The following is a 114601-nucleotide window of genomic DNA, read 5'->3' as shown; positions in this document are numbered from 1 at the left end:
TCGCCACGGTGGCGCCGAGCCGCAACAGGCCGAACGGCCACAGCAGCAGCGCGCTGAAGGGCGGGTAGGTGAAGTACAACTCGCCCTGCACCCGGTCGGGTTGGACGTAGTCGTAGAGCGGGTGGCCGACGCGCCACCAGTCGACCGCCGACATGTAGATCTTGAGGTCGAGGAACTTGTGGTTCAGGCCCGGCAGGTAGAGCGCTGGCAGCACGGCGATGAGGGCCACCACCGTGACCAGGCGACGGACCGTCCGGCCGCCGGGATCGTCGTCCGTGACGGCGGGCGGTGCTACGGGATCGGCTGGCACCCCGAAACCCTAGCGGTCTGGTCCCCCGAGAGCGCGCAGCCGCGGGGCGTGGGCTGCGCGTAGGCTGTGCCGGTGGCTGATCTCCTTGTCTGGATCGACTGTGAGATGACCGGGCTGGACCTTGGCAGGGACAAACTGATCGAGGTTGCGGCACTGGTCACCGATCCCGATCTCAACGTGCTGGGTGACGGGGTCGACGTGGTGATCCACGCCGACGAGGTGGCGCTGGAGGGGATGCCGGAGATCGTGCAGACGATGCACGCCAAGTCCGGCCTCACCGACGAGGTTCGCCGTTCGGCGGTCACCCTCACCGAGGCGGAGGACCTGGTCCTGGACTACGTCCGCACCTTCGTGAAGGATCCGCGCACGGCCCCGTTGTGCGGCAACTCGATCGCCACCGACCGTGGCTTCATCGCCCGCGACATGCCCCGCCTCGACGCCCACCTGCACTACCGGATGATCGACGTCTCGTCGATCAAGGAACTGTGCCGGCGTTGGTATCCGCGCGTGTACTTCGGCCAGCCGCAGAAGGGCCTCGCGCACCGGGCGCTGGCCGACGTCCGGGAGAGCATCCGGGAGTTGGAGTACTACCGGCGCACGCTCTTCGTTCCGCTGCCCGGCCCGGACGTCGAGACCGCCAAGGCGATCGCCGCCGAACTCTGACCCCGCGCGGGCGGCCCCGGATACCCGCTGGACGGGGCCGGCTGCGGTGCAGCTATTATTGGTCCGCACCCCGCCCGGGGCGATCGACCGGGCGACGGTGGCATGGTGGCTGTAGCTCAGTTGGCAGAGCACCGGGTTGTGGTCCCGGTTGTCGTGGGTTCAATTCCCATCAGTCACCCAGTTGGTTGTGCTGCTCAGGCCCCCTCTTCGGAGGGGGCCTGAGTCGTTGTCGGGCACCCGAGCCGTTGTCGAGGCCCGGTGATCCACTCCGATGCCAGGAAACCGGGGCCTTCCGCTCAGCGGGAGGCCCCGGTTTCCGGTATCGCGAGTTGATCTGGCTCAGGTCGGCGTGATCTGGTCAGGCGGTCGGCGTGGGCGACGGGGTGCCGGCGCCGTCCGGGGTCGGCGTGGTGGCCGGATCGGCGGGCGGCTCGTACGGGAGGGCGCTGCCCTTGACGTACTCGTCCCAGCTCATGTTCCAGTCGGTCCAGCCGTTGCCGTTCTGCAGTTTGCGCTCGGTGCCCTTGACCGTGATCGGGTCACCGACCTGCGTGTTGTTGAACAGCCAGTTGCCGTTGGCCATCGACACGTTCACGCAGCCGTGCGAGACGTTCACGCTGCCCTGCTGTCCCTCGGACCAGGGTGCCGCGTGGATGAACTCCCCGCCCCAGGTGAGACGCTGCGCGAAGTCGATGTTGGTGCGGTAACCCTCCTCCGGGCCCAGCTCCTCCATCGTGTCGAAGACCGTCTTGCGCAGCTTCTCGATCACGACCATGGTGCCGCTCGACGACGGGGTGCTCTTCTTGCCCAGGCTGACCGGGATGGTCTTGATCACAGCGCCGTTGCGGGTCACCGTCATCCGCTTGGTCTTGTTGTCCACCGTCATGATCAGCGACGGGCCGATCTTGACGTCCACCGCGAGGTCGGCGCGGCCGTACCAGCCCTCACCCATCGGCAGGCCACCGGCCTGCACCCGGTAGGAGATCTTGCTGTTGGCCTTCCAGAACTCCTTCGGCCGGTACCGGACCTCGGTGGGGCTGACCCAGTGCCAGATGCCCTCCTGGGCCGGGGTCGAGGTCACCGTCATCCGGCGCTGCACGTCGTCGCGGTAGTCCTCCGGGATGGCCCGGCTGAACTTCACGATGAGCGGCATGCCGACCCCGACCACCTGGTTGTCGCCGAGGAAGCTGCTCACCCGTACCTGGTTGGCGGGCTTGGCCATGGTGGTGAACGTGCTGGTCGCGGTGGCGGGGCGACCATCGTCGCCGGTGGCGGTCACGGTCGCCGTGTAGCTCGTGCCGTACTCCAACGCGCCGGCCGGCTGCCACGTCTTGCCGTCCGCGGCGACTGCGCCCTCGACCGCCTTGCCGGCCGCGTCCTTGAGCTCGACGGCGGTCTGCACTGCTTCCTTCGCGGTGAAGGTGATGCCGGTCGAGGCCGGGACGTCCTTGGCGTCGGCCGCCGGCTCGCTGATCGTCGCCGCTGCCTTCGGCGGCGGGCTCTCGTCGCCGCCGTGCCACGAGGACGGCTTGCCGCCGCCGTCGCCGTCGGTGCACGCGGCGGTGAAGGCCAGCGCCACGGCGAGGAACCCCGCCGCGAACACGCGGCGTCGCCCACGGTGCCTGATCAGCTGATCCTGGCTAGCTCGCATGATTCCCTCACAGTCGTGTTCGCTGCCCCATCGTCTCCTACTGACGCGCCAGAGCCGGCCCCGGTTGCCGAGGGTGAACCGAAACACGCCGATCATCCTGCCGGATTTTTGCTATTATCCGGCGTTTCGTGAGCGTGGCTCGTCTCCGTGCGGGGGTGGGCGGTGGGGTCGCCGCGGCATCGTCGCCTCGCCGGAGTGCAAGGGTACGCGCCGACCCCGCCATCGGCAGGGTCGGCGCGAGAGGGCCGACAGGGCTCAGAGCAGCGGGCCGGCCCCACCACTGGGCACGGGCAGCGCGCTGCCCTTGACGAACGCCGACCAGCTCAGGCTCCACGCCGTCCAGCCGTTGCCGGCGACGATCTTGCGCTCGGTGCCCTTCACCGTGATCGGGTCACCGATCCGCGTCTTCTCGAACAGCCACCGGGCGTTGACCATCGAGACGTTCACACAGCCGTGCGAGACGTTCTGTCGCCCCTGTACGTGCTCCGACCAGGGCGCGGCGTGAATGTACTCGCCACCCCAGGTGAGCCGCTGGGCGAACTGGATGTCGGTGACGTATCGGTTGGCCGGGTCCGGGTCGTCGCGGGTGTCGAAGGTCGTGGCTTCCTTCTTCTCCATCACGACCATCGTGCCGCTTGACGACGGCGTGCTCTTCTTGCCCAGGCTCACCGGAATGGTGCGGACCAGCGCGCCGTTCTCGTACACCAACATCTTCTTGTTGGCGTTGTCGACCTTCATCTGGAACGACCGGCCGATCTTGGCGGTGGCCTTGCGGTCCATGTCGCCGTACCTGCCGTTGCTCAGCGGCATCCCGGCCAGGGCGATCCGCACCGAGATGTTCGTGCCGGGCTTCCAGTACTCCGGAGCCCGGTAGTAGGCCTGCGTGCCGTTGTCCACCCAGTGCCAGGCCCCCGGCTGCGGCGGATCGGTGCGGACGAACATCCGCTTCTGCACCGCCGCCCGGTCCTTCTTCGGGATGCCCGGGTGGAACTCGGTGACCACCGGCATGGCCACCCCGTAACTCTTGTCGTCGAAGAGGTACAGGCCGCTTCCGATTGTCGACTTCGGCTTGGCCATCGTGGTGAAGCTGCTGGTGCCCTGGCTGCTCGTCCCGTCGGCCGCGTTCGCCGTCACCGTGGCGGTGTAGCGGGTGCCGAACTTCAGCGGGGCGGACGGCACCCAGGCGGAACCGTCGGTGCGCAGCTTGCCCTCCACCGTGCCCCCGCCGTCGGCGGTGAGAGTGACGGCCGAAACCTTTCCGCCGTCGGGGAGCTTCGCGCTGATCTCCGTGCTCACCGGCCGGTTGTTCGCGCCGTCGGCCGGGCTCAGCGTGAGCGTCGGCCCGCTCGGCGTACTCGGTGTGGTCGGTGTCGAGGGCGCGGACGAGCCCGGTGCGCCGCCCGCCTCTGCCGTCGACGTCCCGCCGACGAATGCCGGCTTCTTCTGCTTGTCGCCGCACCCGGTCAGTGCCAGCGACGCCACCAGAGTCAGAGCGCCCACCACCGCCCCGGCTCGCGTGAACCGTGTCATCCCCACCTCTGTTCTCGCGTACCTGGCGGACATCGTGCCGCATCACCGCCGCAACCCACGCCCCCGTCCAGAACGCGCTGGTAGGTTTGTGCCGTTTTGCCCGCAAAGCTCGACCGAAGGGGGGAGCCGGGTAACCGGATTGGAGCCCGGCTCGGGCGGGTGCTAATGTTTTCTCCGTTGCCGAACGAGCGCCGCTAGCTCAACTGGCAGAGCAGCGGACTCTTAATCCGCGGGTTCGGGGTTCGAGTCCCTGGCGGCGCACCAACGATCGAGGTCCTGACCTGGTGGTTCACACTGGGTCGGGGCCTTTTTCGCGTACGGCGGTGGTCGCTCGGTGGGTCCCGGGAGCCCGTTGGACACGGCTGCGTCCTCCTGGATGCCTGGCTGTCGCCGCGCCGCGGTAGCGCCACCCTGCGATGGCGGGTTCATGGTGCCTCGACTCGACCCGTTGCTGAGATGCGCTGTGCTGGCAACTGCTCAGCGGGGTTGGTCGTGGACGTCGGGCGGGCCTCTTCGCCTTGTTGCCGCAGGTCAGCACCGGCCCTCGAGAGCCGTGGGACGGGCCTGATCCAGGCCGGTCCGCAGATCCGCAATGCGCTCTGGCGATTCTGTTCACGGATTCACCGACGTTCCTGGGCGGGCCGACTCACGTCAAGGATGGCCGGGCGAGGCGGGCGATCAATACCATTTCCGGCGCCTAGCAATTGACGGCTCGGGTCCGAGGTCCTGGTTCGGCAAATTGGGAACCTGGGGGCGCCGGGGAGGTGATTAGGCGAGCGGTCTATCAGATTGTCGACTACTCTCCGTGACACTCTCATGTGATTTGTGTCACGGACATTACCGGTTGTCGACGAGAGTGTTACGTGTAAATATCTAGCAGCGGGAAGTAATGGTGCCGTTACTCATCGTCAGGAGGTGTCATGGTGCGGAGAGCATTTTTGACGGCGACGGCGGTGAGTTGCGGCGGCCGGCTTTGCGCAGGCCAACTGGGCCGCAGCACGGCGACAGCGGTTCGAGGAGGGCCCTGTGCTGCACTTCTGGGCCCAGTGCGCGTCCGAGGGCACTGTGGGTCTGGCTGAGCGGTCCGCGGATGTGACTGTCCAGGCGGGTGGCTTCACCGGCGAGGTCGCCGTCGAAGCCGATCAGGACTTCGAGCGCGCCTGAGCGTGTGGGGCAGCGCGCGGGCGACATCGGCAACACGTAGGGCGTCGTGCCGCCCGGACGCGGGCACCGGACCGGCGCACTTCGAGTCTGGGCAGCTAGGCGATGTGATGGCCGAAGGCCGGCCAACCGTGACGGGCGGGGAGCGATCCGTGGCCTGATCGACCAAGCTCGGCCGGTTCCTGGTCGTTTGTCGAAAACTGTCGTGCACTGCATCGCCGTCCTGCGGAACCACCTCAGTACCGGTCGATCAGGTCGAGTGCCGACAGTTACGTCACGAAGAAACCCACCCGGAAGAGCGGGTGGCGGTGTCCCTGTCAGCGATTCGTCGACACCGTCCGGCGTCGGCGACAACCTCTCTCATCATCGCGGTAGGGGCAGTAAGTGGTACCGGGCCAGGTAACCGAGCAGCGCCCGGCTGGGGCAGTCAAAGGGTAGCGGGGTTATTCAATTGGATGTGTCTGGTCAGAGGACAATACTTCGCCTACAGAAGCACGTGGCCGAGCACGCTGAGGGGTGGCACCGACTTGCGTTTGAGGACCTCAAGTCAAGACTCGGTGATGCGCAATTCCCGTGCATTTTCTCACGCAATGCCTTCAAGAAGGAAATCGTAAGGTTCATCTTCGTGGAAAGCGCCGACAAGGCCGGCATCCAGTACCTCGCCGAAGGCCTTGAGGGCTATGTCGAACTCTCCATGCGCTGGGACGGCCGCCTCGACACCGCATACCCCTTGGTGGTGGCGTTCGCCAAGGATGCGGTGCAGGCCCGGACCCTCGATGACTACCACGCCTTCGGTTGGCGTGTTCTCTCCGAACTTCACGCGATCGACCCTGCGCCCTGGCCCGAGCACGTGGCGAAGGAACCGGACTCCCCGGACTGGTCGATGTGCTTCAACGGTATGCCGCTCTTCTGCAACATGAGCAGTCCAGCCCACCACCGACGGCGCAGCCGCAATCTCGGTGCGCACTTCATGATCGTCATCAACCCGCGGGAACGCTTCGACGTCTTCGCCGGTGACACCCCCAGCGGCCGGAAGGTACGAGCGAACATCCGGGACCGCGTCGACCATTTCGACGGCATTCCCCGTTCACGGCACCTGAGCACCTACGGCGGGGGCGCCCTCGAGTGGCTTCAGTACAGCCTCGCCGAGACCGATGCCGAGCCGGCAGATCGGTGCCCGTTCGCGGCCGACCGGCACGACAACGCCTCGTTCGTGGGCAGTCATGGCAACGATTCAGATGGAAAGGGCCTACGTTGATGATCGACCTCATCGTCTCCCAAGGACGGGTGGCGGACCGGGCGGCGCGGATGATCGAGGGCGCGGCGCGTACGGCGCGCGCTGTGGAGGAGCGCTACGGGCTCTCCGCCCGGTACATCGGAACGCCGGCGCCGGCCGTGACCGACGATTGGACCGAAAGCCTTCCCCAAGCCCGCGAGACGTTGCTCGGCATGGCGAGAGCCGTCACCGAGAGCCTCGACAGCGGCAACCTTCCGATCCTGCTCAACAACACGTGCTCGGTCAGCCTCGCCACCCTGCCGGTGGTCGCGCAGCGGTATCCCGATGCCGTTGTGCTCTACATCGACGCGCACGGCGACTTCAACACCCCGGTGACCACCGACACCGGCTATCTGGGTGGCATGGTGCTGTCCGGCGCATGTGGTCTGTGGGACAGCGGCCACGGAGCGGGACTGAAGCCCGAGCAGGCAGTCCTCGTCGGCACCCGCGACGTCGACCCGGTTGAGCGGACACTCATCGAGGATGCGGGAGTACGGATCATCCCACCGAGTCAGACAACGGCCGAGAGCGTCCTGGCCGCCACCGACGGCGCACCGGTGTGGATCCACATCGACTGGGACGTCATGGATCCGGGTGCGGTCCCGGCGGACTACACGGTTCCCGATGGCCTGCTTCCCGCGCAGATCCGGGCAATCTTCGACGCCATTCCGAGGGAACGACTGATCGGCGTCGAGTTGGCCGAGTTCAACGCCCCGATGGACGAGGAGCAGATCCAGCAGGCCCTCGCCGTGATCCTCGACATGGTTTCCCCCGCGCTCGCCGCGGCCTGATCTCGGAGGACGGTTCCCGCAATGCCCCTTTACGACAGCATCCTGGACACCATCGGTCGCACCCCGATCGTTCGACTCCAGCGGATGGCCCCGGCGCACACAAAGGTCTATGTGAAGGTCGAGTCGTTCAACCCTGGTGGTTCGGTCAAAGACCGCCTCGCCCTCGGCGTGGTCCTGGACGCCGAGGCCAAAGGGCAGCTCAAGCCTGGCGACACGATCGTGGAGTGCACCTCGGGCAACGTCGGTATCGCCTTCGCGATGGTGGCCGCCGCGAGGGGCTACCAATTCGTGGCGGTGATGGGCGACACCTACTCCAAGGAGCGGCGCAAGCTCATCCGCGCGTACGGCGGCAAGGTGCTCCTCTTCCCCGGCTCCCTCGGCAGCAGCGGCGGCAACCGGATCGCCGACGAACTGGCTGAGAAGCACGGCTGGTTCCGGGCTCGGCAGTTCGACAACCCGGCCAATCCGGCGTACCACCGGGAGACCACGGCCGCCGAGATCATGGGTGACTTCGCGGGCAAACGCCTGGACTACTTCGTCACGGGCTTCGGCACCACCGGCACCTTGACAGGCGTCGGCCAGATGCTGAAGCTGGCGCGCCCTACCGTACGCATCGTCGTCCTGGAGCCGGAGAACGCCGCAGTCCTGGCCGGCAAGGACTGGAACGTGCACCAGATTCAGGGCCTGGCGCCCAACTTCGTGCCCAGCGTCCTCGACGACACTGTCATCGACGAGCTTGTGACGATGGACGAGGTCGTGGCCCGCGACACCGCGCGCCGCCTGGCCGCCGAGGAGGGCATCTTCGTCGGCATCTCGGCCGGCGCGACGCTTGCCACAGCCCTGCGAACCGCCGAGACGGCACCGGAGGGTTCGGTGCTACTCGCGATGCTTCCCGACACCGGTGAGCGTTACCTGTCCACATTCCTGTTCGACGGCATGAACGAGGAGTCGGACGACGAGTGGCTGGCGTCGCTGGACGCTGGCTCCAGCGCCATCTGATCGGGTTCGCGAATGAGGGAGTTCGTTCCTCCAGCTACCCGTTTCGTCTCGTTGCCCGACGGCTTCGCCATGAGGCGCGGGGGCGTACTCAACGGGGCCAGGGTCGCCTATGAGGCCGTCGGGCGACTGGACGAGGCCCGGGACAACGTCGTCCTGATCCTCACCGGCATGTCCCCCGACGCGCACGTTGCCGCGCACCCGGACGACCCCAGCCCCGGCTGGTGGGAGCACATGGTGGGGCCGGGCAAGCCGATCGACACCGACCGCTGGCATGTGATCTGCATGGCCGCGCTCGGCAGTTGCAAGGGCTCAACGGGACCGGCCTCGGTCAATCCCGCCACCGGTGAGCACTATGGGTTGGAGTTCCCGGAGGTGTCCATCGAGGACATCGCCGACGCGGCGGCCGTCCTGCTCCGCGCGCTGGGCATCGACACCGTGGCCTGCGTCGTCGGTACCTCCATGGGCGGGATGAGCGCGCTGTCCCTGCTGGCCCGCCACCCGGGTCTGGCCCGAAGCCACATCAACATCTCCGGGGCGGTGCACTCCCTGCCCTACGCGATCGCCATCCGCTCGATGCAGCGCGAGGCGATCCGATCCGACCCACAGTGGTCGCATGGGCGCTACGGCGACGACCCCGGGCACTATCCGCGGTCCGGGATGCTCCTCGCGCGCAAGCTGGGCATGATGACCTACCGCTCGGCCCAGGAATGGGATCAGCGCTTCGGCCGCAGGCGGCTGGCCGCAGGACACCGGACGGGGAACGGCCAGTTCGGCGCCGAGTTCCGGGTCGAGGGCTACCTTCAGGCGCACGCCGACCGGTTCGTGCACACCTTCGATCCGAACACCTATCTCTACCTCAGCAGGTGCATCGACCTGTTCGACCTCGGTGAATCCTGCGGAAGCACCGCGGAGGCGGCGCTGTCGCGGCTGTGCCTCGACGCCGCGCTGGTGATCGGGGTGGAAACCGACACGCTGTTCCCGCTGCGCCAGCAGCGCGAGATCGCGGACGGCATCAGGAGGAGCACCACGGACGTGCAATTCAGGGCGATGGAATCGGACGAGGGTCACGACGCTTTCCTGGTCGACATCGCCCGCTTCGGCCCGCCGATCGCCAAGTTCTTGTCAGCAATCTGGTAGTTGGGAGAGAAACCTTGTCGCAGGTCCGTCCGAAGGTCGCGCTCGTCACCGGCGCCAACCGCGGCATCGGTCACGAGATAGCACGACAGTTGGCGGAAAACGGCGTCCACACGCTGGTCGCCGGCCGCCGGAGTGACGCGGTGACGACAGCCGTGGCGAGCCTGCGAGGCGCGGGGGCCGATGTCTCACCGCTCCACCTGGACGTCACCGACCCGGAGAGCATCGCGACGGCCGCCGCGGAAGTCGCGGAGAAGTACGGCCGCCTCGACATCCTGGTCAACAACGCGGGCATTCGCATCGAGGAGTACGGCAGGCAGCCTTCCGAACAGCCCATGGCGCAGTGGCGGGCGACGTTCGACACGAACCTGTTCGGTGTCGTCGAGGTGACGACGGCCTTCCTGCCGCTCATTCGGAAGTCCGAGGCGGGACGCATCGTCAACGTCTCCAGTCTGCTCGCGTCGCTGACCCGACACAGCGATCCGACGTCGTATGTCTACAGCGACGCGTTCAAGTCGCTGCCCGCCTACAGCGCGTCGAAGAGCGCGGTGAACTCCTGGACCGTGCACCTCGCGTACGAGCTGCGGGACACCCCGATAAAGGTCAACTCGGTTCATCCCGGCTACACCAAGACGGAGATGAACGACGGAGCGGGTGACCTGGACGTTTCCGTCGGCGCGAGGACGAGCGTCGCCATGGCGCTGCTCCCCGCTGACGGCCCGAGCGGCAGCTATGTCCACCTCGACGAGGTCCTGCCATGGTGAAGGAGTTCCTACGGTGAACAACGTCGCGCTGGTCACAGACCAGGCCAGTCTTCCGATCGACTACGACATGACCCTGCTGCTCGACGCCTGTACGGCTGCGGGGCTCGCCGCCGAGGTGCGGGACTGGGAGGACCCGGCAGTGGACTGGTCGGCGTACGACGTGGTGCTGCTGCGCTCCCCGTGGACCTACGTGGATCGCCTGCCCGCCTTTCTCACCTGGTGTGAGCGCGTCGACGCCGTGACGGAACTCCACAATCCGCTACCTGTCGTCGAATGGAGCCTGAACAAGTCCTACCTGGCCGATCTCGCCGCGCACGGCGTACCGGTGGTGCCCAGCACGTTCGTGTCGCCGGACGCGGATCCGGCCGTCGCGGTGCGGCAATTCCTGGCTGTGCATCCCGACGCCAGGGAATTCGTGGTCAAGCCCACTGTCGGCGCCTACTCGAAGGACGTTCAGCGCTTCGTTCGCGCCCTGGAGGCCGACGCGGCTGCCCATGTCGCGCGGCTGCGCTCCGAGGGCTTCGCTGCCCTGCTCCAGCCGTACGTGGAGTCGGTCGACCGGGCCGGCGAGACGGATCTGATCTATTTCGATGGCGTTTACAGCCATGCCATCCGCAAGAGCGCGATGCTCATGCCGGACGGCACGGTGAACGTCCCCACCTTCGAGAGCCGCACGCCCCGTGAAGCCGATGCTGATGAACGTGCCGTGGCCTCGGCGGCGCTCGCGGCGGCCGGCGCGCACCTGATGCTTGACCGTCCGCTGGTCTACGCCCGGGTCGACGTGATCCGCACTGCTGACGGTACGCCTGTCGTGTTGGAGTTGGAGCTGTGTGAGCCGTCGCTGAACCTCCCGTTCACCGACCACGGTGCGACCCGGTTCGCGGAGGCCGTGGCAGGACGACTGGGGGTCAGGGCTCGACGATGAGCGGCGCGAGTCGGCGAATGGCGTTGTCGATGTCGGACGCCGATGGCGCCGCGACATAGCTGAGACGGACATGCGTGACGCTGCTGTCGGTGACGTAGTAGTTCGTGCCGGGTGTGATGGCAACGCCCTTCGCGAGAGCGGCAGTCACGAGCTGGTGCTCGTCGAGGTGCGCCGGTAGCGAGACCCACAGGTGGTAACCGCCGCGGGGGCGTAAGGCGAGAGCGTGGTCGCCGAATGTCGCCGAGACAGCGTCGGTGGCTACCTTGCAGCGGTGCGCGAGTGCGGCGCCGAGCCCCTTCAGGGTGCGCCTCCAGCCGGCGGCGGTGACCACCTCCAGTGCTGTGACCTGCAGCGGGGCGGGTACGAACAGGGTGTCGATGACGTGCGCCGAGCGCAGTCGGGCCAGGACCGGTCCCCGGGCTGCGATCGCACCGACGCGCAGGTTCGGCGAGGTCACCTTCGTCAGCGACCTGATGTGGACGACCGTCCCCTCCGGATCGTCGAAGATCATCGGCGGTGGTGAGGGGGCGGCGTCGCTGTGCGCCATGTGTCTGGCGAAGTCATCCTCGATGACGAAGGCCGCGTGGCGGCGCGCGATGGCTCGGATCTCCTCTCGTCGAGCCGCCGAGAGGCTCACCCCGGTGGGGTTCTGGAACAGCGGTTGGACGATGACGATGCGTGCCCGCGTACGAGTGAGGGCTTGATCGAGGTGATCCGCGCAGAGGCCGTTGGCGTCGAGGGGAACCGGCACGGTGCGCAGGCCCGCCGCGTGGGCGGCCGCGATGGTGCCCGGATAGGTCGGCGACTCGAGGATGACCGGGTCTCCCGGCTGTGCGAGCGCACGCAACGTCGTTGCCAGCGCACTCTGCCCGGCTCCGCAGATGAGTACGTCGTGACGGCCCAGACCGCCGCCGATGTCGGCGGCGAACCAGTCGCGTAGCTCGGGCACCCCACCGGCGGGCGGGCGGTCCCATGCCTCGGGCCGTTTCGCGGCGCGAGACAACGCCGTGGACAGGGGACCCAGTGGCTGTAGCCCGGGATGGAGGTAGCCGCCGTTCAGGTCGACGATGTCCGACCCTGACGTCGACAGGATCCCCATCAGTGCGGGCGCCTTGAAGTCGCGAACGGTGCCGAGCGATGACTGTTCCCCGCTCGCGACGTCGAGGGCCGACTCCTGCCACGACGTGTCCCCGGTGTGGGGAACCGTGCGGGCCGCCGTGCGGAATGTCCCGGCGCCGGGTCGGGACACGATGAGCCCGCGCTGCGCAAGGAGGGCCAGCGCCGCGGAGACGGTGGTGCCGCTCGCGGTGAAGCGGCGCACCAACTCCCGATGAGTAGCAATGCGGGCACCCTCGGGTAGTAGCGCTATCTCCTCGGCGAGAGAGTTGGCTAGGACGCTCGCATTGCTATCATGGTTCATGAGTGTCCAGAGTAGCACTATTGCTCCCGCCGAGATATCGCCACTGCCGAGGGGAACGCTGCTCGCCGCGATCGGCGTGCTGAGTTTCTCGTTCAGCTTCCCGGCGACCCAGTGGGCGCTCGACGGCTTCGGTCCGTGGAGTGCCACGGGAGTCCGGGGCGTCCTCGCCGCGGCTATCGCGGTCATCGCTCTCATCGCGACGCGAGCGCCGCTACCCGCCCGTGGCGACTGGCGCGCCCTCGCCGTCGTGGCAGCCGGCTGCGCGATCGGCTTTCCACTGCTCACCACCTTCGCCCTGCAGACATCGTCGACAGCACACTCGGCCGTTGTCATCGGCCTGCTTCCGATGGCCACCGCGACGATCTCCACTCTGCGTACGGGGCGTCGTCCGTCCAGAGCGTTCTGGGCGGCCGCTTCGATCGGCGCGGCCGCCGTCATCGCGTTCACCATCTCGCAGAACCACGGTCAACCGACGATCGCCGATCTCTATCTGTTCGGCGCGCTGCTGGTCTGCGCTGCCGGTTATGCCGAGGGCGGGCGGCTCTCGGCGCGCATGCCCGGCTGGCAGGTCATCGCCTGGGGTGTCGTCCTGGCCGCACCGGTCAACCTCGTGGTGTGCGCGATCGCGCTCCCCTATGAGCCGGTGCGTTTCACAGCTGAGGCCATCGGGGGGATGGCGTACATAGCGGGCGTCTCGCAGTTCGGCGGGTTCGTGGTCTGGTATCGCGGCATGGGCCTCATCGGGGTGGAGCGGGCGAGTCAGCTCCAACTCGCCCAGCCCCTGCTCACGCTGGCGTGGGCCGTGATTCTGCTGGGCGAGCACCTGAGTGTCACAGTGCTGGTGACCGCTGTCATCGTCCTCGGCTGCATCGTGGTGACGCAACGGGCGAGGACGGCATAGGACGATCGAGCAGACCGCAGCGGGCGTTCACGGCTTCGGTGTCCGACTACTAGACTCCGAGCCCTGCGGTCGACGCATCAGGTTGCGTCAACGAGCCCGGCGTCAAAAAGCGGCGCAGGTCCCGGCTTCCTGCCGCACCGGAAGCCTGCAGTGGCCTGCGCATCAGCTTGTCCGGCGGATTCGAGCTGTTGTGCCCTCGTCAAGGGACACCCATCCGTGGCCGATCAGCCTCCCCTGGAACCCACGCACGCCTTCGCCGAACTCGGCCGGATCAAGCTGGACGAGACCGACCTCGAAGGTGTTCTGCAGCAGGTCGCGTCCCTCGCGAAGCGGACCATCGCCGGCGTCGACGAGGCGTCGGTGACCCTGATCCGGGGCAGGAACGCGTACACCGCGGCGTTCACCGGCGAACTCGCCGTGGCCATGGACGAACGGCAGTACGAGGAAGGCGGCGGCCCGTGCCTGGAAGCGGCCGCCACCACAGCCATCGTGTCGGTGCCCGACCTGACCCGCGAGAAGCGCTGGCCGCACTACACCCCGGCAGCCCTCGACGCCGGGGTGCGCAGCTCGCTGTCGGTCGGCCTGCCCGTCCAGGAGGCCGTCACCGGTGCGCTGAACATGTACTCCACCGAACCCGGCGCGTTCGACGACGAAGCGATCCTGCTCGCCCACACGTTCTCCGGCTACGCCGCTGTCGCGCTCGCCAACGCCCACCTGTTCGACGCGACAGCCACCCTGGCACAGCACATGCAGGCGGCCATGGAACACCGCGCGGTGATCGAACAGGCCAAGGGCATCATGATGGCCGAGCGACGCTGCACCCCCGACGAGGCGTTCCGGATCCTGAGCAGGATGTCCCAGGACGCCAACCAGAAGCTGCGCGATGTCGCCGCGGCCCTGGTCGAGAACGCGCACCGGCGCCCCCAGCCGTAGCAGACCGTCGACGTGCCCGAGGTCAACGCTGCCGCCGTCCAGTCGTGGTGTTGCTCGGTTATTGGCGCCCATCTATAGTTGCGCGGATCACAACAATCATGGCCGTGATGGTGCGGCCCCGTCGTCGAAGCGCTTCGACGATCCGTCGTCCAGGCCCGTCAGCCGGGTGTCGAGCCTGGCCACGCCGGTCGAGGCGTCCGCTGGGCGTCTGTCGTACGACATGAGGAGAAGCAAATGGGGAACAAGCGCCTTCGGCGCGCAATCGCCGTGCTCGCGCTCGTCCTACTGGCCCTACCGGCCGTTCCCGGCACCGCCCTCGCCGAGCCCACCTACCCGTTCCGCGATCCGCACCTGCCGGTGAACGCCCGGGTCGACGACCTGCTCGGCCGGCTCACCCTGGACGAGAAGATCTCCTGGCTGCACCAGTACCAGCCGGCCGTTCCCCGGCTGGGCATCGGCCTGTTCAAGACCGGCACCGAGGCCCTGCACGGGGTGGCCTGGTCGACCGACATCGACAACAACGGCGCTGTCGTCAAGGCCCGCGGCACGTCCTTTCCCCAGCCGGTGGGCATGGCGAGCACCTGGGACACCGACCTGATCAACCGGGTCGGCTCGGCCGTCGGCGACGAGGCGCGTGGCTATCACGCGCAGAATCCCCGGGTGTGGGGTCTCAACCTCTGGGCACCGGTGGTCAACCTGCTGCGCGACCCCCGCTGGGGGCGCAACGAGGAGGGCTACTCCGAGGACCCACTGCTCACCGCCGCGATGTCCACCGCGTACGGCTCGGGGATGACCGGCGGCGATCCCGAGCACCTGAAGAGTGCCCCGACCCTGAAGCACTACCTGGCCTACAACAACGAGATCCGGCGCGACGTGACGTCGTCGAACGTGCCGCCTCGGGTACTCAACGAGTACGAGCGCGCGGCGTTCAAGCCGGCCATCGCGGCCGACGCGGCGACCGGCGTGATGGCCGCGTACAACCTGATCAACGGGCGTCCCGCCACGGTGGATCCGGACCTGGCCACCGTGGTACGCGGCTGGACGGACCAGCCGCTGATGAACGTCACCGACGCCTGGGCGCCCAACAACCTCGTCGCCTCCCAGGGCTACTACGCCACCCAGCCCGAGGCGAACGCCGCGATCGTCAAGGCCGGCCTCAACAGCTTCATCACCGACGACACGAACGCCCAACCGACGGTGACGGCCCTCAAGCAGGCGCTGGCGACCGGCCTGCTGACCGAGGCGGACATCGACGCCCGGATCCGGGAGATCCTGAACGTGCGGTTCCGGCTGGGTGAGTTCGACCCGGGCGGTGGCCGCCACGGCGGCATCACCCCGGACGTCATCAACAGCCCGGAACACCAGCGGCTGGCCCGGCAGGCCGCCGGTGAGGCGATGGTGCTGCTGAAGAACTCCCGGCAGGCCCTTCCGCTGGACCCGGCCCGCACCCGCAAGGTGGCCGTGCTCGGTCCACTGGCGGACACCCTCTACTCCGACTGGTACGGCGGTGACCTGCCGTACGAGGTGACCGCGCTCGACGGGATCCGCGAACGGCTGGGGAGTTCGGCAAGCGTCAGCGGGCTCGACGGGGCGGACCGGATCGCCCTGAAGGACGCGGCGACCGGCCGGTACGTCACGGCCACCGGCACCACCGACGCCGACCCGGTCGCCGCCACCGGTGCCACGGCGACGCCCGAGGCCCAGTTCGACGTGGTGGACTGGGGCCAGGACGTGGTGACGTTGCGCAACGCCGCCAACGGTCGTTACCTCGGCTACAACTGGGGGCCGTTCATCACCCGCGACGAGCAGCCGAACGGCTGGTACGTCCAGCAGCAGTTCAAGCTGGAGCCGCAGGACGACGGCACCGTGGTGCTGCGCTACGTCGGCTACGAGACCAAGGAGAGCTGGTTCGCCCCCGAGAAGTACGTCACGGTCGGCGACGACGGTGCGCTCAAGCTCGGCGCGTCCACCGCGGCGGACGCGACCCGCTTCAGCCGCGAGGTGATCAGCAGCGGTATCGACCGGGCCGTCGCGGCGGCCCGGACGGCCGACACCGCCGTGCTGGTCGTGGGCAGCAACCCGTTCATCAACGGACGCGAGGCGCACGACCGCGCCTCCACGGCCCTCAGCGCCGGCCAGGAGGCGCTTGTCAAGGCCGTCGTCAAGGCCAACCCGCGTACCGTTCTGGTGCTCCAGACCAGCTACCCGGTAACCATGACCTGGGAGCAGGAGCACGTCCCGGCGATCGTGTGGACCACCCACGCGGGCGCCGAGACCGGGCACGCCGTGGCCGACGTCCTGTTCGGCGACCGCAACCCGTCCGGCCGGCTCACCCAGACCTGGTACCGCTCGGACGGGCAACTGCCACCGGACCTGCTGGAGTACGACATCATCTCGTCCGGGCAGACCTACCTGTACAGCACCGCGAAGCCGCTCTACCCGTTCGGCCACGGGCTGTCGTACTCCCGGTTCCGGTATGGGCAGGCGCGTACCGGCGACCGACCGGTCGCGGCCGACGGCACCATCACGGTGAGCGTCGACGTGACGAACACCGGCAGCCGGGCCGGGTCCGAGGTGGTCCAGCTCTACACCCACCAGCGCACCTCGCGGGTCACGACGCCGATCCGTCAGCTCAAGGCCTTCCAGCGGGTGGAACTCGCACCCGGGCAGACCCGGACCGTGACGTTGCGGCTGCCCGCGGCCGAGCTGGCCCACTGGGACGTCACCCGCAGCCGGTGGGTTGTCGAATCGTCCACCTACGACCTGATGGTGGGGGCGTCCGCCGAGGACATCCGGGCCCGCGCCGCGGTTCGGGTGCGCGGTGAGACGGTCCCGGCCCGGGATCTGTCCCGGCCGACCCGGGCGGAGAACTTCGACGGGTACGCCGGGGTCCGGCTTGTCGACGAGACGAAGGCGCAGGGTACGGCCGTCGGTGCCACCGCGGCCGGCCAATGGATCTCGTTCGCGGGTTCCGCCCTGCGTCCGGGCGCGCACACCTTGACGGCCACGGTCGCCAAGGCCGGCGCGGACGCCGGCACGATCCAGGTCCGCCTGGGTTCGCCCACCGGGCGGCTGCTCGGCACGGCCACCGTGCCCAGCACCGGCGACGACTACCGGTACGTCAGCGTCAGCGCCGAGTTGGCCCGCGCCGCCGGCACCCACGACGTGTACCTGGTGTTCGATTCCCCGCTGCGGCTGGCCGACTTCTCCATCAGGTGACCGGAACCCGGGCCGGGACCATCGTCGTCCCGGCCCGGGTCGACACGCTCGGGGCCGGTCGTCGGGCTGGCTCGCAACGGCCCAGGGCCGGTCGTCGCGACCGGCCCTGGGCGGTTCGTGCCTGGTGACCTGGTCAGCGGATCGCGCTACAGGTCAGGGTGGGTGTGCTGAGGGTGCCGGTGGACGAGCCGAGGAAACCGAAGGTGGTGCTGGCGCCCGCGCCGAGGGTGCCGTTGTAGGCGACGTTGCGGGCGGTGACGGCGGACCCCTGACTCGTGACTGTCGCGTTCCACGCCTGGGTGACGCTCTGCCCGTTGGCGTAGGTCCACGTCACGGTCCAACCGTTGATCGCCGACGTCCCCGCGGTGACCCGTACCTCGCCCTGGAACCCGCCGGTCCACTGGCTGGTCACCGTGTGGGCGGCGGTGCAGCCGGCCGACGGCGGCGGGGTCGTCGGCGACGGTGGCGGGGTCGTGGGTGACGGTGGCGGGGTCGTGGGGGACGGCGGCGGTGTCGTGGGGGAGGGCGGCGGCGTGGTGACGGACCCACCCCAGCCGGCGGTGGAGTCCAACCAGGCGGCTCGGCGCAGCATCCAGTCCTGCATCACCTGGACCTGGCCCTGCCAGGTGGGTGAGGTCGGGGTGCGGAAGAAGCTGACCGTCGGCGAGGTCAGGTTGGGCCAGCGTTGGAAGTTGCGCTGCGCCGCGTTTGTCAGTGGGGTGGCGAGAGCGTTGATCCGGGCCTGGAGCGCGGTGTCGGAGAGCAGGCCCCGTCGCAGCGTCTGCCAGCGCGCTCGGGCCTGGTTGACGAAGGCGGGATCCCGCAGCAACTGGGCGAACCAGTCGTTTGCCGAGGGCTGCCTGGTCTGCTGGTGCTGCCAGCCCGACACCTGGTCGTTGTTGAAGAACCCACCGACGCCAAAGCTCAGGTCGAAGTCCCACAGCGGACCCGCGAAGATCTTGCTGTCCCGGTCCTTGTAGAAGTGGGAGCTGCGCACGTACGCGTCCATCTCCCGGCTCAGCTCGTTGACGATCATGAGGTCGACGAACGAGTCGACGTCTATGTACTTGCGGTACCCGGTGGTCGGGTCGGCGAAGTTCGAGGCGTGCAGCACGTCGTTGAACTCCTGGAGGTGACCGCGCAGCCAGTCCCGCTGTTGCGGTTGCAACGGCGACGGGTCGACCACCTCAAGGTAGTTCCAGCAGGTGGCGGCCGGCCCGGTGCACGGCAACGTGGGCTCCTCGGCGGCCATCCACTCGAACTTCCAGATGTACCCGCCCTGGATCTTCGGCAGGGTCACGTCGTCGGAGTCCAACTGTTTGAGGTCGAGGCGGTCCTTGGAGTTCTTGATCGTCTCCACGATCATGTAGACGCCCAGGTAGTCGCCGGCAGCCACCGGAGCGGCGTCGGTGTTGAGGTAGAACTCGGCGAACGCGTAACGCGGGGCGGGCAGCCCCATCTCCCGGCCGAGGTCGTAGACGAGCGCCTCCCGGATCAGCGCCTTGTCGGTGAACGGACCGCGCAACGCCCAGTCCGAGTCGGCGGGCATGCCCAGCACCGGGTAGTCGGCGTCGTCGTCCTCGTTGTCCCAGAACTCGAGGCGGAACGGCGTCTTCTCGAACGTCGCGGACGAGTTGCCGCGCAACCGGAAACCCGTCCGGGTGCTGACCGTCGGGGCGGCCGCCAGCGAGGTGGTGCCGCCGGCGCCCGGTTCGAAGATCATGGCGGTGGCGTCGAGGTACTCGCGGTCGGGCCGGCCGGCACCGTACGAGTCGATGAGCACCACCGGCAGGTCGTGGGTGGTGGTGACGTTCTGGGCGGCGTACATGGCGGTGCCGGGCGCACCCGTCGGGGTCTGACCGACGAACGCCTGTGCCCGCAACTGCGTGGTGCGGGTGAAGCGCAACGCCGAGCCCGAGTAGAGCGACGACTGGGCGGTGGGCGGAGCGCCGTTCGTGGTGTAGCGGATCTGCGCGCCGACGACGGTGCTGCTCAGCGTCACCGCCACCTCCCCCCGGAAGGTGCCGCTGGGAACGGAGAAGACGATGTCGCCGACCAGGTCGTCCGCCGCGGCCGCCGCGGCGAGGGCATCGGCAGCCGCCGTGCCCCTGTCCAGGCCGGTGCCGGTCCAACCGGCGGACGGTTTCCCGGTGTCGGGGCCGGTGGGCGCGCCGGCCACCGGGTGGGTGCCGGTGGCTGGTTCGGCGCCGGCCGCGGGTGAGTACACCGCGAGGAGGCCCGCGACGAGGATGGTGGCGGCGGTGATCCCGGCGGCCCGGAAGGCCGCCGGAACACGGGTGCTGCGGACGGTCATGCGCACGATGCCTCCTGTTCTGATCGGGTGGGGACGGTCGACGCCGCACCCACCAGAGGCGGGCTGGCGCGGAAGTGGCGGCGCAGCGTCCGTCGCCACGGCACGTCGGGCAGGTCCAGGCGCAGCGCAGCGAGGCCGGTGGCGTACTTCGAGATGCGGACGGGCCGGATCCCGCGCTGCCAGAGCATGCGGTCGACGAGCGAAGCGGCCGAGCTGGTCTTGGTCTCGACCACGGCGATGCCCGGCAGCCGTAGGGTGCGGTCACCGTCGTGCCAGGTCAGCCCGGTGTCGATGGTGACTCGACTCGCGGTCGCCGGCAGCAGCAGAGTGCTGCGGCGGTAGTTGGTGGTCAACACGGGCTCAAGCGGGCTGGCGGCGAGGTCGGGCCAGATCGACTCCCGGACGAGCGCCTCGTCCACGAACCCGCGCCCGGACCGGACGGTGTGCCGGTCCTCGGCGAGATACGGCAGCCGGTGCTTGGTGACGAGCCCTCTCGCCCCGCTGATCTTGACTTCCAGCCAGCACTGCGCGGAGTCGAGGTAGGTGCGCGTCCGTACCTTGAAGCGCCTCCGCCGCCGGTACGCCGCACAGTGGTAGCTGGCCAGGCTCGGCGTGTCGAAGTACACCGACTCGTACGCGAAGACGCGCTTGCCGTGGATGTCCAGTACCCGGGCGTACGGGGTGAGCTGATCCAGCAGGTGCGGCACCTCGTCCACCGCGACCACGTACTTGCGGTCCACCCGGCACTGCAGGGCGGCCCGCTCGATCAGTGCGGCGAGCGCGATCGGCTCCAGTCCGCTCAGCGACGACGGGATCACCGGACCGCCCCAGCCTGTGCCGGTTTGGTGGTCCGGGCCGCCCCGCTGCGCCCGGCGACCGAGTAACGAACGTCCACGATGGTCGTCTCGTTGACCATGTCCAGCCGCTGGACGGTGGCGGTGTGCACCCGGGCGTTGAGTAGCTGCTCCAGTTGGGCGACGAGAGCGACCTGGTCGGTGACGGCGGAGTCGAGCACCATGATCTGGTGCCGGTAGTGCCGGAGCATCCGCCGGTGGTCGCCGACGAACATCACCGCGACGATGAGCGCCATCAGGCCGCCGCTGAGCCAGACCGAGGTGGTGCTGAGCGCGCCGAGAATGCCGAGCGCGAGAGCGGAGAAGTAGTACGCGACCTCGTGCTGGTCGAGTTCCGTCGACCGGAGCCGGATGATGGAGAGCACCCCGAACAGCGCCAGCCCCAGCCCGAGCCCGGCCCCGACGTCGCTGGCGCTCAGTGCGCTCGCCACCGCGAGGACGCCGACGTTGACCCCCAGGTAGGCGACGACCAGGTCGCGCCGTCGGTGCCGCGGGAAGTAGAGCCCGAAGACGAGCAGCGCCACCGCGCAGATGTCGATTGCGAACAGGACGAGCTGCGACATCTCTTGGGTTCCTCCTGGTCACCAGGTAGTTCCGGTAAACTTTCGGTATATGTTTGGTGACTGTAAGGAGTACATCGGTACGTGTCAATGTGTGCCGGGAGTGGGCTGGCAGGGAATTGGCCTACCGCAAGGGAAATTCGCTCGCAAAGCGCCGCCGAAAGTTTCGGAGCCGGTGGTACGTGCGCTGGAGGTCGCAAGGTCGGCCGGCCCGCACGCGTGGGGTCGCCGACGCGTCCACCCGGGGCGGTGTTAACGTCTCTTCCCGTTGCCGGCGAGCGCCGCTAGCTCAACTGGCAGAGCAGCGGACTCTTAATCCGCGGGTTCGGGGTTCGAGTCCCTGGCGGCGCACCAACGATCAAAGCCCTGACCGGGTGGTTCACACCGGGCCAGGGCCTTTTTCGCGTACGCCGGTGGGCGTCAAAGGCACCTGTCAGCCCGGTTCCGGCAACTCGGCGTCGCCGTCCACTCCAAGTCCCTCATCCTCCAGGAAGTCGAGCGCGTCGCTCGGGCGAACGGCGGCGGCGAGTCGCTCGGCGCACTCCGCGAGGAACGCGACCGCGTCGTCCACCACCTCGGATTCGAGGCGACCAGGGGCGAACGGCACCGGCAGGGCGCAGCCGTTGCGGCGCTCGACGGTCTGACCAGGGAATGCGCGGCGGGCGACTTCCGCTGGGCCGTACCACCAACGCAGCCAGAGCGGGCTGAGGCCGTACTCGGCGAACAGCGGCAGCGACACGACCAGCCCGGTGTAGATGTTCGCCAGGCGCATCACGGGCCCGCCCCACATCGCCCCGGAGGCGTTTGAGTTCCTCGTGGCGGTCGCGCGTGTGGCGACGCCATTCTTCTGCGCCACCGACCGGATTGTCCCGGCGACGTCGCGGATCGCGACCCACTGCCGGGCAGCGTGCTGATCGGTCAGGTCGCTCACCGACCACGGGACGAAACCGTGCCGGTCGACCTCTTCGATCAGTGCGCGGAACTGGCGGACGTCCTCGGCGAGGTTCTTTCCACCTGCCTGTTCGAGCACGTCACACACGGCGACCCAATCGGTCAGGGCGACCACCTGGCCGGACCGGGTGTCGGCGAAACGCCACCGACCAGCGACGGGGCGCGGGTCGGCCTCCGACGTGTGGCAGACCTCGCGCCAGAGCGACTCCACGCGTCGCTGCGGGCACACCCACAGCAGAGCACCCCGGCACGGGTTGGTGGTGCCACTGCTCCTGTGTTGGTCCAGCAGGCGCTGAAGGTATCGGTCGTTCGCCTGTGCATCTGTCAGCCCGGCCCAGAATTTGCCCTCGACGTGGACGACTTCGCGATGCTCATCCCGCCCGACGACATCCGGCCGACTGTCGCCGTCCGCCGCCTGGGTGAGATAGCGCAGCGGTCGGGGTAACTCGGCGACCCCCGACCCGATCGCCGCCGTGAGGGCAGCCGCCGCATTCGGGTCCGACAGCAGGTGCCCAAGAGCATCCGTCGCCACCGTCTCCCGCAGCGCTCCGAGTTGACCTGCGAGTCGGGCCAGCAACGCCATCGAAATCCTCCGTGTCACGCAGCCACTACGCCTCTGGTGACTCTGTGGGGTCGTATCAATCGGCTCGGAGCGGGCGGAAACGAGCCGCGACGGCCACGTCGACCACTCTGGCGCGGATTCGGGCAAGGTGATTCCACCGAACCGACCTATGTGGTCGGACTTCTGTCCTGCTGGCTTGTCATGCTCGCGTCGCGCAGATCCTCGTCGAGGAGCTGGCGAGACCTTTCCTTCCACCACAGGTTGAGAAGACGTGCGTACCACGACAGTCGGCGACGTCAAGATCCTGTTACCGGACCTCGATCCGGAGGATCTCGACCGAGTAACCGACCTGGCTGATGGCCTCACGGAGGCTCTCGTCGAGGGCGTGTCGTGGCGCGGTGCGCAGTTGGAGGACCCAAGCATCCGAAGCAGCATGATCACCGGCGGCGATCTCAGCGAGAGCACCTGGGACGCGGGCCGCCTCTACGGCTGCGACATCACCCGCACCGACTTCTCCGGCGCGGCCCTGACCGGCGTCTCCATCGAACGGTGCGCCATCACCGGCTCACGGTTCACCGGCACCAGGCTCACCGACGTGCGCTTCAAGGACGTCCTGTTCGACGGATGCCGCTTCGACTACACCACCTTCGAGCGCGTAGCCGCCGTCGGTTCGGTCGCCTTCACCGATTGCACATTCACCCACGGCGTCTGGTCCACCTGCCGGTTGCCCGGGATCGCGCTGCGGTCCTGCGACCTCGTCGGGTTGGAATTGGACTCCTGCCACCTCGGCGGGGTCGACCTGCGAGGCAACCAACTCCGCGGGCTCAAAACCCCACTCGGCAACCTGTCTGGCGTCATCCTCGCGGAGAACCAACTCGCTGACCTCACCCAGTTGGTCGTTGCTGCCCTCAGACTGGTCGTCCGTGACGACTGACTCCAGGGGGGACCGTGGTCGCTGACGTGGTCCCGACCGGCAGTCCGGAGACGATCCTCGTCTGCGTCCGCGGCAACTCCGGCTCGGGCAAGAGCAGCATCGCTCGCGAGCTACGGCGCCGGCACGGCCGGGGCTGTGCGCTGGTTGAGCAGGACTACCTGCGCCGCATCGTGCTCCGGGAGCGGGACAGACCCGGCGGCGCGGCACCGGCGTTGATCGGGCAGACCGTCAGGTTCGCGCTCGACCATGGCTACCACGTGGTGCTGGACGGCATCATGCACACCGATCGCTATCGGAGCATGTTGACGGGCCTGCGGGACGGTCACCGGGGGCGCTCGCTGTTCTGCTACCTCGATGTGTCCCTGCCCGAGACGCTGCGGCGGCACCTCACGCGTCCGCAGGTGAGTGAGTTCAGCGCCGAGCAGATGAGCGGTTGGTACGCCGCGCACGACGTTCTCGGCTGGTCCGACGAGCTGGTCCTGCCGGAGAGCACCGGGTTGGAGGAGGCCGTTCAGGCCATCGCCGCAGCCGCGGGACTGCCCCAGACCGGCCGTGATGACGACATGCTCCCGGTCGTCCCGTAGACCCGAGAGGAGCGCACGCTGTCACGGGCAACGCCGGTCGGCATTCGAGACGACATCCGCCATGCTTGACATTGCCCGTCAAGCGCTTGACCATGGGTGTCAAGCGAAGGGGGTTGGTGTGCCGCCACCGGATGAGGGACTTGTCGCGCAGCTCGTCAGCTTGATCGACGTTCGGCTGCTCGACCCGCTGGAGATCCTGGTCGACGGCCACCCGGCAGTCGACTCGCTGCGGACCGTCGTCCGAGAGCGGGCACGCTCCTGGGCCACCACGATGGTCGGCGGGGACGAGCAGGCGGCCTACGGCGTGATCGTCCGGGCGATCTCGACGCTCTATCCCGGCGACGGCCCGTTCAACCCGCCCCTCGTTTGGTGGCGGACACCGCTCGGGCAGATCGTCGCGCGACGGGTGGGCCACCCCACCGCCGAAGCAGTGTCGTACGCGGTGGCCGGCGCCATGCTCGGCATCACCCGCCAGGGAGTTCACGACCTGGCCTCGCGTGGCAGGCTCGCCCGTCATCCCGAGGGTGGTGTGCGGTCCGCCGCCGTCCGCGACCGACTTGTCCAGGAAGGAACCCGACGTGCCTGATCCCCACATCAGCTCGGGCCGAGTGCCGATCGCGTACCGCGACTTCGGTGGATCGGGGCCTTCGTTGGTGCTGCTGCACGGCGCGGGTGGCAACCTCGCCCAGCAGACGACGCTGGCCGAGGAGTTACGGCAGGCGTACCGGGTGGTCACCCTCGACCTGCGCGGCCACGGGCGCTCCGGCGACGGCCCGTGGCGGTGGGACGAGGTGCTCGACGACCTGGTCGCCGTCGCCGACGGCCTCGGTCTCGACCGCCCCGCGCTGGTCGGGGTCTCCCTCGGTGGGATGCTGGCCGCTCTCTGGGCGCAGCGTCACCCGGAGTGCCCCGGCGGTCAGCCTGGACGGGAACCCTCCGCCGAGCCGCCCGGAGCAACTCGCCGGGATGGACCCGGGGTAGGCGGCGACGGCGCTCGCCAAGCTGCGGACCGTCTTCGACGGGATGGCCGCGATGCTGGCCGAGCCGCTCACCGCCGAACGGTTGGCCGCAGCACTGGCCGGGCAGCAGGCGATGGCCCGGCGGTACGGTGCCGATCCGGCGGACTGGGTGGCGGCCTTCGAACGGAACCTCGTGCCGTGCGACGACGGCCGTCACCGGCTGCGCCCCGATCCGGAGCTGACCGGGCAGGTGCGGCAGGCGATGGAGTCTCTCGACCTGGTCCCCACCTACCGGGGTGCCCGGTGCCCCCTGCTGCTCGTCCTCGCCACCGAGGACCTACCCGAGCAGGAGCCGTCTCACGAGGTCTACGCGGCCTACCGCCGGGCCGTCAGGGGACGACTCGCCGCTGTGGACAACCCGCACCTGCGGGTGCTTGAGCTGGCCGGCGCGAGCCACGCGATGGTCGCCGAACGCCCGGCGGAACTCGCCGCCATCGTCGCCGACTTCCTCGGCGAGGCAGCTCACGGCTGAGCCTGTCGCGGGCGCGGCGGGCTCGCGTCCGACGGCTGGACCTGTGGGTTGTCGGCTAACGCGGTGGTGAGATGTACAGCCCGGTGTTGCAACCCGTCTCGCCCGGCTCCAGCCATTCCCGGTCGTACCCCGGTGCGGTGATGGCTCCGTCGGGTTTGCGGACCAACAGGAGACACTGCCGCTCGGCGGGCACGGCCAGCACGGCGACGAGGGCGTTCTGGTGGGTGGCCGTGTCGACCGTGACGTGCTTCTCGGGGAAGGCGGCCCGCACGGTGGCCGCGAGGGTGTCGGGCGTGGCGGTGCGCAGTGCCGCGGTGAGCCGGTCGACCGCGTCGTCGGGCATCGCCGGGTACGGCTTGGCCGTGGGCACCGGAGGGGTCGCCACGGACGGGCAGTCGATCTCCTCGGACGAGGCGTGGCGGTAGAGCCTCAGTCGGTAGCGGTAGCACCGGATGGCCTGGCCGGCGGAGTGGCCGAGGTTGCCGAAGTTCCCTTGGCTCTCCGCCACCGTCACCGTGAACCGGACGTCGATGGTGGCCTGCTCGTCGGCGAAGGTGCCGCCTGACCAGGCCAGCGGTTCACGGTGGGGTTTCGACGTGCCGACGGTGGTCGGTTCGAGGATCTGCGTCGCGGCGATGTACTCGGCGTCCCGCACCCGATCCTGACCACCGAGCTTCTCGGCGAGGGCCTTCGCCTCGGCTGCGGCCTGATCCCGTGCGATCGAGTCGCCGTCGCCGTACTCCGCGCATCCGGCCGACAGCAGGCAGAGCGCCAGCACGGCGTAGGCCAGGGGCCTGGAGCCGGGGCGACGACGGGTGCCGGCAGGCCGTCGGGGCAGTGTTCGCGGCCATCCGCCCGGCCGCAGCGGGGAAACCGCGGGGTTTCGATCGACCGGGACCGTGATTCGGTGGGGAGGAGCCATGGCGTCGAGCATGCCGGCCGAGGGTGGCGGCGGGATGAGCGCTCGTACTCATCCTGCCGGGCCGGCCCCCGGGCGGCCCTGGTCCCTCGGCGCGGATTCATCGGACGATGCCAGCAGGTCGGTGAGTGGAGGTCGGGCGTTCTGCCCGGTACGGGGGCCTTCGCGCATTGACCACTCTTAATTGGCTGTTGCATTCGTCACACGTTCGACATACAGTCCGAGGGAGAGCTTCGTAGCGATTGGAAAAAGAGTGCGGTCGGGCAACAGCAGCCCTCCGCCAGTCCTTAGTGGCGTCGCTGTTCCGTGCTCGTCGCTCGATACCCACATTCGGCATCCCGTCGACGGCAAGTGAAAGGAACAGTACGTGAAATCAGCCATGTCCACCGCTCGAACGTCATTGTTGGCGCTCGCGGTCTTCGTCTCCGCCGCAGTGCCGGCCGTGTTGACAAATCAGTTGCCGGCGGCGGCCGCGGTCCAGGTGACCTACTATGTCGCCCCCGACGGTAACGACGCCAACGCGGGGACCATCGAATCCCCATTCAAGACTGTGCAACGCGCGCGGGACGTCGTCCGCACGGTGAATACGAACATGACCGGCGACATCAACGTGTTGCTGCGCGGTGGGAGTTATCCGATCAGCAGCACCGTCGAATTCGGCGCGAGTGACTCGGGCACCAACGGATTCCGGGTCAGCTACGGCGCCTACCCGGGTGAGAAGCCGGTCCTCGACGGCGGTGTCCAGGTGACCGGGTGGACCCAGCACAGCGGCAACATCTGGAAGGCGCCGCTGGACCGCGCCAACAAGCTGCGCGCGCTGTATGTCAATGACAAGCGTGCCGTGATGGCCTCGAAGACGATCAGCTCGGGGGGCTGTTACGGGACGTACAACATCACAGCCAACCAGGCCGCGTGGGCCTGGGAGTCGGGGTCGCAGTGCGATGGCGCGAAATACAGCCTGAATGATTTCCCGGCCGTTCCCCGCAATCAGGACGACATCGAGATCGAGACGGGGACGACCTGGACCACGGCCATCGTGGGCGTCCGCCAGGTGACCACGAGTTCCGACGGCGCGAACCGGGTTGCCCTGTTCCAGCAGCCGGGTGCGGCGATCGCCCAGGGCTCGTTCAACGGCAACGCCCAGGTCGGCGGCACCCACAAGCTCATGAACGCCTACGAGTTCCTGGACGCGCCCGGCGAGTTCTACTTCGACAAGGGCACCAAGACGGTCTACTACTACAAGGCCAGCGCCGAGAACATGTCGACCGCGGCGGTCTACGCCCCGAACAACGTGACCACCCTGCTGCGGGTCGCGGGCACCTCGACGACCAGCCACGCGCGCAACATCACGTTCTCCGGGCTGACCGTCCAGCACTCCGACTGGAACCTGTTCAACGTCGCCGGCTCGTCCTTCAAGCAGGCGCAGCAGGGCAACCTCGGCGCGCAGGTGTACGCGAAGGGCAACTTCCACGTCTACTACTACCGCAACGTCGACGTGACGCCCGGCATGGTCCAGGTGCAGAACGCCGACGGGATCCTCTTCCAGCGCAACCGGTTCCAACACACCGGCGCTGACGGGATCAGCATGGTCAACGACGTGCAGGGCTCACAGTTGATCGGGAACTACACCAACGACATCGCGGGCTCGGCCGTCAATGTCGGCCATCCGCAGCACGTCTACATCGGAGACGGCACGTCGACCAACCGGGAGAAGTATTCCGCGCAGGTCGAGGGGCTGCCGAAGAACATCGACATCAAGAACAACTACCTCTACGACAGTGCCGTCCTGTTCAACGGGCACAGCCCCATCTCGGCCTACTTCGCGGACACGCTCACCATCCAGCACAACCGGATCGAGAGGACTCCGTGGTCGGGCATCACCCTCGGCTGGGGCTGGTGGAACTTCGACGGATCGTCGGGCTCGATCGTGCCCAACCGGCCCACCACGACGGCGCGGAACAACACCATCAGCTACAACCACATCATCGACACGGTGCAGCGCCTCAGTGACACGGCCCCCATCTACACGCTCGGCAGTCAGCCGGGCACGATGATCACCAACAACTATCTGCAGGGCGTTCCGTCAGGCCACAAGTACGGTCTGCACCCGGACGAGGGATCGGCGTTCATCACCTTCCGCGACAACGTCCTGAGCATCGACAAGAACGTCACCTGGATGATCAACTCGGACGACTTCGGGCGGAAGCACGATCTGAGCATCACCCAGATCTACGGCCCGATCAACAAGGTCTCGAACAAGAACCTGCCGAACAGCACGGTCGCCGACATCCTCGTCTCCTCCGACTATGTCTGGCCCGCGGCGGCGTACGGCATCGCCGCGAACTCCGGCCTTGAGGACGCGTACCGGGACATCATCCCGGCGAGCAACTTCTCCGCGCCGAACTACGTGCTGCCGGCCAGCACGTTCGTCACCAGTGCCACCGCGTCGATCCCGATCCGGAGCACCGGCGACGCCACCACGTCGGTCTGGCTGGCCCCGTCCGGCACGACCACCTTCACCGCCGGAGCGACGATGACCAGGGCGGCCGGCAACGCCACGTCCATCGCCGTGCCGACGACTCAGGGCGAGTACCGGCTCTACGTCGTCGACGCACAGGGCAACCGCTCGGCGGAGTCGACCTCGATCGTCCGGCAGCAGCAGGGCGGTGGCAGCGGTACGACCGGGCAGCTCGTGGGCGGCCAGTCCGGCCGCTGTGTCGAGGTGCCCAACTCCTCGACCACCAACGGCACCCAGACCCAACTCTGGGACTGCTCCAGCGCCACCAACCAGCGGTGGGCCCAGACCGCCAGCAAGCAGTTGACCGTGTACGGCAACAAGTGCCTGGACGCCTCCGGGTCCGGCACGGCCAACGGCACAGCGGTCATCATCTGGGACTGCCACGGCGGCACGAACCAGCAGTGGAACGTCAACACCAACGGCACCATCACGAACGCCCAGTCCGGGCTCTGCCTCGATGCCAACGGCGCCGCCACCGCCAACGGCACCAAGGTGATCCTCTGGTCCTGCAACGGCGGCGCGAACCAGCGGTGGACGCTGCGTAGCTGACCGATCAGACCCCGGGGCCAGGCCGACACGGGCCTGGCCCCGGGCTGCTTCCGGTGTCCGTAGCTCCTGTCCACGGGTGCGGCAGCCGGATGTTACGGATTGTCGTTCCCGCTAGGTGATATGTATCGCTTTCTCAATCCGTCGAAGGTGAAGGTTGCCTCGGGCTACCGTGTCTCCGGTTCAAGTGATCATCGTGAGCGGTCGACACCCGACCGAACTCACGGGAACCGGGTTGCACACCCGAAGGAGGTTCCATGGCACGCACCCGCATGGTTGGGGCGCTCGCCGCTGTCCTCGTCCTACCGGCCCTCACCGTCGTGGCCGCGACGTCGCCCGCGTCGGCGGAAGCCGCTGCGCCGAAGGTCGCCCCGCCGAGTGACATGCGTGAGCTCACCCGCAAGGACTTCACGCTGGACGGTCGGCCGATCGAGACGCCCTCGCGGTACCAGCCGCGCACCGGCGCGCGGAAGCAGGCGGCAGCCGAGACGCCGGCGGTCGGCACGGTCCGCCAGTGGCTCGGCCTCGACGACGTCCAGGGCTCGGTCTACCGCAAGGACTACACGCTGCGGGCGGTCGGTGAGCACATCGAGGTCTGGGTCGCCAACGACCTGGCGTTCCCGGCCGGTGACTGCCGAGCCCAGGTGCCGTCGTCGACGCAGATCACCGACGCGCAGGTGAAGCACCTGGTCGACGAGTTCGACACGAACATGTACCCGAAGGAGACGAACGCCTTCAGCACCCCGCCGGACCGGGACGGCACCAACGCCCAGATCGGGCCGGACGCCAACGGCAACGGCGGGGTCTACACCGGTGCCGGCAACAAGACCGTCACGCTCGTGGACAACGTGCGCGACGACAACTACTACACGTTCCCGGCGGCCCCGACGTACATCGCCGGGTTCTTCTCCGCGCAGTTCAACGAGCTGCTCGACCGCAACGTGATGACCGTCGACGCGTTCGACTGGTTGCACCGCATGACGGCGAACCCGCCGGACGAGCCGACGAACGACCTCTGCACCAGCCGGGGCGCCCGGCCGAACAGCTACGAGGGCACGTTCGCGCACGAGTGGCAGCACCTCGCGCACTACTACGCGGACCCGTTCGAGGGTAACTGGATCAACGAGGGCCTCTCCGACTTCGCCATGTCGCTGACCGGGTACAGCGACTCGAAGGCCACCGTCTTCGACCGCGGCGCCGACAGTCACCTCTACTGCTACCAGGGGTTCGGCACGGTCCAGACGCCGTACAACACCAACCCGCGCGACTGCGGCGGACCGGAGAACTCCCTCACCCTGTGGGACGAGAGCCCCAACCCGAACGCGGTCCTCGCCGACTACGGCAGCGCGTACTCGTTCATGCTGTTCCTGTACGACCGCTACGGTGCCGCCTTCATGTCCCGGCTGCACCGCGACGGTGCCCGGCAGGGCCTCGCCAGCCTGGACGCCGAGCTGGAGACGGTCGGGGTCCACGACGTCTACCAGGTCATCCACGACTTCCAGTCGATGACGCTGCTGGACAAGCTCGTCGGTGAGTCGAAGTTCGGCGTCACCCTCGGCGTCGCCAAGAGCCGGGTCACCACGCCGAGCCTGCGCTCCACGGTCAACCTGGCCGGCACGACAGCCAACGGCACGCCGGGGGCCGCCCCGAACGGAGCCGACTACGTGCAACTGGGCGCGGCCAAGGGCAAGGTGCTCAGCGGTCGCGACCTGCGGTCGGTGAAGTTCCAGGGCGCGAAGACCCTGCCCGCGCTCCCGCTGTCGTGGACGACCACCGACCAGGACCCGGACCGGCCGGGCAACGCCGTGCTCTTCTCCGGTAACGCCAACAGCCTCGACTCGGCGGCGGTCACCTCCCTCGCCGTGCCGACCGCCGACCCGACGCTGCGGTTCCAGGCCAAGTACGGCGCGGAGTTCGGCTACGACTACGGCTACGTCACCGTGTCGACCGACGGCGGCGCCACGTACACCGCGATCCCCGGTGACAAGACTGTCGACGGGCCGCGCGGTCCGGCGCTCAACGGCACGACGAGCGGCTTCGAGGCGCGCTCGTACGACCTGTCGGCGTATGCCGGGAAGACCGTGCTGCTCGGCTTCGAGTACGTCAGCGACGGCGGCACGAACGAGGGCGGCCTGCTGCTCGACGACATCACCGTCGGCGGGAAGCTGCTCAGCGACGGCACCAGCCTGGCTCCGTTCGACTCGCCGACGGAGATCCGGCCGACCCCGATCAGCAACTGGAACCTGCGACTCGTCGGCATCGACGAGAAGCACTCGATCGCCTGGCAGTTCGAGTCCAACGGCCGCTCGGAGGTCACCATCGGCAAGCTTGAGCTCGCCGTGCTGGACGCCTTCCCGAAGGTCGTCGCCGTGGTGGCGTACGACGAGCCGACCGAGCAGGTGCGGCAGTACGCGCCGTACCAGCTCACCGTGAACGGTGTGGTGCAGCCCGGGGGTAGCGGCTCGCTGAGCTGATCTCCACCCAGGTCGCGGGGCACTCGCCGTCGAGTTCGACGGCGGGTGCCCCGCACGCTCTGCTGGTTCGGCCGGACGGGAATTGTCGGCCGGAGAGGTGCTGGCGGTCAGCGTGCGGGTAATGCGGGGGAATGAAGTCGACCTGGAAACCCCACGAGAAGCACGGCGGGCTGTCGAGCAAGGACAAGCGCGAGCTGCCGGAGACCGTCTTCGCGTTCCCCCGGGAACGCAAGGAACCGATGACCGACGCGGGTCACGTCCGCAACGCCATCGCCCGGTTCGATCAGGTGCAGGGCGTCACCGACGAGGACCGGGACCTGGCCTTCCAGAACATCCTCGCCGCGGCCAAGCACTACGGCGTCGAGGTCGCGGAGACCAACTGGCGTCAGCTCGGCAAACTTCCGCACACACCGAATCCCGCCCACTGACTGGCACACTCGTCCACGTCAGGCCGGTTTGAGCGAGGCCAGCACGTCGAGGTAGTGCGGGTTCTTCATGACGCCCAGCACGTTGCCGAACGGGTCGACGACCGCCGCGGTGACGAACCCCTCGTCACCGTGCGGGGTGATCGGCTGGTACTCCGTGGCACCAAGCGCCAGCAGTCGCTCGACGGTGGCGTCGAGGTCGTCGACGTACCAGTGCATGATCACGCCGCCGGGCCCCGTCGCGGCCCCGGGTGGCGCGTACCTGCGGTCGATGATGCCCAGCTCCGCCTGGTAGTCGCCGATGCGGAACTCGGTGTAGGCCGGGCGTCCGTCCGGCCCCGGGCGCATGAAGTACGCCTCGACGCCGAGGAAATCGGCGTACCAGGTGGTGGCCGCCTCCACGTCGTCCGCCCAGATGTTGAGTGTGGCAAATCCTCGCAGGCTCACCCGGTGTCCCTTCGTCGATGTCGTCGACAGCGACGCTATCGGCCATTGCGGAAGGTTTGCTTCCGTGATGGGCGGCGGGTTCGGAGAAGTCGCGTGTAGCCCGCCGCATCCCGGGTAGTCGCCGCCGTTGCCATCACCAACGGCGGGGGACGGCGTGGAAGCGAGGTATCCGGCGATCGAGGCGCACGGTCTGATCGGTGATCTTCAGACCGCCGCGCTGATCAGCGCGGACGGCGCGGTCGACTGGTTCTGTGCGCCTCGTTTCGACTCACCGAGCGTCTTCGGGTCGCTGCTCGACCACGACAAGGGCGGCCACTTCCGGCTCACGCCCGACGGCGTCGACTACACGAGCAAGCAGCTCTACCTGCCCGGTACGCCGATCCTGATCACCCGCTTCCACAGCGCCGACGGCGTGGGGGAGCTGTTGGACTTCATGCCCGTCACCGGCGAACGCGCCACCGACCAGCACCGGTTGATCCGGCTGGTACGGATGGTCCGGGGGACCATGAGGTTCCGCTTCGACTGCCATCCACGGTTCAACTACGGGCGCGACTCGTACGAGCTTGAGGTGCATCCCGAGGGCGACGTCTTCCGGAGTCCGACACTCACCCTCACCCTCGCCCCGTTCAAGGACTCGGAACGGAGATTCGACGCGAGGGGAATCCGGCGCGACACGGAGGGCGTGTCCGCGTCGTTCACCCTGCACGTGGGCGACATCGGCGGGGTCGTCCTGGAGACGGCCTGCCCGCACGCGCCCCGGGCGATGAGCACCGAGGAGGCCTGCGACCTGCTCGCCCAGACCCGTGACCACTGGCGGCGGTGGGTGGGCGGCTCCCGCTACAAGGGCCGCTGGCGGGAGGTGGTGGAGCGGTCGGCGATGACGCTCAAGCTGATGACGTACGCGCCGACCGGCGCCCTGGTCGCCGCACCCACCGCCGGGCTGCCGGAGCAGATCGGCGGGCCGCGGAACTGGGACTACCGCTACACCTGGATCCGGGACGCGTCCTTCTCCGTGCACGCGTTGCTGAGCCTGGGCTTCACCGACGAGGCCCAGAAGTATCTGTTCTGGCTCGACGAGCGCATCCGCGAGGCCCGGGACGGCGACCTGCCCCTGCAGGTCATGTACCGGATCGACGGTTCACCGGACCTCTCCGAGGAGGTGTTGGGTCACCTGGAGGGATACCGGGGCTCGGCGCCGGTGCGGATCGGGAACGGCGCGGCCGGCCAACTTCAGCTCGACATCTACGGCGAGGCGCTCGTCTCGTTGGAACTCGCCGACCGCAACGGGCTGATCGCGCCGTACGAGGGGTGGCGGAAGACGGCAGGGTTGATGGACTGGCTCTGCGAGCACTGGGACCAACCCGAGGACGGCATCTGGGAGACCCGGTCCGGCCGGCAGGACTTCACCTACGGGCGGGTGTTGTCCTGGGTGGCACTCGACCGGGCCATCCGCATCGCGCACCGCCGCGGGCGCCCCGGCGACACCGTCCGTTGGGCCGGCGAACGGGACGCCATCTACGAGCAGGTCATGACCCGCGGGTTCAACCAGGAGCGTCGCGCATTCGTGCAGCACTACGGTTCCGACATCCTGGACGCCTCGCTCCTGGCGATGCCCGGCCTGAACTTCATCTCGCCGACCGACCCGATGTGGGAGTCGACGCTGCGGGCGATGGACGCCGGCCTGGCCTCCGACAGCCTGGTCTACCGCTACGACCCGAAGGCCTCGCCGGACGGCCTCGCCGGCACCGAGGGCACGTTCAACATGTGCACCTTCTGGTACGTGCAGGCACTGGCGCTGGCCGGTCGGCTCGACGACGCCCGGCTGACCTTCGAGAAGATGCTCACCTACGCCAGCCCGCTCGGCCTCTACGCGGAGGAGATCGCCCCGACCGGCGAACAGATCGGCAACTTCCCGCAGGCGTTCAGTCATCTCTCGCTGATCAGCACGGCTGCCCACCTCGACGACCTGCTCGACAAGGAACAGTGCTGACCCACCCGGTCAGAACAGCGTCAGCGGCTCGACAGGTGTCGGCTCGGGCAGCGCGTCCAGCTCGGGCACGCGTGCCCGTACCTCTTCGTGGAACCGGCGGGCGAGCACTGGCGCGTCGGCGTTGTCCGGGGTGTGCAGGAACATCGTCGGCGAGCGCCCCTCCCGTAGCCAGGCCACTGTGACGTCGATCCAGCGCTGCCACCCCTCGACCGTGCGGGTCGGGTCGTCCCGGCCGAGGTAGCGGACGATGGGCCGATCGGTAAGCGCGAGCGACCGGAGCGGCAGGCGTGGTTTCTTGGTCCAGGCGTCCCGCTCGGCGTCGCTGCTCGGTGGGCTCGCGAAGAAGGCGGTCGTGTCGAAGGGGATCCACTCGGCGGACGCGACGGCGAGGGTGGCCTCCAGCAGCCGGGCCGCGTCGGCGTCGGTGAAGAACGCGGGATGGCGGACCTCAACCGCGTACCGGTGCGACAGCGGGAGTTGACCGAGGAAGCGGCGCAGGGTCGGGACGTCGGCGGGGGCGAACGAGCCGGGTAGCTGGATCCAGAGGGCGTGTACGCGCGGGCCGAGCGGTTCGATCGCGTCCAGGAAGGCGTGCAGCGGTTCACCGACGGCGGTGAGCCGGCGTTCGTGGGTGATGACCTTCGGAAGCTTGAGGACGAACCGGAAGTCGGGGTCCGTCTGCACGGCCCACGACGACACGGTGTCCCGGGCCGGGGTCGCGTAGAACGTCGTGTTGCCCTCCACGGCGTCACACCAGCTCGCGTAGTGCCGCAGCCGCTCGGCCGGTGGCAGCGGGTGCCCCGGCCACGACCGGTGGCTCCACATCGCGCACCCCACGTGCAGACGCATGCCCGCCCTTTCCGCCGGTGACCCGTGCTCGATCGGAGCCCACCGTATCGGGGCCGCCCGCCCGCCACCTGTCGGACATCGTCAACTCGGGGTTGACGCACTCGGATCGTCAACTTATGGTTGACGCATGACAGATCCTCTCCAGATGAGCAACACCGTCAAGCTCGACGACCTGATCCAGGCCATCAAGAGGGCACACACCGACGCGCTCGACCAGCTCACCGACGCGGTCATCGCCGCCGATCACCTCGGCGAGGTCGCCGACCACCTGATCGGGCACTTCGTCGACCAGGCCCGCCGCTCGGGCGCATCCTGGACCGACATCGGCCGCAGCATGGGAGTCACCAAGCAGGCCGCCCAGAAGCGCTTCGTGCCGAAGGTGACCGACGGGGCGCCCCTCGACCCGAACGAATCCTTCGGCCGGTTCACACCCCGGGCCCGCAACGTGGTGATGTCCTCCCAGGAGGAGGCCCGTGCCAGCGGGAGCGTCGAGATCCGCCCCGAGCACCTGGTGCTGGGCCTGCTGGCCGAGCCGGAAGGGCTGGCCGCCAAGATGATGGCCGGCCGGGGCGCCACGCCCGAGGTGGTCCGGGAGAAGGTCGCCGCCCTCCTTCCGCCGCCGGCCGAGCGGGTCCCGGACCTCATCCCGTACGACGTGCGCGGCAGGAAGTCGTTGGAGCTGACCTTCCGGGAGGCGCTGCGCCTCGGGCACAACTACATCGGCACCGAACACATCCTGCTCGCCCTGTTGGAGCAGGAGGACGGCGCCGGCGTGCTCACCGATCTCGGCCTGGACAAGGCGACGGTCGAGGCCGACCTGGCCGCCGCGCTCGCCGCCTTCACGCCGCAGAAGTGAGCACCCGCGGTCAGGGTGCCTCGGGGAAGCCGTAGCGCAGGGCGTGCTCCGGATCGGCCGGGTCGATCTGGCGCACGCCCGCGTCGGCGAGGCGCTTGTTGACCTCGTCGAGCCGCTCGCGCACCAGTCGGGCCTCCTCCTCGGTGACCCGGCCCCGGTGCGGCTTGCCGGCGTGCTCCAGCGTGCTGTAGTCGATCTTCTCGGCGCTCTTGCGGGCCTTCGGTGGACGGACCCGCTCGGCCGTCCGCAACAGTTGCGCCATCGGCACGTCGGTCGCCATCGCGTCGAACTCGCTGGCCGTCAACACCACCCGGCGCGGCTCGCCGCCACCATGCCGGTCGTGGATCTCCACCACCGCCACGTCCAGGGCGGCGTCGTCGATGTGCTCCACCTCGCCCGGGGTGGCGTCCAACTGCACGGGCCCGGCGACCAGGTCCGGGTGCTCCAGCACGACGACGCGGACCACCTCGTCGTCCTGCTGCAGAACCGTGCCGGTGAAGTCGGAGACGTGGATCGTCTTCTTGCCCATGCGCGGAGCTTCTCCTGTCGTAGGCCGGGATGCCGGACCACAAGAAATTACCCGACAGGTGTGCGAAAGCCCTCGCTGGACCTCCCCGGTGTGTCGCCGCCCGGACGAACCGCCGGCTCCTCTCGACAGGTGGGTTCAGTGCGTGTTGAGACGGTGCCGACTGGAACTGCCGACGGGCAGCTTGTTCAGCCCCGCCCACGACAGGACGCCCCCGCCGACCATCCGGGGATTCCGGTAGCGCGGCTGCGGCGGGACGCCGCCGGTGGGCTCCGCCGCGCGCCAGCATCGCTCGGGGTCCTGCTGATAGCGGTGGTACGGCTCATTCGGCATGGCCCTACCGTTGCAAACAAAGGTGTCCAGGTAAGGAAATAGATATGACGGTCGATCGGTGCGTCCGGCCACCGTGCCCCGCGCGGCCCTGAGGGATCGTCCGCCCGGCCGGGCAGGCCCGGCGTACGGTGATCCACGACGGGTGGACCGACGGGGGAGGTGGACATGCTCGACCGGCGGGTCCAACTGCACCTGGCCACCTGGCTCGGCCAGTGGCCGGCCGGGGCGGGGTTGCACGTGGTCGCCTCGCACCGACGGGCCGCACCGGCCTGGGACGGCAGGCTGCGCCCCGCGCTCGCCGTGGACACCGGGCGCAGCGGCGTGCTCTCCGTGGCGCCGGACCGGGTGGCGGCGATCCGCTCGCTGATCAGACGTACCCCGGGCCGGTTCCTCGCCGCGCTGCCGCAGGCCGTGGGGCTGCCCGACTGGTGCGTGCACGACGGCTCCTTCCGATGGAGCGTGTCCCCCGCGCCGCTTCCCGACGTGGGGGAGTGGACCCCGCCGACGGCTCCCGGGCTGCCGCCCTGGCTGCGGCTCTTCGACCGGCCGGTGCTGGTGGTCCGCGACCCGGACGGCGCCTACCTGGCCGGTGCCGGGATCAAACGGCACGACGCGTACGGGCACGAGTTGGCCGTCGGCACCGCGCCGGCCGCCCGGGGCCGCGGCCTCGCCCGCCGCCTCGTGGCGCAGGCGGCGCGGCGGGTCCTCGACGAGGGGGCGGTGCCGACCTACCTGCACGAGCGGGACAACCGCGCCTCGGCCCGGGTCGCCGACGCGGCCGGTTTCCCGGATCGCGGCTGGCGGGCGTACGGGGTCTATCCGCGCTGAGTGGCGCTGGGCGCTCGCGGACCGTGGATCCCGGGCCGGATCCACGGTCCGCAACCTCCCCCCAGGCCCCGGTTCCGGACGTACCGACAGGTGTCGGGTCGGTACGTGGCGATCACGCTACGTATCGAACAGGCGTGGGGCAAGGTGCGAGCTGTCGGTTCGGAGTGTCGAATAGTGGACTTGACCTGCGGTAGGGCTGGTCGAGGGTGTCGGCCTGGTTCGTGACGTAGCGTGCGGCACCGTGACCTGTCGGCGGCCGTCGTGGGCAGCTCAGCGGGCCAGGCCGAGAGCCTCGGCCGCCGCGCGGCCGTTGGCGTGACTCGCGCCGTACGTGGTGACGAAGGCGCGTACGCCCGCTGGGCGCCACTGTGCCGGCCACCCCATCTCCACCACCGTCACCGGATGCTGGGCGGCCAGCCCGGCGACCAGCTCCGGGCCACCGGGCAGCCGGTGCAGGTGTCGCCCCACCAGCACGATGGGTCGGTCACCGGCCAACCCGCGCAGCGTCGCCGGGTCGGTCTCGGTGGCGATCACGCGGATCTCCGGCACCCCGTCGAGGTGCGGGCCGAGGCCCCACGGCACCCGACCCTCGGCGATCGTCGACTCGGTGTGCAACTGCACCACAAGCGGTCGGTCCAGGCCGGTGAGCACCCCGTCCACCCGGACGGCGCGACGCGCTGCCGCGTACCCCAGCTCGGTGTCCCCGGCCGTCGGCGATCCGGCGGCGGCGGCCTGGGTCCAGGCGGCGAGTTCGGCGGCGCGGCCGGCGGCCTGCTCGACCCGGGCGGTCGCCAGCCGGCCGTCGGTGAGGGCGTCGACGATCTCGGCGGCCACCCGCTCGACCAGTTCGGCGTCGACCCGCGCGCCGATGCAGAGCAGGTCGGCGCCGGCCGCCAGGGCGCGGACCGCGGCCGGTCCGACCCCGCCGGCAGCCACCGCGGCCCCCTTCATCTCCAGCGCGTCGGTGATGACGGCGCCGGTGAAGCCGAGGTCGGTGCGGAGCAGGTCGACCAGGACGGCCCGGCTGAAGGTGGCCGGATCGGCGCCGGTCAGCGACGGCACCCGGATGTGCGCGGTCATCACGGCGCGCGCCCCGGCGGCGATGACCGCCCCGAACGGCGGCAGGTCGCGTTGGCGGAGCAGGCTCAGTGGCGCGTCCACGGTGGGCAGTTCGTGGTGGGAGTCGGTGACGGTGGCCCCGTGCCCGGGGAAGTGCTTCGCGCAGGCGGCCACGCCGGCGGCCTGCAGACCGGTCACGGCGGCGGCCGAGTGGGCGGCCACGCGCACCGGATCCGCGCCGAAGGAGCGGGTGCCGATCACCGGGTTCTCGTCGGCGGTGTTGACGTCCACCGTCGGGGCGAGGTTGACGGTGATGCCGAGCGCGGCCAGTTCGGCGCCGATCGACTGGTAGACCCGTCGGGTGAGCGCCACGTCGCCGATCGCGCCGAGGGCGGCGTTTCCGGGGTACGGGCTGCCGGTGGCATGCGCCAGCCGGGTCACGTCGCCACCCTCCTCGTCGATGGCGATCAGCGCATCCGGTCGACCGGAGCGCAGCGCCGCGGTGCTCGCCGCCACCTGGGCGGGGTCGTGCACGTTGGTGCCGAACAGGGTGTGCCCGGCGAGCCCGTCGGCCAGCAGGTCGACAGCCCAGTCCGGGGGGACCGGTCCCGGGTACGCGGCGAGCAACGTGCCAAGCGCCAGCCGGCGCAGTCCTGGATCCAGCCCCACGTGATCTCCCCCTTCGGTGCCCCAGCGGTACGAAACGTCGTACCGGTGGTGGTGTCCGCCCTGCCGAATCGGCGGAGCGCCCCGCCTCCGGGTGGCCGATACGCTACGGCTACCCGTTCGCAGGTTGGTTTACAGTTAGCAAAGTTTACTAAAACTAGAGGACGTGTCATGAGTGCGACCCGGCTGCCCGGCACCCCCCGCCTGTTGCGGGCGCTCAACGACCGTGCGGCACTGGAACTGCTCCTCGAACGCGGCCCGCTGACCCGGGCCCGGATCGGCGAGCTGACCGGGCTGTCGAAGGTCACCGCCTCGCAACTGGTCGAGCGGCTGGAGGAGCGCGGTCTCGTCACGCGGGTCGGCGAACAGGCCGGCGGGCGGGGGCCGAACGCCCAGCTCTACGCGGTCAGCCCCGGCAGCGCGCACGTGGTCGGCGTGGACGTCGGCCCGGACCGGGTGGTGGCCGCCTGCGCCGACATCACCGGCGCGGTCATCGGCCGGGTGGAGCAGTCGACCCGGGACACCGACGACCCGGTGGGCGTCGTGCACAACGCCGTGGTGCAGGCCGCGAGCAGCGCCCAGGCGCAGCTCAGCAGCGTCCGCCGGATCGTGCTCGGCACCCCGGGCCTGGTCGACCCCGGCACCGGCGACATCACCTTCGCCTTCAACCTGCCACGCTGGCACAGCGGCCTGCTCGCCGCCCTGCGGGACGACCTGCACACCCCGGTGGTCTTCGAGAACGACGTCAACCTGGCCGCGGTGGCCGAGGCGCAGTCCGGCGCCGCGCAGGGGCTTGCGGATTTCGTGCTGGTCTGGGTGGGCGCCGGGGTGGGCCTGGCGATCATGTTGGGTGGGCGGTTGCACCACGGCAGCAGTGGAGCGGCCGGTGAGATCGGCTATCTGCCGGTGCCCGGCGCGCCCATCCCGCGTGACGTCTCCCGCCGCGCCAAGCCCGCCTTCCAGCAGCTCATCGGTGCGGATTCGGTCCGCGCGGTGGCCCGCGAGCACGGCTACCCGGACACCGACGCCGCCGAGGCGGTGCGCGCGGCCGTCGCGGCCGGCCCCGACGGTGGCCCGATGCTCGACGAGCTGGCCCGCCGGCTCGCGCTCGGCGTGGCCAGCACCTGCGTGGTGCTCGACCCGCCGTTGGTGGTGCTCGCCGGCGAGGTGGGCCAGGCCGGCGGCGTCGCGCTCGCCGAGCGCGTGCAGCACGAGGTCGCGGCGATCACCCTGGTCCGACCTCGGGTGGTGCCGACCGGGCTGACCGAGGAGCCGATCCTGCACGGCGCGCTGCGCACCGCCCTGGACGCCGTGCGCGACGAGGTCTTCGGCTCCACCGTCGGCTGAGCCCGCTGCGCCGGTCATGTGAAGGAATATTTCACCGCAGCTCTGCGTGTTGCAAGCGCTTGCCATGGCGCGGCCGGTCGCCGGGTCGCCCGCGGTCCGGCGGGCGGCCCGGCGAACCGCGACTCAGAGCAGGTCGCGGCGACGGAACACGGCGAACGCGGCAGCGGTCAGCCCACCGGTCAGCACGAGCAGCACCAGCAGCGCCGGACCCCAGGTCAGGCTGTAGAAGCCGTCGCAGTAGTCGGTGCCGGAACACCGCTGCGGATCCCAGAACTTCGCCTCCCCGGTCAGCCACGCCCCGATGTGGCTGGAGAGCATGAGCTGGTCCGGCCGGCGAGCGTCGACGATCTCCAGGACCAGTCGGGCCCCCAACTCCCACACCACCGCGTACGCGGCCGCCGCGCCCAGCGCCGCCGACGTGTGCCGGCCCAGCGTGGCGATCGAGAAGCCCAGCGCGGCGGCCAGCAACACCAGCACCAGGCCGCGGCCGTGGATCGCGCCCAGCGAACGCCAGAAGTCCCCATCCAACCGGCCGGGCAACCCGGCGGTCTGCCCGATCACCCAGAACGTGGCGAGGTAGGCCACCGACGCCAGCAGAGCCAGGACCAGCACCGTGCCGAGCAGGGTGCCCAACTTGGCCCCGAGCACCGTCAACCGGCGTGGTCGCCAGAGCAGCAGGTTCACCACACCGCCGGAGTTCAGGTCGGCGCCGATGTAGGAGGCGCCGACCAGGAAACCGAACAGCACCAGGAACGCGATGAGGAAGTAGAGCAGCGGCCGGGCCTGCTGGGCGAAGCTGAACACCCCCGGCAGGAAGTCGGCGGCGATCGGCAACCGCTCCTGCCGCACCGGGTCGATCTCCGAGCAGTCGGTCGGGAGGTAGCGTCCGGTGTCCTCACCCGGGAACGAGCCGCTCTGCCGGGCCAGGCACTCCTGGTACGCGGCCTCCATGCTCTGCCGCTGCTCGGTGGCCTGCTGCCGCGCCGAGTTCAGCTCACTCGCGCTCGGCTTGTGGGAGCCAGCCAGGGTGGTCGCCGCCGTCACGGCGAACGCCAACGCCAACAGGACGACCATGAGCTGCACGAAGCGACGACTGGACAGCCGCTCCAACTCGGCACGGACCAGGTTCACGCGTCCACTCCCCGATCGAGATCAATCACAGCTTCGCCCCGCTCGCCGTCCGGCAGCGCCGAGCCGTCGACCTGCCGGGGGAGCGACGGATGCGCGTTCGCACCCGTCAGCTCCAGGAAGACGCTCTCCAGATCCGGCCGAAGCGGCGTCAGCTCGCCCACCCACAGCCCCTGCTCGCCGAGCACCCGACTGACCACCGTCGGGTCACTCACGCCACTCACCACAAGCGCCTCGCCGTCGACGACCGCCGTCAGCTCGGCCGCGTGCAGCAGCTCGACCGCGCGCTCCTGCTCGGCCACCCGCACCAGGAACTCGTGCCGGTCGTGGCCCGCCAACACCTCGTCCACGCGGCCGGCCGCCACCCGACGCCCCCGCGAAATGATCGTGACGTGGTCGCAGATCAACTGGATCTCACCCAGGATGTGACTGGACACCAGGACGGTCACCCCGTTGGCCGCCAGCGACCGCATCAGGTCCCGCATCTCCCGGATACCCGCCGGGTCCAGCCCGTTCGCCGGCTCGTCCAGGATCAGCAACCGCGGGTCCTTCAGCAGCGCGGACGCCACCGCCAGGCGCTGCTTCATGCCCAGCGAGTAGCCCTTCACCCGCTCGTCGCCCCGGTCGCGCAGACCCACCAGATCCAGAGCCTCGTCCACCCGCGAGACCGGCACCCCACCGGCCCGGGCCAACAGGCGCAGCGTGCGGTACCCGGTGAAGTTGCCGAAGAACTGCGGGCTCTCGACGATCGCGCCGACCTGCCCCGCCACCCGGGGAAGCAGCTCCGGCGACGGTTCACCGAGCACGCTCATCCGCCCACCGTCGGCGCGTACCAGCCCGAGCAGGGCCCGCAGGGTGGTGGTCTTGCCGGACCCGTTGGGGCCCAGGAACCCATGGACCTGGCCGGCCTCGACCAGCAGGTCGAACCCGTCCACCGCCACCCGCCGGCCGTTGCGCAGGCTGCGGAAGGTCTTGCGCAGACCCTCGATCTCGATGACCGCGCTCATCCGCGCGGCTCCGAATCTTGACGGAACATCAGCCGTCCTCCGGGTTGGTGATCAACGACACGGCGCTTCACCCTATGGCCGAGGCGCCGCCCGTGGGGGGCGCCCCGGCGCTGCGTGGTTGGATGGTGCGGTGACTGGTGACCTGATCCTTGGCGCTGCCGGCGCCGCGCCTGTGGACCCGGATCTGGTGGTCAGCCTGGACGGCGTCGGGGTACGCCGGTCCGGCACCGCCCTCCTGCAAGACCTGACCTGGCGCGTCGAGTTGGACGAGCGGTGGGTGGTGCTCGGTTCCAACGGCGCCGGCAAGACCACCCTGCTCAACCTCGCCGCGGGCCGGCTGCACCCCACCACAGGTGTCGCGCACGTGCTCGGCGAGCGGATCGGCCGCACCGACGTCAACGAGCTGCGTACCCGGATCGGGCTCACCACCGCCGCGCTCGCCGAGCGGCTGCCCGCCGACGAGCGGGTCAGCGACGTGGTGGTGACCGCCGCCTGGTCGGTGGTCGGCCGCTGGCGGGAGAACTACGACCCCGCCGACGAGGCGCGGGCGCGGGCACTGCTGAGCCAACTCGGCGTCGGTGGTCTCGCCGAGCGTCGTTACGGCACCCTCTCCGAGGGTGAGCGCAAGCGGGTGCAGATCGCCCGTGCACTGATGACCGACCCGGAGCTGTTGCTGCTCGACGAGCCCGCCGCCGGGCTCGACCTGGGTGGTCGGGAAGACCTGGTCGCCCGACTGGCCGAGCTGGCGTACGACCCGGACGCCCCGGCGATGGTGCTGGTCACCCACCACGTGGAGGAGATCCCGCCGGGCTTCACCCACGCGCTGCTGCTGCGCGAGGGCGGGGTGGTCGCCCAGGGCCTGCTCGCCGAGACGTTGACCGGCGACAACCTCTCCAAGACGTTCGGCCTGCCGCTTGTGGTCGAGCGGTCGGGTGAGCGTTACACCGCACGGGCCGCCTGAGTGCCAGGAGACGACAGTGCCGCAGACCCGGGTTGCCGTGGTGGGCAGCGCCAACATGGACCTGGTCGCGATGGCGCCCGCGCTGCCGCGGGTGGGCGAGACCACGCTCGGCACCGACTTCGTGATGGTGCCCGGCGGTAAGGGCGCCAACCAGGCCGTCGCCGCGGTCCGGGCCGGGGCCTCCTGCGCCTTCCTCGGCGCGATCGGCTCGGACGCCTTCGGTGTCACCCTGCGGGCCCGCATCACCGCGGCCGGGGTGGACACCAGCCAACTGCGCGTGGTCTACGGCACCTCCGGCGTCGCGCTGGTCATGGTCAACGCCCAGGGTGAGAACGCCATCATGGTCACTCCCGGCGCCAACGACGCGCTTGTCGGCCTCACCGAGGAGGAACTGGCCACGGTACGCGGGGCGGACGTCCTGGTCGCCCAGCTGGAGATCCCCGTGCAGACCGTGACGGCCGCCGCGGTGGCCGCCCGCGCCGCCGGCACCCGGGTCATCCTGAACGCCGCCCCGGCCCGGGACCTACCGCCCGAGCTGCTCGCCGCCGTGGACGTCCTGGTCGTCAACGAGGGCGAGGCGCAGACGCTCACCGGCCGCGGCCGGGAGGACCCGCGGGCGCTGCTCGGCCTGACCCCCCGGGCCGTGCTCACTCTCGGCGGCGAGGGCGCCCGGTACGTCGACCGTGACGGCACCGACGTGCACGTGCCGGCGGTACGGGTCGACGTGGTCGACTCCACCGCCGCCGGTGACGCGTTCACCGCCGCGCTTGCCGTGGGCTGGGGCGAGGGGCGCGACCTGGTCGACGCGGTGCGCTGGGCGTCGGCGGCCGGCGCGGCCTGCGTCCGCAAGCTCGGTGCCTCGGTGGCGCTACCGCACCGCGCCGAGATCGACGAGCTGTACGCGCCGGCCTGAGCGCGCCCGCGCTACGCTGGCGGGCCCGCGCCGGTCCGGAAGGCCCTGCGGTACGCGGACGGCGAGGTCAGCATCAGCCGACCAAAGTGGTGTCGGTAGGTGACCGGCGTGTCGAAACCCACCGAGCGGGCCACCTGCTCGACCGGGGCGTCCGTCTCCTCCAACAGGGTGAGGCTGACGCGGACCCGCTGGTCGATCAGCCAGCGGATCGGGCTGGTCCCGGTGGCCTGGGCGAAGTGCCGCAGATAGGTGCGGGGCGACATGTGCGCCTGACCGGCGAGTTGGGCCACGGTCAGCGGCTCGGCGAGATGGGTGAGCGCCCAGTCGATGCTGCCCGCGATCCGGTCGTCGTCCGGGTCGGCGGGCACCGGCGCCTCGACGAACTGGGCCTGCCCGCCGTCGCGGTGCGGCGGGATCACCAGCCGCCGGGCGACCGCGTTGGCGATCGCCGCGCCGTGGTCGTGCCGGATCACGTGGACGCAGAGATCCAGCCCGGCGGCGCTGCCGGCACTGGTGAGCAGGTCTCCGTCGTCGAGATAGAGCACGTCCGGGTCCACCTCGACCCGCGGGTAGCGCCGTGCCAGCAACTCCGCGTACCGCCAGTGGGTGGTGGCCCGCCGGCCGTCGAGCAGCCCGGCACCGGCCAGCGCGAACGCGCCCGAGCAGATCGACATGATGCGGGCACCGCCACGGTGCGCCTGGCGTAGCGCGCTCACCAGCTCGGGTGACGGGTCGCCTGTCACATCCGGCACGCCGGGCACGATCACCGTCCGCGCTGCCGCCAGTTCGGCCAGGCCGTGCGGGGTGTGCAGGCTGGCCCCGCCGACCACCGGCACCGGCCCTGGCCGTTCGGCGCAGACCACCAGGTCGTACCAGTCGACGTCGAACTCGGGCCGGGGCAGCCCGAACACTTCGGTGACGATGCCGGTCTCGAACACCGACATTCCCGGGTACGCGAGCACGGCCACCCGGTGCGCCGCTGTCGGCCGTCGGGGCGTCGGCAGCAGGCGGGGGCGGGTAGCCGTGGGCCGCGTCAACATGGCGGGATCCTAGCGCAGGGCGTCGTCTCCGCCACTCGCTCCGGCCGGGCGCACTGGCGAGGATTGGTGCATGACCTTCACCTTCGCCGTTCCGCCGGCCGATCCGGCCACCGCCGTGGCCCACTACCGCACCCGACTCAGCGTCGAGACCGACGTCAGTGACGTGCACTCCGACCTGTCAGCCCGTACGCCCGCTCTGGTGGTGGTCGACTCCCGGGGCGTGGCGGCCTGGGAGCAGGGGCACCTGCCGGGCGCGGTGCACCTGCCCACCGCAGAGATCGCAACCCGGGCGGCGGAGCTTGTCCCCGCCGGCTCGGCGGTGGTCACCTACTGCTGGGGGCCGGGCTGCAACGGCGCGGCCCGCGCGGCGCTGGAGTTCGCTCGGCTCGGCTACCCGGTGAAGGAGATGCTCGGCGGGTTCGAGTACTGGGTGCGGGAGGGGTTGCCGGTGGTGACGGAGGCCGGACTGGTCCGACGCCCGGTCGACGCCCTGACCGCACCGATCGCGACGATCACCTGCGACTGCTGATCCGCCGGCGCGGCGGGCGAGGGCTCAGCCGGCCGGCTCGTCGGCGAGCTTCTCGCCGCGCCGACGCAGCATGCCCAACCCGGGAATGCCGGCCACGGCGAGCTTGAGGTCACGGGTCACGTCGAGCAGGTCGTGCAGATCGGGCCCGACCCGGTCCAGGGTGGCCAGGATCGGCAGGATGTCGGCCGTCAGGTGCTCCCTGAGCTTGGGCAACTCGTCGATCAGGTGGATCGCGGCGCTGATCTCCTCGTGGCTCAGCTCCTCGACGAACTTCCGCGCCATCGGCGCGGCCCGGCGCAACGCCGGCTCGTACGCCGCCAGCAACTCGGCGGCGGTGGCCGCGGCCTCCGCCGCGGTGTCCACGGTGGCGGCGGCCTTACCGGCCACCTTGTCGGCCTCGGCGACCACCGAGCTGGCCGACCGGGACACCCGGTCGGCGTCGGCGACCACCACGGCAGCGGCGGCGGCCACCTCGGTGGCGGTGTCGATGGCGGTGGTCGCGGCGGCGCTGATGACGGCCACCTCGCGGACCGCCGCCTCGGCGTCGACCAGCACCTGGTCGGTCCGGTCCAGAGTCGTCTCGATCCGGTCCACCACGCCGTTGATCCGGGCCAGCAGCGCCTCCACCCCGTCCAACACCGCGAACGCGCGGGCGGGCACGGCGGCGAACGAGGCGGCCGAGCCGAGCGCCTGGTCGAGAGCGGATCGGGTCAGACCGACCACGGCGGTAGGGGTGGGGAGGGGAATCGCCATGGGACCAAGTGTGCGTCGGCGGCACCACAACCGCTCGACGGTGGCGTGGCAGCGGCGAGCATCAATGGCCTCCCTGCTGTTCGACGGCACGCTGCACGGCCCGGTAGATCTGCCCGAACCGCAGCGCGTCCGGGGTGCGCACCAGCAGATCCTCCCGGCCGTGGTGCTGCACCCACAACTCGTGCACGTGGCTGCCGCGCTCGTAGGAGCGGTCCAGCCAGCCGAGCGGGATCTCCAGGAACGGCAGCGCCACCAGCGCCCCCACCGCACAGGCGGCGAGGATGATCAGCGCCAACTGCCAGTTGCCCCGGTCCTGAGCCGACCAGGCCAGCGACAGCACGCAGACCACCGCGACAAGCGGCGGCAGCGACAGCAGCAGGACCAGGACGCCGCGACCCAGCACACGGCCGCGTACGGCGAGGGTCTTCTGCCCTCGCGCGTGCCAGACGAACGTCACGTCGGACAGGGCGATCACCTGACCACCCGCCCGGATCGACTCGGAGGTCACCTGCACCGCGTCGTCCCGGTAATAGAGGGTCATCACTAAGCCTAACCACCGGCGGGCAACTCGCGCCTCGTCCGGACCCCGTCACTCGGCCTCTCTGGCAGCAGGTTCGACGAAGGCGGTTCGAGGGTTGGGTGGTGGAGAGGGCTAGCGGCGGGTGCCGGGGCGGGCCGGTTGGCTGTGCTCGACGGCGCGCTGCACCGCCCGGTAGATCTGACCGAAGCGCAACGCGTCGCCGGTGCGCAGCAACCGCACCGGCTGGCCGCGCCAGCGGGCCCAGATCTCCAGTTGGCGGCTGCCCCGGGCGTACGAGCGGTCCAGGTGCTCGAAGAGGAAGTCGGCGACCGGCCCCACGGCCAGCCCGACCAGCACCGACGCGCCGACGATCGCGATCGTCACGGTGGGTGAGCGGTGCAGCCAGACGGCCACGCCGACGCCGAGCACCGCCGCGACCAGCGGACCGGCCAGGGCTGCGCCGATCGCGCCGCGCCCCACCAGGACGCGCCACGAACGGCTGCCGCGGCGGTGCCAGATCATGGTGATGTCGGTGAGCGCGTAGCTGCGACCGTCGGCTCGGAAGGTGGTGGAGGTGACCTGCACCGACCTGTCGTCGTAATACGTGATCATGGCTGGACTCCCGCCCGGGGGGCTGACACCACACTACTTACCCCAACGAGCAGGGTCGTAAGGTTGGCACGCGACTTCGACGAGGAAGTGAGGCAGCGTGGGCGAGTTCGTTCGGCTGGAGACCAACGGCGGCATCGGCACGATCCGGCTGGAGCGGCCGCCGATGAACGCACTCAACACCCAGGTGCAGGAGGAGTTGCGCGCCGCCGCGGCGGCGGCCACCGCCGACCCCGAGGTCCGCGCCGTCATCCTGTACGGCGGGGAGAAGGTCTTCGCCGCCGGTGCGGACATCAAGCAGATGGCCGAGATGTCCTACGTGGACATGGTCGACCGGGCGCCGAACCTGTCCAGCGCCCTCGGCGCGATCGCCCGGATCCCCAAGCCGGTGGTCGCCGCGATCACCGGGTACGCCCTCGGCGGCGGCTGCGAACTGGCGTTGGCCTGCGACTGGCGGGTGGTCGCCGAGGACGCCAAGCTCGGTCAGCCGGAGATCAGACTGGGCATCATCCCCGGTGCGGGCGGCACCCAGCGGTTGGCCCGCCTGATCGGCCCGGCCCGAGCCAAGGACCTGATCATGTCGGGGCGGATGGTGGACGCGCAGGAGGCGCTGCGGATCGGCCTGGCCGACCGGGTCGCCCCGGCCGCCGAGGTGTACGACACGGCCGTGGAGATGATCACCCCGTACCTGACCGGGCCGGCGCAGGCGCTGCGGGCGGCGAAGCTGGCGGTCGACGGCGGCCTGGACATGGACCTGAACTCGGGCCTGGCCTGGGAAACCCAGCTCTTCGCGGCGCTGTTCGCCACCGACGACCGGCGTGAGGGCATGACGGCCTTCGTCGAGAAGCGCAAGCCGGACTTCAGCGGCCGCTGACCCGTCGGTCCACCCTCCGGCTGCCCCTGACCTCGGTGGCGTCCCCGGCCGGGACCACTGTCGGACGGCCAAGTGACTGGCCGGTAACCTGTGATCCCGGCCACGGACGATGGGAGCGACATGACGGAGCGGATCGAGGGCCACGGCGGCGAGTTGGCGCTCGCGGCCCTACGCGCGCACGGCGTACGGGAGATGTTCACACTCTCCGGCGGGCACGTCTTCCCGCTCTACGATGCCGCGTACAAGACCGACTTCCCGATCTACGACGTCCGGCACGAGCAGTCCGCTGTCTTCGCCGCGGAGGCGGTGGCCAAGCTCCAGCGCCGCCCCGGCCTCGCCGTGCTCACCGCCGGGCCCGGTGTCACAAACGGCATCTCCGGTATGACCAGCGCGTTCTTCAACGCCTCCCCGGTGCTGGTGCTCGGCGGGCGCGCGCCCGCGTTCCGCTGGGGCTCCGGCAGCCTCCAGGAGATGGACCACCTGCCGTTGGTCACCCCGGTCACCAAGCACGCCGAGACGGTGTTCAGCACCGACGACATCCCACGCGCCGTGGGTGCCGCACTCACCGCCGCGCTCACCCCGCACCGTGGCCCGGCCTTCCTCGACTTCCCGCTGGAGACGGTCTTCTCGGTCGCCGAGGTCGACCTGCCCGCCGTGTCGGGCGTCGACCCGGTCGTGCCGGACCCGGAGGAGGTCGGCCGCGCCGCCCTGCTCATCGCCGGGGCGCAGCGACCGGTCATCATCGCCGGTTCCGACGTGTACGCGGGCAACGCGGTCGCCGCACTGCGCGAGGCGGCCGAGGCGTTGCAGGTGCCGGTCTTCACGAACGGCATGGGCCGCGGCTCCCTCCCGCCGACGCACCCGCTCGCGTTCGCCAAGGCCCGCCGGGCCGCGCTCTCCGGCGCCGACGTGGTCGTGGTGGTCGGCACCCCACTTGACTTCCGGCTCAGCTTCGGTGACTTCGGCGACGCCAAGGTGGTGCACATCGTCGACGCGCCGAGCCAGCGGGCGACGCACGTGCAGCCGGCCGCCGCCCCCGCCGGCGACCTGCGCCTGATCCTCTCGGCGCTTGCCGACCACTCCGGTGACCGGGCCGACCACAGCGACTGGATCGCCGACCTGCGCGTGGCCGAGGACGCGGCGAAGGCCCGGGACGCCGCCGAGATGGCCGCCGAGACCGACCCGATCCGCCCCGCCCGCATCTACGGCGAGCTGCGTCGGGTGCTGGCCCCGGACGCGATCACCATCGGCGACGGCGGCGACTTCGTGTCGTACGCCGGTCGCTACCTGGAGCCGGCCCAGCCCGGCACCTGGCTGGACCCGGGCCCGTACGGCTGCCTGGGCACCGGCATGGGCTACGCGATGGGCGCCCGGGTCAGTCACCCGGACCGGCAGATCTGCGTGCTGATGGGTGACGGTGCCGCCGGCTTCTCACTGATGGACGTCGAGTCGCTGGTCCGACAGAAGCTGCCGGTGGTGATCGTCGTCGGCAACAACGGCATCTGGGGGCTGGAGAAGCACCCGATGCGGGCCATGTACGGCTACGACGTGGCCGCCGACCTCCAACCGGAACTGCGCTACGACACGGTGGTCAGCGCGCTCGGTGGGGCGGGGGAGACGGTCGCCAAGGCCGCCGACCTGGGTCCGGCACTGCAACGGGCGTTCGACGCCGGAGTGCCGTACCTGGTCAACGTTCTCACCGACCCGACCGACGCGTACCCCCGGTCGTCGAACCTGGCCTGAGTCGCACCCGCCGCCGCCGTCGCCCGTCCGCGGGCGGCGGCGCGGCGTCTTCCCGCAGCTAAATCAGCGGAAAGTCAGCTCCTGTCGTCGTAACGTCAGCGCGGGAACGGCGGGATGTCAGCCCTGTCGCCCACAGTGGTGCCACCACTGACGACGACAGGAGATCCGATGGACCACGCGATCCGCGCCGAGGGTCTGGTGCGGCGTTTCGGCGCCACCACCGCCCTCGCCGGAGTTGATCTGGAGGTTCCGACCGGAACCGTCTTCGGTCTGCTCGGGCCCAACGGCGCCGGCAAGACCACAGCGGTGCGGGTGCTCGCCACGCTGCTGCGGGCCGACGAGGGGCACGCCACGGTGGGTGGCTTCGACGTGGTGCGCGACGCGCACCAGGTGCGCCAGTTGATCGGGCTGACCGGCCAGTACGCCTCGGTCGACGAGAGCCTGACCGGCGCGGAGAACCTGCTGCTGATCGGTCGGCTGCTCGGGCTGAGCAGGGCCGACGCCCGGCAGCGCGCCCGCCAACTCCTCGCCGACTTCGACCTCAGCGACGCCGCCGACCGGGCCGCCAAGACCTTCTCCGGTGGCATGCGTCGCCGGCTGGACCTCGCCGCGAGCCTGGTCGGCCGGCCGCAGGTGCTCTTCCTGGACGAACCGACCACCGGCCTGGACCCGCGCAGCCGCAACGACCTGTGGGACATCGTCCGCACCCTGGTCTCCGACGGGGTGACGGTGCTGCTCACCACCCAGTATCTGGAGGAGGCCGACCAACTCGCCGGTGAGATCGCCGTCGTCGACCACGGCCGGGTCATCGCCCAGGGCACGCCGGAGGAGCTGAAGTCCAAGACCGGTGGTCAGACCCTCACCGTCCGGCCGGCCGACAGCTCCGACCTGGGCATCGTCACCGCCATCGTCGGGGAGGTGTCCGGTGCGGTCCCCGAGGTGGCCCAGAGCGCCGTCACCGTCGCCGTGAACGATCCGGGCGTCCTGCCCGCAGTGGTCAGTCGCCTCGACGCCGCCGAGATCGCGGTCGCCGAGCTGGCACTGCGCGGCGCCAGCCTGGACGAGGTCTTCCTCTCACTCACCGGTCACCGGGCCGAGGACTCGCCGGCCGACACCGACCTGGAAAGGACCCCGGCATGACCGCCGCCACCGTCCCCGCCTCGCTGGCCCCGACCCGCCGGGTCAGCCCGGCGGCAGGGCTCCGACACACCGTCACCCTGGCCTGGCGCAGCCTGGTGCAGATCAAGCACAACCCGATGGAACTGCTCGACCTGAGCATCCAGCCGGTCATGTTCGTGCTGTTGTTCACCTATGTGTTCGGCACCGCCATCGCCGGATCGTCAACTGAGTACCTCACCTTCATGCTGCCCGGCATCATGGTGCAGAACGCGCTGTTCGCCACGATGACGACCGGGTTCGGGTTGAACAACGACCTCACCAAGGGCGTGTTCGACCGGCTCCGGGCGCTGCCCATCGCCCGGTGGGCGCCGTTGGCCGGCCGGATCCTCGCCGACACCGTCAAGCAGGCCTGGTCGATCGCGCTGCTGCTGGGTGTCGGGTCGATCCTGGGTTTCCGGGTCGGCAACGGGCTGCTCGGGGTGGTCGGGGCGTTCGCGGTGCTGCTGGCCTTCACGCTGGCCGCGTCGTGGATCTCGGTGCTGGTCGGCGTGCTCGTCAGCGAACCGGACAAGGTGCAGATCTTCGGCTTCACGGTGATCTTCCCGCTGACGTTCACCAGCAACATCTTCGTACCCACCGACCGGATGCCGGGCTGGTTGCAGAGCTGGGTGGAGGTCAACCCGGTGACCGTGGTGGCCGACGCGCTGCGCGGGCTCCTGGTCGGTGGCCCGGTGGCCGGCCCGGTCCTCCAGACGCTGCTCTGGGGCTCCGGCATCGCGGTGATCTTCGCGCCGTTGGCGGTGCGCGCGCTCAGGCGTCGAGTGTGACCCGCAGCAACTCCGGCACCCCGTCCGACCGGATGTGCCGGCCGCCCGCGTACGCCTCGGTGAACTCCGACTCGCCGAGCGCCGCGCGGGCGGCCAGCGCCACCCGGATCGCGTCCAGCGCGCCCCGGTCGTCACCGCCGCGTACCCCGTCGGCCGCGCCGAGCACCGTGGCCGCCACGGCCGGCCGGCCGCTGCGCAGGGCGAGGTCCGCGTAACCGACAAGCGTGATCGCGACCACCGGCGCGTCGCCGGAGGCGAGCGCCAGCTCCAGGGCCTGGTCCAGGTGGGTACGGGCGACCGCCAGCTCCCCCTGAGCGGCAGCGACGTGCCCGAGCGAGGTGGCCAGCATGGCACTCCACTGCGGCGCGATGCTCCGCCGCCGGACCAGCTCCGCCGCCCGATCCGCCCAGCGGGCGGCCTGCTCCCAGTCGCCGCAGTCGCGCAGCAGCTCCGCCCAGACGTGGGCGATGCCGGCCCGCGGTTCGTCGGCGCCCAGCCGTTCGGCCTCCGCCTGCGCCTCGGTGAGCAGCGTGCGGGCCAGCTCGTGCTCGCCCACCTGCCAGTACAGCTGAGCCAGGCGGGACCGCATCTGCGGCACGTCCTCGGCGGCGCCCAGCTCCTCGACGTCGCGCAGGGCGGCGCGGAGCTGGTCGATGGCGACGTCCCGATCGCCGGTCCGACCGGCCAGCTCGGCGAGGGAGAAGCGCGTGGTGGAGAGGCCCCACCGGTCCCCGACGCCGCTGAACAGCTCCAACGCGGCACGGAAGTCGTCGGCCGCGCTCTCGGCCGGCGCGCCCAGGTTGAGCTGGGTATGGCCGTGCATCATGCGGGCCGCCCCGGCCACCCACGGGTCCTCGTCGGTAAAGAGCCTCCGCAGCGCGGCCAGCCCCTGCACCTGCGTCGCCGGGTCGAACATCAGGGTCATCGCTCCGGCCATCCGCAGCAGGGGCGAGTCGGCGCCGCCGTCGGCAAGCGTCACCACCCGGCCCATCCAGACCTGGGCCGTCTCGAAGTCGGCGTGGGCACTGAGGGTGTTCAACGCCCCGGCCAGGTACGCGGTCGCCAGCGCGGTCGCGGTCGGTGCGCCGTCGTTCCCGCCCGGCCGCCCGACGGACCGTTCGGCCAGGGCGAGCACCTCCCGGGCGAGGTCCGCGCCCTCCAGTCGGTTGCCGCGCGACCACCAGTACCACCCGAGCGCGCCGGTCAACCGGACCGCCCTGGTGACCTCGTCGGCCCCGATCGCCCAGCGCAGCGCACCATGCAGATTGTCGTGCTCCGCGCGCAGGCACCGGACCCAGCGCAACTGGTCCCGACCGCGCAGCTCCCGGTCGGCCCGTTCGGCCAGCTGGAGGAACTCGTCGGCGTGTGCCCGCCGGACCCGCTGCTCCTCACCGGCCTCGCCCAGCCGGTCGAGCCCGTACTCCCGGATCGTCTCCAACATCTGGTAGCGCGGTTCGCCGGCATCGCTGGCGATCACCAGCGACTTCTCCACCAGGGCGAACAGCCGGTCGAGCACCTCGGGCGCGGCCAGTTCGCCGCCACCGCAGACGCGCTCCACGGCGGCCGCCGTCGCGCCGCCGGTGAAGACGGCGAGTCGCCGCCACAACGCCCGGTCGGCATCGTCGAGCAGGTCCCAGCTCCAGTCCACCACCGCGCGCAGCGTCTGGTGGCGGGGCAACGCCGTCCGGCTGCCGCCGGTGAGCAGCCGGAACCGGTCGTCCAGCCGGGTCGCGACCTGCTCGGCCGTCATGGCGCGCAACCGGGCGGCGGCCAGCTCGATGGCGAGCGGCATGCCGTCCAGCGACCGGCAGATGCCCACCACCGGCCCGACCGTGCGCTCGTCCACCTGGAAGTCCTGTCGCACCGCGGCGGCCCGGTCGGCGAAGAGCCGCACCGACGGGTACGTCAGCGCGGTCACCGGGTCCGCACCCACGGGCGGCTGCTCCAGTGACTCGACGGGGTGCAGCGCCTCGCCGGTGATGCCCAGCGGCTCCCGGCTGGTGACCAGCACCCGCACGTCCGGGCAGGCGGCGAGCAGCCGGTCGGCCAGCTCGGCGGCGGCGTCCAGCAGGTGCTCGCAGTTGTCCAGGACCAGCAGCGCCCGCCGGCTGGCCAACGCGTCGATGGCCCGGACGGTCGGCTCGGTGGCCTCCCCGGGTGGGATCCGGGATTGGCTGCCGGCGAAGAACGCCTGCTCCCGGAGGCCGAGCGGGCCCAGCAGCGCCTGCGGCACCTCGGCCGGGTCGGTCACCGGGGCCAGCTCGACGAGACAGACCCCGTCCGGGAACCGCGCCGCCACCTCGCGGGCGGACTCGATCGCGAGTCGGGTCTTGCCGGCGCCCCCGGGCCCGGTGAGGGTGACCAGCCGAGCCCGGTCGAGCAGGGCGCCGACCCGGTCGACGGCCGCTTCCCGGCCGACGAAGCTGGTCAAGGCGGTCGGCAGGGCGCCCCGGGCGCGGGCCGCCGCCGACGGTGCGGGCGCGCTGCCCGGCGCGCTGTCGGCGTCGGGCGGGGCGGGGTCGACCCGCTGACCGCGCAGCACCGCGAGGTGCAGGGCGGTCAGCTCCGGCCCGGGATCGGCGCCGAGCGTGTCGGCCAGTTCGGTGCGGAGCCGCTCGTACGCGGCGAGCGCCTCGGACGGGCGGCCGGCCCGGTGCAGGGTGCGGATCAGCTGGCCGGCCAGTCGCTCCCGCAGCGGGTACGCGGTGACCAGCTCCCGCAGCCAGGGCACCAGGTGAGCGGGTTCCTCCACCGCCGAACGGGCCTCGATCAGCTCCTCGATGGCGGTGAGCCGCAGCTCCTCCAGCCGGGCCAGCGGGGCGCGGGTGAACGGGGCGCCGGCCACGTCGGCCAGCGCTGACCCGCGCCACAGCGCGAGCGCCTCCTCGAGCAGTTTGCGGGCAGCTCCCGGGTCGGCGGGCAGCAGTGCCCGGCCGGCGAGCACAGCGGCTTCGAACCGGTGCAGGTCGACGGCCTCCGGGCCGAGGGTGAGCTGGTAGCCGCCGGGACGCGCGTCTACCGGAAGCCCGGGCACGGCCCGGCGGAGCCGGGAGATCAGCGCCTGGAGCGCGTTGCCCGCGGCGGCCGGTGGCTCGTCCTCCCAGAGGGCGTCGACCAGGTGCGCGACGCTGACCACCCGGCCGGGCGCGAGGGCCAGCAGGATCAACAGCCGGCGCAGCCGCGCCCCCTGGATCTCGATCGTGGTCGATGGATCGACCCGGACCTGCAACGGGCCGAGCAGACTGATCTGTACTCCGCCGATTGTGCCGCCCGCCGGGTCGGACGCCGGCAGCGGCGCGGCCGGGCTGGTGCTCACACCTCCGGCCGGTCACCCTCGCGGGGCGGCTCACCGTCGCGCCGGCGCAGGTCGTCCTCGCGCCGGCGCAGGTCCTCCTCCCAGCGGCGGAAGAGTTCCTGGTCCTGCTGCTTGGCGCGGTCCTGCACGGAGCGGAGGAACTCCGGGTCGTCGTCGGGGGCGACCGGCCGGGGGCGCTGCCGCTCGGGTGAACCGGGGCCGCCGGGCCAGCTCCTAGAGGCGCCGGAGCTGGGCTCCCGGCCGGCGACGAACCAGGCGATCGAGCCGACCAGCGGGAAGAACAAGATGATCAGCACCCAGGCGATCCGGGGCAGGGCGTGGATCTGGCCCTCCTCGGCGGAGAGGCAACTGATCAGCGCGCAGACGGCGAGGACAATCTGCGCCAGGAAGAGGAGAGCGTACAGCCGGACCATCCACCCATCATGGCGCACCCGGTCTCGTCACCACAGTCCGCGAAGCACCAGCAGCACTCCCAGTAACGCGAGCCCCACGGTGCCCACCGCGACCAGCGGCAGGGTCCGACCGCCGGTGCGGGCCACTCCGGTGCCGGTGCCGCGGGGCCAGCAGAGCACCAGCAGGGCACCCCAGAACAGCACGGCAACGCCGGCGATCAGCGCTCCGGTCAGACCGTCGGCCGCGGCCAACCGGACGGCGAGCGCGGTCACCACCGTCACCGTGAGCAGGGTGCGCCGCCAGGCCAGACGGGTGCGCTCCGGTTGCAGCCCGGTGTCGCGTCCGGTGCTCACCGCCCGCCGATCGCCCGGACCAGGACGGCGATGACCAGCAGCACCGCGCCGGCACCGACGGCCAGGGCCAGGATGGCGGGAAACCGGGACGCGGGCAGCTCCTGACCGAGCCGGATGGCCCGTTCGGTACGTGCCCAGTGGTCCACGGCGCGGATCGCGACCGCCCCGCCGAGCAGCAGCAGCGCCACCGCGATCACCTCCCGCAGGTGGCTCATCGGCAGGGATGGCAGGAACTGCGCGGCGGCCAACCCGCCGCCGACCAGCGCCAACCCGGTGCGCAGCCAGGCGAGGAAGGTCCGTTCGTTGGCCAGCGAGAAGCGGTAGTCCGGCGGTTCACCTACCGAACCCAGCTCCGCCGGGTCGAACCACCGCCTGATCGCCGCCCACACGCTGGGAGAATATCCGCTTCCCATTCCGCTTAGCCTGACTCGGTGACTGATCTCGACGTGATGACCCTGCGTGCCGCCTACGACAACCAGCTCCGCCCGGAGATCCCCGACCCGGTCCCGGCCGGCGTGACGGTGGAGCGCGACGGCCCGTTGGTCCGCATCATCGGGCTCGACGCCGGCGGCTTTCTCACCTACCGCGACCTCGGTGGACTGGCCGGGGAGGCGCTTGACGACTTGATCGCCCGGCAGGTGCGGCTGTTCCGCGAGCGCGGCCAGTCGGTCGAGTGGAAGCTCAACGAGCACGACGAGCCGGCGGACCTGGCCGACCGGTTGCGCGCCGCCGGCTTCGTGCCGGAGGACCGGGAGACCGTCGTGGTCGGGCCGGTCGCCCCGTTGGCCGCCGCGCTGCCGGTCACCCCCGAGGGGGTACGCCTGCGTGAGGTGACCTCTCACGCCGACCTGGAGCGGATCGCCGCCATGGAGGAGGAGGTCTGGCAGGCGGACCGCTCGCACCTCGTCACGGGTCTCGCCAAGGAAATCGACGCCGACCCGAACTCGATCACCGTCGTGGTGGCCGAGGCGGACGACACGGTGGTGAGCGCCGGCTGGGTGCGGTTCCCGGCGAACACCGGCTTCGCCACCATGTGGGGCGGCTCGACCCTGCCGCAGTGGCGGCAGAGGGGCATCTACCGGGCGCTTGTCAACTACCGGGCACGGCTGGCCGAGCAGCGGGGTCGGACGCTCATGCAGGTCGACTGCTCCGAGGACAGCCGGCCGATCCTCCAGCGGCTCGGCCTCGTCCCGGTCACCACCACCACCCCGTACGTCTACACTCCGTGATCATGGGGCAGCGGTTGACGGACGAGGAGCGGTTGACGCTCAAGACCGGTGCCTTCGGTGCCGTCTTCCTGGTCTCCAACGCCGACCCGGGGGTGCTGGGGGTGATCCGGGAGAGCGTCGCCGCGTCCAGCGCGCTCGCCGACGCCAGCGGGATGGTCAAGGAGGCCCTCACCACCGGTCCGCTGCCGCGGCTTCCCCGGGACTCGCAGTTGGAGATCGAGTCGGTGGTGCTGCCGGCGCTGCGGCACGCGGTGCGGATCCTGCGTGACAAGTCGCCGCAGGACGTGGACGCGTACCGCTCGCTGGTGCTGGCGGCGGCGGACCGGGTGGCCCGGGCGCACGCCGGGGTGGCACCCGCCGAGGCGGCGGCCATCGACCAGATTCGGAGTGCGTTGGCCGAGCCGGCCTGACCGGCCGGCCGCCGGTGAGCTGTGTCACTCTGAGTGCCCCGGGGAGCGCAAGCTACCGGCAGGTAACATTGCGCCGTGGGCAACTGCACAAGAGCCCGCGGTTGACCTGGCGTCGACCGACGCGCGACGCTGCGCCCCAGACCGGGCGAGCGAATCGCATCACCACACAGGAGGGTCGTCGAAGCGCGATGAATATCGTCGTACTCGTCAAGCAGGTGCCTGATTCGGGCGCGGACCGCAACCTGCGCAATGACGACAACACCGTCGACCGCGGTTCGGCGAACAACGTGATCAACGAGATGGACGAGTACGCCATCGAGGAGGCGCTGAAGATCAAGGAGGCGCACGGCGGCGAGGTCACCATCCTGACCATGGGTCCGGACCGGGCGAGCGAGTCGATCCGCAAGGCGCTCTCCATGGGCCCGGACAAGGCCGTGCACGTGCTGGACGACGCCCTGCACGGATCCTGTGCCGTCGCCACCTCCAAGGTGCTCGCCGCCGCGCTCGGTCAGCTCGGCGCTGACCTGGTCATCTGCGGTGCCGAGTCCACCGACGGCCGGGTCCAGGTCATGCCGCACATGATCGCCGAGCGGCTGGGCGTCGCGGCGCTCACCGGCGCCCGCAAGCTCACCGTCGACGGCAGCACGCTCACCGTCGAGCGGCAGACCGAGGAGGGGTACGAGGTGGTCACCGCCGCCACCCCGGCCGTGGTCTCCGTCTGGGACACCATCAACGAGCCGCGCTACCCCTCCTTCAAGGGCATCATGGCCGCGAAGAAGAAGCCGGTGCAGACGTTCTCCCTGGCCGACCTGGGCGTCACGCCCGCCGAGGTGGGCTTCGACGGCGCCACCAGCGCCGTCGTCGAGCACACCAAGCGCCCCCCGCGCTCCGGCGGCGCCAAGATCACTGATGAGGGCGAGGGCGGCGTCAAGCTTGTCGAGTTCCTCGCCACCGAGAAGTTCGTGTGAGAGGGGGGTTCTGACATGTCTGAGGTTCTCGTCGTCGTCGAAGCCACCAAGGAATTCGGCGTCAAGAAGGTCACCCTGGAAATGCTCACCCTCGCGCGTGAGCTGGGCAGCCCGAGCGCGGTGGTGCTCGGCGGCGCTGGCGCCGCCGAGGCGCTGAGCGGCAAGCTGGGGGAGTACGGCGCGGAGAAGATCTACGCCGCCGAGGGTGACGAGATCGACGGCTACCTGGTGGCCCCCAAGGCCACCGTGCTCGCCGAACTGGTCCAGCGGGTACAGCCGGCCGCCGTGCTGCTGGCCTCGGCCCAGGAGGGCAAGGAGATCGCCGCCCGGCTCGCCGTCAAACTGGACAACGGCATCCTGACCGACGTGGTCGGCCTCGACGCCGACGGCACCGCGACCCAGATCGCCTTCGCCGGTTCCACGATCGTCAAGTCCAAGGTCACCAGGGGCCTGCCGCTCGTCACCGTCCGGCCCAACTCCGTCACCCCCGCCCCGGCGGCGGCCACCCCGACGATCGAGCAGCTCACCGTGTCGGTCACCGACACCGACAAGCTCGCCATGGTCGTCGAGCGGGTCGCCGAGCAGAAGGGCTCCCGCCCCGAGCTGACCGAGGCCGGCGTGGTCGTCTCCGGCGGTCGCGGCGTCGGCAACGCCGACAACTTCAAGCTGGTCGAGGAGTTGGCCGACCTGCTCGGCGGCGCCGTCGGCGCGTCCCGGGCGGCCGTCGACTCCGGCTTCTACCCGCACCAGTTCCAGGTGGGCCAGACCGGCAAGACGGTCTCCCCGCAGCTCTACGTCGCGCTCGGCATCTCCGGTGCCATCCAGCACCGGGCCGGCATGCAGACCTCGAAGACCATCGTCGCGGTCAACAAGGACGGCGAGGCGCCGATCTTCGAGCTGGCCGACTTCGGTGTGGTGGGTGACCTGTTCAAGATCGTCCCGCAGGCCGCCGAGGAGATCCGCAAGCGCAAGTGACCCTCTGCCAAGAGGAGTGGCCGCCCCCGTCGCGGGGGCGGCCACTTCTTCTGGTGGGGAGCTGATCGGCGGGCCGGGGAGCTGAACCGGCCCGCCGATCAGCCCGTCAGGGTGCCCCTCAGCAGGCTGTCGCCGGAGTGGCGGGTGTTGTTGTCGTACTGCTCGGCGGAGACGTCGACAACCGAATAGCTGGTCAGGTCGACGTTCGGGGGCAGGGGCAGCAGCGCGTCCGAACCGCCGCCCAGGGTGCCCACCGAGAACATCTCCATCGTCGTCGGATTGATGAGCCAAACCTCGTAGTACCCCGGGACGCGCGGGAGATTCGCCACATGCAGATGTAGTTGGCCGTCCCGCAGAACCCGGGCGTCGCCACTGGCCGCCGGAGGCGTCGACCCGTACGCCGCCAGCGGCGCGCTCGCCACCACCACAGGCGTCGGAGTGGGCGCCGGATCGTCCGGCCGCAGCACGGAGAAGGTGCCCACCACGCCGACCGCCGCGGCGGCAGCCGCGGTCACGGCGGTGGCCGCCCAGCGCGACCAGCCAGCCCCCCGGCGGGACCGGCGCGCCGAATCCAGCCGGATCACCGGCGGCTCACCCGTCGTGCCAGCGGGCTCCGCGGCCGTCACGGCGGTGGCCTGCCCGATCGTCGTGTCGTTGGTCTGCTCGGCCAGGGTGCCGCCGGCCTGCCCAGGGACCCGCTGCGGACGTGTCTCGGCCCGTGACGGCTCGGCCCCCACCGCCCCGACCTGCGCGACGATGCCCTGCCAGACGTGCTCCGGCGGGTCCGGCAGGTCGGCCAGACCCTGCGTCTCGGTGCCGAGGCCAGCCACCTGCTGCAGGGTCGTCACCTCTGCACGGCAGAGCGCGCAGGTGTCGAGGTGGGTGCTCTCCCCGTTGTCCGCCCCGCTCTCACCGAGCGCCAGAAAAACCAGCCGCTCGTGGCCCAGGTGCTGCACCGTCCACCTCCCATCTGCGTTTCAAGCTCGCCATGCCGCGCCGGATGTGGCTCTTCACGGTGCCCAACGGCACTCCGGTCACCGTGGCTATCTGCTGGTGTGTCAGGTCGTCGTAGAAGGCCAACTCAAGCATCCGTCGCTGGTCGTCCGGGAGACGAGCCAGCTCGTCGGCGATCACCAACCGGTCCACCACGCGGTCCGGGTCCGGGCCGGCGGGTTTCGGCTCCGGCAGTTGCCGGACCGTCTCCACCACCCGGGTCTCCCGGGCCGAGGCGCGCATCCGGTCGATCACCTTGCGCCGGCCGATGCCGAGCAGCCAGCCGATCAGCGATCCCTTGGCCGGGTCGAAGGTGTCCCGACCCAGCCAGGCGGCGACGAACGTCGCCTGGGTGACGTCCTCGGCGTCGGCGCGGTTGGCAAGCATCGAGGTGGCCAGGTGGAACACGGCCCGACCGTACCTGTCGTACGCCTCGCGCAGCGCCACGTCGTCGCCCGCGCGGAAGCGGAGGTCGAGGTCGTCCACCGGGGGGTCCGGTTCCTCGTGCGGGGCCGTCATCGGGCGGCTCGCCTTCGATGGGGCATGCCCGACTGTAGCTGCCACAGTCTCCGCCCCACTCTCCCGATCGATGTCATCTCAGCAGCTCTTCGCCTCGCGACCCCGGTTCGGATGCAGGCCGGGCCGAAAAAGAAAAGTGCCTCCGGTCCGCATCCGCCCGCCGGGACGACGGCGTAACCCGTTCTGCAAGCCAGGCCTGACGAATCAGCACCAATCACCAGGAGGCAGACATGCAGTTCTCGTACCTGCGTCGGGTCGCGGCGGGCGGCGCGGTCGCCGCGCTGGCCTTCGCCGGAGTCGGCGCGCTCACCGCCACCCCCGCGTACGCCGCCACGTCGAAGGTCTCCGTCGTACACGGCATCCCGGACACCCCGGTCGACGTCTACGTCAACGGCACGAAGACGCTGGAGAACTTCAAGCCGGGTGACGTGGCCAGCCCGCTGAACCTGGAGGAGGGCGACTACGACATCGCGCTCACCAAGCCGGGCGAGCCGATCGGCAGCGCGATCCTCACTGTCGACAACGCGGCAGTGCCGGGCGGCGCGAACATCAGCATCGCGGCACACCTCGACGCCGCCGGCCAGCCGAAGATCACCCCGTTCGTGAACGACGTCTCGAAGGTCGACGCCGGCAAGGCCCGGCTGATCGTCCGGCACACCGCCGCCGCACCGGCGGTGGACGTCCGCGCCGGCGGCACCCCGGTCTTCCAGGGCCTCACCAACCCGAACGAGGCCAAGGGCGACGTCGACGCGGGCAACGTGAAGGCGGACGTGGTGCTGGCCGGCACCGACACCGTGGCCATCGGCCCGGCGGACCTCAACCTCAAGGAGGGCACCGCGACGATCGTCTACGCGATCGGCTCCGCCGAGGGCAAGACCCTCGGTGTGGTGGCGCAGACCATCACCGGCCTGCACTCCGCCCCGGGCGGCGTGCCCAGCGGTGACGGCGGTCAGGCCGGCACGGGCGTGGGCACCTGGTGGTACGCGCTCACCGGTGCCGGCGTACTCCTGCTGCTGGTCGGCGGTGTGCGGATGGCGACCGCGCGGACCGGTCGCACGTGACGGTGCGCAACCGCGGCGCGCTGGCGGCCCTGGCCGCCGGCGTTGCCGCGCTCACCGTCGCCGCCGTGGTGGCGTGCGGCTCCCGGCCGGCGGGGAACGTGGGTGCCGAGGAGGCGAGCACGCTGGCCGGCACCCCGGCGACGACCGCCGGCGCTCCGTCGGTTCCGGTCACCGTCGGTGAGCTACCGGGCGACGCGGCGGTCGTCCCGCCGGTACGGCTGGTGATCCCGGCAATCGACGTCACCGCCACCGTCAACGCGGTCGGCATCAACGAGCGGACCAACGAGTTCGAGGTGCCGCCGAGCGTCGACCAGATCGGCTGGTACCGCTACGGGCCCGGCCTGGAGGCAACCGGTGGTTCGGTGGTCATCGCCGGTCACGTGGACAGTGCCAGGCAGGGCAGGGGGGCGTTCTTCCGGCTCCGGGAACTCGACCAGGGCGACACCCTGACCGCGACCGGCAGCGACGGCACGGCACGGCGGTACCGGGTCGTCGCCCGGGAGGAGTACGCGAAGACCAGGATCCCGCTGGACCGGTACTTCGCCCGGGACGGCAGACCACGGCTGACTCTGATCACCTGTGGCGGGCCGTTCGACGCCAGGGCGCGCAAGTACCGCGACAACATCGTCGTCACCGCGGTACCCGCCTGACCGGGGCCGCTGCCAGGGCCGGGGTGGGAAATACCACCCCGGCCGTCGCGCCGGGTCCCCTCCGGCATCCGGGCGTCGCGGTGTCGGCCGTAGGCTGAACGGTGATGGCTTACCTGGATCACGCGGCGACGACTCCGATGCTCGACGAGGCACTGGAGGCGTACGTCGCCACCGCCCGCGAGGTCGGCAACGCGTCCTCCCTGCACGCGGCGGGTCGTCGTGCCCGCCGCCGGGTCGAAGAGTCCCGCGAGAAGGTGGCCGCGGTGCTGGGCGCCCGGCCGTCCGAGGTGATCTTCACGGGTGGTGGCACGGAGAGCGACAACCTCGCGGTCAAGGGCATCTTCTGGGCGCGCCGGGGAGCCGCCCCGGACCGCCGTCGCGTGGTCTCCAGCGCCGTCGAGCACCATGCGGTGCTGGACGCGGTCGACTGGCTCGTCGAGCACGAGGGAGCCGAGGTCGGTTGGCTGCCGGTGGACGCCGCCGGTCGGCTCGACCCGGAGGACCTGCGCGCCGAGCTGACCACGCACACCGGCCGGGTGGCAGTGGTCACCGCGATGTGGGCCAACAACGAGGTGGGCACCATCCAGCCGGTCGCCGAGCTGGCGGCCGTCGCAGCCGAGCACGGTGTGCCGTTCCACACCGACGCCATCCAGGCGGTCGGTCAGGTGCCCGTCGACTTCGGCGCCAGCGGCGTCGCCGCGCTGACCGTCACCGGGCACAAGTTGGGCGGCCCGACCGGGGTGGGCGCGCTGCTGCTCGCCCGGGACGTGGCGGCCACACCGCTGCTGCACGGCGGCGGCCAGGAACGTGACATCCGTTCCGGCACCCTGGACACGGCCGGCATCGTCGCCTTCGCGGTCGCCGTCGAGACGGTGGTGAAGGGCCAGCAGGAGTACGCGGCCCGGGTGGCCGCGCTCCGCGACGACCTGATCGAGCGGGTTCGTCGGGCGGTGCCCGAGGTGATCTACAACGGTGACCCGACCGACCGGCTGCCCGGCAACGCGCACTTCTCCTTCCCGGGCTGCGAGGGCGACGCCCTGCTGCTGTTGCTCGACGCGCAGGGCATCGCCTGCTCGACCGGGTCCGCCTGTTCCGCAGGGGTGGCCCAGCCCTCACACGTGCTGCTGGCAATGGGCGCCGACGACGACCGCGCCCGCTCCTCGCTGCGCTTCTCCCTCGGCCACACGAGCACCCAGGCCGACGTCGACGCTCTCATCGCGGCCCTCCCCGCAGCGGTGGACCGAGCCCGCAGAGCCGCAGCCCTCCGCACCCCCCGCTAGAGGTCGGAAGCGGTCCCGATACCTACTTGTCGTCACCTGGTGACGGGTGGCGCGCTGGCGGGCTGGGAAGGGCTGGGCAGGGTGGATAGGGTTGGGTGGGGTCGGGGGAAGCCCGGTGGGAAAGGAATGTGCTGGTGAAGGTTCTGGCGGCGATGTCGGGCGGGGTTGACTCGGCCGTGGCCGCGGCGCGGGCCGTGGCGGCCGGGCACGACGTGACAGGCGTACACCTGGCGCTGGCCCGCAATCCACAGACCTACCGCACCGGCGCGCGCGGCTGCTGCACGCTCGAAGACTCCCGGGACGCACGGCGGGCCGCCGACGTCATCGGCATCCCGTTCTACGTGTGGGACATGGCCGACCGCTTCCACGAGGACGTGGTGGACGACTTCGTCGCCGAGTACGCCGCCGGGCGCACGCCGAACCCCTGCCTGCGCTGCAACGAGAAGATCAAGTTCGCGGCGGTGCTGGACCGGGCTGTGGCCCTGGGCTTCGACGCGGTGGTCACCGGGCACCACGCCCGCCTCGGCCCGGACGGGCTGCTGCGCCGCAGTGTCGACATCGCCAAGGACCAGTCGTACGTGCTGGCCGTGCTCACCCGCGAGCAGCTCGACCGGTCGATCTTCCCGCTTGGCGACTCGACAAAGGCGCAGGTCCGCGCCGAGGCCGCCGAGCGTGGCCTGGCGGTGGCCGACAAGCCGGACTCGCACGACATCTGCTTCATCGCCGACGGAGACACCCGCGGCTTCCTGGCCGGTCGGCTCGGCGAGGCACCCGGCGACGTGGTGGACGCCAGCACCGGCGCGGTGGTCGGCAGTCACAGCGGCGCGTACGCGTACACGGTGGGGCAGCGGCGCGGGCTGCACCTGGACCGGCCGGCCCCGGACGGCCGGCCGCGTTACGTGCTCTCCATCACGCCGAAGACCAACACGGTGACCGTCGGCCCCGCCGAGGCGCTGGAGGTGTCCGAGGTCCACGCCGTTCGTCCGGTCTGGACCGGCGGCGCACGTCCGGACGCGCCCGTCGAGTGCGAGGTGCAGCTCCGCGCGCACGGCGACGTGGTGCCGGCGACCGTCGCCCTCGACGGCGACCGGCTGCACGCCGAGCTGCGCCGGCCGGTCCGCGGTGTCGCCGCCGGCCAGGCCGTGGTCGCGTACCGGGCGGACCCGGCCGGTGACGTGGTCCTCGGCTCCGCGACCATCACCGGCTGACCGCACGGTCCGGGTGTCCGCGGGATAGCCTTCGGCCGTGACAGATCAGGCGTGGCCCTGGCCGGCGGGCGCGGCAACCGGAATTGGTTCGCTGCCCGGCACCGACATCGGCGAGGCACAGCGGGTGGTCCTCGGTGAGCTTCCCGACCTGCCCCACCTGCCCGAGTTGCCGGCCCGTGGTCCCGGCGCGGACCTGATCGGCCGGTCCGCCGGGCTGCTCGTCGAGCTGCCCGTCGAGGTGTACGCCGGACGGTGGCGGGTCGCCCCGCGCCCGGGTCGCGACCTGCGCCGGGCCGCTGACCTGATGGAACGCGACCTGGACCAGCTCGCCGAGCAGGCCGAGGGGTACGCCGGGCCGATCAAGGTGCAGGTCGCCGGTCCACTGACGCTCGCCGCGTCGCTGGAGTTGCCGATCGGTGGTCGCCTGTTGCGGGACCCCGGCGCGGTCCGTGACCTGACCGGCTCCCTCGCCGAAGGGCTGCGCGCGCACGTCGCGGCGGTGACCCGGCGGCTGCCCCGGGCGTCGGTGCTGCTCCAGTTGGACGAACCGTCCCTGCCGACAGTGCTGGCCGGGCGGGTGCCGACCGAGAGCGGGCTGGGCGCGTACCGGGCGGTCGAGTCGGTGGACGCGGCCGCGCTGCTTCGCGAGGTCGTCGACGCGGTCGGCGTACCGACGCTCGTGCACTGCTGCGCCCCGGACGTGCCGCTGGAGCTGATCCGCTCCACCGGCGCCGTCGCTGTCGCCCTCGACCTGGACCTGGTCACCAAGCTCGACCCCCTCGGCGAGGCGCTCGACGCCGGCCTCGGACTGCTGGCCGGGGCCGCGCCGACCCGACCGCCGTCGGCCGGTGGCGCGCCGACCTCCGCGCAGATCGCCGATCGGGTACGCCAGGTCTGGGACCGCCTCGGCTTTCCCCGCCGGCAGCTCGCCGAGCAGGTGGTGATCACCCCGGCCTGCGGTCTCGCCGGCGCCACCCCGGAGTACGCGCGGGCGGTACTCGCGGCCTGTCGGGACGCCGGCCGGCGGCTCGCCGAGGTGTGAGGTTTCCCGTCGTACCCGGCGGGCAGGATGACAGTCATGATTGGACAGCTGCGTTCAGTGGTGATCGACTGCCCGGACCCGCGGGCGTTGGCGGCGTTCTACTCCGAGCTGCTCGGAGTGCCCCTCGACGAGGGTGAGACGGAGGGCGACTGGGTGGTGCTGGGCGGCCCGCCCGGTCACCAGCCGCGTCTCGCCTTCCAGCAGGCGCTCAACCTCCGGCCACCGGTCTGGCCGGATCCGGAGCGCCCTCAGCAGTTCCACCTGGATGTGACGGTGGACGACATCGAGAGCGCGGAGAAGGCGGCGCTCGCGCTCGGGGCCCGGCGGCTGCCGGGCGAGGGCGAGGGTTTCCGGGTCTACGCCGACCCGGCCGGCCACCCGTTCTGCCTCTGCTGGGACTGAGCCTGACGCGGGTTGCGGCGGCCGGGCATCATGGCCGCCGTGATCCCCACCTCTCCGCTGCGCGCCTCCGGTTCACTCTTCGGCCTGGCCTTCGGTGACGCGCTCGGCAAGCCGACCGAGTTCCTGACCGTCGCGGAGATCGAGCACCGGTACGGCCCGACCGGTCCACGTGAGCTGTCCGGCGAGCCGGCGCTCGTCACCGACGACACCCAGATGGCGCTCGCCGTGGGCTGGGCGCTGCACGAGGCGCCCGCGCTCACCCCGGAGGTGGTCGAGCCGCTGCTGCGGCGGCGCTTCCTGGCCTGGGCGGTCAGCCCGGACAACAACCGCGCCCCGGGCATGACCTGCCTGCGCGCCTGCGGCGAGCTGGGCCGTGGGCTGCGCTGGCAGGAGGCGACCGTGGCCGGCTCGAAGGGGTGCGGCGCCAACATGCGGGTCACCCCGGTCGGGTTGCTCGACGTCGACCTGGACACGCTGGCCGGGCTGGCCCAGCTACAGGCGGGGATGACCCACGGCCACCCGACCGGGCTGGCCGCCAGTGAGCTGACCGCGTACGCGGTCTTCGCGCTGCGCGCGGGCGCCACGCTGCCCGAGCTGCCCGCGCTGCTGACCGAGCGGGCGCTCGCCCAGCGCCTCGTCTACCGGGAGCGGTGGCTGGGTGATCTCTGGCAGCGCGCCGGCTCGCCTTCTCCACGGGAGTTCATCGCCCCGGGCTGGGACGAGTGCCTGGCGGCGCTGGGTCGACTGACGCACGCCCTCAGCCAGCCGGACGACGACGGCGACCCGTGCCGGGCCACCGGAGAGGGCTGGGTCGCCGAGGAGGCGCTGGCCACCGCGCTGCTCTGCGCCATTCGGCACGCCGACGACCCGGTGGCGGCACTGGCCCGGGGCGCGACCACCGCCGGCGACTCCGACTCGATCGCCGCCCTGGCCGGCGCGTTCGTGGGCGCGGCCGCCGGCATGGCCGGCTGGCCGACCGGGTGGATGGACCGCATCGAGTACGCGGACCAACTCGCCACCCTAGGCGCCGCCTGGGACTGACCCTCACCTGCCTGCCCTGCCCCGCGCGGCCTCGGCGTTGCCCCGCGCTGCCCGGCGTTGCCCCGGGGGTGTGATCCACTCGGTTTTCTGGAAGTCGCGGTGTCCCGTGGTGTCGGATGCCGCGTTTTGCAGGAAGTCGAGTCGATCATGCCGTCTTTGGGCAGGGCGACGGGGTAGTGGGCTCGCCGGGATAGTCAGGGTGACGGGGTGGGCTCGCCGGGCGGTCAGGCTGACCCGGCCGCAGGGTTGGTCAGGCGGTGGGCAGGTGACGCAGGCTGCGGACCTTGCGCCACAGGTCGGCGTCGCAGCGGCCGGCGTGGTCGGCGAAGGCGGCCGAGCTGAGTCGGATCGGCTCGGTCAGGCTGAGGTAGCTGTCGTGCTCCGCGCCGGGGTCCCAGTCCCGGGTGGGAATCCGTACGTGGTCGTCCCGGTCGCTCTTGTCCTGGCTGGTGATCTTGAGGACGTCCGCTCCTCGGGAGTCCGCCCGCAGCACCAGACAGGGCCGCACCTTCGAGCCACTGCCGTCGGCGTACGGCACGTCGGCCCACCAGATCTCGCCGGGCGCCGGGGCCTCCGGCCGGTCGGCGTCGCGGGAACGGGGCTTGGCGGCCGACCGGTCGGCGCCGCGCGGTCGGGGCGGGGCGGGACGACGACCACCGGTGCGGGCCGTGGCACCGCGACCCGGTCGGCTGCCTGCCGGTCGGGTGGAGACCCGGTGCCGCCAACTGTTCCATGCCCAACCCGCGGCAACGGCCAGCAGGATCGCCGCCGCCCAGAGCAACGCCTCGGGCATCGCCCACCTCCTGGCTCCCGGCGGACGTGTCCTCCGCCTCTCGGCGGACGTACCTCCGCCTCCTCGCGGCCCACCGGCCGCTTCGTCCGGCGATCCTCGCACGTCGCCGGCGGTGTCGCCGGCCAACCACACCGCGGCTGCCCCGCCACCGACGCACTCCACCCTTGATCGACTTGGCGTCGAACGGCTGGATCGGCACGTCGACGACTACCGAGCATCGGGTGATCACGGCGCGCGATCCGGGGAGACGTCGCCGCGGGGCACGGGCGGGCGACGGATTGTCCCACCGGCCCGATACCGTGCCGGAGTAGCGTGATCAGGGAGGTCGCAGGCGTGTCCGAAGGTGGCGGTGTGTCCGAGGAGCAGATCGGTCAGCAGGTCAGCCCGGCGCAGGAGGCGGCGGCCGGGGCCGAGCCGACGCCGCAGGCCCGGGAGCGGCATGCCACGCTCAGTCAGGAGCTGACCGAGCATCAGTACCGCTACTACGTGCTGGACGCGCCGATCATTCCCGACGCCGACTTCGACAGGCAGTTGCGCGAGCTGGAGGCACTGGAGGCGGAGTTCCCGGCGCTGCGGACACCGGATTCGCCCACCCAACGCGTGGGCGGCACGTTCTCCACCGACTTCACCCCGGTCACCCACGCCGAACGGATGCTCTCGCTCGACAACGCCTTCGCCGACGAGGAGCTTGCCGCCTGGGCCGAGCGGGTCGAACGGGACGCGGGTGGCCCGGTGCCCTACCTGTGCGAGCTGAAGGTCGACGGGCTGGCCATCAATCTGACCTACGAGAAGGGCAGGCTGGTCCGGGCCGCCACCCGGGGTGACGGCCGCACCGGTGAGGACGTCACCGCCAACGTGCGCAGCATCCGGGACGTGCCCAGCCAGCTCGCCCCGTCCGCCGAATTCCCTGACATTCCCGAGCTGGTGGAGGTCCGGGGCGAGATCTACTTCCCGGTCGCCGCGTTCGCCGATCTCAACGCCGGCCTGGTGGAGCAGGGCAAGGCGCCGTTCGCCAACCCGCGCAACGCCGCGGCGGGCAGCCTCCGACAGAAGGACCCGCGCGTCACCGCCTCCCGGCCGCTGCGCCTGGTGGTGCACGGCATCGGCGCCCGCCGAGGGTTCCAGCCCAGTGCGCAGTCCGAGTCGTACGCGGCGCTCAAATCGTGGGGGTTGCCGACCAGCGACCGCTGGCGGGTCGTCCCGGATCTGAGCGGCGTGGCGGAATACATCGGCTACTACGCCGAGCACCGGCACGACGTCGAGCACGAGATCGACGGGGTGGTGGTCAAGGTCGACCCGGTCTCCATCCAGGGCCGGCTGGGCTCGACCAGCCGCGCCCCCCGGTGGGCGATCGCCTTCAAATACCCGCCGGAGGAGGTCACCACCAAGCTGCTCGACATCGACGTCAACGTGGGGCGCACCGGGCGGGTCACCCCGTTCGCCGTGCTGGAGCCGGTGCGGGTGGCCGGCTCCACGGTCGCGCTCGCGACCCTGCACAACGCCCGTGAGGTCGAGCGCAAGGGCGTGCTGATCGGTGACACGGTGGTGCTGCGCAAGGCCGGCGACGTGATTCCCGAGGTCCTGGGCCCGGTGGTCGACCTGCGGCCCGCCGACGCCCGGCCGTTCGTCATGCCGACCACCTGCCCGGCCTGCGGTACCCCGCTCGCCCCGTCGAAGGAGGGCGACGTCGACATCCGTTGCCCCAACACCCGCAGCTGCCCGGCCCAGCTCCGCGAACGGGTGTTCCACCTCGCCGGGCGCGGAGCCTTCGACATCGAGGCGCTCGGCTACAAGGGCGCGGCGGCCCTGCTGGACGCGGAGGTCATCGCGGACGAGGGCGACCTGTTCCAGCTCGATGCCGAGCAGCTCTCCCGGTCCCCGTTCTTCGTCAACAAGGACGGCAGCCTGGGCAGCAACGCCAGCAAGCTGCTCGACAACCTGGCGGTCGCCCGGGAACGGGACCTGTGGCGGGTGCTGGTGGCGCTCTCCATCCGGCACGTCGGCCCGACCGCGGCCCAGGCGCTCGCCCGGCACTTCCGCTCGATGGACGCCATCGACGCGGCCACCGAGGAGGAGCTGTCCTCGGTCGACGGGGTCGGGCCGACCATCGCGGCGAGCCTCCGGGAGTGGTTCGCGGTGGACTGGCATCGCGAGGTCGTCCGCAAGTGGGCCGAGGCCGGCGTACGGATGGCGGAGGAGGCGGGCGACGAGGGGCCGCGCCCGCTGGAGGGGTTGACAGTGGTGGTGACCGGCACGCTCGCCGGTTTCTCCCGGGACCAGGCCGCCGAGGCCGTACAGAGCCGGGGCGGCAAGGTCAGCGGGTCGGTCTCCAAGAAGACGAGCTTCGTGGTGGTGGGGGACAACCCGGGGTCCAAGGCCGACAAGGCGGCCAGCCTGAAGGTGCCGGTGCTCGACGAGGCCGGGTTCCAGGTCCTGCTGGACGCCGGCCCGGACGCCGCACGGGAGGTCGCTCAACCGGGCGGCTGACCGCGCGGGCGGCGTCGCGGGGCGACTGGTCGCGTATACCAACTTAATTACGACTACGACCGATTCGTGACTGTCATACCGGGAAACCGGGGCCCGAGGGCGTTTCATTGGGTCACGGCGTGCGCACCGGCACGTCGACGGTCGGTCGGGAGGTGTGGTGGAGGTCGCCGACCCACGCAACTCGCTGCCCCCGGGGCGGGTGGCACCGTTCGCTGCCTTCGTCGTCGGCATCCTGGTGGTGGCCGCGGTGACCGCCGCCGTTCCACTCGCGACGCTCCCCGATGAGGTGTCCCGGCTGCCGGGGGCGTTCTGGACGATGGCCGCGCTCGCCGTGGTCTGCGACGCCCGCCCGTTCGTCCCGCCGGGGCGCCGGCAGACCTCGGCGGTGTTCCCCTCCACCTGCTTCACCTTCGCGATCCTGCTCGGCTGGGGCCTCGGTCCGGCGGTGCTGGTGCAGGCGGTGGGGGTGGTCGTGTCGGGCTGGAGGATGGGGCACGCGCCGTGGCGGACGGCGTTCAACGTCGGGCAGTACGCGTGTGCACTCGCCGCCGGGTACGGGGTGCTCCTGCTGGGGCCGGGCACCATCTTCTCCGGCGGGCGGTTGCACTGGACGGACGTGGCTGCCGTCGGCGGCGCGACCCTTGCCTGGTTCGTCGTCAACTACGGGTTGGTCAGTTGGGCGGTGCGGCTGCGCTTCGGGGACCGGTGGTGGCCCACCCTGCGGCAGGGGCTCGGCTTCGAGTTGCTCTCCACCGGCTCCCTGCTGCTGCTCGCCCCGGTGCTCGTCGCGGCGGCACGGGTCAGCGCGGCGCTGATCCCGCTGGTGCTGGTGCCGCTGTTCGCCGTCTACCGGATGGCGCGGCTGACCGTCGAACAGCAGCACCTCGCCGCCGCCGACCCGCTTACCGGCCTGCCCAACCGCAAGGCCCTGCTGGCCGAGGTGGCGGAGCAGGTGCACGTGCATGCCGAGCGGACGGCCCGTGGGGAACCCGACGGTCAGTTGGCGCTGCTGCTGATCGACCTGGACCGCTTCAAGAACGTGAACGACGCCCTCGGGCACGCAGTGGGCGACCGGCTGCTGGTCGAGGTGAGCGCGCGGCTCACCGACGTGCGGCCCAGACCGCAGATGATCGCCCGGCTCGGCGGCGACGAGTTCGCCATCGTGATGACCGGGCTGGCCGACGTCGGTCAGGCGCGGGAGTTGGCGGACCAGGTGGTCCAGGCGCTGGCCGAGCCGGTGCCGCTCGACGGGCTTCCGTTGGACGTGGGCGGGTCGATCGGGATCGCCCTCTTTCCCGAGCATGGCGAGGACTTCGCCACTCTGATGCGCCACGCCGACGTGGCGATGTACGACGCCAAGCACCGCAACGACACGGTGGCCGTCTACGCCCCCGAGTCCGATCACAACTCCGCCGAGCGTCTCGGTCTCCTCGCCGACCTGCGCCGGGTGCTGGAGTCCGGCCCGCCGGGCGACGGGCCGTTCGACGCCGAGCCGGCCGGTCACCGCCACCTTGAGGGTGCGGCCGCGCAGGCCGAACGGGGTGCCGGGCACGGCCGGGACGGCGTGCCGGGTGAGGTGGCCGGCACGGCGCGGATGGTAGGCGTACCCCTCGACGCGGCGGCCGAGGTGCGCGGCGGTGACGGGGCGGCGCTGCCCACCGGGGCGTCGGCCGAGGCCGCGCCACCCGCGGACCCGCCGCCGGCGATTGCGACGGCACCGCCGGCCGGTGGCCGGTGGTGGGGACGCCGTCGGCGCGACGACGCCGAACTGCCGCACGCCGACGAGCTGATCAACCAGATTGCCACCGGTGCCGACCCGATCCGGGGCCGCAACACCCGTGCCGCGGTCACCGGCAACCGGCCGGGTCGGGGTCGGGAGCGACGCGCCCGGCTCGGAAACAGCCGGCGGTCGCCGAACGGGAGCGCGCTGGCCGCGCTGGGCAACGGCGGCCTCGGGTCGCGGCGGGACATCGGGCCGGACTCACCGGGGCGACCACTCGAACCGACCGGGTGGGCGCACGCGGACGGTGGACCGGCCGACGACGCCGGGGAAATCACCATGTACTACCAGCCGCAGATCGCCATCGCGACAGGCGAGGTGGTCGGTGTCGAGGCCCTGCTGCGCTGGCGACACCCGCGCCGGGGCATGGTCGACCCGGAGGAACTCATCCGGGTCGCCGAGCAGAGCGCCGTGATGCGGTTGCTCACCCGGCGGGTGGTCGACGACGTGGTGGAGCAGCTCGCCAAGTGGTCGGCCGCCGGCATCGGCCTGCGCGCGGCGCTGAACGTGAGCGTGCGTGACCTGCACACCGGCGAGATCGCCGACCAGATCGCCGACCGGCTGGCCCGATACGGGGTGCCCGCCGAACGGCTACAGGTGGAGATCACCGAGGGTGCGTTGATGGCCGACCCGCGCCGGGTGCTGGCGACCATCTCCCGGCTGCACCGCATCGGGGTGGGCATCGCGCTCGACGACTTCGGCACCGGCTACTCGTCACTGCAGCACCTGCGCAGGTTGCCGCTGTCCGAGGTGAAGGTGGACCGGTCGTTCGTACTCGGGATGGCCGACGACGCCGACGACGCGGCGATCGTCCGGTCGATGATCGAGTTGGCCGGCGCTCTGGGGTTGCGGGTGGTGGCCGAGGGCGTCGAGGACGAGCGGACCTGGCGGATGCTGCACGCCGCCGGTTGCGACGCGGCGCAGGGCTGGTTCTACGCCCGACCCATGCCCGCCGCGGAGCTGGTCACCTGGCTGGCCCGGTACCGGCCGGTGCGCCCCACCGGCGGGCACCCGCAGCCGGACGTCGCGCGCCGACCCACCCGCTGACCCGGCACGAGGGCCGCCGGAGGGGGAGTCCGGGGACGCGACACCGGAGCGGAACAATAGACTCGCTCCGGTCACCGCGCGTCACGCTCCAGTCGTCGCGCGGCCGGCACACCGCCCGACCAGCAGGACATCAGAAGGGGGCACGGATGGCCGCCATCTCCCGCGAGGAGGTCGCGCACCTGGCGCGCCTGTCGCGGCTCGCCGTCACCGAGGAGGAGCTGGACACGTTCGCCGGTCAGCTCGACGTGATCCTCCAGGCGGTCGCCCAGGTCGGCGAGGTCGCCGCCGCGGACATCCCACCGACGTCGCACTCGGTGCCGCTGACCAACATCTTCCGCGAGGACGTGGTCACGCCGTGCCTGACGCCGGAGGAAGCGCTGTCGGGCGCGCCCGACGCCGAGGACCAGCGGTTCCGCGTACCGCGGATCCTGAGTGAGGATGTGGCCTCATGAGCGAGCGGCAGCGAGCGAATCAGCAGTGCAGCGCCGTGGTGCCTCATGGCGTCGCGGAGCGAAGCGGAGTGACGGCATGAGTGACCTGACCAGAATGACTGCGACGGAGATCGCCGCTTTGGTCGCCGGGGGCGAGGCCTCCGCCGTCGAGGTGACCCAGGCGCACCTGGACCGGATCGCCGCGGTCGACGACCGGGTGCACGCCTTCCTGCACGTCGACACCGACGGCGCGCTCGCCGCGGCCCGCGCGGTGGACGAGCGCCGCGCCGCCGGCGAGGACCTGGGCCCGCTCGCGGGTGTGCCGGTCGCGGTGAAGGACGTGCTCGCCACCCGGGGCGTGCCGACCACCGTCGGCTCCAAGATCCTGGAGGGCTGGCGCCCGCCGTACGACGCGACGATCGTGCAGCGGCTGCGCGAGGCCGGCACGGTGATGCTCGGCAAGACCAACATGGACGAGTTCGCGATGGGCTCCTCCACCGAATACTCGGCGTACGGCCCGACGCACAACCCGTGGGACCTGGACCGGATCCCGGGTGGCTCGGGTGGTGGCAGCGCCGCGGCGCTGGCCGCGTACGAGGCGCCGCTGGCGATCGGCTCGGACACCGGCGGCTCGATCCGCCAGCCCGGCGCGGTCACCGGCACCGTGGGCGCGAAGCCCACCTACGGCGGCACCTCCCGCTACGGGCTGGTCGCCTTCTCCTCGTCGCTCGACACCCCCGGCCCGTGTGCCCGTACGGTGCTCGACGCGGCCCTGCTGCACCAGGTGATGGGTGGGCACGACCCACGGGACTCCACCTCGATCCCCCAGCCGGTGCCGGACGTGGTGGCGGCGGCGAAGCTCGGCGCGACCGGCGACCTGACCGGTGTGCGGCTCGGCATCGTGAGCGAGTTCGTCGGCGAGGGCGCCGAGCCGGGCGTGATGGCCGCGTTCCGCGAGTCGGTGGACGCGCTGACCAAGATGGGCGCCGAGGTCGTGGAGATCTCCTGCCCGACGTTCGCGTACGCGCTGCCGGCGTACTACCTGATCGCCCCGAGCGAGTGCTCCTCCAACCTTGCCCGGTTCGACGGCGTCCGGTTCGGCCTGCGGGTCGGCGACGACGGCAACCGGTCGCTGGAGGAGGTCATGTCGCTGACCCGCGAGGCCGGCTTCGGCCCGGAGGTCAAGCGCCGCATCATGATCGGCACGTACGCGCTGTCGTCGGGTTACTACGACGCGTACTACGGGCAGGCGCAGAAGGTCCGGACGCTGATCACCCGGGACTTCACCACCGCGTTCGAGCGGGTCGACGCGTTGATCTCGCCGACCACCCCGTCGGTGGCGTTCCCGTTGGGCGCGCGCACCGCCGACCCGTACCAGATGTACCTGGCCGACCTGTACACGATCCCGACCAACCTGTACGGCGGGCCGGGCATCTCGGTGCCGTGTGGGCTCTCCGAGGGGCTGCCCGTCGGCCTGCAGGTGATGGCTCCGACGATGGCCGACGACCGGATGTACCGGGTCGCCGCCGCGTTGGAATCCGCGGTCGGCACGTTCACGCCGCCGGCGCTGTAGCGCCGTCGCGACCGGCCCCGACGGATCCGTCCGTCGGGGCCGGTCGGCTGCCGTGCCGGTGTCACTGCCCGGCCCGGTCGCGCTGACGCCAGGCCGTCAACCTGCCCGTCCCCCAGGCGACGGCCAGCCCGATCAGGCCCGGAATGACGAGCAGGACCACCAGTAGCTGGAGGTCGTCCGGCTGGCGCTCGCCGCCTGCGGCAAGCCAGCCGATCAGGGCCACCGCGGCCGCCACCGCCCACGCGGCCAGCACCACCACCAGGACCTGCCTGTTGTTGTACCGTCGCCCCGGCCGGGGCTGGTCGAGAGATCGATCATTCCCCGTATTCGTCATGGTCGACAGATACCCCCGTGTCGGCGCGGACACACCCGGTCACGGCCACTGCCGGTGTCCCGGGAAACCCGGGCGACGCCCGGCCCGACAACCCCATTAGGCTGGACAGGTTCTGTCCCGGATCGCGCCTGGAGCGTCTCATGACCACGACACTGCCCGCGTACGACGAGGTCGTTGCACGCTACGAACCGGTGATCGGCCTGGAGACCCACGTCGAGCTGGGCACGAACACCAAGATGTTCTGTGGTTGCCCGACCGACTTCGGTGGCGAGCCGAACACCCGGGTCTGCCCGGTGTGCCTCGGCCTGCCCGGCTCGTTGCCGGTGGCCAACAAGGCGGCCATCGAGGCGATCATCCGGATCGGCCTGGCGTTGAACTGCTCGATCGCCGAGTGGTGCCGGTTCGCCCGGAAGAACTACTTCTACCCCGACATGCCGAAGAACTTCCAGATCAGCCAGTACGACGAGCCGATCTGCGTCGACGGTTACCTGGACGTCGAGGTGGGCGGCGAGACGGTGCGGATCGAGATCGAGCGGGTGCACCTGGAGGAGGACACCGGCAAGACGCTGCACGTCGGTGGCGCCACCGGCCGCATCCACGGCGCGACCGAGTCGCTCGTCGACTACAACCGGGCCGGCATCCCGTTGGTGGAGATCGTCACCAAGCCGATCCCGGGCACCGGTGCGCTCGCCCCCGACGTGGCAAAGGCGTACGTCACGGAGCTGCGCGACGTGATCCGCACCCTCGGGGTCTCCGACGTGCGGATGGAGGAGGGTTCGCTGCGCTGCGACGTGAACACCTCGCTCAACCTGCCGGGTCAGGAATGGGGCACCCGCACCGAGACGAAGAACGTCAACTCGCTGCGGTCGGTGGAGCGGGCGGTCCGTTCGGAGATGCTGCGGCAGGCGTCGGTGCTCGACGCGGGCGGCCGGATCACCCAGGAGACCCGGCACTTCCACGAGGACACCGGTGACACCACCCCGGGTCGCTCGAAGGAGACGGCCACGGACTACCGGTACTTCCCGGAGCCGGACCTGGTGCCGATCGCCCCGGACCCGGCCTGGGTCGCCGAGCTGAAGGCGGCGCTGCCGGAGCTGCCGCGGGTGCACCGGCGTCGGCTCCAGGAGCAGTGGGGCCTCTCCGACCTGGACATGCAGTCGGTGCTGAACGCCGGCGCGGTCGAGCTGATCGAGGCCACCGTGGCGGCGGGCACCACCCCGGCGGCGGCCCGCAAGTGGTGGCTGGGTGAGCTGTCCCGCCGGGCCAACGAGAGCGGCGTGGAGCTGGCCCAGATCGGTGCCACCCCCGCCCAGGTCGCCGAGCTTCAGGGGCTGGTCGACGCCGGCAAGCTCAACGACAAGATGGCCCGCACGGTGCTGGAGGGCGTTGTCGACGGTGAGGGCTCGCCCACCGAGATCATGACCAACCGGGGCCTGGAGGTCGTGTCGGACACCGGCGCGCTGACCGCCGCCGTGGACGAGGCGATCGCCGCGAACCCCGCCATCGCCGACAAGATCCGCAGCGGCAAGGTCGCCGCGGTCGGCGCGCTTGTCGGCGCGGTCATGAAGACCACCCGGGGCCAGGCCGACGCGAAGACCCTGCGTGAGCTGATCCTGGAGCGCCTCGGCGTCCAGGGCTGACCGGCCCGTCACCCCTCTGCCGCCCTGGGCGGCGCGATCCACACCCCTCGCGAGGGCGTCAACGGCGACGCCCGAATGGAGCCACCGTGACCCAGCACGACCTCGATGTCCTCGACGAGATCCAGCGGCGGGTGCTCTGGCTCGCCACCCGGATCGTGGACGCCGCCAACCACGACCGGGCCACCGGCGACGGGGTGAAGGTCGGCGGTCACCAGGCGTCAAGCGCCTCCCTGGTCACGGCCATGACCGCGCTGTGGTTCGCGCACCTGGACGCCGAGGACCGGGTCGCTGTGAAGCCGCACGCGTCCCCGGTGTTTCACGCCATCCAGTACCTGCTCGGCAACCTGGACCGCTCCTACCTGCCCCGGCTGCGGGCCCGCGGCGGCCTCCAGTCGTACCCGTCGCGGACCAAGGACCCGGACGCTGTGGACTTCTCCACCGGGTCGGTGGGGCTGGGCGCGGCGGCGCCGCTCTTCGCCGCCGCCACCCGGCGGTACGTCGACGCGCACTTCGGGGCCCGGCCGCACTCCCGGTTCGTGGCGCTCATCGGCGACGCCGAGCTGGACGAGGGCAACATCTGGGAGGCGGTCGCCGACCCCGCCACCACCGGGCTGGGCAACGTCATGTGGCTTGTCGACTTCAACCGGCAGTCGCTGGACCGGGTGGTGCCGGGCATCCGGATCAACCAGTGGCGCGGCCAGTTCGAGGCGGCCGGCTGGCACGTCGTGGAGGTCAAGTACGGCCGTCGGCTCGCCGAGGCGTACGCCCGGCCGGGCGGCGAGGCGCTGCGCGACTGGATCGACGCCATGCCCAACGAGCAGTACCAGTCGCTGTTCGGGTTGACCGGCCCGGTGCTGCGTAAGCAGTTCCTCGACGGCGCGCCGGCCGGCATCGACGAGTTGATCGCCCACGTCAGCGACGAGGAGTTGAGCCCGCTCGTCACCGATCTGGGTGGGCACGACCTGTCCGCGATGCTCGACGCGTACGCCCAGTGCGACGCGGTCACCGACCGGCCCAGCGTCGTCTTCGCGTACACGGTGAAGGGTTGGGGTCTGCCCATCGCCGGCAACCCGCGCAACCATTCCGCGCTGCTCAGCTCGGATCAGGTCGACGCCCTGCGGGCCGCGCAGGGGTTGACCGCCGAGACCGAGTGGGACCGCCTCGACCCGGCGTCACCGGCCGGCATCCGGGCCGGCGCCCGCCGGGAGGCGCTGTCCCGCGCGCCCCGCGAGCGCGCGCTGGGGGTCACCGTCCCGGAGAGCACCGGAGTACGCGCAACCAAGCCGATCTCCACGCAGGAGGTCTTCGGTCGGGTGCTCGTGGACCTGGCGCGGCACCGGGAGGTGGGCCGCTACCTGGTGACCACCGCCCCGGACGTGGCCACCTCCACCAACCTGGCCGGGTTCATCAACAAGACCGGGGTGTTCGCCCCCACCGAGCAGCGTTCCTGGACCGAGGACCGGATGCTGCGCTGGACCGAGAGCCCCGCCGGGCAGCACATCGAGCTGGGCATCTCGGAGATGAACCTGTTCCTGCTGCTCGGTCAGCTCGGCCTCTCCTGGGACCTGTCCGGGCAGCCGCTGCTGCCGGTGGGCACGGTCTACGACCCGTTCGTGCTGCGCGGCCTCGACGCGTTCCTCTACGGCACCTACTCGGGCTCCCGGTTCGTGGTGGCCGGCACCCCGTCCGGCATCACCCTGGCCCCGGAGGGTGGCGCGCACCAGTCCACCATCACCGCGTCGGTGGGCCTGGAGCTGCCCGGGGTGACCTTCGTCGAGCCGGCGTACGCGGCCAGCCTGGACTGGCTGCTCTGCGACGCGCTCGGGCAGATCGCCGGTGGGTCGACCCCGGCGGCGACCGCCGCGCCCGCCGAGGACGGCGCGTACTACTTCCGGTTGAGCACCCGACCGCTGGACCAGGCACCGTTCGAGGCGGCCCGGGCGCGGCTCGGCGACGCGGTGCTGCGCCGGCAGGTGGTCGCCGGGGCGTACCGGCTGGTCGACGCACATCAGGCGTACCCCCACCTGGTCGACGCCCCGGTGGTGCAGTTGGCCGCCTCCGGTGCGGTGCTGCCCGAGGTGCTGGCCGCCGCGGCGGAGCTGGCCGACGAGGGCATCGCCGCGCACGTGGTGGATGTGACGAGCCTCGACCGGCTCTACCGGGCCTGGCAGCGCACCCTGCGCCAGGGCGTGCGGACGGCCACGGTGCCCAGCGTGCCGGGCGCGCTGCGGTCCGCGTTCGCCGATCGGGTGCCGGTGGTGACAGTGCACGACGCCGCGTCGCACGCGATGGCCTGGCTCGGTTCGGCGGTCGGCGCGCCGGCGGTGCCGCTGGGCGTGGACGAGTTCGGCCAGTCCGGCAGCGTCGCGGAGCTGTACGACCTGCACGACCTGCTGCCCGGCAGCATCGTCAACGCCGCCCTGGCCGCCATCGCCCTGCGCTGACCCGGCCGCGCTGGCCCGTGGTGCGGAGCCGGCACCGTAGGGCCAGGATCAGCTGGTCGGGGACGGGGTCGGGCTCTGTAGGGGGTCGGGCGACTCCGGCGCGCCGCCGTTAGGTGTCGGGGTGACCGACGCCTGCGTGCCCTGCGCCGGATCGGCCACCACGTGCCGCTCCAGGTTGACCTGGGACTGGCCGGTGCCGCCCACGGTGATGTCGTCGTACGCCTGGAGCATCTTCTGCTGGTCGAAGTAGAGCACCGTCATCGTCAGCGGAGTGGGTTTCTCGCCCTCCAGGCCGCGCAGGCCGGCGCCGCCGGTGGAGCCCTCGACCATCAGTGCGGTGGGCTGCTGACCGGGCGCCTGGGGCAACCGGGACACCTGCCGCGCGTGGGTGTGCCCGGCCAGCACCAGCGGGCAGGTGCCGGCGAGCGGCCCGGCCGACGCCGGGTCGTGCACCAGGGCGATGTTCACCGGCTGGGGTGAGCGGCGCACCGTTGTCGCGAGCTGCTCGCCCGCGCCGATCACCTGGTCGGCGACCTGCTGGGTCAGGCCACTGCCGGCGGGTGAGGTGTTCTTGTCCGGGGTGAACCGGGGGTCGCCGATGCCGGCGATGGTCAGCCCGGCGACTGTCGTCGTCGAGTTGTTCAACACGATCGCGTTCGGCTGGCGGGCGACGGCGGCGGCGGTCTTGCCGGAGTCGTGGTTGCCCCGGATGAAGACGTACGGCTTCTTGAGCAGGCTGATCGAGCCGACGAAGGACGCCTCCGGCTCACTGCCCCAGTCGGTGATGTCGCCGGTGTCGATCACCACGTCGATGCCGAACTGCTCCACCACCGTCCGGATCAGTTGCCAGCCGGTCGGGTTGAGGTGCATGTCGGAGACGTGCAGCACCCGCGTGGTGCCCGGGGTCGGCTCCAACAGCGGCAGCGCCGAGACGGTGGTGTAGAGCTGGCTGACGTTGCCGACCAGGCGTTGCAGTTGCTCGGCGTACTTCGTGTAGTCGTTGGCGATCCGGCGCGCGTCGCCGACGATGGCTGGTGCGTTGACAAGCAACCCCTCGTAGCGTGGCTCCTCGATCGCCTGGGGACGTACGGTGGCCGCCGCCGTGCCGAGGCTTCCGGCGGTGACCAGCAGCGCGAGCCCACCCGCCCAGGCGGTCCGTCGGACGTTACGGAAGATCAGCCCGGCCAGGAGCAGGGTGACGAGCACCGACGCCCCGAGGGCCCGCAGGCCGAGCCGCATCACCCCGGAGCGGACGTCCTCCACGGCGCTCTGGCTGGCCCGGCTGATGCTGGCCGGGTCGTCGATGAGCGCCTCGGTGCGTCCCTGGTCGAGTGCGCCCAGCCGCACGGTGAGGTGGGTCGGCCCGTCGTGGCTGTCGAGCAGCAGCGCGCCGAGCGGCGGGATGTCGACGGTGGTGCCGCCGTCCCGGGCGGGGGAGATGCTCAGGTTGGCGCGGAACGGCCCGATGTCGGTGTCCACCTGACCGCCGGCCAGCACCCCGAGCACGGCCCCGGCCAGGGCCACGGCGAGGACGGCGACGACCAGCCCGATGCGGCGCAGCGGCCCGGCGGGGCCGACAAGCGAGCGCCTCGGGCGCGGCGAATCGCCGTCGGTCACCGGGACGTCCCGGTCACCGGCGTCGTCGTGTTGCTCGTCGCGCTGCCCGTCCATGCTGAAATTCTGACCTGCCCGTCGGAAGATCTTGGTAAACCTGAACGGATGGTGACGAAGGTCAGCTACGGCCGCCGTCGCCGCCGGCGAAGACCACCCGCAGGAGCCGGTCGTCGTCGCCGGCCGGGTTGCCCCGCCCGTCGTGGTTGGAGGTGCTCACCCAGAGTGAACCGTCGGGTGCGGCGGCCACCGCGCGGAGTCGGCCGTACCGGTTGGTGAGCAGCTCACTGGGCTGGCCGAGCAGCGTGCCGGTGTCGGTCAGCTCCATCACCCAGAGGCGTTTGCCGCGTAGGCAGCCGGTGACCAGCAGGCGGTCCGTGGCGGCCAGACCCGAGCAGGACGCGTCCTCGGTCGCCCACTGCGTGATCGGGTCGGTGAACCGCCGGTCGCCGGCCCGCCCCTCGACCTCCGGCCAGCCGTAGTTGCCGCCCTTGGTGATCTGGTTGATCTCGTCCCAGGTGTTCTGGCCGAACTCGACGGCGTACATCCGCTTGGCGGCGTCCCAGGCGAAGCCCTGGACGTTGCGGTGACCCTGGGACCAGACCGGGGACCCGGGGTACGGGTTGCCCGCGGCGGGCTTGCCGTCCCGGGTGATCCGGAGGATCTTGCCGCCGAGGCTCTTCACGTCCTGGGAGAGGGGGCGCTGACCGGCGTCACCGGTGCTGACGTAGAGCTGCCCGTCCGGGCCGAAGCCCAACCCGCCGCCGTTGTGCACGTTGGCCTTGGGGATGCCGGTGAGGATCGGGGTGGGCTGCCCACCGAGTTGCAGCCGGGCGACCCGGTTGTCCCGCTCGGCGGTGTAGTAGACGAAGACCGTCCGGTCCTTGGCGTAGTCGGGGGAGACGGCGATGCCGAGCAGGCCGCCCTCGCCGGCCGCGGCCACGTCGGCGATCGTCTGCACCGGGCGGACCCGCAGCCCGTCCGGCCCGGACTCGGGGCCGGCCTGGAGGATCCGACCGCTGTCCCGTTCGGTGACCAGCGCGCCCCCGTCGGGCAGGAAGGCGATGGCCCAGGGCACCCGCAGACCCTTCGCGAGGACCGTCGCCACCGCCTGCTGGCCGGCGCCACCGGGGCTCGCCGACGTGGACGGGGTGGGCAGGTTGGGCGGTTCGCCGGCCGGGTCGGGCTCCGGTTCGCCGAAGCTGCAACCCGCGCTGAGCAGCAGTGCCGCGCAGGACGCCGCGAGGGCCACCCGGAGGCTACGGACGCGAGGGTACGGGGGACGGGCTCTCACCCGGCCCAGGGTAGCCCGCCGGACGGCCCGGTCGAGTCCGATGGGTGCCGGCGGCCCCGGCCGGTGCACCGTTCACCGTGCCCGTACGGCCAGCAGCGCGGTGTCGTCCTCACGGTGGCGGATCGAGGCGAGCAGCAGGTCGCACAGCTTGTCGAGGGGCAGCGTGTCGGTGCCGGTCAGCCGGACCACCAGCTCGGCCAACCCCTCGTCGATGGATCGGTCGCGCCGCTCGATCAGCCCGTCGGTGTACAGCAGCAGGGTGTCGCCGGTGGACAGGCTCGTCGACTGGCTGGTCCGCGTCGACGGCCGGGCCAGGCCGAGCAGTGGCTCCGGTGTGGCCTCGAGAAGCTCGACCGCCCCGCCGACGCGGACCACCAGGGCCGGCGGGTGCCCGGCGTTGGACCAGGTCACCTCGTGGGCGCCGGCGTCCTGTGGACAGATCCGGACCAGCGTCGCGGTGGCGGCGATCGGCAGCCGCAGGCCGCGGATCGCGGCGTCCAGGTTGCTCAGCAGCGCCCCGACCGTGTCCGGCCGGCCGAAGGCGTTGCCCCGCACCAGGTTGCGGAGCTGGCCCATGGTCGCCGCCGCCTCGATGTCGTGCCCGGCCACGTCGCCGATCGCCGCGATCAGATCGCCGTCGGGCTGGATGAACGCGTCGTACCAGTCACCGCCCACCTCCACCCGGTCGGCCGCCGGCTGGTAGCGGGCCGCCAACTCCAGCTCCCGCACGACCGGCAGTCGCGGCAGCATGCTGTGTTGCAGGACCTCGGCGACGTGTCGCTGCTCGCCGTACATCGAGCTGTTGCCGACGGCCTGGCCGGCTCTGCGGCCGATCTCGACAGCGGTGAGCAGGTCCCGGTCGTCGAACTGCTGCCGCTTGGCGTCGTTGACCAGGGTGATCGCGCCCAGCACGGTGCCGCCGACGCCCCGTACCGGCACGCTCAGGTAGGACGCGATGCCCAGGCGGGCGGCGATCGACGTCATCTCCGGATCGATGGTGCCCCTCGTCACGTCGGCAAGCGACGCGATGCGGCCGAGCCGGGGCTGACCGGTCCGGAGCACCGCCCGGATGGACGAGTCCGGGCTCAGCCCGGTGCGCAGCAACTCACCGAAGCGTTCGATGTCCGCCGTCCGGGCCGGGTCGCGGTGCACCGAGACCACCTCGCGGGGCACGCCGGTCGGGCCGATCAGGGTGAGCAGGCACCAGTCGGCGAGCAGCGGCACCATGGCGGCGGCGAGCCGGCGCAGCGCGGTGCCCACGTCCAGGGTGCCGGCGAGCGTCTCGCTCACGCCGGCCAGCAGTTCCAGCCGCTCGTGTGCCTGCACGATCCGCCGCCGTGCCTCCTGCGCGCCGTCCAGCGCGATGCGCAGTCGCAGCTCCGACGAGCAGGCGGCAGCCAGGTCGGCCAGGGTCCGTAGCTGCGCGGCGGTCCACGCGCGGGGCTTGCTGTCGATGGCGCAGAGCGAACCGAGGACCCGGCCGGAGAGGTCGGTCAGCGGCATCCCGGCGTACGCGACCACGCCGAGGTCGTCGATGGCCAGATTGTCCCGAACGCGGGGGTAGAGCCGGGCGTCCGGCAACACCATCGGCACCTCGATGTCCACCACGTGCTGGCAGAACGAGTGGCTCAACGGGGTCTGCCGGCGCTCCGACCACGGCTCCGGCAACCCGAACGCGCCCGGAAAGAACTGCCGGTCGGCGGAGACCAGGGAGACCAGCGCGACCGGCACGTCGAGCAGGTCGCTCACCAGGCGGGCGAACCTGTCGAACGCCTCGTCCGGTACGGCGTCCAGCCCCGTCTCGGTGAGCGCGCGCAGCCGCTCCGGGTCGCCCAACGCGGCAGGGGAGGCGATTGGACGCCGGGCGGTGCCGGGGGAGCCGTCGGTCATCGAGCACCTGTCTGCTGGGGCGGAGGCCGACCGGCCCTCCGACCCTTCGTTATACCTCGTCCAGGCCCGGGTCGAACATCGGTGTGCTGAGTCTCGCCCGCCCCGGCCCCGCGCGCCATCCCCCGGGACGCCGGTTCGCGCCCGCGCCCGCCCCGGCCGCGGCGGCGGGGACTATCGTCGGCTGACGTGAAGGTATGGATCCCGAACCAGGCCGGCCTGAACCTGATGGGCGAGCTGCCCCCGGATGTGACGGTGGAGGTCCTGGAGCACGCCGACCGACTGCCCTCGGAGGTCGCCGACGTCCGCGTCTGGGTGCCACCGTTCCTGACCGGCACCGACGCGACGGCGCTGCTGCGTGAGCTGCCCGACCTGGCGGTGGTGCAGTTGCTCTCCGCCGGGGCGGACGCCTGGGCCGGCCGGACGCCGCCGGGCGTGACCCTGTGCGACGCCCGGGGCGTGCACGACCCGTCCACCGCCGAGTGGGTCGTCACCGCGATCCTCACCCAGTTGCGGGCGTTCCCGGTGTTCGTCCGTGCCCAGGCCGAACGGCGCTGGGCGTACCAGGGGAACACCCCGACCGACGAGCTGACCGGCAAGCGGGTGCTCATCATCGGCGCCGGTTCGATCGGCACCGCCGTGCGTGACCGGCTCGCCCCCTTCGAGGTGAGCTTCACCCTGGTCGCCAGGACGGCCCGCCCGGAGCAGGGGGTGCACGCCGTCGAGGAGTTGCCCCGGCTGCTGCCCGAGGCGGACGTGGTGGTGGTGCTGGTGCCGCTCACCGACCAGACGCGTGGCCTGATCGACAAGGACTTTCTGGCCGCGATGCCGGACGGGGCGCTGCTCGTCAACGCCGCCCGGGGGCCGGTGGCACACACCGAGGCACTCGTCGCCGAGTTGGGCACCGGCCGGATCTCGGCCGCGCTGGACGTCACCGACCCGGAGCCGCTGCCCGCCGACTCTCCGCTCTGGTCGATGCCGAACGTGCTGCTCACCCCGCACGTGGCCGGGTCGGTGCGCGGTCTGCTGCCGCGGGCCTACCGACTGGTCGGTGACCAGGTTCGCCGGTTCGCCGCCGGGCAGCCGCTGATCAACGAGGTCGTCGACGGCTACTGACCTGACACACCTCAGCCGGCGTGCGGCAGTGTCTGACCGGTGGCCGAGATCAGCCGGGGCAGGTCCACGCCCCGGACGGCCGGCAGGGTGACCTGCTGGCCGTCGTCGAGCCGGGCGACCGCTCGCCCGCGCTTGTCGGAGGTCAGCTCGACGACCCGGTCCCAGCCGAGGCGGCGTTGCCCGACCAGCGCCCGTACGCGTAGTTCCCGCGCGTCGGCGTCGGTGCCGGCCCGCCAGGCCCACACCCCGACGGCGAGCGGAACGAGCAGCACCGGTAGCAGGTAGACCTGGGCGTTGGCGAGTGGCAGGGCACCGATGAAGGCGATGACCGAGGCGACCAGGATGGCTTGGTTGTGTCGGAAGCGGACCGTGTCGGGCTTACTCACCCTCTGATGATCCCACTCCCGGCCGGTCCGGCTGGCGGCGGGCGGTGCCGAGGGGGTGGTACGTCGTACAGTGACACGGGTCGTTGTCTCCTCTGGGTGACCGACACGTAACCGATTCGGCCGCCGATCGTTCACAATTGTTGGACAACGGACCAGGAATGGCCGGTGTCCCGCACCGTCGTACCGCCCCGTGCCCCCTCACGAAGGCGACCGCCGTGCTCCTCGCGTACCCGTTCCGCGTCCTCGTCCCCCGCTGGGCACTGGAGACCGCCACGTCCACGGCGGTGGCGTTGCTTCTCTTCGCCGGTGTCCTCGACCTGGTGTCGCCTCCGGTGGTGATCGCGCTGGCAGCCGGCGCCGGCGCCACGCTCGCCGGGGTGCGGCTCTCCCGGCTGGCCGTCTCGCGTCGCGTCGACCCGTCGCCACGGACGGCTGGTGTGCTGCTCGACGCGGCGGTGGTGGCGGCCGGTCTGACCGCCGTCGTACTGCCGCTTGGCGGTGGCGGGCACACGGTCGCCGTGCTTGTCGGGTCACTTGTCGTGGCGGCCCTCGCCGGGGCCGGGCTGTGCCGGCTTCCCGGCCGGACGCGGCCGGCCGCCGGGGTCAAGCTGCGCTGGCTTGTCGAGTCGACCGGCCCGGCCGTCGGGTTGGCCCTTGCCGGCTGGCTGCTGCTGCCCCGTGCCGGCCTGTCGGTTCCGGTGCGGTTGGTGGCCGCGTTGGCGCTCGGTGGGCTGGGCATGGCCGCGCTCACCGCGTTCGCGGGGCCGCGGCGACGTTTTCCGACGGCGGTCTGCCGGGGCGGTGTCCTGCTCACCCTGGGCGGGCTGGTGCTGCTCGCCACGCTGCCGTCCGCGCCGACCGGGCGGGTGACCCTGCTGGCCGTACCCCCGCTGGTGCTCGGTTTGCTGCTCGTCGCGGTCGGTGCGGTAGAAGCGGCGGACGCCTGCGACGTCGAGCCGGCGGAGCCGGTCCCCTCGGCCTGGCCCCGGTCGGTGCTCCCCGCCGCGGTGCTGCTGCTGGCGACGGGTCCGCACCTGGGTTCCGGCCACGCACCGGACCGGACGAGCGTGTTCCTGGCCCTGGCGGCGGTGCCGCCCCTGGTGCTGCGGGAGCTGCTGCGCGCCGGTGACGCGCCCGCCTCGGCGCGACCCGCCGCACATCGTCGACCCGCCGGCGGCCCGGTGCGGCACCGCCACGCGGCCCCGCCACGGTGGCTGGGTGATCTTCCGGCCGCGGAGCCCACGCACGACAACCGCGACCCCGCCGGCCCGGTCACCGGGAACGGCGTCGGCTCGACCTGGTCACCCGAGGATGGCGCCGGCTGGTCGGCGCTGAGCCGGCGGCCCGTTCCGGCGGGAGGTGGTCCGCCCGGTGACCGGGCAGCCCTGCTGGACGCCCTCGCCGCGATCGGTGACGTGCCGGCGCCGTCCGGCGCGCTGCTGCTGGTGGACCTGCACGTCACCGACGGGATCGGCCCGACCGCCCGGGAGGACGTGCTGGCCGAGGCGGTGCACCGGGTCCGCGCCGTCATCGCTTCCGACGACCTGGTCACCGGCCGCACGGGTGCCGGCTTCGCCGTGGTCACCGCCGCCGGCCCGGTGCTGGCGTACGCGCTGGGCACCCGGCTGCTGGCCGCGCTCGCCCCGCCCTACCAGTTGGCCGGTTCGGTGGTGCGGGCGCAGACGAGCATCGGGCTGGCCGAGGTGGGCGGTGACCGGCCGGCGGACGTGCTGCGTCAGGCCGAACTGGCTCGACGGCGGGCCGTGCAACTGGGCCGGGACCGGGTCGAGTGGTATGACGCGTTCCTTGAGGAACAACTGGTACGCCGCCTCGACCTGGAACGTGAACTGCCCGGTGCGGTGGCCCGGGGCGAGTTGGATCTCGTCTACCAGCCGGTGGTCGACCTGACCGACGGGCAACCGGTGGGTGCGGAGGCGCTGCTGCGGTGGCGGAGCCCGGTGCTCGGCACTGTGCTTCCGGCCGAGCTGCTGCCGGTCGCCGAGGACCTGGACCTGGTCGGCGAGTTGGAGTGGTGGGTGCTGGACCGGGCCTGCCGGCAGTTGTCCGACTGGTCGGTGGGCGTCCGGGAGTTGTGGATGGCGGTGAACGTCACGACCCGGGAGCTGACGACCCCCGACTTCGTGCAGCGGGCGGCGGCCGTGCTGGCCGCGTACGGGGTGCCACCGGAGCGGCTGGTGGTGGAGGTGAGCGAGCCGAGGGTGGCGGGTGACCTGTCGACCGTGGTGGCCCGGTTGGCCGGGCTGCGGTCGCTCGGCGTACGCACCGCGTTGGACGACTTCCGGGCCGAGCACGCCTCGCTGGCCCAGCTCCGCCGGCTGCCGATCGACCTGCTCAAGGTGGGTCCGGAGTTGGTGGGCGCACGGCCGGACGGGCAGCCACCGCTTATCGACGTGGTGGTCAACGTGGGTGAGCGGCTGGGCGTCGAGATCGTCGCCGAGGAGTTGGAGTCGTCGACGCAGGTCGAGGTGGCTCGCCGGGGCGGCTGCCGGTACGGGCAGGGGTTCGCGTTAGCCCGCCCGGCGACGGCCGAACGGGTCGAGGCGTACTTCGAGGAGTTCCCCTCAGCATCTCGCTGAACCGGTTCATCTCCCTCGGGGCGGTGCGGTGCTGCCGCGCGGAGTCAGGTGCGGTGTCTCGTCCTGCACCCGGCTCACCGGCTCCCCGCCGATGACGGCGAGCAGTTGCTTGGCGGCGTGCGCGCCGTACGCCGGGATGTCCCGGCCCAGCGCGGTCAGCGGCGGGTGCACCAGCCGGCACAGCGGCGAGTCGTCCCAGGCCACGATGGACAGATCGGCGGGAACGGTGAGCCCCATCTCCTGGGCGACGGAGAGCCCGGCGATGGCCATCACGTCGTTGTCGTAGATGACAGCGGTGGGCCGCTGGGCGGAGCTGAGCAGCCGGCGGGTGGCCCGCCCACCCTCCTCACCGGTGTAGTCGGACCAGACGGTGACCGCGTCGACGAGGTCGAGCCGTTGGCACACCGTCGCGAACGCGTCGGTGCGGATCTCGGTGTGCCGCAGGTCGGGCAGGCCGGCGACCCGGGCGATCCGCCGGTGCCCGAGCGCGACCAGGTATTCCACCGTCTCGGTCAACGCTGCCGCGTCGTCGGACCAGAGGCTGGCGAGCGCACCCGTGCCACCGGGGCCGCCGATCACCACCGCGGGCAGTTGGAGCTGCTCCAGGGCGGGGATGCGACGGTCGTCGGTGCGCAGGTCGCAGACCAGCACCCCGTCCACCCGACGTTCGCCCCACCAGCGCCGGTAGACCGCGATCTCGGCGTCCGGATCGGCCACCACCTGGAGGGTCAGCGCGTACGAGCGGGCGGACAACTCGGCCTCGACGCCACTGATCAGTGCCATGAAGAACGGCTCGATGCCGAGGATCCGGGCCGGTCGGCACAGGGCCAGGCCGACCGCGCCGGAGGCGGCGGCGGAGAGGGCGCGGGCGGCGCTGCTCGGGCTGAACCCGATCTCGGCGGCGATGGCCAGGATGCGCTGCCGGGTGGCCTCGGAGACCCCGGGCTGCCCGTTCAACGCGTACGACACGGCGCCCTTGGACACCCCGGCGTGCCGGGCGACGTCGGCGATTGTCGGCCGCTTCACCGGCGCGCTCCTTCGCTGTCTGGCCGTTGACAGTCCGAATTCCGGACCGTACGGTGGCTCAGCTTATCCGGTTCAGTAGGCGTCTTTCGATGCAGAAGGTGCGGTGCGGAGTTGAGCCGACAGGCACTCTACGACGGTTGGACCCTGCGGGCGGCATCCGGAGCGCAGGTGCCCGCCGACATCGCCGGGCGGGCCGTGCACGCGACCGTGCCCGGTTGCGTGCATACCGACCTGCTCGACGCCGGGTTGATCGACGATCCCTACCTCGACGACAACGAGCTTGCCCTGGCCTGGATCGGGCGCACCGACTGGCACTACCGGACGAGCTTCCGGCGCCCCGTCGGCGACCACGACCGGGTGGACCTGGTCTGCGCCGGCCTGGACACCGTCGCCACGCTCACCGTCAACGGCGTCGAGGTCGGCCGCACCGCCAACATGCACCGGGGCTACCGGTTCGACGTCGGTGCGCTGCTACGCGACGGCGACAACGACCTGGCCGTGGCGTTCGACTCCGCGTACCGCTACGCCGAGGCGCAGCGCGAGCGGCTCGGCGACCGTCCCAACGCCTACCCGGAGCCGTTCCACTTCATCCGCAAGATGGCCTGCAACTTCGGGTGGGACTGGGGGCCGACCCTGGTCACCGCCGGCATCTGGCAGGAGATCAGCCTGCACGCCTGGTCCACCGCCCGGCTGGACACCGTCCGTCCACTTGTCACGATGGACGGCCGCGACGGCCGGGTCGAGCTGCACGTCGACATCGAGCGGGTCGCGGACGTTCCGCTGACCGTCCGGGCCGTCGTCGCCGGCGCCCACGCCGAGACCGTCGTCCCGGCCGGGCAGCGCACGGCCGTGCTGACAGTCACCGTCCGCGAGCCCGCGCTCTGGTGGCCCCGGGGGTACGGCGAGCAGGCCCGCCACCCCGCCGAGGTGACCCTGCACGGGCCTGACGGCGACACCCTCGACACCTGGTCACACCGGATCGGCTTCCGCTCCGTGCGACTGGACACCACCCCTGACGAGCACGGCACCCCGTTCACACTGTCGGTGAACGACGTCCCGGTCTTCGTCCGCGGGGTCAACTGGATCCCGGACGACACGTTCCCCACCCGGATCACCCGCGACCGACTCGCCGAGCGGTTCGACCAGGCCGCCGAGGCCAACGTCAACCTGCTGCGCGTCTGGGGTGGCGGCCGGTACGAGTCGGCGGACTTCTACGACCTCGCCGACGAGCGCGGCCTCCTCGTCCAGCAGGACTTCCTCTTCGCCTGCGCCGCGTACCCGGAGGAGGAGCCCTTCGCCAGCGAGGTGGCCGCCGAGGCCGCCGAGCAGGTCACCCGGTTGACGCCCCACCCGTCGCTGGTGCTGTGGACCGGCAACAACGAGAACATCTGGGGCTGGCACGACTGGGACTGGCAGCCGGCCCTCGCCGGGCGCACCTGGGGGCGCGGCTACTACCTCGACGTACTGCCCCGGATCGTCGCCGAACTGGACCCGACCCGCCCGTACTGGCCGGGCAGCCCCTGGTCGGGCACCGAGGCGATCCACCCGAACGACCCGGCGCACGGCACCACCCACATCTGGGACGTGTGGAACACCGACGACTACACCAAGTACCGGGAGTACGTGCCCCGCTTCGTCGCCGAGTTCGGCTACCAGGCCCCACCGGCGTACGCGACAGTGCGCCGGGCACTGAGCGACGAACCCCTGGCGCACGACTCACCGGGCATGGCACACCACCAGAAGGCGGCGAACGGCGACGCCAAACTCCAGCGGGGCCTGGACGCCCACCTGCCCGCACCGGCCGACTTCGACGACTGGCACTACCTGACACAGCTCAACCAGGCCCGCGCCATCCAGCTCGGGGTGGAGCACTTCCGCTCCCACCGGGGCATCTGCGCGGGCACCATCGTGTGGCAGCTCAACGACTGCTGGCCGGTCACCTCCTGGTCGGCCGTCGACGGCGACGGCCGACGCAAACCCCTCTGGTACGCGCTGCGCCACGCGTACGCCGACCGGCTGTTGACCGTGCAACCCCGCGACGGTGGGCTGGCCCTCGTCGCGGTCAACGACGGTGGCACGACCTGGCGGGCCTCGGCGTCGGTGACCCGGCTGACCCTCGACGGCGAGCCACGGGCGAAGACCTCCGTCGACCTCGACGTCCCGCCGTACTCCTCGGTGGTGCTGGCGCTGGCGGCCGAGCTGGCGCGGCCGGAGCAGGCCGGACGGGAGTTGCTGGTCGCGGAGGCGGGTGGCACCGCGGAGCGCGCCCTGTGGTTCTTCGCCGAGGACCGGGACGTGGAGTGGCCTTCGGTGGCCTGGGACGCGACGGTCGAGCCGTTCGACGGCGGTCAGCGGGTCCGGGTGACGGCCGGCACGGTGCTGCGTGACCTGACCCTCTTCCCGGACCGGTTGGACGCGTCGGCCACTGTGGACACGGCGCTTGTCACGCTGCTGCCGGGCGAGTCGGCCACGTTCACCGTGCGAGCCGACGGTTTGTTGGACGAGGCGGCTCTCGTCGCTCGTCCGGTGCTGCGCTGCGTCAACGACATCGCGTCGAGCTAGCTCACGTTCCCATGATCGCGCTCGATCCATGAAGTAGTGGCCTCCCGTTGCGAGGAGGCCACTACTTCGATGTTCGAGCACGATCATCACGGGCGCGGCCGGCTTTGTCGCGGGCCACCTCGGCGTCCGCAACAGCCGCGCGTAACCGCTGGTCACTGCTTCCCCGTTGTACTTCGGTCAGGTGTGCCAGTGCCTGCTCGGCGTCGGTCCGGGCGCGCAGCGCCGTGACGGCGGCGGTGTCGAGCTTTCCGCGTACGGCGAGGAGCTGTCCGACCAGCTCGGCGCTGCTGCCGGTCATCCCAGCCGGGTGAGGTAGGCGTGTGCGTGTATGACGGCGTTGTCGAAGCGGCGGCGGGTGGGTTCTACCTCTGCACTCGCATCGCGCCAACGAGTTCACGTTTGCGTGGTCGGGCGGACGCTATAGGAGATGAAGGCGGCACGCAGTCCCGCGACGGTGGGCGGCTTGAACAGCCGCGCGGCGTCCATCCCGATCGGCGTCGCCGTCAACCTCGGCACCCGTGGGGAACTGGGCCGGCCAGCTCACCTTGGCGTGGTGTTGGGCAGGGCAAAGGAACGACCGCCGCCACGAGTCGGGCGGCCACCGGTTTGTTGGTCGGCAAACGGCCCGGCGTCGGGCAACGACGGCCATAAGGCAACCTGTCGGCTCCGCCAGCCTATGGCCGGGCGCCGATGCCGATCGTCTTGATATTTCCCTTACCCCTGGTCACCTAGCCTTCCGGTGTTCCTCACCTGACCGTGATCGAAACTGGAGGCTGTGACGTGCGGATCAACGGACGGCTGCTCGTGCCGATCTCGTTGGTGGTGGTGCTGGCGACCGCCGGGTGTGGCACCGCGCCAGCGCCAGCCTCCGGGCGGGCCGATGTCCCGCGCTCTGGTTCGAGTGGCCCCCGCTCAGGCGCGCGCCCCAGCGATACACCGACTGCCAGCCCGAGTCCGGAGATCCCGACCGACGCGGAGATTCCCACCAGGGCTGCCGGCGCCTTCACCACCGCCACCGGCAACGGTCGCGTGATCGGTAAGGGCAAGAAGCGGGTGCGCTACAGCGTCTCGGTGGAGAAGGGGATCGCCTGGGGCGACATCCCGGCCTGGAAGCCGGACCGGTTCGCCGAGAGCGTCGAGCAGGTGTTGGCGGCACCGAACGGGTGGGCCGATTCGGCGCAGCACCCGGTCACCAACGACGCGGTGAACCTGACCCGGGCGTCGTGGTCCTTCCAGCGGGTGGGCGCCGGACGTGTCGACGTCGATGTCCGCCTCGCCACGCCCAGGACGGTGGACCGGCTGTGCGGTGCGAGTGGTGTCGACACCGAGGGGGTCTACTCCTGCCGGTACGGCAAGACCATCATGATCAATTTGCGGCGTTGGCTCCAGGGCTCACCGGGATACCCGGTGAGCATCGAGGAGTACCACGCCGGCGTCATCAACCACGAGTTCGGCCACTTCCTCGGCTTCGCGCACATGAAGTGCGGTGGGCGCGGCAAACCGGGCCCGGTCATGATGACCCAGACGATCGACCTGGGCGGGTGCCTGCCCAATGTCAGTCCGTTCAGCGAAAACGGCCAGTTCATCAGCGGTCCGTGGGCGCCATCCTGACCCGGCGATCAGCGGACCCCGTGTCGACCACGCGTCGAGACGGCGCTGCCCGGCCGGTGAGTCTCCTCGCCGACCGGGCAGCAATCCGCGTGCTGGTCAGGTCCCGGTGGTCAGGCCCTTCAGCATCTCGGCCAGGTCGGCGGTCTCCGCCGCCGGCGGCGTCTCGACGGCCACCGCCTTGCCGTAGTCGGTGTAGTCGATGACCATGTCGCCCATCTTGCCCATGACCATGCCCGCCCGACGCGGCCGGTACTGCTCGTCGACCCACAGGTCGATCGTGAGCTCCTTGACGCCCTGCGCGGCGAGCGCCTGCTCGCTGGCCGTCCGCATCTTGGAGTCGATCTGCGCGAGGTAGGCCGACACCGGCGTGGTGACGGTGTAGTGGACGGTCGCCGCCCCGTTCACCGTCTCCTGCCCGACCACGGTCGTGCCCTCGATGGCGAGCAGCGTCTTGACCTGCTTGATCGGGTCCATGTCCTCGAACTGCTTGGCGAAGTCCGCGCCCGCCTTGTCGCCGGCCACCGCGGTCAGGTCCATCTTCATCCAGCGCTTCCCGCCCGTACTCGCGCGGTCCTCCGCGGGAATCTCGACGAAGAACACCGCGCCGATCATCCGGACGGTGACAGTGGTGCCCTCCGGGTCGGTCATCGTCATCTCGGCCTTGGCCGCGTCACCCAGGTCCAGGACACCCTGCATCGAGATCTTCTCGCCGCCCATGGTGCCCTTCATCGTCAGGGTCACCGAGTCGGTCTTGGTGGTGGTGTCCACCGTCTTCTGCAGCGACCCCTTGAGGTCGCTGGCAAGCAACTCCAGGACGGAAGGCTGCTTGTCCGGCGCCTCGGTCGATCCGGTCTGCGGGCCGCAGGCAGCCCCGGCAAACGCCGTGAGCGCCGCGACCGCCACCCCCGCAGTCTTCTTCCACAGTGACACGTGCACGCCTCTTCCCCCGTTGGAATCTGGTCTTCCCCAGATAGACCGACGCCACGCTAGTCCACCCGGCCGATCCCGAGGCACCGCCTTTTCGCCGGTCGCCCGCGCTGCCCGGACATTCACCGTGGTCCTGATCGACACGTGATTGCTGATATCGGGGCATCCGGGTCGACCGGACACCCCGATATCGCTGATCTCGGTGCTGAAGTGGCCGTGGGGGCCGGCGCTCCTACTCCGGGACGCGGCGGTACGCCCCGTCGCTGGCCGAGGTGGCCATCGAGGCGTACGCGCGCAGCGCCGCCGACACCGGTCGCTGCCGATCGAGCGGAGTGTATGGCTTGTCGCGCTTCTCCTCGGCCACCCGTCGCGCCTCCAACTCGTCGGCCGGCACGTTCAACTCGATGGACCGACCGGGGATGTCGATGACGATCTCGTCGCCCTCGCGGACCAGGGCGATCAGCCCGCCGGAGGCCGCCTCGGGGGAGGCGTGGCCGATGGAGAGCCCGGAGGTGCCGCCGGAGAAGCGGCCGTCGGTGAGCAGCGCGCAGGACCGGCCCAGGCCGCGGCCCTTCAGGAACGAGGTGGGGTAGAGCATCTCCTGCATGCCCGGCCCGCCCCGGGGGCCCTCGTACCGGATCACCACGACATCGCCCGCGACGATCTCCTTGGCGAGGATCGCGGTCACCGCGTCGTCCTGCGACTCGTAGACCTTCGCCGGGCCACGGAAGGTCAGGCAGTCGTCCGGCACCCCGGCGGTCTTCACCACGCAGCCGTCCGGAGCCAGGTTGCCGTGCAGGATGGCCAGGCCGCCGTCGGCGGAGTAGGCGTGCTCGCGGTCCCGGATGCAGCCACCGGCCGCGTCGGTGTCAAGTGACGACCACCGGTTGGTGGTGGAGAACGGCTCGACGGTACGCACGCCACCGGGAGCCGCGTGGAACAGCTCGACCGCCTTCGGGGTGGGGGAGCCGCCGCGCACGTCCCAGTCGGTCAACCACTGGGCCAACGAGGGGGAGTGCACGGCGTGCACGTCCCGGTTGAGCTGCCCGGCCCGGTCCAGCTCGCCGAGGATCGCGGGGATGCCGCCGGCCCGGTGCACGTCCTCCATGTGGTAGTTCGGCGAGTTCGGCGCGACCTTCGCCAGGCAGGGCACCCGCCGGGAGATGGCGTCGATGTCGGTGACGCCGAAGTCCAGTTCGGCCTCGCGGGCCGCGGCGAGCAGGTGCAGCACCGTGTTGGTGGAGCCGCCCATCGCCACGTCCAGGGCGACCGCGTTCTCGAAGGCGGCCTTGGACGCGACAGTGCGGGGCAGCACCGAGTCGTCGTCGCCGTCGTACCACCGCTTGGAGATCTCCACGACGGTGCGGCCGGCCTCGACGAAGAGGGACCGGCGCGCGGCGTGGGTGGCAAGCGTCGAGCCGTTGCCGGGCAGCGCCAGCCCGATCGCCTCGGTGAGGCAGTTCATCGAGTTGGCGGTGAACATGCCGGAGCACGAGCCGCAGGTCGGGCAGGCGGAGCGTTCGATCTCACCGAGCTGCTCGTCGGTGACCGACTCGTTCGAGGAGGCGATCATCGCGTCGATCAGGTCGATCTTGCTGTGGACGACGCCCTCGATCGCCATCGTCTTGCCGGCCTCCATGGGGCCACCGGAGACGAAGACGGTCGGGATGTTGAGCCGCAACGCGGCCAGCAGCATCCCGGGGGTGATCTTGTCGCAGTTGGAGATGCACACCAGGGCGTCCGCGCAGTGCGCGTTGACCATGTACTCCACCGCGTCGGCGATCAACTCCCGGCTGGGCAGCGAGTAGAGCATGCCGCCGTGGCCCATCGCGATGCCGTCGTCGACCGCGATGGTGTTGAACTCCCGGCCCACCCCGCCGGCCTCGGCGACCGCGTCGGCGACCAGGCCGCCCATGTCCTTGAGGTGTACGTGACCAGGCACGAACTGGGTGAAACTGTTGGCGATGGCGACGATCGGCTTACCGAAATCGTCGTCGGTCATCCCGGTGGCCCGCCAGAGGGCCCGGGCGCCGGCCATCGTCCGACCGTGTGTGGAGGTCCTCGACCGCAGCTCAGGCATACGTACCAGCATGACACCGTCGCCACGCCGACCCTCCCGTGTATGGGCCGTGTCCCAACAGTTGCACACCCAGCCCCCCACGACGTGCGCCGATCCGGCACTCTTGAAGGCGTGCAACTCCCCCCGGGCATGGTCGCTGTCGCGGGGCTCAGCGGGCTCGTCGCCGCTGCGGCCGCCGTGCTGCTGACCCTGGTCGCCTGGCGGCGCACCGGCCCGCGTCGGCCGGCGCACGTGCTGCTCGCGGCGGCCGCCGGGGTCGCCCTGCTCAGCCTGCTGGCCGGGGTGGGCGCCGCGCTCAACGCGAACCACCACTGGGCCCACGAGCAGGGGCAGCGCACCGGCTGGGCGACAGTTGTGGCGATCGGCACGGCGGTGAGTGGGCTGGCCTTCGCCGCCGGTCTGCTCCGGCTGCCGGGGGTGGCGGCCACCGCGGCGGGCACGGCCCGGCTCGCGCTGGACGGGCTGGTCATGGCGGCGGCGCTGTGGTTCGTCGGCTGGGTGCTCTTCTCCGAGCCCACCCGGTTGCTCGGCGCCGCCACCCCGACGGCCTGCCCGGCGATCCTGGTGGCCACGGTGAGTGCCGCGCTCGGCGCCGGGCTCGCCGTGATCGTCATCTTCCGGGCTGCCGTCCCCCGTCGACGGCTCGCCACGCTTGGCGTCGGCATCAGCGCGGTCACCTGCGGCGGGATGGGCCTCAGCGCCGGGCTCTGCCAGACCGGTCCGACCATGGCGTTGACCGGGGCGGCGGTGCTCGCCGCCGGCCTGTTGACCGTCGCGCTCGCCGCGTACCGGGCCGACCGGCCGGGGCAGGTCGAGGTGGATCTGATCGGTCGCGACGGCGAGTACGCGATCGCCCCGATGGTCGCGATGGCCGCCTCGGCGATGTACCACCTCGCCCAGGACGGCCGCTTCACCGCGGCGGGCATCGTGGCCGGCAGCGTGGAGGGCTTCGCCCTGGTGGCGCGGCAATACCTCACCCTGCGCGACGTCCGGGGGTACGCGGGCCGCCTGGCCGAGCGGGAGGCGCACTTCCGCGAGCTGGCGCACACCGACCCGCTGACGTCGCTGGCCAACCGGCGTGGGCTGCTGCGCGCCCTGCACGACGGCGCCGCGGCGGGCACTCCGTGCGTGCTGCTCGGTCTCGACCTGGACGGCTTCAAGAACGTCAACGACATGCGCGGCCACGACGTGGGCGACGCCGTGCTGGCCGAGGTCGGCCGGCGGCTGCGCAGCAACCTGCGCCCCGGCGACGTGGCCGCCCGGCTGGGCGGCGACGAGTTCGCCGTCCTCATGCAGGGCCGCCCGGCCGAGGCCGACCGCGTCGCCGAGCGGTTGCTCGGGGTGCTCAACCGGCCGTACGACGAGCCGGAGGGCCCGGTCTTCCTTTCGGTGAGCATCGGGGTGGCCGGGTGGGCCGGCCAGCCGGACGTGGAGCTGCTGCTGCGCCACGCCGACCTGGCGTTGCGCTACGCCAAGCAGCGCGGCAAGAACCGGATCGAACGCTACGACGCCGCGTACGACCAGCTGCTGCGCCGGCGGACGACGGTGGAGCACGAGCTGCGGGGCGCCATCGATCGTGACGAGCTGCGGTTGGCTTTCCAGCCGGTGGCGTCGCTGCCGTCGGTGCGGCCCGTCGGGGCCGAGGCGCTGCTGCGCTGGCACCACCCCGAGCTGGGCAACGTCGGTCCGGACGAGTTCATCCCGCTCGCCGAGGAGTGCGGCATGATCGCCCCGCTGGGCGCGTGGGTGCTGCACCAGGCCTGCTACCAGCTCTCCCGTTGGCTGGCGGACGGCCACGACGTCTGGGTGTCGGTGAACGTCTCCCCGCGCGAGCTGCACGCCCCGGAGTACGTGGTCCAGGTCGCCGAGGCGCTGCGCGCCCACCACGTGCCGCCGCAGCGGCTGGTGCTCGAGGTCACCGAGCACGCGGTCGCCACCGACCTGGACGAGCTGATCCGGCGGCTGACCGCGTTGCGGCTGACCGGTGTCCGGATCGCGCTCGACGACTTCGGGGCCGGCTACTCGTCGCTGGGGCAGTTGCGCCGGCTGCCGATCGACATTCTGAAGATCGACCACAGCCTGGTGGCCGAGCACGAGCCGGTCCGGCCGGTCGGCCAGGACGGGCCGGCGTTCGCCCCGATGGTCGACATCGTCATGCGACTGGGCCACCAGTTGGGGCTGGAGGTGATCGCCGAGGGGGTGACCACGCCTACCGAGCTGGCCGCGGTGGTGGCCGCCGGCTGCCGTTTCGGCCAGGGCGCGCTCTTCGGCTGGGGGGTGCCGGCCGAGCACCTGGAGGCGATGCTGGAGGCGGCCACCTCACCGGGTGCGCGGTCCGCGCCGCTGCCCGCTCCACGCCGGGTTCCGGGCGGGTACGCGCAGGTCACTCCGCCTGCCGATGGCGACTCGCCGGGCGACGCGCCGACGTCCGTTGACCAACATGTGGGAGCAGTTGACTCATCGCGTGAGATGCGTCAGGCTTAGCCGCATGTCGTCGTACCGGTCGCTGCGAGTACTTACCTGAGCGCACTCTCCCCATCGAGAGTGCGCTGGCCCCGTGCATCTGCACGAGGGCCGTTTTTATTGCCATCGGAACCTGGCGAGGCGGGCCCCGCCCGTGTCGCAACGCTTGACTAGCCACCAGCCACTCCAGCCGAAGGCCAGAACCGTCATGACGAGACCCACGCCCGAGACCCTCGCCCACTCCGCCCGCCGGGCCCGCGCGGCCGCCGACCCGACAGTCGACGTCGACCCGGCCGTCGCCCGTCCCGCGGCCACCCCGGCCGTCCCGGCGGTACGGCCATCCGCACCGGACCAGGTCACCGGGGCCGGCTCGCTCGTGCGGTCGCTCGAGGCGCTCGACGTCGACGTCGTCTTCGGCATCCCGGGCGGCGCGATCCTGCCGGCGTACGACCCGCTCTACGACTCCACCGTCCGGCACATCCTGGTGCGCCACGAGCAGGGCGCGGGCCACGCGGCGACCGGGTACGCGCAGGCCACCGGCAAGGTCGGTGTGTGCATCGCCACCTCCGGCCCGGGTGCGACGAACCTGGTCACCCCGATCGCGGACGCGTACATGGATTCGGTGGCGATGGTGGCGATCACCGGGCAGGTGGCCAGCCCGTTGATCGGCACCGACGGCTTCCAGGAAGCGGACATCCAGGGCATCACCCTGCCGATCACCAAGCACAACTTCCTCGTGCAGAACGCCGAGGAGATCCCGCAGGTGCTGGCCGAGGCGTTCCACCTGGCCAGCAGCGGCCGGCCCGGCCCGGTGCTCGTCGACATCCCCAAGGACGTGCTCCAGGCGCAGACCACCTTCGCCTGGCCGCCCACGCTGGACCTGCCCGGCTACCGCCCGACCCTGCACCCGCACGGCAAGCAGATCAGGGAGGCGGCGCGGCTGATGGCCGCCGCCCGCCGGCCGGTGCTCTACGTCGGCGGCGGTGTGCTCAAGGCCGGTGCCACGGACGGGCTGCGCCGGCTGGCCGAGCTGACCGGCATTCCGGTCGTCACCACGCTGATGGCGCTCGGCGCGTTCCCCGACTCGCATCAGCAGCACCTGGGCATGCCCGGCATGCACGGCACCGTCGCCGCGGTCTACGGCCTGCAGAAGGCGGATCTGATCATCGCGCTCGGCGCGCGGTTCGACGACCGGGTCACCGGCAAGCTCGACTCGTTCGCCCCGGACGCGACGGTGGTGCACGCGGACATCGATCCCGCGGAGATCGGCAAGAACCGGCACGTGGACGTGCCGATCGTCGGGGACGCCAAGCACGTCATCGACGAGCTGATCGCCGCGGTGACCGTCGAGCGGTCGGCGGGGCGCAGCACCGATCTGGGCGACTGGTGGACTCAGCTCGACGACCTGCGCAACCGCTACCCGCTGGGCTACGACGAGCCGGCGGACGGCACGCTCTCCCCGCAGTACGTGATCAAGCGACTGGGCGAGATCGTCGGCCCGGACGCGATCTTCGTGGCCGGGGTGGGCCAGCACCAGATGTGGGCGTCCCAGTTCATCTCCTACGAGAAGCCGTACACCTGGTTGAATTCCGGCGGCCTCGGCACGATGGGTTACGCGGTGCCGGCGGCGATGGGCGCCAAGGTCGGCAAGCCGGACACGGTGGTCTGGGCGGTGGACGGTGACGGCTGCTTCCAGATGACCAACCAGGAGCTGGCCACCTGCGCGTTGGAGGGCATCCCGGTCAAGATCGCCGTGATCAACAACGGCAATCTCGGGATGGTCCGGCAGTGGCAGACACTGTTCTACAACGAGCGGTACTCCAACACCGACCTCGGCACCCACAAGCACCGCATCCCGGATTTCGTGAAGCTCGCCGAGGCGCTGGGCTGCATCGGGTTGCGCTGTGAGAACGCCGACGACGTGGACAAGACGATCGCCGCCGCCATGGAGATCAACGATGCTCCGGTCGTGATCGACTTCGTGGTCGGCAAGGACGCGATGGTCTGGCCGATGGTCGCCGCCGGCACCAGCAACGACGAGATCATGTTCGCCCGCGGCGTCCGCCCGGTCTTCGACGAGGATGACATTTAATGACGATGCACACTTTGTCCGTGCTGGTGGAAAACAAGCCCGGCGTGCTCGCCCGGGTCTCCGGGCTGTTCTCCCGGCGCGGGTTCAACATCGACAGTCTCGCCGTCGGGGAGACCGAGAACCCGGACGTCTCCCGGATCACCATCGTGGTCAACGCCGAGTCGTCTCCGTTGGAGCAGGTCACCAAGCAGCTCAACAAGCTGGTCAACGTGCTCAAGATCGTTGAGCTGGATCCGCAGGTCTCGGTCGCCCGGGAGCTGCTGCTGGTGAAGGTCCGCGCCGACCGGTCCGCCCGGTCCCAGGTGCTGGAGACCGTCAACCTGTTCCGGGCCCGGGTGGTCGACGTCGCACCGGACACGCTGACCATCGAGGCCACCGGCACCCCGGACAAACTCGACGCGCTGCTCCGCGATCTCGAAGCCTTCGGCATCAAGGAGATGGTGCAGTCCGGGCTGGTGGCGATCGGTCGCGGTTCGCGTTCGATCACCGCCGGGCCCGCGCTGCGGGCCGCCTGACCGCCACCGGTCGGCCCGGCCGGGCCGTACCCGAACCCATCCGCACAGACCACGACGGGCCGCCCCGGCCGTCGTACGAAAGGGAAGTTCTCATGAGCGTTGAGGTGTACTACGACGACGATGCCGACCTCGGCCTGATCCAGGCCAAGAAGGTCGCGGTCATCGGCTACGGCAGCCAGGGCCACGCCCACGCGCTGTCGCTTCGTGACTCCGGCGTCGACGTGGTGATCGGTCTGCCGGAGGGCTCGAAGAGCCGCCCCAAGGCCGAGGACCAGGGCCTCCGGGTGGTCACGCCCGCGCAGGCCGCCGCCGAGGCCGACGTGATCATGGTGCTCGCCCCGGACACCGCCCAGCGCTCCATCTACACCGAGTCGATCGCCCCGCACCTCACCCCGGGCAAGGCCATCTTCTTCGGCCACGGCTTCAACATCCGGTACGGCCTGATCAAGCCGCCGGCCGAGGTGGACGTGGCGATGGTCGCGCCGAAGGGCCCCGGCCACCTGGTCCGCCGCCAGTACGCCGACGGCAAGGGCGTGCCCTGTCTCGTCGCCGTCGAGCAGGACGCCAGCGGCACCGCTTTCGCCCTCGCCCTCGCGTACGCCAAGGGGATCGGCGGCACCCGCGCCGGTGCGATCAAGACCACCTTCACCGAGGAGACCGAGACCGACCTCTTCGGCGAGCAGGCGGTGCTCTGCGGCGGTGCCTCGGCGCTTGTGCAGACCGGTTTCGAGGTGCTCACCGAGGCGGGCTACGCCCCGGAGGTCGCCTACTTCGAGTGCCTGCACGAGCTGAAGCTGATCGTCGACCTCATGTACGAGGGCGGCATCGCGAAGATGCGCTACAGCATCTCCGACACCGCCGAGTACGGCGACCTCTCCCGTGGCTCGCGCATCATCGACTCCCGGGTCAAGGACGAGATGCGCAAGATCCTCGGCGAGATCCAGTCCGGCGAGTTCGCCCGCGAGTGGGTCGCCGAGGACGAGGCCGGTCGGCCCAACTTCACCAAGTGGCAGGCCGAGGGTGCGGCGCACCCGATCGAGGAGACCGGCAAGAAGCTGCGCGGCATGATGAGCTGGGTGGACCGCCCGATCACCGAGACCGCCTGACCGTCCCACCCGAAACGGTCCACCAGCGGCCGGTGACCCAGCGCTCTCCCCGGCGCGGGTCGCCGGCCGCTGGCCGTAGCGCCCCGCGTCAGCGGCTTTCCATCGCCTCGGCCTCAGCGGTGGCCCAGGCGGCTTTTTCGTACCGGCCGAGGCCCGTGAAGACGCTGGCCTGGCTGCGCAGCGCGACGACCAGCCGTGACTGATACCGAACGCGGTCGTGCTCGGCCAGCCAGCGGTAGTGCCCGACGGCCTCCTCGGCCGCCGCCACGGCCGCGTCCTGTTCGCGAAGCCCCAGGTGGCACCTGGCGATCACGAACAACAGGTTGCCGAGCGTCGGCCGGAACCGCAGCGGCTCCACACGGCTCATGAAGGTCAGGTCCTCGCGGGCGCCCGTGGCCAGCGTCAGCGCTTCGGCAAACCGACGATGGAAGGCGAGGGAGTCCGCCAGCCCGCTCATCGCTTCGAGTCGGGCGGGCATGTACTTCAGCCGTGTCCAGAAGGAAAGTCGCCGGAACAACTCGACCGCCTCCTCCCGGGCGGCAAGCGCCTCGGCCGGCTCGCCCAGCACCGCCCGGCAGTAGCCGAGCACGGTGAGGGCTCGGGCCAGCGCCGTCCGCTCACGGGCGTCGAGCGGCGCGCACCGAAGCCAGGTCTCCCGGGCCTGATCGGCCAGCGGCAGCGCGTCCTGGGGAGCGTCGGCCTGGAGCTGGCTGGCCATCATCAGCTGAGCCGTGGCCAGGACGACGAGGCCGTCCCGGTCGGTCGCGTCCTCGACGTACCCGATCGCCTCCCGGCCCTGCGCGAGCGCGGAGGTCACGGTGTGGTCGTCGGGGACCGAACCCTGCGCCACGAGCGCCCGCGCGAGCCCGACCTCGTGCCGGCCCGGCCGGTCCTGGACCAGCCGCCGGTAGAGCGCGACCGCCTCGTCCGCGGCGGCGGTGCGCCGGGCCACGAAGCTGCGCCGGATTTTCACCTGTTGGGACCGGGTGACCAACGCCTCGGCCAGCTTCGGACCGAACCGCGCGGGATCGACGCGGGTCAGCTGTCGCAGCAGCGTGCTGCGCACGGCGAGCAACAAATGCGGCTCCTCCCGGAGGGCTCTGCCTCCGGTTGTAGCGGACGAGAGCAACCGTGTCGGTGCGGTGAACGGCCGATGTCCGTCGCCCGACCGGGCGTGTGAGGGCCCTCACCCCGCAGACCGGAACACGCCGCCCAGCCAGGCCCCTACGATCGCGGGTAGGTGCAGCAGCCGGCACCTGACGGCCACGGCACGGATCAGCGCAGGGCGCAGTGCAGCGCCCGGCCGCCCGCGCCGATCGCAAACACGACCTCTACGAGGACCGATGAATCCTGTCGTACTGATCGCCGAAGAACTCGCCCCCGCCGCCATCGAGGTGCTCGCCCACGACTTCGACGTCCGGCACGTCGACGGCACCGACCGTCCGGCCCTGCTCTCGGCGCTCTCCGAGGCCGACGCCGTCATCGTGCGCAGCGCGACCCAGATCGACGCGGAGGCGGTCGCCGCCGCGCCGCGACTCAAGGTGGTCGCCCGGGCGGGCGTCGGGCTGGACAACGTCGAGGTGGCGGCCGCCACCGCGCGGGGCGTGATGGTCGTCAACGCGCCCACCTCCAACATCGTCTCCGCCGCCGAGCAGGCCGTCGCGCTGTTGCTCGCCGTCGCCCGGAACACCGCCAGCGCCAGTGCCGCGCTCAAGGCGGGGGAGTGGAAGCGGTCCAAGTACACAGGCGTCGAGGTGCAGGGCAAGACCGTCGGCGTGGTCGGGCTCGGTCGCATCGGGGTGCTCTTCGCGCAGCGCATCGCCGCGTTCGGCACCCGGCTGATCGCGTACGACCCGTACATCCAGCCGGCCCGTGCGGCGCAGCTCGGCGTCCGCCTGGTCGGTCTGGAGGAGCTGCTGCGGGAGAGCGACTTCATCTCCATCCACCTGCCGAAGACGCCGGAGACGGTGGGCCTGATCGGTGAGAAGGAGCTGGCGATCGTCAAGCCCGGCGTTCGCATCGTCAACGCCGCCCGTGGTGGCCTCGTCGACGAGCAGGCGTTGGCGAACGCCATCGCCGAGGGCCGGGTCGCCGGCGCCGGTGTCGACGTGTACAGCAAGGAGCCGTGCACCTCCTCGCCGCTGTTCGCCTTCGACAACGTGGTGGCCACCCCGCACCTGGGCGCCTCCACCAACGAGGCGCAGGACAAGGCCGGTCTCGCCGTGGCGAAGAGCGTGAAGCTCGCGTTGCAGGGCGAGTTCGTGCCGGACGCGGTGAACGTGCAGGCCGGCGGCGTGGTCGCCGAGGACGTTCGGCCGCTGCTGCCGCTGGCCGAGAAGCTCGGCCGGGCGTTCACCGCGGTCGCCGGCGGCGTCGCCGCGAGCGTCACCGTCGAGGTTCGCGGCGAGATCGTCGCGCACGACGTGTCGGTGCTCAAGCTCGCCGCGACGAAGGGTCTGTTCAGCTCGGTTGTCGAGGAGCAGGTCACCTACGTCAACGCGCCGCACCTGGCGGCGGAGCGGGGCGTCGAGGTCACCCTGGCGACCCTCGCCGAGACGGCCGAGCAGCCCACCCTGGTCACCGTACGCGGCGCGCTGCCGGACGGCCGGACGGTCAGTGTGTCCGGCACTGTCACCCACTCGGGTGCTCGCGACGTGCTCAAGCTGACCGAGGTGGACGGCTTCGACGTGGAGATCGGCGCGGAGGGCATCCTGCTCTTCCTGCGCTACGTCGACCGGCCCGGTGTCGTCGGCACTGTCGGCACCCTGCTCGGTGAGTCGGGCATCAACATCGCCGCCATGCAGGTGGCGCGGCGGGAGGCGGGCGGCGAGACGCTCATGACGCTCACCGTCGACCAGGCGCTCGGCGCCGACCTGCTCACCTCGGCCGCCGAGTCGATCGGTGCCACCGCGGCCAGCGCCGCGGACCTGCGCGACGAGTAGCAGCCGACAAGCACCGTGGGGGGCCTGGCGATTCGCCGGGCCCCTCGTCATGTTCCGTCCGTGCGGCCGGCCGGGTCAGCCGGGTAGTCGCGCCGGGGGCGGGTAGACCGAGCCGTCCTGCGGGTCGAAGAGCATCAGCCCGTGCTCGCCGGCCAGCCGCTCGATGTCCAGCAGCACCTGGTCCGAGCAGGTCGGGTGCAGGTTCAGCTCGACATGGTCGTGGGCGGCGTGCAGTGGCGCGACCGCCCACGGGCTGTTCGCGCCGGGGTGACGGTCCGGATAGGAGGCGGTGATCGCCCGGTAGAAGCCGACCACCCGCGGGTCCGGGTAACGGTCCACATGGCGCCCCTGCCGGCAACCGTCGACCGCTGTCCGCACGTCCTCGGGCGTCGCCCCGTCCTCCAGGGCCCACACGCTCAGATCGAAACTCACGGCGGATAGCGTGCCATCCGCCGTTCACCATGTCGAAACGGCCTCGCCGCCGGTCAACCACTGGACCCCGCAGTCTCCCGTCACGACGGTCCGGTGTAGAGACTCTTGCGTCGAGTTGCGTCGATTCGCTAGCGTACGTACTGCGGTCACTGGCCGAGTTCGAGGCGCCGGCCCGTCTTCGGGTGGCGCGGTCGGCATCCGGCGCGACCGGTCCGCACCCCTCGATTGTGCGAGCCACGCGCACTCGTCGCTGATCGGCCCCCACGGTCGTTGCCGAGAGCGTGGGGGCCGATCGCAAAAATCAGCGCCGGTGGGCGAAGAGCGCCCGATAGTTGGAGTTGCCCCGGAACCAGGCCAGGCCGGTGGGGCCGGCGGCGTAGAGCGCGGTGGCGTAGGCGTCGGCGATCGTCAGGTCGGGGCCCACGACGGTGGCGGCGACGAGCTGGTTGGCCGGCTCGCCGGTGTGCGGGTCCACCACGTGCCCCTGCCGCCCGGTCACCCCAGAGGTGCCGACCGCGCCGGCCGTCATCTCCAGCACCAGTGGTGCGCGCTCGGGTGCGGTGGGGTGGTGCACCGCGACCCGCCAGGGCCCACCGTGCGGCGCGTGGCCGCGGACGACGAGGTCGGCTCCGGCGAGTACGGCGTAGTCGTGGATGCCTGCGGCACGAAGCCGCTCGGCGGCCCGCTCCACCGCCCAACCACCGAGCAGGCCGCCCGGGTCGAAGCCGCCGGGCACCGCCCAGGCGTCGAACCACCCGTCGGTGGCCGCGCGCATGGCCGCGCAGCGGTCCACCAGGTCGGCGAGCGGGGCGTACGAGTCGGGGCTGATCTCTCCCCGACGCAGCCGGGAGACCAGGCTCTCCGGCCGGTTGGGGCCGTAGGTGAGGTCGATGGCGCGCAGCTCCGCGACGCTGTCCCGCAGAGCCTCGCCCACGCCCCGGCGGCCGAGCCACTCGGGGGCGTTGAGGAGGAGTGTGTATTCGGCGGTCGCGGTGCGTACGGTGTGCTGCACCGCGATCCGGCCCTCGGTGGCGCCGTTGCTGTCGATCCGGTGCCGGCGGCTGCCGAGTCGAAGGTCCGGCCGACGGTTGCGGAACGCCGACGGATCCGGCCAGCGGGTCCGCGGCTGCTCGTCGATGCGCATCGCATCTGCCCTCTCGCACTCGGTGCCGCGTCGTCGCGACCCAGCGGTCAGCAGGCCCCCGTGACCCGCTGACCACCACCGTAGGCAGCGGACATGACCGCCTCATGAGTGCCGGCTGAGAGGCTGCTGTGCATTGCCATATCCCACATGTCGGACACCGCGTACCGGGAGGCGGGACAGCGACGTACCGTTGCCCGGACGGAACCGTTGAGCAGAGGAGTGCGGTCGTGGCGCGGATCGCGGTGGTGGCCGGAGACGGCATCGGGCCCGAGGTGGTCGCGCAGGCCCGCAAGGTCCTCGACGCGGTGCTGCCCGGCGTGCAGGCCACCGAGTACGACCTCGGCGCGGCCCGCTGGCACCGTACCGGAGAGGTGCTGCCCGAGTCGGTGCTGACCGAGTTGGCCGGGCACGACGCGATCCTGCTCGGCGCGGTCGGTGACCCGACGGTTCCGCCGGGCGTGCTGGAGCGGGGGCTGCTGCTCAAGCTCCGGTTCGCGTTCGACCAGTACGTCAACCTGCGCCCGTCCCGGCTCTGGCCCGGGGTCGCCGGCCCGCTGGGCAGTGTGAAGCCGGGTGAGGTCGACCTCGTGGTCGTCCGCGAGGGCACCGAGGGTCTCTACGCCGGGGCCGGTGGCTCGCTGCACCGGGACACCCCCGCCGAGGTCGCCACGGAGGAGAGCCTCAACACCCGGCACGGTGTGGAGCGGGTGATCCGCGACGCGTTCGCCCGCGCCGCCCGCCGCGAACGGCGCAAGGTCACCCTGGTGCACAAGACCAACGTGCTCACCCACGCCGGGTCGCTCTGGTCGCGCACCTTCGACGTGGTCGCCGCCGAGCACCCGGACATCGCCACCGAATACCAGCACGTCGACGCGGCGGCCATGTTCCTGGTCACCCAGCCGCAGCGCTACGACGTGGTGGTCACCGACAACCTTTTCGGCGACATCCTCACCGACATCGCCGCCGCCGTGACCGGTGGGATCGGCCTGGCCGCCAGTGGCTGCATCAACCCCGAGGGGGCGTACCCCTCGATGTTCGAGCCGGTACACGGCTCGGCGCCGGACATCGCCGGGCAGGGAATCGCCGACCCGGTCGCCGCGGTGCTCTCCGCCGCGCTGCTGCTGGAGCAGTTGGGGCACGCCGAGGCCGCGGCCCGGGTCAACGCGTCGGTAGCCGTCGAGCTGGCCGGCCGCACTCCGGGTGTGACGCTGCGTACCGAAGAGGTAGGCGACCGGCTCGCCGCCCACGCCGTAGCCTGACTGCCCGACCCGTCAGCGCCCGGCCCGGCCTCGGCCCGGCCGGGCAGACTGTCTCGCCCGAGCGGCGCTACCCGCTGAACGACCGTTCGGGGTAAGTTTCTGGCACAGCCAAGTCGGTGTGCGATCCCGCATGCCGTTGTCCCGCAGGGAGGTCAGCGCGATGAGCGGTGGTGACATGCTCGACTTCGAGATCCGTCCGAATCCCTCGCCGGTATCCGCCGCCGACCGGGCCGCCCTGCTGGCCAACCCCGGGTTCGGCCGCGTCTTCACCGACCACATGGTCACCGTCCGTTACGCCGAGGGCAAGGGTTGGTACGACGCCCGGGTCGAGGCGCGCGCCCCGATCCCGATGGACCCGGCCAGCGCGGTGCTGCACTACGCGCAGGAGATCTTCGAGGGGCTGAAGGCGTACCGGACGGCCGACGGTGGCGTGACGATGTTCCGGCCGGACGCCAACGCCGCCCGCTTCGTCACCTCGGCACAGCGGATGGCGATGCCGGAGTTGCCCCCCGAGGTGTTCGTCGACTCGCTGCACAAGCTCATCGAGATCGACCGGGAGTGGATCCCCACCGACGAGCACGGCAGCCTCTACCTGCGGCCGTTCATGTTCGCCAGCGAGGTGTTCCTCGGCGTCCGCCCGGCAAACGAATACCTCTACACGGTGATCGCCTCACCGGTCGGCGCGTACTTCACCGGTGGGGTCAAGCCGGTCACCGTCTGGGTCTCGCCTGACTACACCCGGGCCGCTCCCGGTGGCACCGGCGCGGCCAAGTGTGGCGGCAACTACGCCGCCTCGCTGGCGGCCCAGGCCGAGGCCATCGAGGCCGGCTGCGACCAGGTCGTCTTCCTGGACGCGGTGGAGCGCCGGTTCGTCGACGAACTGGGCGGCATGAACGTCTTCTTCGTCTACGAGGACGGCACGGTGGTCACCCCACCGTTGACCGGCACGATCCTGCCGGGCATCACCCGCGACGCCGTCCTCACGCTGGCCGGAGCCGCCGGTCACCAGGTCGAGGAGCGACCGGTCAGCTTCGCCGACTGGCAGGCCGACGCGGCAAGCGGTCGACTCCGGGAGGTGTTCGCCTGTGGCACCGCCGCTGTGGTCACCCCGATCGGTGGGGTCCGCTTCCCCGACGGCGAGTTCCTGATCGGTGGCGGCGAACCCGGCCCGGTCACCATGGCCCTGCGTCAGCAGTTGGTCGACATCCAGCGTGGCAAGGCGGCCGACCCGCACGGCTGGGTGCAGCGGGTCTTCTGACCTCCGTCGCGCGCCGGCCCGTCCACCCGGACGGGCCGGCGCTGTCGGCAGTCGTGGTCGGCCCCGACTCGGCGGGCTACGCCTCGGCGGGCTCGTCGAGCAGGTGGTCGCGGAGGGCATCGAGCTGCTCGTCGGTCACCCCGGCGTGCCGCAGGTACGCCTCGATCGAGCCGTGCCCCGCGCGCAGCTCGTCCAGGAAGAGCTGCATCGCCTCGGCGGGTGAGGCCAGGAACGGCGCCGGCACGTCCACGCCCTCCGGGTTGACGGAGGCCAGCCAGGCACTGTACCGGGCCGACGCCTCGGAGCTGAGCGCGTAGTCAGCAGTGATGTCCGCGTCGTCGACGCCGAGCACGGCGAGGGTGAGCGCGCAGACGATGCCGGTGCGGTCCTTGCCGGCGACGCAGTGCACCACCACCGGCGCATTGGCGGAGTCGGCGATCAGCCCGACCGCCTCGGCCAGCCCGGCGGTGCCGGTCTGGGCCAGGTCGGCGTACCGGTCCGCGAGGTAACGGGCCAGGTCGGCACCCTCCTCGTGCGGCACGCTCGCCCAGTCCTCGTGCTCCGGGTGGATGTTGCGGTAGGTCAACCCCTGGTATTCCGGCACCCGCCCGTCCCGCCGCACCTCGGTGGGACGGCGCAGGTCGATCACGGTGCGGACCCCGATCGCGGCGAACGCGTCCCGGTCCTGCTCGGTGAGGCGGTGCAGCGAGTCGGAACGGAAGAGCCGGCCCCGGCGTACGGGTCGGTCGCCGTGGCCGAGGTAGCCACCGACGTCGCGGAAGTTGAAGGTGGCGGGGAGCGAGATCTGGGGATTGTCGTCGATGGCGTCCACGTTCACACGGTAACGGCCGGTGGGGCCACACCCCACCGGCCGTCGGGTGGAACAGTCACCGGGCCGTGCCCGGCGGGAGGGCGCCGTAGGTCTCGTCGTAGTAGCCGCCGAGCTGATTCCGGTAGCTCGGGTCGCTGTGGCTGTTCTCGTCGTACTCCGGGGCGGCCTTGATCTGGTCCCGGGTGCGGTCGACGGAGACGGTGCGCTGGTCGTGGTCTACCTGGTTGACGGTGCCGGCCGGCAGCATCACCTTCTTGCCGAAGATCCAGGGGCCGGTGTCCACCACCAGGTAGCTGCCGTCCACCTCGTGGCTGGCACTGTCGATCTTGCCGATTCCGCCGTCGGTGGCCTCGACCTTGTAGCCGACCAGGTCGGCGTCGGCCACCCCGGCCTGGTCCCGGTACCGCCACGGGTCGAACGTGCCGGCTGGCGCGCCCCCGGGCACGACGCCCTGGTCACCGCCGCGCAGCGGGTCCGGCCCGGCGTGCGTGGCGTGCGGATCGATCCTGTCCATGCCGTTCACTCCTGACTGTCGCCGATCGTCTCGGCGTAGGCGGGTTCGTCGTCCCCGCAGGAGCTACCCGGCGGTCGGGTGCCGGAAACGGCGAGCGCCGAGGCCGCCGGTGCGGCGAGCGGCCGGGGGCCGCGGGTACGGCGACGGGCCGACGCCGCGAGGTGCGGTGTCGGCCCGTCGGGCGTACCCGCTCAGGCCAGCGCGGCCTCGGCGTCGAGGGTGACCGCGGCGGCGTGCACCACGGCGGAGATCCGTAGGGCCTCGTGCACCTGCTCACGGGTGAAGCCGCTGCCCCGCAGCGCCTTCTCGTGCGACTCCAGGCACACGCCACAGCCGGTGATGGCCGACACGGCGAGGCACCAGAGTTCGAAGTCACCCTTGTCCACACCGGGACGCGCGATGATCTGCATCCGCAGGCGGGCCGGCATCGAGGCATACTGCTCGTCGCCGATGAGGTGCTTGGCCCGGTAGTAGATGTTGTTCATCGCCATGATCGCGGCGGCGCCCTTGGCCGCCTCGACACCCTCCGCACCGAGGTGCCCGAGCGCCTCGGCCGCGATCTCCCGCAGCACCACCGGGTTGCGGGCGGCGACCGCGCAGGCCAGCGCGGTGCCCCAGGTCTGCACCGGGGTCAGCGTCGAGGTGCCGACCGTGGAGCCCAGGTTGAGCTTGATGTCCTTGGCGTAATCGGGCAGGGCCGCCTTGACCGCGTCCAGACCCATGCTCAGACCCCGGCCGCGGCGAGGAGCGCGTTGGCGTCGAGGGTGTCGCCGCCCTTGTTCCAGTTGCACGGGCACAGCTCGTCGGTCTGCAGCGCGTCGAGCACGCGCAGCACCTCGGAGACG

The 114601-nt window shown here is 71.2% G+C and carries 99 protein-coding genes, 3 tRNA genes and 2 pseudogenes (2 of these 104 only partly in view); 59 read left to right on the top strand and 45 right to left on the bottom strand.

Annotation, left to right across the window (positions count from 1 at the left end):
• Positions 1–310, bottom strand: partial view of a glycosyltransferase family 87 protein gene (locus AB0F61_RS07960; RefSeq protein ID WP_357804979.1) — the beginning only. 980 nt of this gene lie to the left of the window's left edge; only the first 310 of its 1290 coding nucleotides appear in the window; its start codon is at positions 308–310; its stop codon lies beyond the left edge, outside the window.
• 66 nt (positions 311–376) lie between these two features.
• Here AB0F61_RS07960 and orn point away from each other — a divergent pair, with 66 nt between their 5' ends.
• Both orn and AB0F61_RS07950 read left to right on the top strand, forming a co-directional pair.
• Complete coding sequence (gene orn, locus AB0F61_RS07955; protein WP_357804975.1) at positions 377–973, top strand: oligoribonuclease; 597 nt, start codon at positions 377–379, stop codon at positions 971–973.
• A 105-nt stretch (positions 974–1078) separates the two neighbouring features.
• Positions 1079–1151, top strand: a tRNA-His gene (locus AB0F61_RS07950).
• A gap of 180 nt (positions 1152–1331) precedes the next feature.
• Here AB0F61_RS07950 and AB0F61_RS07945 read toward each other — a convergent pair.
• Positions 1332–2624, bottom strand: coding sequence for an Ig-like domain-containing protein (locus tag AB0F61_RS07945; RefSeq protein ID WP_357804972.1), 1293 nt, complete (start codon positions 2622–2624; stop codon positions 1332–1334).
• A 255-nt stretch (positions 2625–2879) separates the two neighbouring features.
• The gene (locus AB0F61_RS07940) at positions 2880–4154 is read right to left on the bottom strand and encodes an Ig-like domain-containing protein (RefSeq protein ID WP_357804969.1); all 1275 of its coding nucleotides are present in this window, start codon (positions 4152–4154) and stop codon (positions 2880–2882) included.
• Positions 4155–4342: 188 nt separating this feature from the next.
• Between AB0F61_RS07940 and AB0F61_RS07935 the strand changes: the two genes are divergently transcribed.
• Positions 4343–4418 (top strand) — tRNA-Lys (locus AB0F61_RS07935).
• Between the two features lie 661 nt (positions 4419–5079).
• On the opposite strand, the pseudogene AB0F61_RS07930 reads toward AB0F61_RS07935, so the two are convergent.
• Positions 5080–5364: pseudogene (locus tag AB0F61_RS07930) on the bottom strand (IS110 family transposase); the annotation flags it as partial.
• A 408-nt stretch (positions 5365–5772) separates the two neighbouring features.
• Between AB0F61_RS07930 and AB0F61_RS07925 the strand changes: the two are divergent.
• The 6 genes from AB0F61_RS07925 to AB0F61_RS07900 all read left to right on the top strand — a co-directional run bounded on the left by AB0F61_RS07925 (position 5773) and on the right by AB0F61_RS07900 (position 11204).
• A complete protein-coding gene (locus AB0F61_RS07925) occupies positions 5773–6573 on the top strand; it encodes a YqcI/YcgG family protein (protein ID WP_357804967.1) in 801 nt (266 codons plus the stop codon).
• Positions 6573–7382: an arginase family protein gene (locus tag AB0F61_RS07920; protein ID WP_357804964.1), complete on the top strand. Its 810-nt coding sequence runs from the start codon at positions 6573–6575 to the stop codon at positions 7380–7382. The genes AB0F61_RS07925 and AB0F61_RS07920 overlap by 1 nt, the downstream gene beginning before the upstream one ends.
• Before the next feature lie 21 nt (positions 7383–7403).
• On the top strand, positions 7404–8381 hold the full coding sequence (gene cysK / locus AB0F61_RS07915) for a cysteine synthase A (protein ID WP_357804962.1): 978 nt from the start codon (positions 7404–7406) through the stop codon (positions 8379–8381).
• A 12-nt stretch (positions 8382–8393) separates the two neighbouring features.
• Positions 8394–9518 (top strand): homoserine O-acetyltransferase, encoded by a 1125-nt coding sequence (locus AB0F61_RS07910; RefSeq protein WP_357804959.1) that lies wholly within the window; start codon positions 8394–8396, stop codon positions 9516–9518.
• Positions 9519–9532: 14 nt separating this feature from the next.
• Positions 9533–10279: an SDR family oxidoreductase gene (locus tag AB0F61_RS07905; RefSeq protein WP_357804957.1), complete on the top strand. Its 747-nt coding sequence runs from the start codon at positions 9533–9535 to the stop codon at positions 10277–10279.
• 67 nt (positions 10280–10346) lie between these two features.
• Positions 10347–11204: a hypothetical protein gene (locus AB0F61_RS07900; protein ID WP_357804954.1), complete on the top strand. Its 858-nt coding sequence runs from the start codon at positions 10347–10349 to the stop codon at positions 11202–11204.
• Here AB0F61_RS07900 and AB0F61_RS07895 read toward each other — a convergent pair.
• A complete protein-coding gene (locus tag AB0F61_RS07895; RefSeq protein ID WP_357804951.1) occupies positions 11188–12624 on the bottom strand; it encodes a PLP-dependent aminotransferase family protein in 1437 nt (478 codons plus the stop codon). The genes AB0F61_RS07900 and AB0F61_RS07895 overlap by 17 nt on opposite strands.
• Here AB0F61_RS07895 and AB0F61_RS07890 point away from each other — a divergent pair.
• The 3 genes from AB0F61_RS07890 to AB0F61_RS07880 all read left to right on the top strand — a co-directional run bounded on the left by AB0F61_RS07890 (position 12623) and on the right by AB0F61_RS07880 (position 17677).
• A complete protein-coding gene (locus AB0F61_RS07890) occupies positions 12623–13525 on the top strand; it encodes a DMT family transporter (RefSeq protein WP_357804949.1) in 903 nt (300 codons plus the stop codon). The genes AB0F61_RS07895 and AB0F61_RS07890 overlap by 2 nt on opposite strands.
• Positions 13526–13741: 216 nt before the next feature.
• Positions 13742–14458 carry a GAF and ANTAR domain-containing protein gene (locus AB0F61_RS07885; RefSeq protein ID WP_357804946.1) on the top strand — a complete coding sequence of 239 codons (717 nt, stop codon included), beginning with the start codon at positions 13742–13744 and terminating at the stop codon, positions 14456–14458.
• A gap of 234 nt (positions 14459–14692) precedes the next feature.
• Positions 14693–17677: a glycoside hydrolase family 3 C-terminal domain-containing protein gene (locus AB0F61_RS07880; protein WP_357804943.1), complete on the top strand. Its 2985-nt coding sequence runs from the start codon at positions 14693–14695 to the stop codon at positions 17675–17677.
• Positions 17678–17810: 133 nt separating this feature from the next.
• Here the strand turns inward: AB0F61_RS07880 and AB0F61_RS07875 are convergent, their stop codons facing one another.
• The 4 genes and pseudogenes from AB0F61_RS07875 to AB0F61_RS07860 form a co-directional block, all read right to left on the bottom strand.
• Positions 17811–19400 (bottom strand): CotH kinase family protein, encoded by a 1590-nt coding sequence (locus AB0F61_RS07875; protein WP_357805051.1) that lies wholly within the window; start codon positions 19398–19400, stop codon positions 17811–17813.
• Positions 19401–19529: 129 nt separating this feature from the next.
• Positions 19530–19991, bottom strand: a pseudogene (locus AB0F61_RS07870) (chitobiase/beta-hexosaminidase C-terminal domain-containing protein); the annotation flags it as partial.
• Complete coding sequence (locus tag AB0F61_RS07865) at positions 19988–20809, bottom strand: polyphosphate polymerase domain-containing protein (protein ID WP_357804941.1); 822 nt, start codon at positions 20807–20809, stop codon at positions 19988–19990. The gene AB0F61_RS07865 and the pseudogene AB0F61_RS07870, both read right to left, overlap by 4 nt.
• A complete protein-coding gene (locus AB0F61_RS07860) occupies positions 20806–21408 on the bottom strand; it encodes a DUF4956 domain-containing protein (protein WP_357804939.1) in 603 nt (200 codons plus the stop codon). The genes AB0F61_RS07865 and AB0F61_RS07860 overlap by 4 nt, the downstream gene beginning before the upstream one ends.
• Positions 21409–21683: 275 nt before the next feature.
• Here AB0F61_RS07860 and AB0F61_RS07855 point away from each other — a divergent pair.
• Positions 21684–21759 (top strand) — tRNA-Lys (locus tag AB0F61_RS07855).
• A 79-nt stretch (positions 21760–21838) separates the two neighbouring features.
• Here AB0F61_RS07855 and AB0F61_RS07850 read toward each other — a convergent pair.
• On the bottom strand, positions 21839–22939 hold the full coding sequence (locus AB0F61_RS07850; protein ID WP_357804937.1) for a hypothetical protein: 1101 nt from the start codon (positions 22937–22939) through the stop codon (positions 21839–21841).
• 250 nt (positions 22940–23189) lie between these two features.
• Between AB0F61_RS07850 and AB0F61_RS07845 the strand changes: the two genes are divergently transcribed.
• From AB0F61_RS07845 to AB0F61_RS07830, 4 genes are all read left to right on the top strand, one after another.
• Complete coding sequence (locus AB0F61_RS07845; RefSeq protein ID WP_357804934.1) at positions 23190–23852, top strand: pentapeptide repeat-containing protein; 663 nt, start codon at positions 23190–23192, stop codon at positions 23850–23852.
• 14 nt (positions 23853–23866) lie between these two features.
• Positions 23867–24436 (top strand): kinase, encoded by a 570-nt coding sequence (locus AB0F61_RS07840; RefSeq protein WP_357804932.1) that lies wholly within the window; start codon positions 23867–23869, stop codon positions 24434–24436.
• A 118-nt stretch (positions 24437–24554) separates the two neighbouring features.
• The gene (locus AB0F61_RS07835) at positions 24555–25022 is read left to right on the top strand and encodes a hypothetical protein (protein ID WP_357804928.1); all 468 of its coding nucleotides are present in this window, start codon (positions 24555–24557) and stop codon (positions 25020–25022) included.
• Positions 24934–25833, top strand: coding sequence for an alpha/beta hydrolase (locus tag AB0F61_RS07830; RefSeq protein ID WP_357805048.1), 900 nt, complete (start codon positions 24934–24936; stop codon positions 25831–25833). The genes AB0F61_RS07835 and AB0F61_RS07830 overlap by 89 nt, the downstream gene beginning before the upstream one ends.
• A gap of 149 nt (positions 25834–25982) precedes the next feature.
• Here AB0F61_RS07830 and AB0F61_RS07825 read toward each other — a convergent pair whose 3' ends face one another.
• Positions 25983–26705: a hypothetical protein gene (locus AB0F61_RS07825; protein ID WP_357804925.1), complete on the bottom strand. Its 723-nt coding sequence runs from the start codon at positions 26703–26705 to the stop codon at positions 25983–25985.
• 508 nt (positions 26706–27213) lie between these two features.
• Here AB0F61_RS07825 and AB0F61_RS07820 point away from each other — a divergent pair.
• The 3 genes from AB0F61_RS07820 (at position 27214) to AB0F61_RS07810 (ending at position 32812) form a co-directional block, all read left to right on the top strand.
• A complete protein-coding gene (locus AB0F61_RS07820) occupies positions 27214–29913 on the top strand; it encodes a ricin-type beta-trefoil lectin domain protein (protein WP_357804922.1) in 2700 nt (899 codons plus the stop codon).
• Between the two features lie 254 nt (positions 29914–30167).
• Positions 30168–32384 (top strand): choice-of-anchor J domain-containing protein, encoded by a 2217-nt coding sequence (locus AB0F61_RS07815; protein WP_357804919.1) that lies wholly within the window; start codon positions 30168–30170, stop codon positions 32382–32384.
• Between the two features lie 131 nt (positions 32385–32515).
• The gene (locus AB0F61_RS07810; RefSeq protein ID WP_357250826.1) at positions 32516–32812 is read left to right on the top strand and encodes a DUF6582 domain-containing protein; all 297 of its coding nucleotides are present in this window, start codon (positions 32516–32518) and stop codon (positions 32810–32812) included.
• Between the two features lie 18 nt (positions 32813–32830).
• Here the strand turns inward: AB0F61_RS07810 and AB0F61_RS07805 are convergent, their stop codons facing one another.
• Positions 32831–33256 carry a VOC family protein gene (locus AB0F61_RS07805; RefSeq protein ID WP_357804915.1) on the bottom strand — a complete coding sequence of 142 codons (426 nt, stop codon included), beginning with the start codon at positions 33254–33256 and terminating at the stop codon, positions 32831–32833.
• A gap of 154 nt (positions 33257–33410) precedes the next feature.
• Between AB0F61_RS07805 and AB0F61_RS07800 the strand changes: the two genes are divergently transcribed.
• Positions 33411–35246 carry a glycoside hydrolase family 15 protein gene (locus AB0F61_RS07800; protein WP_357804912.1) on the top strand — a complete coding sequence of 612 codons (1836 nt, stop codon included), beginning with the start codon at positions 33411–33413 and terminating at the stop codon, positions 35244–35246.
• Between the two features lie 9 nt (positions 35247–35255).
• On the opposite strand, the gene AB0F61_RS07795 is transcribed toward AB0F61_RS07800, so the two are convergent.
• Positions 35256–36071 (bottom strand): DUF72 domain-containing protein, encoded by an 816-nt coding sequence (locus AB0F61_RS07795; RefSeq protein ID WP_357805045.1) that lies wholly within the window; start codon positions 36069–36071, stop codon positions 35256–35258.
• Positions 36072–36222: 151 nt separating this feature from the next.
• Between AB0F61_RS07795 and AB0F61_RS07790 the strand changes: the two genes are divergently transcribed.
• Positions 36223–36951, top strand: a complete 729-nt coding sequence (locus tag AB0F61_RS07790) for a Clp protease N-terminal domain-containing protein (RefSeq protein WP_357804909.1) — start codon at positions 36223–36225, stop codon at positions 36949–36951.
• 10 nt (positions 36952–36961) lie between these two features.
• Here AB0F61_RS07790 and AB0F61_RS07785 read toward each other — a convergent pair whose 3' ends face one another.
• Both AB0F61_RS07785 and AB0F61_RS07780 read right to left on the bottom strand, forming a co-directional pair.
• A complete protein-coding gene (locus AB0F61_RS07785; protein WP_357804906.1) occupies positions 36962–37480 on the bottom strand; it encodes a hypothetical protein in 519 nt (172 codons plus the stop codon).
• Positions 37481–37615: 135 nt separating this feature from the next.
• The gene (locus AB0F61_RS07780; protein ID WP_357804903.1) at positions 37616–37810 is read right to left on the bottom strand and encodes a DNA repair protein; all 195 of its coding nucleotides are present in this window, start codon (positions 37808–37810) and stop codon (positions 37616–37618) included.
• Between the two features lie 165 nt (positions 37811–37975).
• On the opposite strand from AB0F61_RS07780, the gene AB0F61_RS07775 reads away from it, so the two are divergent.
• The gene (locus AB0F61_RS07775; protein WP_357804900.1) at positions 37976–38638 is read left to right on the top strand and encodes a GNAT family N-acetyltransferase; all 663 of its coding nucleotides are present in this window, start codon (positions 37976–37978) and stop codon (positions 38636–38638) included.
• Positions 38639–38908: 270 nt separating this feature from the next.
• Here AB0F61_RS07775 and AB0F61_RS07770 read toward each other — a convergent pair whose 3' ends face one another.
• On the bottom strand, positions 38909–40366 hold the full coding sequence (locus AB0F61_RS07770) for a glycoside hydrolase family 3 N-terminal domain-containing protein (protein ID WP_357804897.1): 1458 nt from the start codon (positions 40364–40366) through the stop codon (positions 38909–38911).
• 168 nt (positions 40367–40534) lie between these two features.
• Between AB0F61_RS07770 and AB0F61_RS07765 the strand changes: the two genes are divergently transcribed.
• Positions 40535–41710 (top strand): ROK family transcriptional regulator, encoded by a 1176-nt coding sequence (locus tag AB0F61_RS07765; protein ID WP_357804894.1) that lies wholly within the window; start codon positions 40535–40537, stop codon positions 41708–41710.
• Between the two features lie 123 nt (positions 41711–41833).
• Here the strand turns inward: AB0F61_RS07765 and AB0F61_RS07760 are convergent, their stop codons facing one another.
• Together AB0F61_RS07760 and AB0F61_RS07755 are read right to left on the bottom strand one after the other, a co-directional pair.
• Positions 41834–42841, bottom strand: a complete 1008-nt coding sequence (locus AB0F61_RS07760) for an ABC transporter permease subunit (protein ID WP_357804890.1) — start codon at positions 42839–42841, stop codon at positions 41834–41836.
• The gene (locus AB0F61_RS07755; RefSeq protein ID WP_357804887.1) at positions 42838–43845 is read right to left on the bottom strand and encodes an ATP-binding cassette domain-containing protein; all 1008 of its coding nucleotides are present in this window, start codon (positions 43843–43845) and stop codon (positions 42838–42840) included. Before AB0F61_RS07755 ends, AB0F61_RS07760 begins: the two co-directional genes overlap by 4 nt.
• A gap of 130 nt (positions 43846–43975) precedes the next feature.
• On the opposite strand from AB0F61_RS07755, the gene AB0F61_RS07750 reads away from it, so the two are divergent.
• Positions 43976–44806 (top strand): ABC transporter ATP-binding protein, encoded by an 831-nt coding sequence (locus tag AB0F61_RS07750; protein WP_357804884.1) that lies wholly within the window; start codon positions 43976–43978, stop codon positions 44804–44806.
• Positions 44807–44822: 16 nt separating this feature from the next.
• Complete coding sequence (locus tag AB0F61_RS07745) at positions 44823–45719, top strand: ribokinase (protein WP_357804881.1); 897 nt, start codon at positions 44823–44825, stop codon at positions 45717–45719.
• Between the two features lie 11 nt (positions 45720–45730).
• Here AB0F61_RS07745 and ftrA read toward each other — a convergent pair whose 3' ends face one another.
• A complete protein-coding gene (gene ftrA / locus AB0F61_RS07740) occupies positions 45731–46759 on the bottom strand; it encodes a transcriptional regulator FtrA (RefSeq protein ID WP_357804878.1) in 1029 nt (342 codons plus the stop codon).
• A 70-nt stretch (positions 46760–46829) separates the two neighbouring features.
• Here ftrA and AB0F61_RS07735 point away from each other — a divergent pair, with 70 nt between their 5' ends.
• Positions 46830–47288, top strand: a complete 459-nt coding sequence (locus AB0F61_RS07735; protein ID WP_357804876.1) for a rhodanese-like domain-containing protein — start codon at positions 46830–46832, stop codon at positions 47286–47288.
• 24 nt (positions 47289–47312) lie between these two features.
• Here AB0F61_RS07735 and AB0F61_RS07730 read toward each other — a convergent pair whose 3' ends face one another.
• The 3 genes from AB0F61_RS07730 to AB0F61_RS07720 all read right to left on the bottom strand — a co-directional run bounded on the left by AB0F61_RS07730 (position 47313) and on the right by AB0F61_RS07720 (position 49173).
• Positions 47313–48041, bottom strand: a complete 729-nt coding sequence (locus AB0F61_RS07730) for a hypothetical protein (protein WP_357804871.1) — start codon at positions 48039–48041, stop codon at positions 47313–47315.
• Between the two features lie 61 nt (positions 48042–48102).
• A complete protein-coding gene (locus AB0F61_RS07725) occupies positions 48103–48582 on the bottom strand; it encodes a DUF6232 family protein (protein WP_357804865.1) in 480 nt (159 codons plus the stop codon).
• 111 nt (positions 48583–48693) lie between these two features.
• A complete protein-coding gene (locus tag AB0F61_RS07720) occupies positions 48694–49173 on the bottom strand; it encodes a DUF6232 family protein (protein ID WP_357804860.1) in 480 nt (159 codons plus the stop codon).
• Between the two features lie 97 nt (positions 49174–49270).
• Here AB0F61_RS07720 and AB0F61_RS07715 point away from each other — a divergent pair, with 97 nt between their 5' ends.
• The 4 genes from AB0F61_RS07715 (at position 49271) to AB0F61_RS07700 (ending at position 53733) form a co-directional block, all read left to right on the top strand.
• The gene (locus AB0F61_RS07715) at positions 49271–50044 is read left to right on the top strand and encodes an enoyl-CoA hydratase-related protein (protein ID WP_357804856.1); all 774 of its coding nucleotides are present in this window, start codon (positions 49271–49273) and stop codon (positions 50042–50044) included.
• A 120-nt stretch (positions 50045–50164) separates the two neighbouring features.
• Complete coding sequence (locus AB0F61_RS07710; RefSeq protein ID WP_357804852.1) at positions 50165–51787, top strand: acetolactate synthase; 1623 nt, start codon at positions 50165–50167, stop codon at positions 51785–51787.
• A gap of 168 nt (positions 51788–51955) precedes the next feature.
• Positions 51956–52927: an ATP-binding cassette domain-containing protein gene (locus AB0F61_RS07705; RefSeq protein ID WP_357804845.1), complete on the top strand. Its 972-nt coding sequence runs from the start codon at positions 51956–51958 to the stop codon at positions 52925–52927.
• On the top strand, positions 52924–53733 hold the full coding sequence (locus AB0F61_RS07700; protein WP_357804840.1) for an ABC transporter permease: 810 nt from the start codon (positions 52924–52926) through the stop codon (positions 53731–53733). The genes AB0F61_RS07705 and AB0F61_RS07700 overlap by 4 nt, the downstream gene beginning before the upstream one ends.
• Here AB0F61_RS07700 and AB0F61_RS07695 read toward each other — a convergent pair.
• Genes AB0F61_RS07695 through AB0F61_RS07680 form a run of 4 tightly spaced genes read right to left on the bottom strand, consistent with a single transcriptional unit; the run spans position 53717 to position 58184 of the window.
• Positions 53717–57049 (bottom strand): BTAD domain-containing putative transcriptional regulator, encoded by a 3333-nt coding sequence (locus AB0F61_RS07695; protein WP_357804836.1) that lies wholly within the window; start codon positions 57047–57049, stop codon positions 53717–53719. The two genes, AB0F61_RS07700 and AB0F61_RS07695, sit on opposite strands and share 17 nt — an antisense overlap.
• A complete protein-coding gene (locus AB0F61_RS07690; protein WP_357804831.1) occupies positions 57046–57462 on the bottom strand; it encodes a PLD nuclease N-terminal domain-containing protein in 417 nt (138 codons plus the stop codon). Before AB0F61_RS07690 ends, AB0F61_RS07695 begins: the two co-directional genes overlap by 4 nt.
• A 27-nt stretch (positions 57463–57489) precedes the next feature.
• Complete coding sequence (locus tag AB0F61_RS07685; protein ID WP_357804825.1) at positions 57490–57795, bottom strand: DUF202 domain-containing protein; 306 nt, start codon at positions 57793–57795, stop codon at positions 57490–57492.
• Positions 57792–58184, bottom strand: coding sequence for a DUF202 domain-containing protein (locus AB0F61_RS07680; protein ID WP_357804821.1), 393 nt, complete (start codon positions 58182–58184; stop codon positions 57792–57794). Before AB0F61_RS07680 ends, AB0F61_RS07685 begins: the two co-directional genes overlap by 4 nt.
• A 42-nt stretch (positions 58185–58226) precedes the next feature.
• On the opposite strand from AB0F61_RS07680, the gene AB0F61_RS07675 reads away from it, so the two are divergent.
• The 4 genes from AB0F61_RS07675 to AB0F61_RS07660 all read left to right on the top strand — a co-directional run bounded on the left by AB0F61_RS07675 (position 58227) and on the right by AB0F61_RS07660 (position 61377).
• On the top strand, positions 58227–59024 hold the full coding sequence (locus AB0F61_RS07675) for a GNAT family N-acetyltransferase (protein ID WP_357804817.1): 798 nt from the start codon (positions 58227–58229) through the stop codon (positions 59022–59024).
• Positions 59021–59434, top strand: a complete 414-nt coding sequence (locus tag AB0F61_RS07670) for a hypothetical protein (RefSeq protein WP_357804813.1) — start codon at positions 59021–59023, stop codon at positions 59432–59434. Before AB0F61_RS07675 ends, AB0F61_RS07670 begins: the two co-directional genes overlap by 4 nt.
• Before the next feature lie 188 nt (positions 59435–59622).
• A complete protein-coding gene (locus AB0F61_RS07665; protein ID WP_357804808.1) occupies positions 59623–60402 on the top strand; it encodes an electron transfer flavoprotein subunit beta/FixA family protein in 780 nt (259 codons plus the stop codon).
• A gap of 15 nt (positions 60403–60417) precedes the next feature.
• Positions 60418–61377, top strand: coding sequence for an electron transfer flavoprotein subunit alpha/FixB family protein (locus AB0F61_RS07660; RefSeq protein WP_357804801.1), 960 nt, complete (start codon positions 60418–60420; stop codon positions 61375–61377).
• A 98-nt stretch (positions 61378–61475) separates the two neighbouring features.
• On the opposite strand, the gene AB0F61_RS07655 is transcribed toward AB0F61_RS07660, so the two are convergent.
• Both AB0F61_RS07655 and AB0F61_RS07650 read right to left on the bottom strand, forming a co-directional pair.
• On the bottom strand, positions 61476–62333 hold the full coding sequence (locus tag AB0F61_RS07655; protein ID WP_357804797.1) for an anti-sigma factor: 858 nt from the start codon (positions 62331–62333) through the stop codon (positions 61476–61478).
• Entirely contained in the window at positions 62287–62889 is a 603-nt protein-coding gene (locus AB0F61_RS07650; protein ID WP_357804792.1) for a sigma-70 family RNA polymerase sigma factor, read from the bottom strand. The genes AB0F61_RS07655 and AB0F61_RS07650 overlap by 47 nt, the downstream gene beginning before the upstream one ends.
• Before the next feature lie 230 nt (positions 62890–63119).
• Between AB0F61_RS07650 and AB0F61_RS07645 the strand changes: the two genes are divergently transcribed.
• The 7 genes from AB0F61_RS07645 to AB0F61_RS07615 all read left to right on the top strand — a co-directional run bounded on the left by AB0F61_RS07645 (position 63120) and on the right by AB0F61_RS07615 (position 69573).
• On the top strand, positions 63120–63950 hold the full coding sequence (locus tag AB0F61_RS07645) for a DUF4397 domain-containing protein (protein WP_357804786.1): 831 nt from the start codon (positions 63120–63122) through the stop codon (positions 63948–63950).
• A complete protein-coding gene (locus tag AB0F61_RS07640; protein ID WP_357804779.1) occupies positions 63947–64600 on the top strand; it encodes a class F sortase in 654 nt (217 codons plus the stop codon). Before AB0F61_RS07645 ends, AB0F61_RS07640 begins: the two co-directional genes overlap by 4 nt.
• Positions 64601–64704: 104 nt before the next feature.
• Complete coding sequence (locus AB0F61_RS07635; RefSeq protein ID WP_357804774.1) at positions 64705–65880, top strand: cysteine desulfurase family protein; 1176 nt, start codon at positions 64705–64707, stop codon at positions 65878–65880.
• Between the two features lie 134 nt (positions 65881–66014).
• Complete coding sequence (mnmA, locus tag AB0F61_RS07630) at positions 66015–67088, top strand: tRNA 2-thiouridine(34) synthase MnmA (protein WP_357804769.1); 1074 nt, start codon at positions 66015–66017, stop codon at positions 67086–67088.
• 37 nt (positions 67089–67125) lie between these two features.
• On the top strand, positions 67126–68130 hold the full coding sequence (locus AB0F61_RS07625; protein ID WP_357804763.1) for a methionine synthase: 1005 nt from the start codon (positions 67126–67128) through the stop codon (positions 68128–68130).
• Positions 68131–68166: 36 nt separating this feature from the next.
• Entirely contained in the window at positions 68167–68532 is a 366-nt protein-coding gene (locus tag AB0F61_RS07620) for a VOC family protein (protein ID WP_357804757.1), read from the top strand.
• 30 nt (positions 68533–68562) lie between these two features.
• Positions 68563–69573 (top strand): ADP-ribosylglycohydrolase family protein, encoded by a 1011-nt coding sequence (locus AB0F61_RS07615; RefSeq protein ID WP_357804751.1) that lies wholly within the window; start codon positions 68563–68565, stop codon positions 69571–69573.
• A gap of 250 nt (positions 69574–69823) precedes the next feature.
• Here the strand turns inward: AB0F61_RS07615 and AB0F61_RS07610 are convergent, their stop codons facing one another.
• Complete coding sequence (locus tag AB0F61_RS07610) at positions 69824–70366, bottom strand: type II toxin-antitoxin system PemK/MazF family toxin (RefSeq protein WP_357804746.1); 543 nt, start codon at positions 70364–70366, stop codon at positions 69824–69826.
• Between the two features lie 351 nt (positions 70367–70717).
• Here AB0F61_RS07610 and ligA point away from each other — a divergent pair, with 351 nt between their 5' ends.
• The 4 genes from ligA to gatA all read left to right on the top strand — a co-directional run bounded on the left by ligA (position 70718) and on the right by gatA (position 77684).
• Positions 70718–72853 carry an NAD-dependent DNA ligase LigA gene (gene ligA / locus AB0F61_RS07605; RefSeq protein ID WP_357804743.1) on the top strand — a complete coding sequence of 712 codons (2136 nt, stop codon included), beginning with the start codon at positions 70718–70720 and terminating at the stop codon, positions 72851–72853.
• A gap of 157 nt (positions 72854–73010) precedes the next feature.
• Positions 73011–75680 (top strand): EAL domain-containing protein, encoded by a 2670-nt coding sequence (locus AB0F61_RS07600; protein WP_357804738.1) that lies wholly within the window; start codon positions 73011–73013, stop codon positions 75678–75680.
• A 146-nt stretch (positions 75681–75826) separates the two neighbouring features.
• Positions 75827–76132 (top strand): Asp-tRNA(Asn)/Glu-tRNA(Gln) amidotransferase subunit GatC, encoded by a 306-nt coding sequence (gene gatC, locus AB0F61_RS07595; RefSeq protein WP_238657840.1) that lies wholly within the window; start codon positions 75827–75829, stop codon positions 76130–76132.
• A gap of 76 nt (positions 76133–76208) precedes the next feature.
• The gene (gatA, locus tag AB0F61_RS07590) at positions 76209–77684 is read left to right on the top strand and encodes an Asp-tRNA(Asn)/Glu-tRNA(Gln) amidotransferase subunit GatA (protein WP_357804730.1); all 1476 of its coding nucleotides are present in this window, start codon (positions 76209–76211) and stop codon (positions 77682–77684) included.
• Positions 77685–77745: 61 nt separating this feature from the next.
• Here gatA and AB0F61_RS07585 read toward each other — a convergent pair whose 3' ends face one another.
• Positions 77746–78018, bottom strand: coding sequence for a hypothetical protein (locus AB0F61_RS07585; protein ID WP_357804725.1), 273 nt, complete (start codon positions 78016–78018; stop codon positions 77746–77748).
• A 140-nt stretch (positions 78019–78158) separates the two neighbouring features.
• Here AB0F61_RS07585 and gatB point away from each other — a divergent pair, with 140 nt between their 5' ends.
• Together gatB and AB0F61_RS07575 are read left to right on the top strand one after the other, a co-directional pair.
• On the top strand, positions 78159–79658 hold the full coding sequence (gene gatB / locus AB0F61_RS07580) for an Asp-tRNA(Asn)/Glu-tRNA(Gln) amidotransferase subunit GatB (RefSeq protein ID WP_357804718.1): 1500 nt from the start codon (positions 78159–78161) through the stop codon (positions 79656–79658).
• Positions 79659–79744: 86 nt separating this feature from the next.
• Positions 79745–82102, top strand: coding sequence for a pyruvate dehydrogenase (locus AB0F61_RS07575; protein WP_357804714.1), 2358 nt, complete (start codon positions 79745–79747; stop codon positions 82100–82102).
• Positions 82103–82150: 48 nt separating this feature from the next.
• Here the strand turns inward: AB0F61_RS07575 and AB0F61_RS07570 are convergent, their stop codons facing one another.
• The 3 genes from AB0F61_RS07570 to AB0F61_RS07560 all read right to left on the bottom strand — a co-directional run bounded on the left by AB0F61_RS07570 (position 82151) and on the right by AB0F61_RS07560 (position 86897).
• A complete protein-coding gene (locus AB0F61_RS07570) occupies positions 82151–83773 on the bottom strand; it encodes a metallophosphoesterase (RefSeq protein ID WP_357804710.1) in 1623 nt (540 codons plus the stop codon).
• Between the two features lie 61 nt (positions 83774–83834).
• Positions 83835–85007, bottom strand: a complete 1173-nt coding sequence (locus AB0F61_RS07565; RefSeq protein ID WP_357804706.1) for a PQQ-dependent sugar dehydrogenase — start codon at positions 85005–85007, stop codon at positions 83835–83837.
• Positions 85008–85079: 72 nt separating this feature from the next.
• The gene (locus AB0F61_RS07560) at positions 85080–86897 is read right to left on the bottom strand and encodes a SpoIIE family protein phosphatase (RefSeq protein WP_357804701.1); all 1818 of its coding nucleotides are present in this window, start codon (positions 86895–86897) and stop codon (positions 85080–85082) included.
• Between the two features lie 186 nt (positions 86898–87083).
• Here AB0F61_RS07560 and AB0F61_RS07555 point away from each other — a divergent pair, with 186 nt between their 5' ends.
• Entirely contained in the window at positions 87084–88010 is a 927-nt protein-coding gene (locus tag AB0F61_RS07555; protein ID WP_357804695.1) for a 2-hydroxyacid dehydrogenase, read from the top strand.
• Positions 88011–88021: 11 nt separating this feature from the next.
• On the opposite strand, the gene AB0F61_RS07550 is transcribed toward AB0F61_RS07555, so the two are convergent.
• Positions 88022–88396 carry a PH domain-containing protein gene (locus AB0F61_RS07550; RefSeq protein ID WP_357804690.1) on the bottom strand — a complete coding sequence of 125 codons (375 nt, stop codon included), beginning with the start codon at positions 88394–88396 and terminating at the stop codon, positions 88022–88024.
• A gap of 215 nt (positions 88397–88611) precedes the next feature.
• Between AB0F61_RS07550 and AB0F61_RS07545 the strand changes: the two genes are divergently transcribed.
• Positions 88612–90993 (top strand): GGDEF domain-containing phosphodiesterase, encoded by a 2382-nt coding sequence (locus AB0F61_RS07545; protein ID WP_357804685.1) that lies wholly within the window; start codon positions 88612–88614, stop codon positions 90991–90993.
• Between the two features lie 6 nt (positions 90994–90999).
• On the opposite strand, the gene AB0F61_RS07540 is transcribed toward AB0F61_RS07545, so the two are convergent.
• Complete coding sequence (locus AB0F61_RS07540) at positions 91000–92019, bottom strand: LacI family DNA-binding transcriptional regulator (RefSeq protein ID WP_357804681.1); 1020 nt, start codon at positions 92017–92019, stop codon at positions 91000–91002.
• A 111-nt stretch (positions 92020–92130) separates the two neighbouring features.
• On the opposite strand from AB0F61_RS07540, the gene AB0F61_RS07535 reads away from it, so the two are divergent.
• Positions 92131–94581: a glycoside hydrolase family 2 protein gene (locus AB0F61_RS07535; protein ID WP_357804675.1), complete on the top strand. Its 2451-nt coding sequence runs from the start codon at positions 92131–92133 to the stop codon at positions 94579–94581.
• Positions 94582–94642: 61 nt separating this feature from the next.
• On the opposite strand, the gene AB0F61_RS07530 is transcribed toward AB0F61_RS07535, so the two are convergent.
• A complete protein-coding gene (locus AB0F61_RS07530) occupies positions 94643–94879 on the bottom strand; it encodes a hypothetical protein (RefSeq protein ID WP_357804670.1) in 237 nt (78 codons plus the stop codon).
• A gap of 482 nt (positions 94880–95361) precedes the next feature.
• On the opposite strand from AB0F61_RS07530, the gene AB0F61_RS07525 reads away from it, so the two are divergent.
• Positions 95362–96192, top strand: coding sequence for a DUF3152 domain-containing protein (locus AB0F61_RS07525; protein ID WP_357804664.1), 831 nt, complete (start codon positions 95362–95364; stop codon positions 96190–96192).
• A 96-nt stretch (positions 96193–96288) separates the two neighbouring features.
• Here the strand turns inward: AB0F61_RS07525 and AB0F61_RS07520 are convergent, their stop codons facing one another.
• Positions 96289–97128: a hypothetical protein gene (locus AB0F61_RS07520; RefSeq protein WP_357804659.1), complete on the bottom strand. Its 840-nt coding sequence runs from the start codon at positions 97126–97128 to the stop codon at positions 96289–96291.
• Between the two features lie 223 nt (positions 97129–97351).
• The gene (gene ilvD, locus AB0F61_RS07515) at positions 97352–99199 is read right to left on the bottom strand and encodes a dihydroxy-acid dehydratase (RefSeq protein WP_357804653.1); all 1848 of its coding nucleotides are present in this window, start codon (positions 99197–99199) and stop codon (positions 97352–97354) included.
• A gap of 111 nt (positions 99200–99310) precedes the next feature.
• On the opposite strand from ilvD, the gene AB0F61_RS07510 reads away from it, so the two are divergent.
• The 4 genes from AB0F61_RS07510 (at position 99311) to ilvC (ending at position 105375) form a co-directional block, all read left to right on the top strand.
• Entirely contained in the window at positions 99311–101683 is a 2373-nt protein-coding gene (locus tag AB0F61_RS07510) for a bifunctional diguanylate cyclase/phosphodiesterase (protein ID WP_357804647.1), read from the top strand.
• Between the two features lie 187 nt (positions 101684–101870).
• Positions 101871–103754 carry an acetolactate synthase large subunit gene (locus AB0F61_RS07505; protein WP_357804644.1) on the top strand — a complete coding sequence of 628 codons (1884 nt, stop codon included), beginning with the start codon at positions 101871–101873 and terminating at the stop codon, positions 103752–103754.
• Positions 103754–104269 (top strand): acetolactate synthase small subunit, encoded by a 516-nt coding sequence (ilvN, locus tag AB0F61_RS07500; RefSeq protein ID WP_088946549.1) that lies wholly within the window; start codon positions 103754–103756, stop codon positions 104267–104269. The genes AB0F61_RS07505 and ilvN overlap by 1 nt, the downstream gene beginning before the upstream one ends.
• Before the next feature lie 92 nt (positions 104270–104361).
• Positions 104362–105375: a ketol-acid reductoisomerase gene (gene ilvC, locus AB0F61_RS07495; RefSeq protein ID WP_357804626.1), complete on the top strand. Its 1014-nt coding sequence runs from the start codon at positions 104362–104364 to the stop codon at positions 105373–105375.
• Between the two features lie 88 nt (positions 105376–105463).
• On the opposite strand, the gene AB0F61_RS07490 is transcribed toward ilvC, so the two are convergent.
• Positions 105464–106453, bottom strand: coding sequence for a hypothetical protein (locus AB0F61_RS07490; protein WP_357804620.1), 990 nt, complete (start codon positions 106451–106453; stop codon positions 105464–105466).
• Positions 106454–106718: 265 nt separating this feature from the next.
• On the opposite strand from AB0F61_RS07490, the gene serA reads away from it, so the two are divergent.
• Positions 106719–108317, top strand: a complete 1599-nt coding sequence (serA, locus tag AB0F61_RS07485; RefSeq protein ID WP_357804616.1) for a phosphoglycerate dehydrogenase — start codon at positions 106719–106721, stop codon at positions 108315–108317.
• 75 nt (positions 108318–108392) lie between these two features.
• On the opposite strand, the gene AB0F61_RS07480 is transcribed toward serA, so the two are convergent.
• Positions 108393–108749 (bottom strand): hypothetical protein, encoded by a 357-nt coding sequence (locus AB0F61_RS07480; RefSeq protein ID WP_357804610.1) that lies wholly within the window; start codon positions 108747–108749, stop codon positions 108393–108395.
• Positions 108750–109050: 301 nt separating this feature from the next.
• On the bottom strand, positions 109051–109893 hold the full coding sequence (locus AB0F61_RS07475) for an FAD:protein FMN transferase (RefSeq protein ID WP_357804606.1): 843 nt from the start codon (positions 109891–109893) through the stop codon (positions 109051–109053).
• Between the two features lie 227 nt (positions 109894–110120).
• Between AB0F61_RS07475 and AB0F61_RS07470 the strand changes: the two genes are divergently transcribed.
• Both AB0F61_RS07470 and AB0F61_RS07465 read left to right on the top strand, forming a co-directional pair.
• Positions 110121–111152: a 3-isopropylmalate dehydrogenase gene (locus tag AB0F61_RS07470; protein ID WP_357804600.1), complete on the top strand. Its 1032-nt coding sequence runs from the start codon at positions 110121–110123 to the stop codon at positions 111150–111152.
• A 160-nt stretch (positions 111153–111312) separates the two neighbouring features.
• Entirely contained in the window at positions 111313–112410 is a 1098-nt protein-coding gene (locus tag AB0F61_RS07465; protein ID WP_357804595.1) for a branched-chain amino acid aminotransferase, read from the top strand.
• 76 nt (positions 112411–112486) lie between these two features.
• Here the strand turns inward: AB0F61_RS07465 and AB0F61_RS07460 are convergent, their stop codons facing one another.
• The 4 genes from AB0F61_RS07460 to AB0F61_RS07445 all read right to left on the bottom strand — a co-directional run.
• The gene (locus AB0F61_RS07460) at positions 112487–113242 is read right to left on the bottom strand and encodes a tyrosine-protein phosphatase (RefSeq protein ID WP_357804591.1); all 756 of its coding nucleotides are present in this window, start codon (positions 113240–113242) and stop codon (positions 112487–112489) included.
• A 55-nt stretch (positions 113243–113297) separates the two neighbouring features.
• Positions 113298–113756 (bottom strand): PRC-barrel domain containing protein, encoded by a 459-nt coding sequence (locus tag AB0F61_RS07455; protein WP_357804586.1) that lies wholly within the window; start codon positions 113754–113756, stop codon positions 113298–113300.
• 191 nt (positions 113757–113947) lie between these two features.
• The gene (locus AB0F61_RS07450; protein WP_357804582.1) at positions 113948–114478 is read right to left on the bottom strand and encodes a carboxymuconolactone decarboxylase family protein; all 531 of its coding nucleotides are present in this window, start codon (positions 114476–114478) and stop codon (positions 113948–113950) included.
• Positions 114479–114480: 2 nt separating this feature from the next.
• Positions 114481–114601: the end of a peroxiredoxin gene (locus AB0F61_RS07445; RefSeq protein ID WP_357804579.1), read on the bottom strand. 440 nt of this gene lie beyond the right edge of the window; the window shows 121 of its 561 coding nt (coding positions 441–561); the start codon falls outside the window, past its right edge; the stop codon is at positions 114481–114483.

Source organism: Micromonospora sp. NPDC023888 (assembly GCF_040639415.1).
Classification (GTDB): domain Bacteria; phylum Actinomycetota; class Actinomycetes; order Mycobacteriales; family Micromonosporaceae; genus Micromonospora.
Note: the sequence above shows the minus strand (reverse complement) of the source record. Positions and strands in the feature narration are given on the sequence as shown.

What these genes read in the sequence shown, in the direction of transcription:
- ilvD (WP_357804653.1), bottom strand. Translation starts at nt 99,199, where the DNA reads ATGCCTGAGCTGCGGTCGAGGACCTCCACACACGGTCGGACGATGGCC.
- AB0F61_RS07710 (WP_357804852.1), top strand. Translation starts at nt 50,165, where the DNA reads ATGACGGAGCGGATCGAGGGCCACGGCGGCGAGTTGGCGCTCGCGGCC.
- AB0F61_RS07920 (WP_357804964.1), top strand. Translation starts at nt 6,573, where the DNA reads ATGATCGACCTCATCGTCTCCCAAGGACGGGTGGCGGACCGGGCGGCG.
- ilvN (WP_088946549.1), top strand. Translation starts at nt 103,754, where the DNA reads ATGACGATGCACACTTTGTCCGTGCTGGTGGAAAACAAGCCCGGCGTG.
- AB0F61_RS07895 (WP_357804951.1), bottom strand. Translation starts at nt 12,624, where the DNA reads ATGAACCATGATAGCAATGCGAGCGTCCTAGCCAACTCTCTCGCCGAG.
- AB0F61_RS07875 (WP_357805051.1), bottom strand. Translation starts at nt 19,400, where the DNA reads ATGATCTTCGAACCGGGCGCCGGCGGCACCACCTCGCTGGCGGCCGCC.
- AB0F61_RS07560 (WP_357804701.1), bottom strand. Translation starts at nt 86,897, where the DNA reads ATGACCGACGGCTCCCCCGGCACCGCCCGGCGTCCAATCGCCTCCCCT.
- AB0F61_RS07505 (WP_357804644.1), top strand. Translation starts at nt 101,871, where the DNA reads ATGACGAGACCCACGCCCGAGACCCTCGCCCACTCCGCCCGCCGGGCC.
- AB0F61_RS07530 (WP_357804670.1), bottom strand. Translation starts at nt 94,879, where the DNA reads ATGACCGGCAGCAGCGCCGAGCTGGTCGGACAGCTCCTCGCCGTACGC.
- AB0F61_RS07475 (WP_357804606.1), bottom strand. Translation starts at nt 109,893, where the DNA reads ATGCGCATCGACGAGCAGCCGCGGACCCGCTGGCCGGATCCGTCGGCG.
- AB0F61_RS07765 (WP_357804894.1), top strand. Translation starts at nt 40,535, where the DNA reads ATGAGTGCGACCCGGCTGCCCGGCACCCCCCGCCTGTTGCGGGCGCTC.
- AB0F61_RS07665 (WP_357804808.1), top strand. Translation starts at nt 59,623, where the DNA reads ATGAATATCGTCGTACTCGTCAAGCAGGTGCCTGATTCGGGCGCGGAC.
- AB0F61_RS07620 (WP_357804757.1), top strand. Translation starts at nt 68,167, where the DNA reads ATGATTGGACAGCTGCGTTCAGTGGTGATCGACTGCCCGGACCCGCGG.
- AB0F61_RS07945 (WP_357804972.1), bottom strand. Translation starts at nt 2,624, where the DNA reads ATGCGAGCTAGCCAGGATCAGCTGATCAGGCACCGTGGGCGACGCCGC.
- AB0F61_RS07900 (WP_357804954.1), top strand. Translation starts at nt 10,347, where the DNA reads ATGACCCTGCTGCTCGACGCCTGTACGGCTGCGGGGCTCGCCGCCGAG.
- AB0F61_RS07610 (WP_357804746.1), bottom strand. Translation starts at nt 70,366, where the DNA reads ATGCCCGAGGCGTTGCTCTGGGCGGCGGCGATCCTGCTGGCCGTTGCC.
- AB0F61_RS07815 (WP_357804919.1), top strand. Translation starts at nt 30,168, where the DNA reads ATGGCACGCACCCGCATGGTTGGGGCGCTCGCCGCTGTCCTCGTCCTA.
- serA (WP_357804616.1), top strand. Translation starts at nt 106,719, where the DNA reads ATGAATCCTGTCGTACTGATCGCCGAAGAACTCGCCCCCGCCGCCATC.
- AB0F61_RS07465 (WP_357804595.1), top strand. Translation starts at nt 111,313, where the DNA reads ATGAGCGGTGGTGACATGCTCGACTTCGAGATCCGTCCGAATCCCTCG.
- AB0F61_RS07700 (WP_357804840.1), top strand. Translation starts at nt 52,924, where the DNA reads ATGACCGCCGCCACCGTCCCCGCCTCGCTGGCCCCGACCCGCCGGGTC.
- AB0F61_RS07755 (WP_357804887.1), bottom strand. Translation starts at nt 43,845, where the DNA reads ATGAGCGCGGTCATCGAGATCGAGGGTCTGCGCAAGACCTTCCGCAGC.
- AB0F61_RS07725 (WP_357804865.1), bottom strand. Translation starts at nt 48,582, where the DNA reads ATGACCCTCTATTACCGGGACGACGCGGTGCAGGTGACCTCCGAGTCG.
- AB0F61_RS07940 (WP_357804969.1), bottom strand. Translation starts at nt 4,154, where the DNA reads ATGACACGGTTCACGCGAGCCGGGGCGGTGGTGGGCGCTCTGACTCTG.
- AB0F61_RS07880 (WP_357804943.1), top strand. Translation starts at nt 14,693, where the DNA reads ATGGGGAACAAGCGCCTTCGGCGCGCAATCGCCGTGCTCGCGCTCGTC.
- AB0F61_RS07910 (WP_357804959.1), top strand. Translation starts at nt 8,394, where the DNA reads ATGAGGGAGTTCGTTCCTCCAGCTACCCGTTTCGTCTCGTTGCCCGAC.
- AB0F61_RS07720 (WP_357804860.1), bottom strand. Translation starts at nt 49,173, where the DNA reads ATGATCACGTATTACGACGACAGGTCGGTGCAGGTCACCTCCACCACC.
- gatB (WP_357804718.1), top strand. Translation starts at nt 78,159, where the DNA reads ATGACCACGACACTGCCCGCGTACGACGAGGTCGTTGCACGCTACGAA.
- AB0F61_RS07705 (WP_357804845.1), top strand. Translation starts at nt 51,956, where the DNA reads ATGGACCACGCGATCCGCGCCGAGGGTCTGGTGCGGCGTTTCGGCGCC.
- AB0F61_RS07730 (WP_357804871.1), bottom strand. Translation starts at nt 48,041, where the DNA reads ATGGCGATTCCCCTCCCCACCCCTACCGCCGTGGTCGGTCTGACCCGA.
- AB0F61_RS07645 (WP_357804786.1), top strand. Translation starts at nt 63,120, where the DNA reads ATGCAGTTCTCGTACCTGCGTCGGGTCGCGGCGGGCGGCGCGGTCGCC.
- AB0F61_RS07775 (WP_357804900.1), top strand. Translation starts at nt 37,976, where the DNA reads ATGCTCGACCGGCGGGTCCAACTGCACCTGGCCACCTGGCTCGGCCAG.
- AB0F61_RS07890 (WP_357804949.1), top strand. Translation starts at nt 12,623, where the DNA reads ATGAGTGTCCAGAGTAGCACTATTGCTCCCGCCGAGATATCGCCACTG.
- AB0F61_RS07860 (WP_357804939.1), bottom strand. Translation starts at nt 21,408, where the DNA reads ATGTCGCAGCTCGTCCTGTTCGCAATCGACATCTGCGCGGTGGCGCTG.
- AB0F61_RS07455 (WP_357804586.1), bottom strand. Translation starts at nt 113,756, where the DNA reads ATGGACAGGATCGATCCGCACGCCACGCACGCCGGGCCGGACCCGCTG.
- AB0F61_RS07570 (WP_357804710.1), bottom strand. Translation starts at nt 83,773, where the DNA reads ATGGACGGGCAGCGCGACGAGCAACACGACGACGCCGGTGACCGGGAC.
- AB0F61_RS07795 (WP_357805045.1), bottom strand. Translation starts at nt 36,071, where the DNA reads ATGTGGAGCCACCGGTCGTGGCCGGGGCACCCGCTGCCACCGGCCGAG.
- AB0F61_RS07690 (WP_357804831.1), bottom strand. Translation starts at nt 57,462, where the DNA reads ATGGTCCGGCTGTACGCTCTCCTCTTCCTGGCGCAGATTGTCCTCGCC.
- AB0F61_RS07735 (WP_357804876.1), top strand. Translation starts at nt 46,830, where the DNA reads ATGACCTTCACCTTCGCCGTTCCGCCGGCCGATCCGGCCACCGCCGTG.
- AB0F61_RS07615 (WP_357804751.1), top strand. Translation starts at nt 68,563, where the DNA reads ATGGCCGCCGTGATCCCCACCTCTCCGCTGCGCGCCTCCGGTTCACTC.
- AB0F61_RS07850 (WP_357804937.1), bottom strand. Translation starts at nt 22,939, where the DNA reads ATGGCGTTGCTGGCCCGACTCGCAGGTCAACTCGGAGCGCTGCGGGAG.
- gatA (WP_357804730.1), top strand. Translation starts at nt 76,209, where the DNA reads ATGAGTGACCTGACCAGAATGACTGCGACGGAGATCGCCGCTTTGGTC.
- AB0F61_RS07660 (WP_357804801.1), top strand. Translation starts at nt 60,418, where the DNA reads ATGTCTGAGGTTCTCGTCGTCGTCGAAGCCACCAAGGAATTCGGCGTC.
- AB0F61_RS07585 (WP_357804725.1), bottom strand. Translation starts at nt 78,018, where the DNA reads ATGACGAATACGGGGAATGATCGATCTCTCGACCAGCCCCGGCCGGGG.
- AB0F61_RS07635 (WP_357804774.1), top strand. Translation starts at nt 64,705, where the DNA reads ATGGCTTACCTGGATCACGCGGCGACGACTCCGATGCTCGACGAGGCA.
- gatC (WP_238657840.1), top strand. Translation starts at nt 75,827, where the DNA reads ATGGCCGCCATCTCCCGCGAGGAGGTCGCGCACCTGGCGCGCCTGTCG.
- AB0F61_RS07450 (WP_357804582.1), bottom strand. Translation starts at nt 114,478, where the DNA reads ATGGGTCTGGACGCGGTCAAGGCGGCCCTGCCCGATTACGCCAAGGAC.
- AB0F61_RS07810 (WP_357250826.1), top strand. Translation starts at nt 32,516, where the DNA reads ATGAAGTCGACCTGGAAACCCCACGAGAAGCACGGCGGGCTGTCGAGC.
- AB0F61_RS07650 (WP_357804792.1), bottom strand. Translation starts at nt 62,889, where the DNA reads ATGACGGCCCCGCACGAGGAACCGGACCCCCCGGTGGACGACCTCGAC.
- AB0F61_RS07790 (WP_357804909.1), top strand. Translation starts at nt 36,223, where the DNA reads ATGACAGATCCTCTCCAGATGAGCAACACCGTCAAGCTCGACGACCTG.
- cysK (WP_357804962.1), top strand. Translation starts at nt 7,404, where the DNA reads ATGCCCCTTTACGACAGCATCCTGGACACCATCGGTCGCACCCCGATC.
- ftrA (WP_357804878.1), bottom strand. Translation starts at nt 46,759, where the DNA reads ATGTTGACGCGGCCCACGGCTACCCGCCCCCGCCTGCTGCCGACGCCC.
- AB0F61_RS07780 (WP_357804903.1), bottom strand. Translation starts at nt 37,810, where the DNA reads ATGCCGAATGAGCCGTACCACCGCTATCAGCAGGACCCCGAGCGATGC.
- AB0F61_RS07785 (WP_357804906.1), bottom strand. Translation starts at nt 37,480, where the DNA reads ATGGGCAAGAAGACGATCCACGTCTCCGACTTCACCGGCACGGTTCTG.
- ilvC (WP_357804626.1), top strand. Translation starts at nt 104,362, where the DNA reads ATGAGCGTTGAGGTGTACTACGACGACGATGCCGACCTCGGCCTGATC.